Annotated in this window: 96 protein-coding genes and 5 pseudogenes (1 of these 101 running past the window's edge); 46 read left to right on the top strand and 55 right to left on the bottom strand. The window is 55.7% G+C overall.

Annotated features, from left to right (window positions below; genetic code table 11):
* The 3 genes from AC2TEL_RS15655 to AC2TEL_RS15645 form a co-directional block, all read right to left on the bottom strand.
* Nucleotides 1–311: the beginning of an aspartate aminotransferase family protein gene (locus AC2TEL_RS15655; RefSeq protein ID WP_480905157.1), read on the bottom strand. 1,084 nt of this gene lie to the left of the window's left edge; only the first 311 of its 1,395 coding nucleotides appear in the window; the start codon lies at nt 309–311; its stop codon lies off the left edge, out of view.
* A gap of 13 nt (nt 312–324) precedes the next feature.
* Nucleotides 325–1,701 (bottom strand): glutamine synthetase family protein, encoded by a 1,377-nt coding sequence (locus AC2TEL_RS15650; protein WP_480841579.1) that lies wholly within the window; start codon nt 1,699–1,701, stop codon nt 325–327.
* A 110-nt stretch (nt 1,702–1,811) separates the two neighbouring features.
* Nucleotides 1,812–2,465, bottom strand: coding sequence for a GntR family transcriptional regulator (locus tag AC2TEL_RS15645; RefSeq protein WP_480841577.1), 654 nt, complete (start codon nt 2,463–2,465; stop codon nt 1,812–1,814).
* Between the two features lie 145 nt (nt 2,466–2,610).
* Here AC2TEL_RS15645 and AC2TEL_RS15640 point away from each other — a divergent pair, with 145 nt between their 5' ends.
* From AC2TEL_RS15640 to AC2TEL_RS15600, 9 genes are all read left to right on the top strand, one after another.
* Nucleotides 2,611–3,699 carry a polyamine ABC transporter substrate-binding protein gene (locus AC2TEL_RS15640; RefSeq protein WP_480861666.1) on the top strand — a complete coding sequence of 363 codons (1,089 nt, stop codon included), beginning with the start codon at nt 2,611–2,613 and terminating at the stop codon, nt 3,697–3,699.
* A gap of 73 nt (nt 3,700–3,772) precedes the next feature.
* Complete coding sequence (locus AC2TEL_RS15635) at nt 3,773–4,912, top strand: ABC transporter ATP-binding protein (RefSeq protein ID WP_480841573.1); 1,140 nt, start codon at nt 3,773–3,775, stop codon at nt 4,910–4,912.
* 12 nt (nt 4,913–4,924) lie between these two features.
* On the top strand, nt 4,925–5,821 hold the full coding sequence (locus tag AC2TEL_RS15630) for an ABC transporter permease subunit (RefSeq protein WP_480841571.1): 897 nt from the start codon (nt 4,925–4,927) through the stop codon (nt 5,819–5,821).
* The gene (locus tag AC2TEL_RS15625) at nt 5,818–6,636 is read left to right on the top strand and encodes an ABC transporter permease (RefSeq protein WP_480841569.1); all 819 of its coding nucleotides are present in this window, start codon (nt 5,818–5,820) and stop codon (nt 6,634–6,636) included. The genes AC2TEL_RS15630 and AC2TEL_RS15625 overlap by 4 nt, the downstream gene beginning before the upstream one ends.
* Complete coding sequence (locus AC2TEL_RS15620; protein WP_480841567.1) at nt 6,633–7,973, top strand: glutamine synthetase family protein; 1,341 nt, start codon at nt 6,633–6,635, stop codon at nt 7,971–7,973. The genes AC2TEL_RS15625 and AC2TEL_RS15620 overlap by 4 nt, the downstream gene beginning before the upstream one ends.
* A 2-nt stretch (nt 7,974–7,975) precedes the next feature.
* A complete protein-coding gene (locus AC2TEL_RS15615) occupies nt 7,976–9,307 on the top strand; it encodes an NAD(P)/FAD-dependent oxidoreductase (protein ID WP_480905155.1) in 1,332 nt (443 codons plus the stop codon).
* Complete coding sequence (locus tag AC2TEL_RS15610) at nt 9,307–10,038, top strand: type 1 glutamine amidotransferase (protein ID WP_480905152.1); 732 nt, start codon at nt 9,307–9,309, stop codon at nt 10,036–10,038. The genes AC2TEL_RS15615 and AC2TEL_RS15610 overlap by 1 nt, the downstream gene beginning before the upstream one ends.
* Entirely contained in the window at nt 10,038–10,709 is a 672-nt protein-coding gene (locus AC2TEL_RS15605; RefSeq protein ID WP_480905150.1) for a glutathione S-transferase family protein, read from the top strand. Before AC2TEL_RS15610 ends, AC2TEL_RS15605 begins: the two co-directional genes overlap by 1 nt.
* Nucleotides 10,706–11,446, top strand: a complete 741-nt coding sequence (locus AC2TEL_RS15600; RefSeq protein WP_480905147.1) for a DUF1194 domain-containing protein — start codon at nt 10,706–10,708, stop codon at nt 11,444–11,446. The genes AC2TEL_RS15605 and AC2TEL_RS15600 overlap by 4 nt, the downstream gene beginning before the upstream one ends.
* Here the strand turns inward: AC2TEL_RS15600 and AC2TEL_RS15595 are convergent.
* The 6 genes from AC2TEL_RS15595 to AC2TEL_RS15570 form a co-directional block, all read right to left on the bottom strand.
* A complete protein-coding gene (locus AC2TEL_RS15595; protein ID WP_480905144.1) occupies nt 11,440–12,753 on the bottom strand; it encodes an NAD(P)/FAD-dependent oxidoreductase in 1,314 nt (437 codons plus the stop codon). The two genes, AC2TEL_RS15600 and AC2TEL_RS15595, sit on opposite strands and share 7 nt — an antisense overlap.
* A gap of 45 nt (nt 12,754–12,798) precedes the next feature.
* Nucleotides 12,799–13,173, bottom strand: a complete 375-nt coding sequence (locus tag AC2TEL_RS15590; protein WP_480905142.1) for a cupin domain-containing protein — start codon at nt 13,171–13,173, stop codon at nt 12,799–12,801.
* A gap of 57 nt (nt 13,174–13,230) precedes the next feature.
* A complete protein-coding gene (aptA, locus tag AC2TEL_RS15585) occupies nt 13,231–14,544 on the bottom strand; it encodes an omega-aminotransferase AptA (RefSeq protein WP_480905139.1) in 1,314 nt (437 codons plus the stop codon).
* Nucleotides 14,545–14,565: 21 nt separating this feature from the next.
* A complete protein-coding gene (locus tag AC2TEL_RS15580; RefSeq protein ID WP_480905137.1) occupies nt 14,566–15,948 on the bottom strand; it encodes an aldehyde dehydrogenase family protein in 1,383 nt (460 codons plus the stop codon).
* 21 nt (nt 15,949–15,969) lie between these two features.
* Nucleotides 15,970–17,250 carry an FAD-dependent oxidoreductase gene (locus AC2TEL_RS15575; protein ID WP_480905134.1) on the bottom strand — a complete coding sequence of 427 codons (1,281 nt, stop codon included), beginning with the start codon at nt 17,248–17,250 and terminating at the stop codon, nt 15,970–15,972.
* Between the two features lie 222 nt (nt 17,251–17,472).
* The gene (locus AC2TEL_RS15570; protein WP_480861933.1) at nt 17,473–17,724 is read right to left on the bottom strand and encodes a hypothetical protein; all 252 of its coding nucleotides are present in this window, start codon (nt 17,722–17,724) and stop codon (nt 17,473–17,475) included.
* Between AC2TEL_RS15570 and AC2TEL_RS15565 the strand changes: the two are divergent.
* Nucleotides 17,627–18,391, top strand: a pseudogene (locus AC2TEL_RS15565) (aldehyde dehydrogenase family protein); the annotation flags it as partial. The gene AC2TEL_RS15570 and the pseudogene AC2TEL_RS15565 sit on opposite strands and share 98 nt — an antisense overlap.
* 173 nt (nt 18,392–18,564) lie before the next feature.
* On the opposite strand, the gene dld reads toward AC2TEL_RS15565, so the two are convergent.
* From dld to AC2TEL_RS15545, 4 genes are all read right to left on the bottom strand, one after another.
* Nucleotides 18,565–20,259: a D-lactate dehydrogenase gene (gene dld, locus AC2TEL_RS15560; protein ID WP_480905132.1), complete on the bottom strand. Its 1,695-nt coding sequence runs from the start codon at nt 20,257–20,259 to the stop codon at nt 18,565–18,567.
* Nucleotides 20,256–21,440 carry an alpha-hydroxy acid oxidase gene (locus AC2TEL_RS15555; protein WP_480905129.1) on the bottom strand — a complete coding sequence of 395 codons (1,185 nt, stop codon included), beginning with the start codon at nt 21,438–21,440 and terminating at the stop codon, nt 20,256–20,258. Before AC2TEL_RS15555 ends, dld begins: the two co-directional genes overlap by 4 nt.
* A gap of 12 nt (nt 21,441–21,452) precedes the next feature.
* Nucleotides 21,453–23,522, bottom strand: coding sequence for a TRAP transporter large permease subunit (locus tag AC2TEL_RS15550; protein WP_480905127.1), 2,070 nt, complete (start codon nt 23,520–23,522; stop codon nt 21,453–21,455).
* A 111-nt stretch (nt 23,523–23,633) separates the two neighbouring features.
* Complete coding sequence (locus AC2TEL_RS15545; protein WP_480905124.1) at nt 23,634–24,683, bottom strand: TRAP transporter substrate-binding protein; 1,050 nt, start codon at nt 24,681–24,683, stop codon at nt 23,634–23,636.
* 349 nt (nt 24,684–25,032) lie between these two features.
* Between AC2TEL_RS15545 and AC2TEL_RS15540 the strand changes: the two genes are divergently transcribed.
* From AC2TEL_RS15540 to AC2TEL_RS15505, 8 genes are all read left to right on the top strand, one after another.
* Complete coding sequence (locus tag AC2TEL_RS15540) at nt 25,033–25,809, top strand: FadR/GntR family transcriptional regulator (RefSeq protein WP_480861642.1); 777 nt, start codon at nt 25,033–25,035, stop codon at nt 25,807–25,809.
* A 503-nt stretch (nt 25,810–26,312) separates the two neighbouring features.
* On the top strand, nt 26,313–27,344 hold the full coding sequence (locus AC2TEL_RS15535) for a LacI family DNA-binding transcriptional regulator (protein WP_480841537.1): 1,032 nt from the start codon (nt 26,313–26,315) through the stop codon (nt 27,342–27,344).
* 115 nt (nt 27,345–27,459) lie between these two features.
* Entirely contained in the window at nt 27,460–28,764 is a 1,305-nt protein-coding gene (locus AC2TEL_RS15530) for an ABC transporter substrate-binding protein (RefSeq protein ID WP_480905121.1), read from the top strand.
* Nucleotides 28,765–28,873: 109 nt separating this feature from the next.
* On the top strand, nt 28,874–29,740 hold the full coding sequence (locus AC2TEL_RS15525) for a carbohydrate ABC transporter permease (protein WP_480841533.1): 867 nt from the start codon (nt 28,874–28,876) through the stop codon (nt 29,738–29,740).
* Between the two features lie 10 nt (nt 29,741–29,750).
* Complete coding sequence (locus AC2TEL_RS15520; RefSeq protein ID WP_480841531.1) at nt 29,751–30,581, top strand: carbohydrate ABC transporter permease; 831 nt, start codon at nt 29,751–29,753, stop codon at nt 30,579–30,581.
* A 12-nt stretch (nt 30,582–30,593) separates the two neighbouring features.
* The gene (locus AC2TEL_RS15515) at nt 30,594–31,598 is read left to right on the top strand and encodes an ABC transporter ATP-binding protein (RefSeq protein ID WP_480905118.1); all 1,005 of its coding nucleotides are present in this window, start codon (nt 30,594–30,596) and stop codon (nt 31,596–31,598) included.
* Entirely contained in the window at nt 31,595–32,368 is a 774-nt protein-coding gene (locus AC2TEL_RS15510) for an L-iditol 2-dehydrogenase (RefSeq protein WP_480905266.1), read from the top strand. The genes AC2TEL_RS15515 and AC2TEL_RS15510 overlap by 4 nt, the downstream gene beginning before the upstream one ends.
* A complete protein-coding gene (locus AC2TEL_RS15505) occupies nt 32,356–33,876 on the top strand; it encodes a mannitol dehydrogenase family protein (RefSeq protein ID WP_480905116.1) in 1,521 nt (506 codons plus the stop codon). The genes AC2TEL_RS15510 and AC2TEL_RS15505 overlap by 13 nt, the downstream gene beginning before the upstream one ends.
* Before the next feature lie 123 nt (nt 33,877–33,999).
* Here AC2TEL_RS15505 and AC2TEL_RS15500 read toward each other — a convergent pair whose 3' ends face one another.
* Genes AC2TEL_RS15500 through AC2TEL_RS15485 form a run of 4 tightly spaced genes read right to left on the bottom strand, consistent with a single transcriptional unit; the run spans nt 34,000 to nt 39,551 of the window.
* A complete protein-coding gene (locus AC2TEL_RS15500) occupies nt 34,000–34,848 on the bottom strand; it encodes an ABC transporter six-transmembrane domain-containing protein (protein WP_480861634.1) in 849 nt (282 codons plus the stop codon).
* 6 nt (nt 34,849–34,854) lie between these two features.
* Complete coding sequence (locus AC2TEL_RS15495) at nt 34,855–35,274, bottom strand: DUF2141 domain-containing protein (RefSeq protein WP_480841524.1); 420 nt, start codon at nt 35,272–35,274, stop codon at nt 34,855–34,857.
* Nucleotides 35,271–38,399: an efflux RND transporter permease subunit gene (locus AC2TEL_RS15490; protein WP_480905113.1), complete on the bottom strand. Its 3,129-nt coding sequence runs from the start codon at nt 38,397–38,399 to the stop codon at nt 35,271–35,273. The genes AC2TEL_RS15495 and AC2TEL_RS15490 overlap by 4 nt, the downstream gene beginning before the upstream one ends.
* 3 nt (nt 38,400–38,402) lie before the next feature.
* Nucleotides 38,403–39,551, bottom strand: a complete 1,149-nt coding sequence (locus AC2TEL_RS15485) for an efflux RND transporter periplasmic adaptor subunit (protein ID WP_480841520.1) — start codon at nt 39,549–39,551, stop codon at nt 38,403–38,405.
* Between the two features lie 65 nt (nt 39,552–39,616).
* Here AC2TEL_RS15485 and AC2TEL_RS15480 point away from each other — a divergent pair, with 65 nt between their 5' ends.
* The 3 genes from AC2TEL_RS15480 to AC2TEL_RS15470 all read left to right on the top strand — a co-directional run bounded on the left by AC2TEL_RS15480 (nt 39,617) and on the right by AC2TEL_RS15470 (nt 41,625).
* Nucleotides 39,617–40,264, top strand: a complete 648-nt coding sequence (locus AC2TEL_RS15480) for a TetR/AcrR family transcriptional regulator (RefSeq protein ID WP_480841518.1) — start codon at nt 39,617–39,619, stop codon at nt 40,262–40,264.
* Between the two features lie 149 nt (nt 40,265–40,413).
* Nucleotides 40,414–40,710, top strand: coding sequence for an antibiotic biosynthesis monooxygenase family protein (locus tag AC2TEL_RS15475; RefSeq protein WP_480841516.1), 297 nt, complete (start codon nt 40,414–40,416; stop codon nt 40,708–40,710).
* A 33-nt stretch (nt 40,711–40,743) separates the two neighbouring features.
* A complete protein-coding gene (locus AC2TEL_RS15470) occupies nt 40,744–41,625 on the top strand; it encodes a sulfurtransferase (RefSeq protein ID WP_480861628.1) in 882 nt (293 codons plus the stop codon).
* Nucleotides 41,626–42,362: 737 nt separating this feature from the next.
* Here the strand turns inward: AC2TEL_RS15470 and AC2TEL_RS15465 are convergent.
* Nucleotides 42,363–43,515, bottom strand: a pseudogene (locus tag AC2TEL_RS15465) (IS3 family transposase).
* A gap of 441 nt (nt 43,516–43,956) precedes the next feature.
* Here AC2TEL_RS15465 and AC2TEL_RS15460 point away from each other — a divergent pair.
* The 3 genes from AC2TEL_RS15460 to AC2TEL_RS15450 are packed head-to-tail and all read left to right on the top strand — an operon-like array spanning nt 43,957 to nt 49,085.
* Nucleotides 43,957–47,133 (top strand): glycosyltransferase, encoded by a 3,177-nt coding sequence (locus AC2TEL_RS15460; protein WP_480905110.1) that lies wholly within the window; start codon nt 43,957–43,959, stop codon nt 47,131–47,133.
* The gene (locus AC2TEL_RS15455) at nt 47,130–48,182 is read left to right on the top strand and encodes a glycosyltransferase family protein (protein WP_480905107.1); all 1,053 of its coding nucleotides are present in this window, start codon (nt 47,130–47,132) and stop codon (nt 48,180–48,182) included. Before AC2TEL_RS15460 ends, AC2TEL_RS15455 begins: the two co-directional genes overlap by 4 nt.
* A 12-nt stretch (nt 48,183–48,194) precedes the next feature.
* Nucleotides 48,195–49,085 (top strand): class I SAM-dependent methyltransferase, encoded by an 891-nt coding sequence (locus tag AC2TEL_RS15450; protein ID WP_480861622.1) that lies wholly within the window; start codon nt 48,195–48,197, stop codon nt 49,083–49,085.
* An 82-nt stretch (nt 49,086–49,167) separates the two neighbouring features.
* Here AC2TEL_RS15450 and AC2TEL_RS15445 read toward each other — a convergent pair whose 3' ends face one another.
* The 3 genes from AC2TEL_RS15445 to AC2TEL_RS15435 form a co-directional block, all read right to left on the bottom strand.
* Nucleotides 49,168–49,539, bottom strand: a complete 372-nt coding sequence (locus AC2TEL_RS15445; protein WP_480905104.1) for a hypothetical protein — start codon at nt 49,537–49,539, stop codon at nt 49,168–49,170.
* 793 nt (nt 49,540–50,332) lie between these two features.
* Nucleotides 50,333–51,130 carry a DUF4422 domain-containing protein gene (locus AC2TEL_RS15440; RefSeq protein WP_480861618.1) on the bottom strand — a complete coding sequence of 266 codons (798 nt, stop codon included), beginning with the start codon at nt 51,128–51,130 and terminating at the stop codon, nt 50,333–50,335.
* Between the two features lie 6 nt (nt 51,131–51,136).
* Nucleotides 51,137–51,862: a hypothetical protein gene (locus AC2TEL_RS15435; RefSeq protein WP_480861616.1), complete on the bottom strand. Its 726-nt coding sequence runs from the start codon at nt 51,860–51,862 to the stop codon at nt 51,137–51,139.
* A gap of 267 nt (nt 51,863–52,129) precedes the next feature.
* Between AC2TEL_RS15435 and AC2TEL_RS15430 the strand changes: the two are divergent.
* Nucleotides 52,130–52,885: pseudogene (locus AC2TEL_RS15430) on the top strand (IS5 family transposase).
* Between the two features lie 523 nt (nt 52,886–53,408).
* On the opposite strand, the gene AC2TEL_RS15425 reads toward AC2TEL_RS15430, so the two are convergent.
* The 9 genes from AC2TEL_RS15425 to AC2TEL_RS15385 all read right to left on the bottom strand — a co-directional run bounded on the left by AC2TEL_RS15425 (nt 53,409) and on the right by AC2TEL_RS15385 (nt 65,159).
* The gene (locus AC2TEL_RS15425) at nt 53,409–55,223 is read right to left on the bottom strand and encodes a relaxase/mobilization nuclease domain-containing protein (RefSeq protein WP_480905101.1); all 1,815 of its coding nucleotides are present in this window, start codon (nt 55,221–55,223) and stop codon (nt 53,409–53,411) included.
* The gene (locus tag AC2TEL_RS15420; protein WP_480905098.1) at nt 55,220–55,645 is read right to left on the bottom strand and encodes a hypothetical protein; all 426 of its coding nucleotides are present in this window, start codon (nt 55,643–55,645) and stop codon (nt 55,220–55,222) included. Before AC2TEL_RS15420 ends, AC2TEL_RS15425 begins: the two co-directional genes overlap by 4 nt.
* A gap of 956 nt (nt 55,646–56,601) precedes the next feature.
* The gene (locus AC2TEL_RS15415) at nt 56,602–58,062 is read right to left on the bottom strand and encodes a CAP domain-containing protein (protein ID WP_480861610.1); all 1,461 of its coding nucleotides are present in this window, start codon (nt 58,060–58,062) and stop codon (nt 56,602–56,604) included.
* Between the two features lie 253 nt (nt 58,063–58,315).
* Complete coding sequence (gene lpdA, locus AC2TEL_RS15410; protein WP_480861608.1) at nt 58,316–59,674, bottom strand: dihydrolipoyl dehydrogenase; 1,359 nt, start codon at nt 59,672–59,674, stop codon at nt 58,316–58,318.
* Nucleotides 59,675–60,919, bottom strand: a complete 1,245-nt coding sequence (locus tag AC2TEL_RS15405; protein WP_480841510.1) for a dihydrolipoamide acetyltransferase family protein — start codon at nt 60,917–60,919, stop codon at nt 59,675–59,677. It lies immediately after the preceding gene.
* 3 nt (nt 60,920–60,922) lie between these two features.
* The gene (locus tag AC2TEL_RS15400; protein ID WP_480905096.1) at nt 60,923–61,936 is read right to left on the bottom strand and encodes an alpha-ketoacid dehydrogenase subunit beta; all 1,014 of its coding nucleotides are present in this window, start codon (nt 61,934–61,936) and stop codon (nt 60,923–60,925) included.
* A 2-nt stretch (nt 61,937–61,938) separates the two neighbouring features.
* Nucleotides 61,939–63,174, bottom strand: coding sequence for a thiamine pyrophosphate-dependent enzyme (locus tag AC2TEL_RS15395; protein ID WP_480861602.1), 1,236 nt, complete (start codon nt 63,172–63,174; stop codon nt 61,939–61,941).
* Nucleotides 63,175–63,523: 349 nt separating this feature from the next.
* Entirely contained in the window at nt 63,524–64,915 is a 1,392-nt protein-coding gene (locus tag AC2TEL_RS15390) for an aminotransferase (protein WP_480905093.1), read from the bottom strand.
* A 19-nt stretch (nt 64,916–64,934) separates the two neighbouring features.
* Nucleotides 64,935–65,159 (bottom strand): hypothetical protein, encoded by a 225-nt coding sequence (locus AC2TEL_RS15385; protein ID WP_480905090.1) that lies wholly within the window; start codon nt 65,157–65,159, stop codon nt 64,935–64,937.
* Between AC2TEL_RS15385 and AC2TEL_RS15380 the strand changes: the two are divergent.
* Nucleotides 65,143–65,251, top strand: a pseudogene (locus tag AC2TEL_RS15380) (IS6 family transposase); the annotation flags it as partial. The gene AC2TEL_RS15385 and the pseudogene AC2TEL_RS15380 overlap by 17 nt on opposite strands.
* A 120-nt stretch (nt 65,252–65,371) precedes the next feature.
* On the opposite strand, the gene AC2TEL_RS15375 reads toward AC2TEL_RS15380, so the two are convergent.
* The 6 genes from AC2TEL_RS15375 to AC2TEL_RS15350 all read right to left on the bottom strand — a co-directional run bounded on the left by AC2TEL_RS15375 (nt 65,372) and on the right by AC2TEL_RS15350 (nt 74,181).
* On the bottom strand, nt 65,372–66,133 hold the full coding sequence (locus AC2TEL_RS15375; RefSeq protein WP_480861596.1) for an IclR family transcriptional regulator: 762 nt from the start codon (nt 66,131–66,133) through the stop codon (nt 65,372–65,374).
* Between the two features lie 219 nt (nt 66,134–66,352).
* Nucleotides 66,353–68,410 (bottom strand): oxidoreductase, encoded by a 2,058-nt coding sequence (locus AC2TEL_RS15370; RefSeq protein WP_480905087.1) that lies wholly within the window; start codon nt 68,408–68,410, stop codon nt 66,353–66,355.
* A gap of 14 nt (nt 68,411–68,424) precedes the next feature.
* Nucleotides 68,425–69,654 carry a Tm-1-like ATP-binding domain-containing protein gene (locus tag AC2TEL_RS15365; RefSeq protein WP_480905084.1) on the bottom strand — a complete coding sequence of 410 codons (1,230 nt, stop codon included), beginning with the start codon at nt 69,652–69,654 and terminating at the stop codon, nt 68,425–68,427.
* 24 nt (nt 69,655–69,678) lie between these two features.
* Nucleotides 69,679–72,144: an FAD-dependent oxidoreductase gene (locus AC2TEL_RS15360; RefSeq protein WP_480905081.1), complete on the bottom strand. Its 2,466-nt coding sequence runs from the start codon at nt 72,142–72,144 to the stop codon at nt 69,679–69,681.
* Between the two features lie 13 nt (nt 72,145–72,157).
* Nucleotides 72,158–73,510 carry an aminotransferase class III-fold pyridoxal phosphate-dependent enzyme gene (locus tag AC2TEL_RS15355; protein ID WP_480905078.1) on the bottom strand — a complete coding sequence of 451 codons (1,353 nt, stop codon included), beginning with the start codon at nt 73,508–73,510 and terminating at the stop codon, nt 72,158–72,160.
* Nucleotides 73,511–73,524: 14 nt separating this feature from the next.
* The gene (locus AC2TEL_RS15350; RefSeq protein WP_480842954.1) at nt 73,525–74,181 is read right to left on the bottom strand and encodes a hypothetical protein; all 657 of its coding nucleotides are present in this window, start codon (nt 74,179–74,181) and stop codon (nt 73,525–73,527) included.
* Between the two features lie 336 nt (nt 74,182–74,517).
* On the opposite strand from AC2TEL_RS15350, the gene AC2TEL_RS15345 reads away from it, so the two are divergent.
* The 7 genes from AC2TEL_RS15345 to AC2TEL_RS15315 all read left to right on the top strand — a co-directional run bounded on the left by AC2TEL_RS15345 (nt 74,518) and on the right by AC2TEL_RS15315 (nt 82,412).
* Nucleotides 74,518–75,453, top strand: a complete 936-nt coding sequence (locus AC2TEL_RS15345; RefSeq protein WP_480842955.1) for a tripartite tricarboxylate transporter substrate binding protein — start codon at nt 74,518–74,520, stop codon at nt 75,451–75,453.
* A 77-nt stretch (nt 75,454–75,530) separates the two neighbouring features.
* Nucleotides 75,531–76,070: a tripartite tricarboxylate transporter TctB family protein gene (locus tag AC2TEL_RS15340; protein WP_480842956.1), complete on the top strand. Its 540-nt coding sequence runs from the start codon at nt 75,531–75,533 to the stop codon at nt 76,068–76,070.
* A gap of 10 nt (nt 76,071–76,080) precedes the next feature.
* A complete protein-coding gene (locus AC2TEL_RS15335) occupies nt 76,081–77,601 on the top strand; it encodes a tripartite tricarboxylate transporter permease (RefSeq protein ID WP_480905075.1) in 1,521 nt (506 codons plus the stop codon).
* Between the two features lie 5 nt (nt 77,602–77,606).
* A complete protein-coding gene (locus AC2TEL_RS15330; protein ID WP_480905072.1) occupies nt 77,607–79,094 on the top strand; it encodes an aldehyde dehydrogenase family protein in 1,488 nt (495 codons plus the stop codon).
* Between the two features lie 17 nt (nt 79,095–79,111).
* Nucleotides 79,112–80,140, top strand: a complete 1,029-nt coding sequence (locus tag AC2TEL_RS15325) for a GlxA family transcriptional regulator (RefSeq protein WP_480905069.1) — start codon at nt 79,112–79,114, stop codon at nt 80,138–80,140.
* Nucleotides 80,141–80,148: 8 nt separating this feature from the next.
* Nucleotides 80,149–81,459 carry an aspartate aminotransferase family protein gene (locus AC2TEL_RS15320; RefSeq protein ID WP_480905066.1) on the top strand — a complete coding sequence of 437 codons (1,311 nt, stop codon included), beginning with the start codon at nt 80,149–80,151 and terminating at the stop codon, nt 81,457–81,459.
* The gene (locus AC2TEL_RS15315) at nt 81,459–82,412 is read left to right on the top strand and encodes a phosphotransferase enzyme family protein (RefSeq protein WP_480905063.1); all 954 of its coding nucleotides are present in this window, start codon (nt 81,459–81,461) and stop codon (nt 82,410–82,412) included. The genes AC2TEL_RS15320 and AC2TEL_RS15315 overlap by 1 nt, the downstream gene beginning before the upstream one ends.
* A 303-nt stretch (nt 82,413–82,715) precedes the next feature.
* Here AC2TEL_RS15315 and AC2TEL_RS15310 read toward each other — a convergent pair whose 3' ends face one another.
* The 9 genes from AC2TEL_RS15310 to AC2TEL_RS15270 form a co-directional block, all read right to left on the bottom strand.
* Nucleotides 82,716–83,144 (bottom strand): hypothetical protein, encoded by a 429-nt coding sequence (locus AC2TEL_RS15310; protein ID WP_480905060.1) that lies wholly within the window; start codon nt 83,142–83,144, stop codon nt 82,716–82,718.
* Nucleotides 83,145–83,385: 241 nt separating this feature from the next.
* On the bottom strand, nt 83,386–83,829 hold the full coding sequence (locus AC2TEL_RS15305) for a DDE-type integrase/transposase/recombinase (RefSeq protein ID WP_480861922.1): 444 nt from the start codon (nt 83,827–83,829) through the stop codon (nt 83,386–83,388).
* 373 nt (nt 83,830–84,202) lie between these two features.
* The gene (locus tag AC2TEL_RS15300; protein ID WP_480905057.1) at nt 84,203–85,345 is read right to left on the bottom strand and encodes a CaiB/BaiF CoA transferase family protein; all 1,143 of its coding nucleotides are present in this window, start codon (nt 85,343–85,345) and stop codon (nt 84,203–84,205) included.
* A 3-nt stretch (nt 85,346–85,348) separates the two neighbouring features.
* A complete protein-coding gene (locus AC2TEL_RS15295; RefSeq protein ID WP_480905054.1) occupies nt 85,349–86,515 on the bottom strand; it encodes a CaiB/BaiF CoA transferase family protein in 1,167 nt (388 codons plus the stop codon).
* 16 nt (nt 86,516–86,531) lie between these two features.
* The gene (locus AC2TEL_RS15290; protein WP_480842965.1) at nt 86,532–87,341 is read right to left on the bottom strand and encodes an IclR family transcriptional regulator; all 810 of its coding nucleotides are present in this window, start codon (nt 87,339–87,341) and stop codon (nt 86,532–86,534) included.
* Nucleotides 87,338–88,102 carry an enoyl-CoA hydratase/isomerase family protein gene (locus AC2TEL_RS15285; RefSeq protein WP_480905050.1) on the bottom strand — a complete coding sequence of 255 codons (765 nt, stop codon included), beginning with the start codon at nt 88,100–88,102 and terminating at the stop codon, nt 87,338–87,340. The genes AC2TEL_RS15290 and AC2TEL_RS15285 overlap by 4 nt, the downstream gene beginning before the upstream one ends.
* A 7-nt stretch (nt 88,103–88,109) precedes the next feature.
* The gene (locus AC2TEL_RS15280) at nt 88,110–89,390 is read right to left on the bottom strand and encodes a TRAP transporter large permease (RefSeq protein ID WP_480905047.1); all 1,281 of its coding nucleotides are present in this window, start codon (nt 89,388–89,390) and stop codon (nt 88,110–88,112) included.
* Nucleotides 89,387–89,869 (bottom strand): TRAP transporter small permease, encoded by a 483-nt coding sequence (locus tag AC2TEL_RS15275; RefSeq protein WP_480905044.1) that lies wholly within the window; start codon nt 89,867–89,869, stop codon nt 89,387–89,389. Before AC2TEL_RS15275 ends, AC2TEL_RS15280 begins: the two co-directional genes overlap by 4 nt.
* 67 nt (nt 89,870–89,936) lie before the next feature.
* A complete protein-coding gene (locus AC2TEL_RS15270; protein ID WP_480905041.1) occupies nt 89,937–90,929 on the bottom strand; it encodes a C4-dicarboxylate TRAP transporter substrate-binding protein in 993 nt (330 codons plus the stop codon).
* A gap of 170 nt (nt 90,930–91,099) precedes the next feature.
* On the opposite strand from AC2TEL_RS15270, the gene AC2TEL_RS15265 reads away from it, so the two are divergent.
* The 9 genes from AC2TEL_RS15265 to AC2TEL_RS15225 all read left to right on the top strand — a co-directional run bounded on the left by AC2TEL_RS15265 (nt 91,100) and on the right by AC2TEL_RS15225 (nt 101,864).
* The gene (locus tag AC2TEL_RS15265) at nt 91,100–92,212 is read left to right on the top strand and encodes a carbohydrate ABC transporter substrate-binding protein (protein WP_480905038.1); all 1,113 of its coding nucleotides are present in this window, start codon (nt 91,100–91,102) and stop codon (nt 92,210–92,212) included.
* Nucleotides 92,213–92,215: 3 nt separating this feature from the next.
* On the top strand, nt 92,216–92,932 hold the full coding sequence (locus AC2TEL_RS15260) for an SDR family NAD(P)-dependent oxidoreductase (protein ID WP_480905035.1): 717 nt from the start codon (nt 92,216–92,218) through the stop codon (nt 92,930–92,932).
* A gap of 12 nt (nt 92,933–92,944) precedes the next feature.
* Nucleotides 92,945–93,976 (top strand): zinc-binding dehydrogenase, encoded by a 1,032-nt coding sequence (locus AC2TEL_RS15255; RefSeq protein WP_480905033.1) that lies wholly within the window; start codon nt 92,945–92,947, stop codon nt 93,974–93,976.
* Nucleotides 93,977–94,039: 63 nt separating this feature from the next.
* On the top strand, nt 94,040–95,656 hold the full coding sequence (locus tag AC2TEL_RS15250) for a GMC family oxidoreductase (RefSeq protein WP_480842973.1): 1,617 nt from the start codon (nt 94,040–94,042) through the stop codon (nt 95,654–95,656).
* Nucleotides 95,657–95,800: 144 nt separating this feature from the next.
* Nucleotides 95,801–96,757: an ABC transporter permease gene (locus AC2TEL_RS15245; RefSeq protein ID WP_480861564.1), complete on the top strand. Its 957-nt coding sequence runs from the start codon at nt 95,801–95,803 to the stop codon at nt 96,755–96,757.
* A gap of 75 nt (nt 96,758–96,832) precedes the next feature.
* Nucleotides 96,833–97,867, top strand: coding sequence for a sugar ABC transporter substrate-binding protein (locus tag AC2TEL_RS15240; protein ID WP_480842975.1), 1,035 nt, complete (start codon nt 96,833–96,835; stop codon nt 97,865–97,867).
* Nucleotides 97,868–97,928: 61 nt separating this feature from the next.
* Entirely contained in the window at nt 97,929–98,909 is a 981-nt protein-coding gene (locus AC2TEL_RS15235) for an ABC transporter permease (protein WP_480842976.1), read from the top strand.
* A complete protein-coding gene (locus AC2TEL_RS15230; RefSeq protein ID WP_480861562.1) occupies nt 98,906–100,408 on the top strand; it encodes a sugar ABC transporter ATP-binding protein in 1,503 nt (500 codons plus the stop codon). The genes AC2TEL_RS15235 and AC2TEL_RS15230 overlap by 4 nt, the downstream gene beginning before the upstream one ends.
* Before the next feature lie 22 nt (nt 100,409–100,430).
* Nucleotides 100,431–101,864: an aldehyde dehydrogenase family protein gene (locus tag AC2TEL_RS15225; protein WP_480842978.1), complete on the top strand. Its 1,434-nt coding sequence runs from the start codon at nt 100,431–100,433 to the stop codon at nt 101,862–101,864.
* 49 nt (nt 101,865–101,913) lie between these two features.
* On the opposite strand, the gene AC2TEL_RS15220 is transcribed toward AC2TEL_RS15225, so the two are convergent.
* Together AC2TEL_RS15220 and AC2TEL_RS15215 are read right to left on the bottom strand one after the other, a co-directional pair.
* Nucleotides 101,914–102,840 (bottom strand): sugar kinase, encoded by a 927-nt coding sequence (locus AC2TEL_RS15220; protein WP_480905031.1) that lies wholly within the window; start codon nt 102,838–102,840, stop codon nt 101,914–101,916.
* Nucleotides 102,841–103,548, bottom strand: coding sequence for an FCD domain-containing protein (locus tag AC2TEL_RS15215; protein WP_480842980.1), 708 nt, complete (start codon nt 103,546–103,548; stop codon nt 102,841–102,843).
* Between the two features lie 175 nt (nt 103,549–103,723).
* Here AC2TEL_RS15215 and AC2TEL_RS15210 point away from each other — a divergent pair, with 175 nt between their 5' ends.
* From AC2TEL_RS15210 to AC2TEL_RS15200, 3 genes are read left to right on the top strand one after another with little or no spacing between them, the layout of a single operon-like run.
* Nucleotides 103,724–104,848 (top strand): mandelate racemase/muconate lactonizing enzyme family protein, encoded by a 1,125-nt coding sequence (locus AC2TEL_RS15210; RefSeq protein WP_480905028.1) that lies wholly within the window; start codon nt 103,724–103,726, stop codon nt 104,846–104,848.
* Nucleotides 104,838–105,878 (top strand): zinc-dependent alcohol dehydrogenase, encoded by a 1,041-nt coding sequence (locus AC2TEL_RS15205; protein ID WP_480905026.1) that lies wholly within the window; start codon nt 104,838–104,840, stop codon nt 105,876–105,878. Before AC2TEL_RS15210 ends, AC2TEL_RS15205 begins: the two co-directional genes overlap by 11 nt.
* Nucleotides 105,879–105,880: 2 nt before the next feature.
* Nucleotides 105,881–106,642: an SDR family oxidoreductase gene (locus AC2TEL_RS15200; protein ID WP_480843038.1), complete on the top strand. Its 762-nt coding sequence runs from the start codon at nt 105,881–105,883 to the stop codon at nt 106,640–106,642.
* Nucleotides 106,643–106,946: 304 nt separating this feature from the next.
* Here the strand turns inward: AC2TEL_RS15200 and AC2TEL_RS15195 are convergent, their stop codons facing one another.
* The 8 genes and pseudogenes from AC2TEL_RS15195 to AC2TEL_RS15160 all read right to left on the bottom strand — a co-directional run bounded on the left by AC2TEL_RS15195 (nt 106,947) and on the right by AC2TEL_RS15160 (nt 113,748).
* Nucleotides 106,947–107,249: a hypothetical protein gene (locus AC2TEL_RS15195; RefSeq protein WP_480905023.1), complete on the bottom strand. Its 303-nt coding sequence runs from the start codon at nt 107,247–107,249 to the stop codon at nt 106,947–106,949.
* Between the two features lie 220 nt (nt 107,250–107,469).
* A complete protein-coding gene (locus tag AC2TEL_RS15190; RefSeq protein ID WP_480905021.1) occupies nt 107,470–107,703 on the bottom strand; it encodes a hypothetical protein in 234 nt (77 codons plus the stop codon).
* Nucleotides 107,691–108,376 (bottom strand): annotated as a pseudogene (locus tag AC2TEL_RS15185) (D-lyxose/D-mannose family sugar isomerase). Before AC2TEL_RS15185 ends, AC2TEL_RS15190 begins: the two are co-directional and overlap by 13 nt.
* Nucleotides 108,373–109,650 (bottom strand): amylo-alpha-1,6-glucosidase, encoded by a 1,278-nt coding sequence (locus tag AC2TEL_RS15180; protein WP_480905018.1) that lies wholly within the window; start codon nt 109,648–109,650, stop codon nt 108,373–108,375. The pseudogene AC2TEL_RS15185 and the gene AC2TEL_RS15180 overlap by 4 nt, the downstream one beginning before the upstream one ends.
* A gap of 12 nt (nt 109,651–109,662) precedes the next feature.
* Nucleotides 109,663–110,703, bottom strand: coding sequence for an ABC transporter ATP-binding protein (locus tag AC2TEL_RS15175; RefSeq protein WP_480905016.1), 1,041 nt, complete (start codon nt 110,701–110,703; stop codon nt 109,663–109,665).
* A gap of 23 nt (nt 110,704–110,726) precedes the next feature.
* On the bottom strand, nt 110,727–111,563 hold the full coding sequence (locus AC2TEL_RS15170; protein WP_480842986.1) for a carbohydrate ABC transporter permease: 837 nt from the start codon (nt 111,561–111,563) through the stop codon (nt 110,727–110,729).
* Complete coding sequence (locus AC2TEL_RS15165; protein ID WP_480905013.1) at nt 111,560–112,405, bottom strand: carbohydrate ABC transporter permease; 846 nt, start codon at nt 112,403–112,405, stop codon at nt 111,560–111,562. Before AC2TEL_RS15165 ends, AC2TEL_RS15170 begins: the two co-directional genes overlap by 4 nt.
* Before the next feature lie 74 nt (nt 112,406–112,479).
* Nucleotides 112,480–113,748 carry an ABC transporter substrate-binding protein gene (locus AC2TEL_RS15160; RefSeq protein WP_480905011.1) on the bottom strand — a complete coding sequence of 423 codons (1,269 nt, stop codon included), beginning with the start codon at nt 113,746–113,748 and terminating at the stop codon, nt 112,480–112,482.
* 23 nt (nt 113,749–113,771) lie between these two features.
* Between AC2TEL_RS15160 and AC2TEL_RS15155 the strand changes: the two genes are divergently transcribed.
* Complete coding sequence (locus tag AC2TEL_RS15155; RefSeq protein WP_480905008.1) at nt 113,772–114,974, top strand: LacI family DNA-binding transcriptional regulator; 1,203 nt, start codon at nt 113,772–113,774, stop codon at nt 114,972–114,974.
* Nucleotides 114,975–115,343: the final 369 nt, after the last annotated feature.

Genomic DNA, 115,343 nt, shown 5'->3' with positions numbered 1-115,343 from the left:
TTGGCCAGCATCAACGCCGGCACATGCGTAGTCTGGAAGAAGGTGTTGTAATACGGCAGCTCTTTCATCTGCCGGGCAGCGACCTCGGCCAGTTCATCCCGGCCGTACCCGATGTTGACACACCAAAGACCCGCCATTCCGTCAAGAATTTCAGTGCCTTCACTATCCCTCAGCCAAACGCCTTTCGCGCTGGTGATGACCCGAGCACCTTTTTCATTCAGCTCGTCACCCTTGGTGAAGGGATGCAGGTGGTGGGCGGCGTCCATTGCCTGCAATTCGGCTGTGGGCAGGTGGTTTGCAAGTGTTGTCATAATCGCCTCTCTTTCAGACGTTCAAAAGAAGGTGCTGGCGTTCCCAGGGTGAGATTTCGCGCTGGTATTCCTCGTTTTCCGCGCGCTTGATGTCGGCGAAAAGGCGGCAGAACTCCTCGCCCAGAACCGAACGAATCTCGGTTGCCTCGTCGAACTGGTCGAGCGCCTCGCGCAAGCTTGCGGGCAACGGTTCTTCTGCTTCCCAGACCTCTTCCCTGGCTTCCGCACGCGGTTCGACCTTGTTCATCATCCCCAGATATCCGCAGGCCAGCGACGCCGCGATGGCGATGTAGGGGTTGCAGTCCATGCCGATAACCCTGTTTTCCAGCCGGCGCGCGGCCGGGCCGGAATGGGGCACGCGCAACCCGGTGGTGCGATTGTCGCCGGCCCATTCCAGGTTCGCGGGCGCGCTTTGGCCCTCGACCGTGATCCGGCGGTAGGAATTGACGTAGGGCGCCAGCAACGGAACGATCTGCATCATGTATTTCTGCGAACCACCGATGAACCAGCGGAACAGATCCGCTGCCGAGCCATCCTCGTTCGAAAAGATATTCTTGCCGGTCTCAATCTCGACGATGCTTTGATGAACATGCATGGCACTGCCGGGCTCATCACGGATGGGCTTGGCCATGAACGTAGCAAATACCCCGTTCTTCAGCGCCGCCTCACGGATCGTGCGCTTGAAATAGAACACTTGGTCCGCCAGATGCACAGGGTCGCCATGCATCAGGTTGATCTCGATCTGACCGGCGCCGCCTTCCTGAATGACGGTATCGATCTCCAGCCCCTGCACCTCGGCATAGTCGTAGATGGTGTCGATGACCGGTCCATATTCATCGACCGCAGCCATCGAATAGACCTGACGGCTGGCGCCTTTTCGTCCGGTGCGTCCCAGCGGCGGTTCGATCGGCTCGTTAGGGTCCAGGTTCGGTTTGGTCAGGTAAAACTCCAGCTCGGGGGCAACGACCGGCTTCCAGCCCTTGTCACGATAGGCGCGCACCACGCGTTGCAGAACTGTGCGTGGCGCAATCGCCAACGGGCTTCCATCGCGGTTGAACATGTCGCAGATCACCTGGACAGACAGATCATCAGCCCAGGGGACGGCACAGGCGGTGTTCATGTCCGGCCTCAGAACTATGTCCTTCTCAAGCCATTGGCCTTCGATTTCCATATCGACGTACTCGCCGGAAATCGTCTGATAAAACAGCGATATAGGCAGCGCCAACTCTGCATCGGGGTCGAACTTCGTTGAAGGCATTGCCTTGCCGCGCGATGTTCCAGCCAAATCGGGAACGATGCATTCGACCTCGTCCACGCGGCGCCCCTGCGCGTATGCCACGAACTCTTCCGACAAGTTCTCCAGCCAGTTCATGCCGATCGCCTTTTCCATAAATTCCTCCGGGCCGCCACATTGGGCGTGTCATTTGCTCAGCGGATTTTGATCAAATTTTGTCACATAGTCAATCGCCGCTCCGAAGATAATACTTTTGATGCAGTATTTCACTTTGTCACAAGAGTCTGATGGACAAATTCCATACCCTGGCGAATGTCCTCCTCAAATGCCGAACGAACTTTTTCCACGTCGCCCTCACGCAATGCATTGGTCGCTTCACGGTGCTGGTCTTTCAGATTGGCGGTCCCGAATCGGCCACAAACCACACGCAGGGACGGCCCCATCTGCAACCAAAGGGACTCGGCGATCCGTTGCAAGATTTCAGCGTTTGCAAAGGAGTATAACGTGAAGTGGAACTGATAGTTTGCCTCGAGGTAGCTACGTATATCGCCCACTTCGATAGCCGTATTCACTTTGGCATCGATTCGCTCAAGCTCTTCAACATCTTCAAGATTGACCTGCCTGGCCCCCATCGCGGCAAGATCTGGCTCAATCGCTTTTCGAACCATATCAATTTGGCTTAAACGATGCCCGGTCATCGCAGGCACTTCCACGCGGCGGTTTTCGAGCGTCACCAACGCACCCTCAGCAGTCAGGCGTCGAATCGCCTCTCTCACCGGAGTGACGCCGGACCCGATTGATTCTGCCAGTCCGTGTATGGTGAGAGGTTGACCAGGTACGAATTCCCCGAACAGAATCTTTTCTTTTACTCGAACATAGATAGTTTCGTGCTCTGGCCGCTTGCCAACTAACCGGTTCATTTTTCTCCTTTCCTCAGGTCGCATTTGACGCAGCCGGAACCTAACGGATTGTCAAAAGTTTATCAAATTTCCGCGTGGGGATTGCAAAGAATCATTTTTTGATCAAAAGTGCCGGTGAGGCAAATCAGACCTGAGGGAGGAATGAATGCTCAACAAGAAATCAACCACTGTCCTTGCGGCCCTGTTGATGACGGCTCAAGCCGCATGGTCCGAGGAAGTTCGCGTCTATAACTGGTCGGACTACATTGACGAAGAATTGCTGGCAAAATTCGAAGAAGAAACCGGCATTGATCTCATCTACGACGTTTTTGACAGCAACGAGGTTCTGGAGACCAAGCTGCTCGCCGGCCAGTCGGGCTACGATGTCGTCGTACCTTCGGCGACATTCCTGCAGCGTCAAATCGCTGCCGGAGTGTTCCAGCCCTTGGACAAGTCGAAGCTGCCGAATTCCGAGCATTTGTGGGACGTCATTCAGGACCGCACCGCAGGATATGACCCAGAGAACGCTTATTCCGTGAACTATATGTGGGGCACGACAGGTATTGGAGCCAATTTGCCCAAGGTCAAGGAAGTGCTTGGCGAAGACGCACCGGTGGATTCGCTAGAGTTGGTTTTCAACCCCGAATACATGGAAAAGCTGACCGAGTGCGGGGTTTACATTCTGGACGCTCCCGGCGAGGTAATCCCCGCCGCGCTGAAATTCATTGGTGAGAACCCAGATGCCCAGGATGTCGAGACCATTCAGAAAGCCGAACCTGTACTAAGCGCGGTGCGCCCGTTCGTGAAAAAATTCCATAGCTCAGAATACATTTCTGCACTGGCCAACGGCGACATCTGCGTCGCCTTCGGCTGGTCCGGTGACATTCTGCAGGCCCGCGACCGTGCCGCCGAAGCCGACAACGGGGTTGAAATCGTCTATAACCCAGTCAAGGAAGGCTCGTTGATGTGGTTCGATCAGATGGCAATTCCTGCCGATGCTCCGAACCCGGAAGCGGCCCATGCTTTTATTAACTTCATCATCAACCCCGAGAACATCGCCGCTGCATCTAACTATGTCTACTTCGCCAACGGGGTTAAGACGGAAAACCAAGAGCTGAACGAAGATGTGATCGGCGACACCGCAATTTACCCTGACGAAGCCACATTGAACAACCTGTACACAACCAACCCGTGGCCTCCCAAAACGCAGCGTGCTGCAACCCGGCTGTGGACTAAGGTTAAATCTGGTACTTAATCTCAGCTTACGCTCAAATTGGACCGCCCGGCCCGAATACGGGCCGGGCGGCTTCCGTAAGGAGGGACTAAACATGAACCAACCGGCAAGTGTATCTGACTTCGCACCCTGGACGAATCCGGAAGAAACGCCGCTGATTTCGTTTAAATCGGTGACCAAGAAGTTCGGCTCATTCACCGCGATCAACAACATTGACCTGGACATTTACAGCAAGGAGTTTTTTGCGCTGCTGGGCCCCTCGGGCTGCGGCAAGACGACTCTGATGCGGATGCTCGGCGGCTTTGAAACTCCAACCGAAGGCGTAATTACGATCGACGGCCAGGACATGGTCAACGTCCCTCCGAACAAGCGCGCCGTGAACATGATGTTTCAAAGCTACGCGCTGTTTCCACACCTGTCTGTCTGGGACAACATCGCGTTCGGGTTAAAACGCGACAAGATGGCCAAGGACAAGGTCGCCGCCCGCGTCGAGGAGATGCTGAGCCTCGTTCAGCTCGACAAGTTCGCGCAGCGCAAACCGCACCAGATTTCCGGCGGACAAAGGCAACGGGTCGCGCTGGCCCGGTCGCTGGCCAAGGCACCCAAACTGCTGCTGCTGGACGAACCGCTTGGCGCGCTGGACAAAAAGCTGCGTCAGGACACGCAGTTCGAACTGATGGACATTCAGGAAAAGACCGGCACCACCTTTGTGATCGTGACTCACGACCAGGAAGAGGCGATGACCGTCGCCAGCCGTATTGCGGTTATGGATCATGGCGAGCTGATCCAGGTCGAAACCCCGGACCGTATTTACGAGAATCCGAACTCGGTTTACGTGGCAGACTTCATCGGCGATGTGAACCTGATCGAGGGCAACACAAAACCCCGCGGCGACGGCAAGACAGAGCTGTACTGGTCCGAAGGCCAGGCGCCCCTGGTCGCGGAATGCCCACATGCACCAAACGTCGAAGCGCGCTGCACATTTGCAATACGCCCCGAGAAGGTATCAATCAGCAAAGAGCGCCCGTCCGACCGGACCAATGTCGTACAGGGCACGATTCACGACATCGCCTATCTGGGTAATATCTCGACCTACAAGGTCGAATTGCCCAACGGTGTCATGGTCAAGGCACAAACTGCCAACAATCGCCGTGTCGCCCGACGGGATCTGACCTGGGACGACAAGGTGTGGCTGTCCTGGACCGAGACCGCCGGCATCGTGCTGGACCGGTAACGGGAGACAGTCATGAACTATAGGCGTTTCTTTCTCATAGCCGTGCCATACATGTGGCTGCTGATCCTGTTCCTGATCCCGTTCGGGATCGTTCTCAAGATCTCGCTGTCCGACACGGCCCTTGCGATCCCACCCTACACTCCAACATTGGATCTGGCGGGCGGCTGGAGCTCGATAAAAGAGTTCTTCTCGCAGCTCGATCTGGAAAACTACGTCTTTCTGACGACCGACGACCTGTACTGGAAAAGCTACCTGTCCAGTCTTCGGATCGCGATTTTGTCGACGTTCCTGTGCCTGTTGGTCGGATTTCCCATTGCTTACGGAATGGCAAATGCCCCAGACGAATGGCGCCCGACCCTGATGATGCTGGTAATCCTGCCGTTCTGGACCAGCTTTCTGATCCGTGTCTATTCATGGATGGGAATTCTCAGCCAGGAAGGTCTGCTGAATCAGTTTCTCATGTGGCTGGGGATCATCGGTGAACCGCTGACAATCCTCAACACCAACTGGGCCGTCTATATCGGTATCGTCTACACCTATTGCCCATTCATGATCCTGCCGATTTATTCGACGCTGGAGAAGTTGGACGGATCGCTGCTAGAGGCCGGTGAAGACCTTGGGTGCTCGCGCATATCGGCATTTTGGCTGATCACTGTTCCGCTGTCTAAATCCGGTATCATCGCGGGATGCTTCCTCGTATTCATTCCCGCGTTGGGTGAATTCGTCATACCGTCGCTGCTGGGCGGGTCCGGAACGCTCATGATCGGCAAGGTCCTGTTCGAAGAGTTCTTCTCGAACCGCGACTGGCCTGTTGCAAGTGCGGTGGCGATCGTTCTGCTGATGATCCTGATCATCCCCATCGTTCTTTATCAACGCAATGAACAGAAGATGATGGAGGCCGAGAGATGAGGCGTTTAACCTGGTTCAACGCAACCTCGCTCACGCTTGGGTTCGCGTTTCTCTATCTGCCGATGATCATCCTGATCATCTACAGCTTCAACGAATCCCGGCTTGTGACGGTTTGGGGCGGTTTCTCGACCAAATGGTATGGCGAACTGGTCAAGAACGAGGCGTTTCTTGATGCTGCGGTCGTGACTCTGAAGGTTGCGTTCGCCTCGTCCATCGCAGCAACGGTTCTGGGAACGATGGCTGCTTACGTTCTGGTGCGCGGAGGCCGGTTTTTCGGCCGCACACTGTTTTCCGGAATGATCTACGCGCCACTCGTGATGCCCGAAGTAATCACGGGCCTGTCCTTGTTGTTGCTGTTCATCTCGATCGGTTTGGACCGCGGCATCCTGACCATCGTTCTGGCGCACACGACGTTTTCGATGTGTTACGTTTCGGTGGTGGTCAGCTCACGTCTGGTCAGCTTTGACCGCTCGGTCGAAGAGGCCGCTCTGGACCTGGGCTGCACGCCGTTCGATGCGTTCAAGTCGGTAACGCTTCCGATCATCGCGCCAGCCGTGATTTCGGGTTGGCTGTTGGCATTGACCTTGTCGCTTGACGATCTGGTCATCGCATCCTTCGTGGCAGGCCCGTCGTCCACCACCCTGCCGATCAAGATCTTCAGCTCGGTCCGATTGGGCGTCAGCCCCGAGATCAATGCGCTGTCAACAATTCTGATCGGACTGGTCACTATCGGCACAATCAGCGCTTCGCTGTTAAGCAAAAGCGCCGTCAAAAAACGTCAGAGAGAAGAACAGATGGCGGAGCAAATGGCATGAGTTTTGCCAGAGAATACGACGACTATTGCCGGCTCCACGGCATTCCGGACAGGATCGAGTTGCTGCTTTGCGATATCAATGCGGTCCTGCGCGGCAAGTGGCTGCCCGGCGATGGTGTCGAAAAACTGGAAAAGGGGGCAGTTCGTCTGCCCCTGTCCACCTACGCGCCCGCCATCATGGGAAACGAGGTCGAAAACACCGGTCTTGGCATCGAAGTGGGCGACCCCGACGGTATTCTGATGCCGATCGAAGGAACTCTGCACCCTGTCCCATGGCTACCGGGCAACGTGGCGCAGGTTCTGGTCGAAATGACCGACATGCAGGGTGTTATCAGTCCGCAATCCCCACGCGAGATGCTGCGCGCAGTGTGGAACAGGTTCAGCGAAAAGGGCTGGCGGCCGGTCGTTGCGACCGAGCTGGAATTCTACATCGTCCGGGCACGGGGCGAGCGCAGCGAGGCCCCCCAGCCTCCCGCCTTCAGTCCGGACGCCCAGAATTACGACATGGAGCTTCTCGCGCGGCGCGAAGTCATCCTGAACGACATCCTGTCCGCGAGTGCCGCGCAAGGTTTGGCGACCGATACTCTGATCGCCGAATATGGCCCCGGGCAATTCGAGATCAACTTTCACCACACCGACGACGTGCTGGCAGCGGCCGAAACCGCGCTCATGTTCCGTCGTCTGGTCCGCGGGGTTGTCGCCAGCCACGGGTACGAGGCCACGTTCATGGCCAAACCCTATCTGGATCGCCCCGGCAGCGGCATGCATGTGCACGCCTCGGTGATCGACAAGGACGGTAACAACGTTTTCGCCCCCGCGGACGGGGAGGAAATTGCACAGACCCTTCAAAACGCGGTGTCGGGCGTTCTGGACACCATGCGCGATCTGCAGGCGATCTTCGCACCTCATGGCAACTCTTATCGGCGCTTCAGGCCGAACAGTTTTGCCCCCGCGACACCGGATTGGGGGCTGGACAACCGCGCGGCCTCGGTACGTTTGCCCGAGACCAAGGGCCCGGCGGCACGGCTGGAACACCGGATCAGCGGTGCCGACACCAACCCGTATCTGGCTCTGGCCGCCATACTTGGCGGAATGATGCACGGGCTGGAAAACGCACCGGCCTTACAACTGCCACTGGACGACCCCGCCTGTCAGCCGGCCAAACCGTTGGATCACGATTGGCACTCGGCCGTGGATCGTTTCGCTTCTGCGCCGATCGCCGAGGAGATCTTCGGTGACTACCGGAGCCTTTATGCAATCGTGAAACGGGACGAGATCTCCGCGATCCTGGATCCGATTACTCCGGCAGAGTACAAATATTATCTCAGTAGGATCTGACCATGCGATTGTTCGAAGACATGGCCTATGGCCCGACCCCGATCGCAGACAGTTTCTGGTCAACAACACTCGAATGCCCGGACTATCCGGCACTGGCCGGCGCGGCAAGCTGCGACACCGCCGTCATCGGCGCAGGCTTCACCGGGCTAAATGCGGCGCTGGAACTGGTGCGCGGCGGTCAGGACGTCGTAGTATTGGAAGCCCAGCAACCGGGCTGGGGTGCCTCAGGCCGCAATGGCGGATTCTGCTGCATCGGCGGCTCCAAAACGGGGCTAAGTGATTTGTCTCGGCATGTGGGACGAGAAAACGCACTTGAATACCTGCGAGCGGAACGCGACGCCGTGGGGTTCGTGCGTGACAGGCTGGACGCACATGGAATCGACGCGGATACCCATTCCCACGGCGAAACTCAACTGGCGCATTCACAACGCTCCGCCGATGAAATGCGAGAAGAGATCGCCGAGTATCGCGAGATCTATGGTGCCGAGCCCGAGTTTCTGCCGCAGGAGGCATTAGCCGAAAACGGCCTGAACAGTGCGGAATTTTTTGGCGCGTTGACCACGCCCATTGGCTTTGCCCTGAACCCGTTGAAATATGCCGCCGGATTGGCGCGCGTGACTGCAAACGAAGGCGTTCGCATCTTCGGCAACAGCGCCGTGACCGAGATGACGCGTGCAGACGATGGTCGCCATCTGCTGAAGACACCGCAGGGCGAACTTCGCGCAAAGAACATCGTGGTGGCAACAAACGGTTATAGTTCAGAAAACCTGCCGTCATGGCTGCGCGGGCGGTATCTGCCTGTACAATCGGGAATCATCACCACCCGACCGATGACCGAGGATGAGCTCAATGCACAGGGATGGACCAGCCGTCAGATGTGTTTCGACAGCCGCCACCTTGTACATTACTTTCGACTGCTTCCGGACAACAGAATGCTTTTCGGCCTGCGCGCGGCGTCTCGAACCACAGCGCAAAGCGAGGCCGAAACCAAAGCGCGCGCGCGCGCCGATTTCGACCGGATATTCCCGGCATGGCAACACGTCGAAACCGCCCACTACTGGTCTGGCCTTTTGAGTCTGGCCAGAAATCGGACACCCTATGCCGGACCGATCCCCGGCCTTGACCGGGCATGGGCGGCGCTTTGCTATCACGGCAACGGCGTCGCGTTGGGCAGTTATGCCGGCGCGATGATCGCGGCCCAGATTTTGAATAAGGGGGTAAATACCCCGCATGTTATGGCCCTACCCATGCGCAAGTTTGAGCTTGGGCGCTGGCGGCGCGCACTACTGCCGCTTGTCTACGCGTGGTACGGGTTTCAGGACTGGAGAGCATGATGAGCAACCAGAAAATCCGTGTGGGCATCCTTGAGACAGGTCGCCCGCCCGAGGAACTCGCCGCTGCCTACGGAGATTACCCGGGCATGGTGCGCCAATGGCTGAAAGGGCTCGACGCCGAGTTTTCGACCTTTCCAGTCCTGGACGAAGTATTCCCGAGCGGACCCGAAGACGCCGATCTGTGGGTGATTACAGGATCGAAATTCGGCGCCTACGAAGATCATGCCTGGATTCCGCCGCTCGAACAGTTCATTCGCGACGCACGCGATGACGGCAGGTTGATGTTCGGAATCTGCTTTGGGCATCAAATCATCGCGCAAGCCCTGGGCGGCGTCGTGCGAAAATCCGAAAAGGGTTGGGGACTTGGCGTGCACGAGTACCCCACAACCGACGACTGGCCTTCGAACCTGGGTGAAGCGCCCGAAAAAATCGCAATTCAGGCCTATCATCAGGATCAGGTCGAAGAAAAACCCGAAGGCGCAGTGACGATTGCTTCGACCGATTTCTGCGAACAGGGCGCGTTGTGGTATCCCGGCTTTGCCATCACGGTCCAAGGGCACCCTGAGTTCGGCAAGCCTTATGCAAGCGCCCTGTTGGAGAACCGCCGCGGCAGCGTACTGCGGGACGAAGACGTGGATCAGGGCCAACGCAACATGGCGATCGAGGACAATCGCTCGGTTCTGGCCGATCTGGTACGGGATTATCTGTTGAAACAGAAGGCGCCTGCGTAATGGTTCAGGTACCGAACAAGGGGCGACTTGCGCTCTATGGAACCGAAGACTCGGTCTATGTGTGGATCGCCCGGCTGGCACTTCACGAGCGCGCTCTGCCCTATGATTTTATAGAAATGGATCCGTTCGACCCGCCATTGCCCGAAAGCTATCTGGCAATGCACCCGTTCGGCCGGATTCCGACGCTGGTTCACGATGATTTTGTCCTGTACGAAGCGCAGGCGATCACGCGCTACCTTGACCAGACATTTGATGGTAATTCATTGATACCCAAAGACAATCGGGCGGCGGCGCGAATGACGCAAGTCATGTCTTTGATGGACGACTACGCGGTCGGGCCGATCATCGCCAAGGTCGTGACAGAACGACTGTTCTCGCCGCTGGAAGGAGAGCAACCGGACGAAGCCGCGATTGCCGACGGTTTGCGGGGGGCAGAGCGCGCGCTTGGGGCGTTGCAGGCGATTGTGAACGAGGGCCTGATCCTGAACCAAAAATCAGTGACGCTCGCCGATTTGTATCTGGGCCCGTTCCTTGGGTATTTCGTGATGACGCTGGAAGGCGCTGAAATGCTGAAGCGGTTCCCGCCCTTGGCACAGTGGTTCGACTGGTTTTCGGCCCGCCCGACAATGGAGGCAACGAATCCGGGACCACCCTCGGCGGAGGACGAATGATACGCGCTCTGACAAAGGCGGTGGCCGCGCTGCTGCTGTCGTTTTTTGTCAGCGGTGCGCAGGCGCAAGTGCCTGTCGACATCGAGCTGGTCATTGCCATCGACACGTCGGTCAGCGTTTCCGATCAGGAATTTGCCCTGCAACTTCTGGGCGTGGCCGACGCACTGCGCGGCCCGCATGTGCAGGCGGCCATCGCTGCCATGCCAGACGGCCTTGCGATAACCGTCATGGAGTGGAGCTATGGCCATCTCAATCGCCCCGTTCTGCCCTGGTTTCACCTGCGCACTGCCGCCGATGCGCTCTATGTCGCGGACCAGGTCGAACGGATCGAGCGGAAAGGTGGCGGCCGCGCCACGGCTATTGGCGAAGCCATCCAGCGCGCAACCGAATTGCTGAACGAAAACGCATATACTGGGCTACTTCGCAAAATCGACATATCGGGAGACGCCCGAAACAATTCCGGTGTGCACCCCTTGCTGCCGCGGCAATACGCGATTGATCAGGGCATCACCATCAATGGTCTCGCGATCCTGAGCAGCGACAGGGAACTTGGCGCCTATTACGCGACATTCGTCGCGGGCGGCGCAGGTTCGTTCGTCATGGCCATCACTGAAACGGACAGCGTGCGGCATGCAATGCGCCGAAAGCTGGAGCGCGAATTGCAGCTGCAACTGTCATGGCAGGAACCGACACAGAGGATTGTCGAAGTCCGGTTCGATCCGACCGCCACTCAGTGAAGCTTGAGCTGCGGCTGTACCCTTTTCATGGCCTGGCTCAACAGGCTCCGAAGCGCGGCGCGCCAGCTTCCCTGAACAGCCGATTCATGAGCGTAATGCAGATAGCGGTAGGCGCGGCGGGCCATCCACCCTTCTATTGTCATCGTTCCAAGCGCCTTGCCCATCAGTGAGCCCACAGCCGAATAGTTGCTGATCGCAACCAGCGAGCCACGATCGACATACTGGAAATCCTCCAATGGCTTTCCCTGAATCAGGCGGCGCAATTGCTCCTCCATGAACTCAGCCTGCTGTGCGGCCACCTGAGCACGCGGCGGCAAGGAGGTTCCCTTCTCAGGCCACAGGCATTCAGCACAATCACCTATGGCGAAAACGGAATCGTGGTTCACGGTTTGTAATGTCGGTCGGGTGCGAATCCGACCCAACGACCCGATCTCGAACGCACGCAGGTCGTCGAGAATTGCAGGCGCCTTGATCCCAGCCGCCCAGATCATCAGCTCGGCCGGGACAAAACCGCCACCCTTCAGCCTGACCCCATCCGCCACTGCTTCTTCGACCATGGAGGACAGTCGCAGGTCTATGTCGATGCCGCCGAGTTTCCTGGCGACCTTTTCCGACACTGTTTCGGGCAGGGCCGCAACCAGACGATCCGCCGCCTCGATCAGCGTGATGTTGACTGACGATGGATCGCGCAGTTTGTCAATTCCATTTCGGGCAAACTGCTCCGTGGCTTCTCGGAGTTCGGCCGCAAGTTCGACCCCGGTCGCACCGCCGCCGATGATACAGATGTTCAGTTTGGATACGGCATCACCCAACGCCCCGGTCTCCAGTCGCAGGCACAGGTTCAGCAGCTCGGCCTGCATCTTTTTGGCCTGTTTCGGCGTGTCGAGAAACATGCAATTCTCAGCCACACCCTTGCAGCCGAAATCATTGGACCGGCTGCCGATAGCCATTACCAGATAGTCGAAATGCAGCGTTCGTTGCGGTGCCAGCAGTTTCTGCGCACTGTCCCGAACCGGATCCAAAAGAACGGTTTTTGCCTCCAGATTCAGGGCGCTCAGTCGCCCCAGCCGGAAATTGTACCCATTGCGGTTGGAGTGTTCGAGGAAACTGATTTCATCCTCGTTACCTTTGGTGCCCGCGGCAAACTCGTGCAGCGATGGTTTCCACATGTGCGTCAGGTTTTCGTCCACCAGAGTCACTTCAGCCTGGCCACGACGCGCCAATGACCGGCTGAGGCGGGTTGCAAGGTTCAACCCGCCTGCGCCGCCCCCGATGATCACGATATGCGGTTTGGTTTCCGTTCGCATCGTACCTCCAGCCGGCGGCGCGACGGCCACCGAAAATTTCCGACTTTACATGCTGCGTTTGGGATCAGGCGGCTTCAAATGCCGCGTAGACCTTGCAACCGGCGTTACGGATTCCCAGGTCCCGACGAAACCCGCCGGAATAACGAAGGCATCGCCTTGATAGAAGGTCCAGATTTCGCCGTCCTTGTTTTCGATCGTCGCGGTTCCTTCGACCAGAATACACAGCTCGTTTTCGCTGTAATTCACATTCAGTTTGCAAGGCTCACTGGACCACTGCCCCACATTGAATTGTTCGGTGGTGTCGGAAAAGGCGTTCCAAAGGCATGTCGCAGCCTTGCCGGAAATCAGTTTTTCCGCCGCGATGTCGCTTTCGATCAACGGTGCTGAACGGTCCACTCGGGTGATGGTTTTTGTGCTCATTTGATGGGAGACTCCAAAAAAGAACGGCCCGGCCATGCGCCGGGCCAAGTTGGGGATTTATTGGATCTTGCGAAGTGCAGCCCTGACAATTTCGATCAACTCGTCTATCTGGGCGTCCGAGATGATCAGCGGCGGCGAAAGGGCGATAATGTCACCGGTCACACGGATCAACGCCCCCTTTTCGAAACACTCGGTGAACACGTCGTAAGCGCGTGCGCCGGGTGCCCCATCGCGCGAGGGAAGCTCGATTCCCCCGATTAGTCCAAGGTTGCGGATGTCGATCACGTTTGGTTCGTCTTTCAGCGAATGAACGGCGTCCTGCCACTTGGCGTCCAGTTCTGCGGCCCGGGTCAACAACCCGTCCTTTTCGTAGATGTCGAGAACCGCCAGACCGGCCGCACACGCAATCGGGTGCCCGGAATAGGTGTAGCCGTGGAACAGTTCGATCATGTTTTCCGGGCCTTGCATGAACGCATCATGCACATGCTTCTGGGCAAAAACCGCGCCCATGGGCACCACGCCGTTGGTCAGACCCTTGGCGGTGGTGAACAGGTCTGGCGTCACCCCGAAATACTGCGATGCGAACGGAGCGCCCAAGCGGCCAAAACCGGTAATAACTTCGTCGAAAATCAACAGAATCCCGTGTTTGGTGCAAATCTCGCGCAGGCGTTCCAGATACCCCTTGGGTGGCACAAGCACACCGGTCGAACCGGCAACCGGTTCCACGATGCAGGCCGCGATGGTTTCCGCGCCGTGCAGAGCGACAATTCGCTCCAGATCCTCGGCCAGGTCGACACCGTGTTCGGGTTGCCCCTTGGCAAAGGCATTTTCCGGCAGGTGCGTATGCCGCAGGTGGTCGACACCGGTCAGCATACCGCCGAAATGGCGGCGGTTGTTGACGATCCCGCCCACCGAAATGCCGCCAAAGCCAACACCGTGATATCCGCGCTCGCGCCCGATCAGACGCGTGCGCGATCCTTCACCCCGCGCGCGGTGATAGGCAAGCGCGATCTTGAGCGCCGTGTCCACCGATTCCGAGCCCGAGCCTGTGTAGAAAACATGATCGAACCCATCGGGCGCCAACGCTTTGAGGCGGTCAGCGAACTGGAACGCAAGATCGTGGCTGATATTGAAACTCGGCGCATAATCCATCTCGCTCAACTGGCGGTGAACGGCGTCCGCAACTTCGGTATAACCGTGACCCGCGTTACAGCACCACAAACCGGCTGTGCCGTCGATGATCTCGCGCCCATCGTCGGTCGTGTAATGCATGCCCTTAGCGCCGGACAGGATTTTCGGAGCTGCTTTGAATTGACGGTTTGCCGTGAACGGCATCCAATAGGCGTCCAGATTTCGGTTCTGAAGGTTCATTTTGTCCTCGTGTTGCTGTCGTCACAGCGCTTTTTTCAAGTGGTAGGATTTCGGGCGGGTCAGGGAGTTGTAGCCCAACACCGACAAGGTAGTGCCCCGCCCCGTATTCTTACAGCCGGTCCAGCACACGGCCGGATCCAGGTAGTCGCACCGGTTCATGAAAACGGTGCCCGTTTCGATTTGGGCGCCGATCTCGGCGGCGCGCCCGGCATCCTGCGTCCAAAGGCTGGCAGTCAAGCCAAACTCGCTGTCGTTCATCAACGCAATGGCTTCTTCATCCGACGACACTTTCATGATGCCGACAACCGGACCGAAGCTCTCGTCGCGCATCACCCGCATGTCGTGGGTCACATTCACCAAAATCTGCGGTGCCAGATAGGCGCCGCCATCATCCGCCGGGAAGTTTGCCGAATCGATCAGAGCGGTTGCGCCATCGGCGACAGCTTCACTGATTTGGTCACGCACTTCCTGTGCAAAGCGGACATTGGCCATCGGACCAACGGTCGTGCCGTCTTCAAGCGGATTGCCCAGATTCAGTTTGTTCACTTCGGCCACGGCCTTTTCGACGAACTCATCGAACTTGCTTTCGTGGACATAGACCCGTTCGATCCCGCAGCAGCACTGCCCGGCGTTGAAGAACGCGCCATCCATCAGGGTGGCAACAGCGGCGTCCACGTTGGCGTCTTCCATCACATAGGCCGGATCCTTGCCGCCCAGTTCGGTGCCGACACCGGTAAACGTTCCTGCGGCCGCGCGCTCCATCGCCTGGCCGCCACCGACCGAGCCGGTGAAGTTGACGAAACCGAAATGCCCCTCGCCAATCAGTTCCGACGTGGTGCCATGATCGAAAAAGACATTTTGCAACACGTCTGCCGGGAACCCGACTTCATCAAACGCCTTCACGATCCGCTCGCCCGCTATAAGGGTTTGGGCCGCATGTTTCATGATCACCGTATTGCCGGCAATAAGCGCAGGCACCAGCGAGTTGATCGTGGTCAGAAACGGGTAGTTCCACGGCGCGACGATAAAAACAACGCCCACCGGTTCCTTTTCGATCCGGCGTTCAAATTTGTCGCTGTCTTCGGTCACAATGGGTTTGAGCGCCTCTTCGGCAATCTCCGCCATATACGTCGCGCGCTCGATACAACCATTGAATTCGAAGAACTGAGCCTTTGGTCGACCCATCATCATGGCGACCTCTTCGGCGGCTTCCTCGCGGTGCGTGGCAAGCTGATGGATTGCCTTCATGACCAGATCGCGGCGTTCGGCCAAAGGCCGCGCAGCCCAGGTCTTTCCAGCCGCCTTGCTACGTTCGATACGCGCCAGAGCTTCGTCCTTGGACATGGCCAGGCGGGTTACGTGCACCTCGCCGTTAATCGGAGATACGCATTTGATATCAGACACTGTTCAGGTCTCCCCTGCGGGTCAGCGCAGTTTTTCCTTGAGTTTGTAGTACATCATTCCCACCGCGATCGCCTGACTGCCAAGCGACCGGGTAAATGGCAGCCTCATATGGCGGACGTTTTCGTACACCAGATAATCCTCCATATCGCCGGTAATTGCCTCGGCCATGATCTCGCCCAGAATATGTGTCAGCGCGATGCCGTGGCCCGAATATCCCTGCACGTAGAACACGTTTTCGCTGATCTTCCCGACCTGCGGAATACGGTTGATGACGATCCCGTCGATCCCCGCCCAGCTGAATTCGATATCGACGCCCTTAAGGCGCGGAAAGGTCCGCTCCATCGCCGGGCGCAGTTCGGCTCCGATATCCTTGCTGTCACGGCCCGAATAATTGGTGCCGCCGCCAAACATCAGGCGGTGATCGGCTGTACAACGATAGTAGTCCAGCACAAAGCGGCAATCGTAAACGGCAAGATTGTATGGATTGATCTTGCGCGCGACTTCCTCTCCCAATTGAGCGGTGGCCATGTTGGCCAGCGACGCCGGGAACAGCTTGCCCGCAAGTTTCTTCTGCTCGAGAAAGTGATAGGCGTTGCCTGCAATCAGAACCCTGTCAGCCGTGACCCGGCCTTGTTTGGTGAACAGCGTGGGACGATGCCCGTGTTCAATCCTCGTCACCTGCGAGTCCTCGAACACTTTTGCACCCAGTGATTCAGCCGCACGCGCCTCGCCGACGCACAGGTCCATGGAATGGACGTGCATATTGCGCCGGTTTAGCAACCCGCCGCAGTAGATCTCGGTCTCAAGATAATTCGGGATGTCCTTGCCGTCGACCAGTTCGAGTTCGCCACCCATCCCGCGGTTTTGCGCCTCTTCATGGATCGTCTTCAACTCTTCCATGTGGGCGGGCTTCATCGCGGTCTGCAAGTGGCCGAAATTCAGGTCACATTCGATACCGTATTTCTCGATCCGACTCCTGATGATGTCATGGCCCCGCCAGCGTGTTTGCCAGACGACGTCGTCCGCTTCATCGCCGACGGTACGCCGGAACTCGCGCGCCATGGCGATGTCGCCTGACAGGCTACCCGTAATCTGCCCGCCATTCCGCCCGGTCGCGCCCCAACCGATTTTCCTTGCCTCAAGCAACGCAACTTTCTTGCCACGTTCAGCAAGCTCAACGGCAGTCGCAACGCCGCTGAAACCACCACCAACGATGGCGACATCCACATCCAGGTTTTCTGCCAACCTGGCAAAGCCCTTCGTGTCGCGGGCCGTTGCTGCATAGTAGGAGTTTGCGTGCATCCGGATTCCTTTTTGATCAAATTTATTCGGAAGGCAGACGTAACGCAAGCATTCGTTTAAACTTCGCCTACTTGCTTGTTTTTACGTTTTTTCTTTTGAGTTTAGCGTTCCACTGCCAAATCTGATCATCTGAATTCCGATTTTTTGACAAAATAAAACAGGTCAGAGCCAGACACTTCATTGCCCCGCTCTGACCTGATTTTCTGATATCGATTGCTCGGCTCATAGCGTATCGTGGATGTCCTCGGCCACAACAAGACCTGACTTATGCGCACCGGCAACTGTGGCCCAATCGTCATCGCTCAGCGCCTCGCCGGCGAACCAGAGACGATCCGCTTCCTGCTTGCGCAGCTCGTTTCGGGACCAGGCACCGCCCGGCTCGGCACCGGTGGGACATGCCCTGGCGGTGACAGCGGCACAAGGTATGAAGAAGGTCCAGCTCGAAATGGGCGGCAAAAACCCCATGGTGGTCATGGACGACGCGGATCTGGATATCGCAGTTCCCGCGGTGTTGAATGGCGCGTTCTTTTCGACCGGACAGCGCTGCACGGCCTCTAGCCGGATCGTGGTGCAGGATGGCATCCACGATGCCTTCGTCGAGCAACTGACCGCCAAGATGAGCGCGCTGAAAGTTGGCAACCCTTTGGATACCGCCACCCAAATCGGCCCGGTCGCTTCCGAGCGCCAGCTTTCCAGCAACTTGAACTATATAGATATTGCGGCGGCTGAAGGCGCTGACGTTATCGGCGGTGAGCGTGTGACTCTTGAGACCGAAGGCTGGTTTCAGGCACCGGCGTTGTTCCTGAAAGCAACCAACGATATGCAATCGAGCCGCGAGGAGATATTTGGTCCTTGCGCCAGCGTCATCAAAGTTGCCGACTTTGATGAGGCGCTGTCGGTCGCGAACGATACCGAATTCGGTCTGTCCTCAGGCATTTGCACATCCAGCCTGAAATACGCCCGTGCTTTCAAACAACAAAGTCAGGCAGGTATGGTAATGGTCAACCTTCCAACCGCAGGGGTCGATTATCACGTCCCGTTCGGCGGGCGCAAAGGCTCATCACTTGGGTCGCGCGAACAGGGGCGTTATGCCGCCGAGTTCTTTACTACGGTCAAGACCGCCTACAGTTTCGCGGGGTAGCACGGCAGAGACTGCGGCCTGTCGGCTGGGCAGAATTGCTATGTGCAGGTATCGCGTCGAACTCATCACTCGACTGGATTTCCATCTGACCTCGCTACCAACCCGAGTAACGCAAATGGAACCACCAAAACGACCAGCAGCGGCAGGTGCAGCCGATGCGATGACCACGTTGGTCACCGGATGGGATTCGTCTCATAATTCCGGGACTTGGACATTTTTCCGATCCCGGGATTGAATGAATTGGTTGGATCGCAGCATTTGTAGTGCATGGCCAGATCGGGCTTGGCCTTGTACAGATGGCCAACATTGTGTTCGGCAGGGTATTCGGCACCGCGCTCGTCAAACAATTTGAGCATTGCCGCTTTCAGCGCCTTTGGGTCTGCGCCCTTTTTGACCACGTAATCCTGATGCATCACGTGGCACATGAAATGGCCATAATAGAGCTTGTGCACTAGCTGATCGTCGATTTCGGGCGGCAACTTTTCCAGCCAGTCACGATCATTGCGGCGCAGCGCAACATCCAGTGCAATGATGTCCTCGACCTCATCCGCATGAATTGCCATGTAACGCACCGCAGCCCCGGCGGCGGCAAAGCGGTGGAGGCCGGCGATCTTGGCTTCGCGAGGGGTGCATTCAAAGAAACCGGCATCGTGCCCATCAAGAAAGCCGGGCAACCAGTTCCGAACCTCCTCGATCCCGTCTTCTTTCATCTTGAGGATCAGGTGATGTTCAAACTTGTCTCGGAAATCAAGCATTCGCTTGGGCAAAATTTCGGGCAACACGCTGACTGCCATCTGCATGAACCGGTCGGTGAAGTTGCGCAGGAAAGGGATGCGACGCAGACGAGCGTCCACCGCGCCCTTCATCGCAAAGAACATTGGCAGGCGGTCAGTGCCCAGCTTGTCGATCATCCAGACCGTGTCTTTGCCGTAGGTCCGGGTAATGTCGAATACGTCGCGTTGCATGTATTCGGCCGATACCGGCAGAGATTTGAATTCGGATAGAATAACCCGTCTCAGATCAGCCAGGTCGTCTGGATTGTTGGCACCAATATAGAAGACCTGCTCTGATCTGTTTTTGGGGAAGGTGTCCAGCCGAACCGCAAAAACGGCAAGCTTTCCGGCCGACCCGGCCGATTCAAACAATTTCGCCCTGTCAGCATTGAACCGCGCGGGGGTCGCTGCGTCCACATCACGCACGATCTGTGCATAATCGCTGGCCGAGGCGCGTTTGTTGGTCGGATCGGGGGTCCGGTCGAAGGTGCCCGCGTCCAGATTTGCCAGAATTTCATCGGGTGTCTCACCCAGATCGATACCAAGGTGATTGACCAGCTCAAGCGCCCCGACTTCGTTCACTCGGGCGTAAACGGACAGTTCGGTATAGACTGGCCCCCGCTCGACCAGTGAACCACCGGAATTGTTGCAGACGCCGCCAACGATGGACGCACCGATGCAGGAAGAACCAATCACCGAATGCGGCTCGCGACCGATGGGATCCAGCAGTTTTTCCAGGGCAAACAGTGTGGCCCCCGGGAAACTGACGACCTGCTCGCCGCCATTCAGCGGCACCAGTGTGTCCATCCGGCGCGTGTTGATCAGAACAACTTCACGATCATAGCTGCCTGATGGCGTGGATCCTTCGGTCAGGCCCGTATTGGCGGCCTGCATGATGACGATCTTGTCGGCGGCAACACAGGCCTGAAGCACTTTCCACTGCTCCAGCAGAGAGCCTGGCTGGACAACGCACAGGGCTTCACCCTCGCCCGAACGGAAGCCACGGCGAAAGCGTTCGGTGGCGCGCGCGCCTGTCAGCACGTGGCGCGATCCGACGATGCTGCGGAATTCCTTAATGAGTGCGCCGTTGGTCATGCCGCGCTCCTCTGTGACATCGGTGCAAGGGTCCCATCACGAAAACGGACGCAGTCACGCGACAACTGGTCGATCCGGCTTACTCCCATCAGTTTCATGTCCCGCTCAATCTCGGCGCGCATCAGGCCCAAGGCGCGTTCAACACCCGCCTGCCCTGCGGCAGCCAAAGGATATAGGTACTGTCGTCCGACACCAACCGCCTTGGCACCTAACGAGAGCGCCTTCAAAACATGGGTTCCGCGCTGAATACCGCTGTCCATCATTACATCCAGCCGATCTCCGACCGCGTCAACGATCTCGGCCAGTTGGTCGAAGGGCGTGCGCGAACCATCAAGCTGACGCCCGCCATGGTTCGACAATACGATGCCCGTGCAACCTATCTCGGCAGCGCGACGGGCGTCTTCGACGGTCATGATGCCCTTGAGGCAGAACTGACCGTCCCAGTCGCGAACCATCTGGGCCACATCATCCCAGTTCATCGACGGGTCCAGCATGTCCGTGAAATAGCCCCCGATCGAGCTGGCACCGCTGCCCATATCCACGTGGGCCTCAAGCTGAGGCAGGCGGAATTTCTCGTGGGTGACATAGTTGATCCCCCACATCGGCTTGATCGCGAACTGAATCATGCCGCCCAGCGTTAGGCGAAACGGGATGGAAAAGCCGGTGCGCAGATCGCGCTCGCGATTGCCGCCGGTGATGCTATCCACCGTCAGCATCATGACCTCGACGCCGGCCTCTTTCGCGCGTTGCATCATGGCCGCGTTCAGGCCCCGATCCTTGTGGAAATAGAACTGGTAAACCTGCGGGTTCTTATGCTTTAGCCGCAGTTCTTCCAGCGACACGGTTCCCAGCGAAGACACGCCGAACATGGTTCCATATTTCTCAGCCGCCGCGGCTACGGCGCGCTCACCCTGATGGTGGAACAGACGCTGCAAGGCTGTAGGCGAGCAATAGACCGGCATGTCCAGTTTTTGCCCCATGACGGTGACTGACATGTCCACGTCGGACACTCCACGCAGAACAGAGGGCAGCAGGTCGCAACGGTCAAACGCGTTGGTGTTTTCCCGATAAGTGACTTCATCATCGGCGCCACCGTCGATGTAGTTGAAGATGGGCCCCGGCAGCCGGCGCTTGGCCAGCCGCCGGAAATCGTGGAAGTTGTGGCACTGGCTCAAACGCATTTTCAGGGCTCCTTAATAGGCGACCGAGGGCAACCAGGTGGCAAGGGTCGGCCACAGGAAGACCAGCGCCAGACCTGTCAACTGCAGCAGAACGAAAGGGATAATTCCCTTGTAGATGTGCGTCAGCTTGATCTCGGGCGGGCAGACACCTTTCAGGTAGAAAAGCGCGAAGCCAACGGGCGGTGTCAGGAAGCTGGTTTGCAGTGTCACCGCGACCAGGATCACGAACCATACAAGCGCCGGTTCATCCAGAACGCCAAAGCCAGGGATATCGATTCCCAGCCCGTTCACGATGGGGCGCATCAGCGGCAGTACGATCAGCGTGATCTCGATCCAATCCAGAACAAAGCCCAGCAGGAAGACGATGAACAGGATGAAGATTACCGTGCCATTCGCACCGAAACCGGTGGACTGCACCACATGCTCGATCAATTCGTCTCCGCCCAACTCACGCAGCACGTAAGAGAACACCGTCGCGCCGAGGAAAATTGCAAAGATGTAGGCGGTGGTGTTGAAGGTTGACACCAATACGTTCCACAGTTTTCCAAAGCTCAGCTTGCGATACCCAAGCGCCAGCAGCGTGGCGCCCAGAGCACCGATGCCCGAAGCCTCGGTTGGCGTGGTCAGACCCGCAAAGATGGAACCCAGAACGGCAAGGATCAGGATCAGAGTCGGGATGACCGCGATCAGAACGTCCTTGACGGCGGCCCAGTCAGGGGCTTTTGCGCCCTCGGGCACCGGGGCCGCGTCGCGTTTCACCAGCGCAAGGATGAAGATGTAGGTCAGGTACAGGCCGCCGATGATCACGCCTGGGAAGACAGCCGCCATGAACAGGTCTCCGACCGACAGGGCCATCTGGTCAGCCATGATCACCAACATGATCGACGGCGGGATCAGAATGCCCAGCGTGCCCGATGCCGAAACAACGCCCGCTGCCAAAGTGGGCTGGTACTTTTGCTGCATCATCGACGGCAGCGACAGGACACCCAGCAATACAACAGAAGCTCCGATGATCCCGGTCGAGGCCGCCAAAATGATGCCAATCAGCGTTACTGTGATGGCCAAACCGCCGCGCACGGTGCCAAACAACCGCTGCATGGAGGACATCAGACGCTCGGCCACACCGCTTTCGTCCAGCATCAGGCCCATGAAGATGAACATCGGCAGCGCTACCAGAACCGCGTTGGACATGGTTGCATAGACCCGGTTCACCACAGCGCCAAGGGTCAGATAGTCCAGCCCGGTAAAGGTGCTCTCCAACCCGGTCCACAGCATTAGGTCGTTGTCGAACAGGTAGGCCAGGCCGCAATAGGCAACGCCGACTCCAGCCAGCACCCAGGCCACCGGATAGCCGGTGAACAGCAGCGCGATGAAGGTCAGGAACATCGCGATGACCAATTTTTCTTCGGTTGTCTCGACCAGGAAGGTCAGCGCCACACACACCGCTGCAAATACGGCCAGCACCAGCAGTATCCTCCGCAACGACGCACCTTCGCGTTCCGAAGCCGGACCGTAGATCAGCGCGTGACCGTCATGGATCAATCGGGCCAGTGCCGCCAGTGCCAACAAGACAAAGCTGATCGGAATAACAGCTTTGAACGCCCACCGCGCAGGCAGACCGGTGGGGCTGTCCGAGCGTTCATTGACACGGAAGCTTTCGTAGAAATAGTCATATCCCTGATCGATCATCAGATAGATGAACGGGGTCAGCAGGGTCAGGATCCCGATCACTTCGATCACACGCTGCGCCCGGCGTGACAGTTGCATATGCAGAACGTCGACGCGTACATGGCTGTCGGTGATCAGGGCATAGGAAATACCGATCATCGTGACGATGCCGTAGAAATGCCACTGGATTTCGTCCAGTTTGGGATAATTCTGGCTGAGCAGATACCGTAGCGACACCTGAGAGAAGATCGCGGCAATCAGCAGGACGTTTGCCCACATAACCACATGGCCGACAGCTTTTACCCCGGTGTCGATCGCAACGGCGATCTTCTGACGGTCGGTCTCGGGGTGTTCCAGGAGGCCTTCATAGGCTTCGACCGGATCGTTGAAGTTCTTCTGCGTGGCCATGGTCATTCCTCGCTCAGCAGCCCGGCGCGCGGGCAGTGAAAGGTTAGAAATTCCGAAAGTCTGGGAAATGCGCCGGAGCGACGGCGGACGCCGCTCCGGTTTTGTCAGTCAGAAAGGTTACTGACGCGGGAGGAAAGCGTTCGATTTCCAAAGCTCATAACCGTCCCGGAACTCGTTCATGTCGTTCAGAACCTGAGCGAAGAAGGCGTCGTTTGCAGCCTCTTCAGCAGCAACCTCTTCCCAGGTCGAGCGGAACGTATCCAGCATCTCGGGCGACCACTGCTTGATGGTGACACCGTTGTTTTCGACATTGTCGATCAGGGCCGCATGCTGGATTGCTTCGCCCTCGGCAAAGCTGTCCGCCATCGAGGCCTTGCAGGCGCTTTCGATGATCGCCTTGTGCTGGTCGCTGGTCTCGTTCCAGACGTCCTTGTTGATCAGCAGCTCGAACACAGTCGCCTGCTGGTGCCAGCCGGGGAAGTAGTTGAACTTGACAAGTTTGTGGAAGCCCAAACGCGCGTCAATGGCAGGCATCGAGAACTCGGTCGCGTCGATGGCACCTTTTTCAAGCGCGGGGAAGATCTCACCCCCTGGCAGCAGTGAAGTCGCGACGCCCAGTTTCTGCATCACCTTGCCGCCCAGACCGAAGAAACGCATCTTCAGGCCGTTCAGGTCTTCGGGCGAGTTGATCTCGGTTGCGAACCAGCCCGAGGTTTCGGGCGCGATAATGGCGCAGGGCAGAACATGGACGTTGTAGCCGGCCTGATCGTACATTTCCTGATACAGGGTCAGGCCGTTACCGTAGTACAGCCACGCCATGTATTCACCCGCCTCGGGGCCGAACGGTACGGCCGAGAACAGCGGTGCGGCCGGGATTTTTCCTGCCCAGTAGCCAGCGGTAGTGTACCCGGAATTGATCTTGCCGGTGGACACGGCATCCAGAATCTCGAACGGCGGAACCAGCTTGCCCGGCTCGTAAACTTTCATCTTCAGTGTGCCGCCCGACATCAGATCAAGCTGTTCGGCAACGCGCGGGATCGGCGAGCCAAGACCCGGCAGTTCGGTCGAGAACGCAATCGGTGTTTTTAGCAACAGTTTGTCAGCTGCAAGTGCAGGCGCAGCGATCAGGCTGGCGGCCACGGCGAGGCTCGTCAGGGTCTTTTTCATGAATACTCCTCCAGTGTTTGCCGGACGCCAGGTCCGACCAATCGGGGCGCAGGATCACCCTGCGCGCTAAGAGGTTAATAAAGTTTACCATTGTAGTCAGTCAACAACTTTGTTTACCACTGCGAGTTTGCCAACCTATCTTGCGGGGTGTGGTTACCAACAGTTTCAAAACCGGGACGATGCAGGTATTTCTTTCCCGTTTTCTGGCATCCCTGTTTGTTTTTAACGATTTATCACGTGGATTGATGCCTGAGCTAAAACTCGTAGCGGGTTGAAAAAACTTTCCCTGCCGGTTACTTTTATTTACCAGAGTGTAAGGACCGGATCGTAACCAACAGGGCAATATCCCATGACCCCCACTGCGATTTTTGAACCAATAGGACACGAATCACTGGCAGATGCGGTGGTGGCTCAAATCGAAGAATTGATTGCTTCGGGCGTATTGAAACAGGGGCGTAAACTGCCGTCCGAACGCGATCTTGCCGAAATCTTGCGCGTTTCGCGCCCGAAACTGCGCGAAGCGCTTCATATTCTGGAAGAACGTGGCCTGGTCAGGACGCAGCATGGCGAAGGCACATTTGTTGCCGCACTGACCGGGAAAGCCATGCTGCCTGCATTGTTGGCGCTTTATGAGCGACACGAACCTGCGTTCTTTGACTATCTTGAGTACCGGCGCGAACAGGAAGGGTTTGCGGCGCGGCTTGCTGCACGCCGTGCAACTAAAGCCGACAAAGAGCGGATCGGCGAAATTCTTGAAGAATGCGACCGAGCCTGGCGCGAAGAGGATCAGGAAGCCTCACGCGAGGCCGATTTCGCGCTGCATTCCGCAATCGTGGACGCCAGCCAAAACGCTACTCTCATTCACATGATGGCGTCCATATACGAACTGACGCGTCAAGGTGTCTTTTATAACCGCGAGTTTCTGAAATCGATTGACGGTACGGGAAAGCGGCTCTTGGAACAGCACATGGAACTTGGCCAAGCTGTGATCGAAGGTGACGAAACGCGCGCGGAAAAGGCGGCTCACGATCACATAGACTTTGTCGAGGAATCATTCAAATTCGGCATCGAAAGCCGCCGTCGTGAAGCAATGGCTCAGAAACGTCGTATGCTGTCGAATCCATAGCCATGTCAGAGTGGCAAATTGGATGGTTGAAGTAGTAACCTGAAATTTTTTGGCATTCAAAGCTTCTGAAGGCGTTCGTATCCGCAGTCCTCGACGTGCCGCTCCAGTCCGCCGTCCTCTGGTTACTTTGGTGAACCACTTCGGCAAATCAGGGTCACCCCCAGATACCGGGTCTCAGAAGGATCCCTGCCAGACCTTAACCCTCAAATCGAGACGAACAGCTTGGACCAGTGCTTACCAAGAGCTTTCGCGAATTCGTCCTGGTTGAGAAGCAGAATACCTGACAGAAGGTATGGGAAGACCAGTTTTGGCTCACACGCAAAAAGCCATATGGAATCATATTTGTCCGACGAATTTGCGCCCTTTACGGATCAATCCATCCAGCATCCTGTTCGGAATCAGTCAGGCCAACGATTGAACTCCGGACGCTTGACAACGCGAGGTTTGCCTTTCTAAATTTACCAAAAGTTGACGCGCGAAACCTTTTAATTTGGTATGGGAAAATGTCGCCACGAAAAATTCGAAACATGGAGGAATTTGCCGCGGTCAGCGGGATTTCCCGCCCAACTGTGTCAAAATACTTCAACGATCCCGAAAGCGTGCGTGCGTCGACACGGAAGAAAATCGAAACGGCCTTAGAAGAACACGATTACCACCCAAATGTGTTCGCGATGAACCAGAACCGGCGCAGAACGAAGAATATCGGGGTTGTCGTGCCAAATCTGGCAGACCCGTTCTTTTCGGAGATCGCACGTCGCGTTGAACTTGCCTGCATCGAGGCTGGATACAGCCCCATCCTGCTCAGCTCACACGGCAACCCCGAAATGGAGCGCGACAATCTCAACTCGCTCCGGTCCCTAAAAGCTGCCGGTGTCTTGCTTGCGCCTTTTGGACGCCTGTCGGAAAAGGACGTGGTCAAGGCCTTTGAGGCCGACTTTCCGCTTGTGCTTTTTGACGCGAATATCAGCGGAGTCGGTCAGGCATTTGTTGGCACCAACAATGCCCAAAGTGTCGGCTTGATGGTCGAATACCTGTGTCGAAGCGGCGAGCCGCCATGTTTTTTCGAAATGAAATACCCAATCAACCCAAACGCCAACAAACGGCGTGCGGCGTATATCGACAGTATGGAACGGCTCGGGCACAAACCGAACATTTTCCAGGCCCTTGGCAAAGGTTGGGATTTTGAGGAAATTGGCAAAAACGAAGGTGGACGGTATCTGGCTGAAGACGTGTTTCCCACCAACACGGTGCTGTGCAGCAACGATCGCCTGGCCATAGGAATGTTGTCTGCCGCTTATGGGCTTGGAATGCGTGTCGGTCAGGGCGTGGGATGCCACATCAGGATAGCCGGTCACGACGATCATCCGTTTTCCCGGTTCACATGCCCGCCCCTGACAACAATCGCACAGGATTACGAAGCCATCGCGAACCGCGCGGTGCGCACATTGTTTGGAATGCTTGAGAAGGACGAAAGCCTGCCCGAGCGGGAGGAAACGCTTTTTGAAGGCCGGTTGATCATGCGGGATTCCGCTTAGGCCACCATCAACACGCCCGCTCGATCCATTCTTTACGCGCGTAAATTTTTAATTGACTTCGCGTTGCGATACCGGCTACAGTCCCATCCATCATCCAGCGAGGAGGAAATTTGGGATGTCATTCAAACAAGCACTTTGCGCAGCGACGGCTATGACGCTTGTCACCGCAAGCGGCGCGTTGGCGGAAAACCTTGTCATCGCAACCGTGAACAACGGAGACATGATTCGAATGCAGGGTTTGACCCAGGATTTTACCGACAAGACCGGCCATACGGTTGAGTGGGTAACACTGGAAGAAAACGTCCTGCGTCAGCGTGTCACCACGGATATCGCCGCCAAGGGCGGTTCCTTCGACATCATGACCATCGGTATGTACGAAACTCCGATCTGGGGTGCCAACGGCTGGCTGGTCCCACTCGACGACTTGTCGGCCGAGTATGACGTCGACGACATCCTCCCTGCGATGGCTGGAGGCCTGAGCCACGACGGCACGCTGTTTGCCGCACCGTTTTACGGTGAAAGCTCGATGATCATGTACCGCACCGACCTTATGGAGAAGGCCGGGCTGGAAATGCCTAAATCACCGACCTGGGAATTCATCCGCGAAGCAGCCGCCGCAATGACCGATCGTGAAAACGACATCAACGGTATCTGTCTGCGCGGCAAGGCTGGCTGGGGCGAAGGCGGCGCATTCATCACGGCTATGTCCAACTCCTTTGGGGCACGCTGGTTCGATGAAGGCTGGAACGCCCAGTTCGACACCCAGCCCTGGAAAGACACGCTGGAGTTCTATGTCGGGATGATGTCGGAATCCGGCCCCGCCGGCTACGCGACCAATGGCTTCAACGAAAACCTGTCCTTGTTCCAGCAGGGCAAATGCGGAATGTGGATTGACGCGACAGTTGCCGCATCATTCGTAACCAATCCCAATGATTCAGAAGTTGCCGACAAGGTTGGATTTGCTCTGGCCCCGAACACCGGGCTCGGCAAGAATGCGAACTGGCTCTGGGCTTGGGCGCTTGCCATCCCTGGCGGTACACAGAAAGAAGACGCCGCCAAGCAATTCATCGAATGGGCAACGTCGAAAGACTACATCGAACTGGTCGCCGAAAATGAAGGTTGGGCCAACGTACCTCCGGGCGCACGTACCTCGCTGTACGAGAACCCGAACTATCAGGCTGTTCCCTTTGCCCAGATGACCCTGGATTCGATCCTGTCCGCTGATCCGAATAATCCGACCGTGGACCCTGTCCCGTATGTCGGCATTCAGTTCGCGGCAATCCCGGAATTCGCGGGAATCGCAACCGAAGTCAGCCAGGAATTCTCGGCCGTTTATGCCGGCCAGCAGACTGTGGACGAGGCGCTTGCCAAGGCCCAGGCTCTGACAAACGACGCTATGGAAGCCGCCGGCTACCGCTAAGCGCCCCTGTATCCGGGGGGTGAATTTCCCCCCGGGTTTGAAGTTCTCTCTCTAAACCGCAGCTCCGTTTAAGATGGCCCAACGGCGATCAACAGAGGAGGTATGCCCCATGGCAACCCAACATTCCCGATCAGCGGCTCGCTTCATGATGGCGCCGGCGGTCATCTTGCTCCTCGGCTGGATGCTCGTGCCGCTGATCATGACCCTGATGTTTTCATTCAAGAAATACCTCCCACTTCGCGGCGGAGACCTTGGATGGGTTGGCTTCGAAAACTACGTCCGCTTCGTAACTTCCAGTGCATTTTGGCCGTCGATCGGGGCCACCTTGACCATCGTCGGTGGCGTTCTTTTGATTACAGTCGTGATCGGCGTTCTGCTGGCTATCCTGCTGAATCAACCGATGTGGGGCCAAGGCGTGGTGCGCATTCTGGTCATCGCACCCTTCTTTGTCATGCCAACCGTTTCTGCGCTGGTGTGGAAGAACATGTTCATGGATCCGGTGAACGGCTTGTTTGCCCATCTGTGGCGCTTTTTCGGGGCCGAGCCGATTTCGTGGCTCTCCCAAGCTTCATTGCCTTCAATTGTCATAATTGTCTCTTGGCAATGGCTACCCTTCGCCACGCTGATCCTGTTGACGGCAATCCAGTCGTTGGACGGAGAGCAACTGGAGGCCGCCGAAATGGATGGTGCGCCTCCGATTAAGCGATTTGGCTACATCACACTGCCGCATCTCAGCCGGGCAATCACGATCGTGATCCTGATTCAGACGATCTTCCTTCTGGCGATCTTCGCGGAAATCTTCGTCACGACCGGCGGTGCCTTTGGCACCCGCACGCTGACCTACCTGATTTTCCAGCGTGTGCTTGAAAGCCAGAATGTCGGACTCGGTTCCGCCGGTGGGGTCTATGCAATCATTCTCGCCAATATCGTTGCAATCTTCCTGATGCGCATCGTCGGCAAGAACCTGGACGCGTGAGGAGGAAAAAATGGCCCGCGCAGTTACTCAACAACGCAAGATCATCAACACCGCCGCCGCTTGGGGCATCGGACTGTTGATATTTTTCCCAATCCTCTGGACCGTCCTGACCAGCTTCAAGACCGAAGCTACGGCCATCGCCGACCCTCCGGTTTTCCTGGCATTTGATTGGACGCTGGAAAACTACTCTGCGGTGATGGAACGGTCGAACTATGCCCGGTTCCTGTGGAACTCGATCATCATCGCCGGTGGCTCGACCATTCTGGGTATCATCGTCGCAGTACCGGCGGCCTGGTCGATGGCGTTCGTGCCTTCCAGACGCACCAAGGACATTCTGCTCTGGATGCTCTCGACCAAAATGCTTCCGGCCGTGGGCGTGCTTTACCCCATCTACCTAATCTGCATCAAGCTTGGCATCCTCGACAGCCGGGGCGCATTGGTCATTATCCTGATGCTGATGAACCTGCCGATCATCGTCTGGATGCTGTACACCTATTTCAAGGAAATCCCCGGTGAGATCCTGGAAGCCGCACGGATGGACGGGGCAACGCTGAAAGAGGAAATCCTCTACGTCCTCACACCTATGGCAATTCCCGGTATCGCATCGACCTTGTTGCTGAATTTCATTCTGGCTTGGAACGAGGCGTTCTGGACACTGAACCTGACGGCAGCCAACGCGGCTCCGCTAACGGCCTTCATTGCCAGCTATTCCAGCCCCGAAGGCCTGTTCTTCGCAAAGCTCAGCGCTGCATCGACCATGGCCATTGCGCCAATCCTCATCCTTGGCTGGTTCAGCCAGAAACAACTTGTCAGCGGCCTGACCTTCGGCGCCGTCAAATAAGGAACTTGACCAATGGGACAAATCAAACTCAACCAAGTGACCAAAAGCTTCGGAGACGTTCAGGTCATTCCGCCTCTGGACCTTACGATCGAAGATGGCGAGTTCACGGTGTTTGTCGGTCCTTCGGGTTGCGGCAAATCCACCCTGCTGCGCCTGATCGCGGGGCTCGAGGACATCACCACAGGCCACATCGAGATCGACGGATCGGATGCAACTGATGTGCCGCCCGCCAAGCGCGGTCTGGCGATGGTGTTCCAATCCTACGCCCTCTATCCGCATATGTCGGTACGCAAGAATATCGCCTTCCCGATGAAGATGGCCGGGATCGATGAAGCCGAGCAAAAACGCCGCATCGAATCCGCCGCCAAGGCGCTGAACCTCACCGACTATCTGGATCGGCGTCCGGGTCAGCTGTCGGGCGGGCAGCGTCAGCGCGTGGCCATCGGCCGGGCAATCGTGCGGGAACCGGCGGCCTTCCTGTTCGACGAGCCGTTGTCCAACCTTGACGCGGCCCTGCGCGTCGGAATGCGGCTTGAAATCAGCGAATTGCACGAACGGCTCAAGACCACGATGATCTACGTGACCCACGATCAGGTCGAAGCCATGACCATGGCGGACAAGATCGTCGTCCTGCGCGCCGGTGTGATTGAACAGGTGGGCTCACCGTTGGAACTCTACCACAATCCGCGTAACGAGTTTGTTGCAGGCTTCATCGGATCTCCGAAAATGAACCTAATTCAAGGACCCGAAGCCAAGAAGAATGGCGCCGCTACAATCGGCATTCGCCCAGAACATACGGACGTCAACATGACGGACGGGATGTGGAAAGGCGTCGTCGGCGTGGCCGAACACCTTGGATCGGACACCTTCATTCACGTCCACGACACCGGTCTTGCTGACATGGTCACCGTTCGGATCACCGGTGACATCCAGGCCAAGCATGGCGACACGATCTATCTGACGCCGCAATTGGACAAGTTGCACAAATTCGACGCTCAAGGCCTGAGGATCGAATAATGCAACTGGCTGGGAAAACAGCCCTGATTACTGGTGCCGCCCGCGGGATCGGGCGCGCCTTTGCCGAGGCCTATGTCAAGGAAGGCGCCCGGGTCGCCGTTGCCGATATCAATTTCGATGGCGCCCGCGAATGCGCGGCGGAACTGGGCGATCATGCTGTCGCGGTGGCTTTGGACGTGACCGACCAGGCCAGCATCGATGGTGCCGTGGCGCATACCGTGACTGAGTTCGGTCACATTGACATTCTCATCAACAACGCCGCGCTTTTCACCGCTGCTCCGATTGTCGAAATCGACCGCAATGATTACCAGCGCGTCTTTGACATCAATGTTGCGGGCACGCTTTTTACGATGCAGGCCGTGGCCCGCCACATGATCGAGCGCGGGCAAGGCGGCAAGATCATCAATATGGCAAGCCAGGCCGGGCGGCGCGGCGAACCGCTGGTCGCGGTCTATTGTGCGACCAAGGCAGCGGTCATCAGCCTGACTCAATCCGCCGGGCTGAACCTGATCAGGCACGGCATAAACGTGAACGCCATCTCTCCCGGTGTTGTCGATGGCGAGCATTGGGATGGCGTAGACGCTTTCTTTGCCAAGTACGAAGACAAGGCGCCGGGACAGAAGAAACAGGAAGTCAGTGCCGCGGTGCCCTTCGGGCGCATGGGCACACCGGACGATTTGACAGGCATGGCTGTTTTTCTGGCAAGCGATGCGGCGAACTACATCGTCGCCCAAACTTACAATGTGGATGGCGGGCAATGGATGAGCTGATCTCCCTTTCGAATGCGACGCTGAATCGACTGTCCGTTGAACGCCCCCAATATGACCGAACAACTTTGCGGCCGGGCATCATTCATATCGGCGTTGGCAATTTCCACCGTGCACATCAGGCATGGTACCTGCACCGTCTGATGCAGCTGGGCAAAGCCCTCGATTGGGCCATCATCGGCGCAGGTGTGCGCCCATACGACGCCAACATGCGGGAAAAGCTGCTCGCCCAGGATTGCCTCACGACCCTGATCGAACTCGACCCGACAAACGTCTCGGCCGAGGTCATCGGTTCCATGATCGACTACTTGCCGATCGAAAAGGACAACAGGGCACTGATCAGTGCAATGGCGGATCCGGCTACCCGCATCGTCGCAATGACCGTGACAGAAAGCGGATACTACATTGATCCTGTCACCAAAGGGTTCGACGCCAACCACCCGGACATTCAGCACGATGCGGCACATCCCGAAACGCCTCGCACGGCATTTGGCGCCATCGTGGCTGCACTTCGCTTGCGACGCGACGCGGGGCACGCGCCCTTTTCCGGGTTGAGCTGCGACAATCTGCAAAGCAACGGTGATGTACTGCGTCAAACCGTCATATCGCTGGCGCGCCTGTCCGACCCTGAACTCGCTGACTGGATCGACGCCAACGCAACCTTCCCAAACTCGATGGTGGACTGTATCGCCCCTGCCACCGGGCCGAACGAACTGGTATTGGCCAACAGTTTCGGCATCGAGGACGCGGCCGTCGTCACCCACGAAGCGTTTCGCCAATGGGTAATCGAAGACAAGTTCTGCGCGGGACGCCCAGACTGGGACGAAGTCGGCGCAACCTTCTCCGATGACGTCCACGCGTTTGAGACCATGAAGATCCGCATCTTGAACGCGGGGCATCAGGTCCTCGCCAATGTTGGTGAGATCCTTGGGCTCGGCACGATTTCCGAGTGCATGAGGCACCCAGTGGTTTCACGGTTTTTCGACAGGGTTCTGAGAACAGAAATCGCACCAACGGTTGCACCAGTGCCGGGAAAGCGCCCGGAAGACTATGTCAGCCTCATCGAAAGCAGATTCTCCAACCCACGGATCGTCGACACGACCCGCCGTGTCGCATTCGACGGATCGGCGCGCCATACGGGCTTTGTGTTGCCAATCTTGCGGGATCAGTTGAAAGCAGGACGTTCCGTCGAGGGGCTGGCCCTTGTCGAAGCACTGTGGGCGCGCATGTGCGCAGGAACCCGCGAAGACGGCAGCGAGATCGAGCCCAACGACCCATTCTGGCAAGAACTAACGCAAGCCGCCCGCCTTGCAAAATCCGACCCCGCTGCATGGCTCGGGCAAAGCCGGGTATATGGCGATTTGAGCGAAGCCAAACGGTTTTCTGACGCGTTTTCTCAATGGCTTGAACTGATTTGGAAGGATGGTTGTGAAGCCACCCTTGTCGCATACCTGAAAGAGGCGGGCCTTGTCGCAAATATCACTGAACCAAAAGCGCCGCTTGGAAAGTGATCACACAGAAACCTGCTAATAATTTGATTGCTCAAAAAATGTCAGGACTCGTGCGTCTACATACTCAGGCGCAACGTCTGCGACACACATTTACAGAACAGCCGGAGCTGCTCAGTTTTCTGGTCAATTACTCTTCAATCGGGTCGTTATCTCCGACAACCGTGACCAGGATTGCAGTGTGACCGGCAAGGTAAGTGCCGCTTCAGCAAACTCCCACGAGTAGCTGACAATCGAAAAAATCGCGCCGGGTGTCGCATTCAGGTTCTGCGTCGCGAACCAAAGATTGAACAGAACCATACCAATCAGCAGGATGAAAATCGCACCATAGAGGATCGCTTCGGTATCCGAGAGTTTGACTTCAAACTGGCGCAGCCTTCTGAGGTGAACCAGCACCGAGCGGTCCCGGCGTTGTTCCAATATCCTGACCTGATGCTCCATTTGCTCATTGAGGGCACGGTTCCAACGCCAAAACGTCGCGTGAAACAAAGCATAAATTGAAACCATTCCAAGCAGGGCGCAACAGGCCGACAAGGCCAGCGTCGGCGAAAAGTAAAACAGCAGAATTGCCGAAACCACGAACTGCACAACACCGGCGATTGCCGAAGGCAACGTGTCTTCCAGAAAATCGGCCAGCTCACGGCCCATTCCGATCCGGGCATTCAAGGACGATATCGGCAAGTTCGAGAATCGCGACGCGAGCGTCTTGCCCAATTCAACGCGCATCGTGCCGTATACCCGCGTGTCGTAGATCCGTCGGGCTACGCTGATCAGTGTCAGGGCGACCAGCAACGCCCCCAGATGCAAAAAGGGCTTTGACTCACCACCCAGCAACCCATCGATGGCAAAACCGATAAAAAGCGGGATCAAAACGGTCAGCGCCGTTTCGGACAGGATCAGAAACCAGGTCAATCCGACGCGCCAGCGGAACACACGCAGAAGCGTTCCGATCGTAAGGTTTTGGTTGGCCAGCATTGCGGGTCATTGATCGTAGTGGATGCGGACGCGAACGTCGCCGGGCCACACCGAGGCGGCCTTGAAGTCTGGCTCATCCTGCGGATTTGGCGCACCCGTTGAACCAACGCCTTCCAACATTTGCGTGGCCGTCATGTTCAGGTCTTCGTCCTTGTTTTCATCGTGAAACAACAGAATTGCATAGGGTCCGGCATTGAGATTCGAGAACTCGTGGCGGACTTTGCCTTTCCGGGACGGAATCTGGGCGAAGTCTACGGCACTCCAAAAGTCCAGTTTGTCAAAGGCACGGGCGTCATCGAAAACAAGAATCACGATGTTGCCTTTGGCGTTTCGAATACCGTCGACCGTTACGTGCAAACCATCAGCAACGGCAGGTGCCGCCAATGCCAGCGTGGCAAATGCGGGTCCCAAGAGTTTTCGGATCATGCTTTCGTCCTTTCCGTACCTGTTTGCGGGAGGGTTGGTTTGAAAATCGCGATGACGTCTTCGGCGATGGCGATCAGCACGGGTACAAGCACCAGCATCAGCGCGGTGCCGAACAGTTCCCCATAGGCCAGCGAGATGGCTGCCGGGATCAGGTATTGTGCCTGCTCGGACGTTTCGGTCAGCAAAGGCAGCAGACCGATCACCGTCGTCGCCGTGGTCAGAAAGATCGCTTTGAAGCGCCCGACGCCCGCGCTGTTCAGGGCCAGGTTCACAGGCTGGCCCTCATCGCGGGCCTGATTGTAGCGTGTGATCATGACAAGGCTGTCATTCACGATCACACCGGTCAGTGCCAGCATGCCAAAGAACGAGAATAGCGAAATCGAAACACCCATGATCAGGTGGCCGACGGCGGCTGCGACGAACCCAAAGGGGACGATGGCCAGAATGACGAAAGGTTGCCAATAGCTTTTCAGCGGCACGGCCATCAACACATAGATCAGAACCGCCGCCAATAGCAGCGCGCGTCTCAATCCATCGCTGATGTCCGACATCTCCTCCAGTTCACCGGCCGGCAGAACGGTCACGCTGGGGTATTTCTCCCAAAGCTTGGGAACCAGTTGCTCGAACACTGCTTGCCCAACCTCTTCCGGGGCGACGAGATTGCGGTCAATCGAGGCGGCCACAATATTCATGCGCCTGCCGTCGCGCCGGTTGACGACACCGGAGGCATAGGCCCCTTCGATTTCGGCAACCGTTTCCAGTGGCACCCATGCACCGGATGCGCTGCGCAAACGGGTCTGCATCAGATCGGCCAATGTGTCGCGGTTTTCACGTGCGTTCTGGACGACCACGCGAATTTCCGACCCATCGCGCCTGACCTTGGTCACCTCGTCCCCGCCAAAGCCATAGCCGATCTGGTTGGCAAGGGTCTCGGCGTTGAAGCCAAGGTGCCGCGCATCCGGGCGCAGGCGCAGTTTCAGCTCGGGTTGACCACCGGCTAACCCGTCCCGAACATTTGCCACACCCTCAATGTTGGCCAGAAAGGTCTTCATCTCGTCGCTGGCCTGCCGCAGCAGATCCTCGTCCTTTGACGCCAACCGGATGCGGAACCCTCCGGCGAGCGCTTCTGACCCGGTGAACTCAAGCTCGGTCGCGCCCTCTATGTCACCGACCCGTTCGCGCCAGTCACGTACCACTTTCAGGATTGGAACTTCCGGACGGTCCGCCACCGGGATCATCTCGGCATAGATCTGCGCACTGCCCGCGCTGTTGATAATGGTGAACACGGTTTGGACAGGCGGCGTGACCATGCCTGTGCCTTCGGCAAGGTCCGAGTTCAAGGCGTTCAACTCATCCTCGATCCGCTTCACATTTGCGCGGGTCAGCGCGAAGGGCGCGCGGGCGTCCATTTCAAGGTTCATCGTGATGATCTGGCCGGGCACTTCGGGAAAGAACACGGTCTTCACCTTGCCTTTGTACATCAAACCCAGCCCCAGCGTTGCCGCAGCGATAAACAGGATCACCACGGCATAGCGTTGGCGCACCGCGGCAATGAGCATTGGTTGGTAGATGTTGTCCCGAACCCAATACAACGCGCCTTGCGCCGCGTCCTGCACGCGGCCCCAGATGCGGGTCAACAGATAGCGGCGTCCCTGCCCCATCCGGACATAAGCCAGATGCGCCGGCAGGATGAATTTGCTTTCGATGAGCGAGAAGATCAGAGTCAGGATGACGATACCAGAAAACCCGGCCAGCACTTTGCCCAACGGGTTGTCGATCAGCAGCATCGGAAAGAATGCGGCTATCGTGGTCAACACACCAAACACAGTGGCGACGGCCACGCGGTGCACACCGCGCTCGGTGTCTTTGATCGGGTCCTTGCCGTTGCGGCGTTCCTCGAAAACGCTTTCGCCAACCACAACTGCGTCATCGACCAGAATACCCAGCGCAATGATCAAACCAAAGGTGGTGACATCGTTCAGCGAGTAATCCACCCATTTCGAGCCCGAGACCGCAAGTGCCCCCATGACCGAAACCGGAATGCCCATCGCAACCCAGAAGGCAAGCCGAACGTTCAGGAAAATCGACAGCATCAGGGTCACAAGGATCAGCCCCTGCACCCCGTTCGATCGCAGCAGCGCCAGCCTGTCCGAGATGTAGCCAGCGCTATCCCCCCACACTTCAGCCTGAATTTGCGCCGGTAACTGTCGGCTGAATTCCTGCACAGTGCTGCGAACCACTTCGCTGATCTCAAGCAGGTTTTCTTTTTGCCCGACCAGAACCTCCATGCCCACTGTCGGATTGCCGTTCAGTCGAAACAGGTATTCGCCGTCCTGAAAACCGTCTTCGATGGTTGCAATATCGCCCAATGGCACAAAGGATCCATCGCCGCGTTCAATAATGGGCAGGGCCGCATATTCCGGACCATATTTTGCCCTGTTATCAGCCCGCAGGAAAATTGTCCCACCTTCGGTGCGCAACCGACCGGCCTGAAATGTCAGCGAGTTCTGTTCTATCGTTCGGGTAACATCTGAAACGGTCAGGCCATAGTGTCGCAATTGCGCGGGGTCGATTTCGATGCGCAACTCGCGTGGGATCAACCCCCAGATTTGCAAACGGGATAATTCCGGCTGGGCCAGCAGTTCTTCCTTGAGGCGCTGTGCCAGTGTCTGCAGAGTGGCCGGATCGGTTTCGCCGTACAGATTCAGATAGAGCGCAGGGAAATCAAAACCCGACGCTTCGATCACAGGGCGGCGGGCGGTATTGGGCAGGTCAGTCAGCCCGTCGATGCGAATACGTACCCGATCCAGAACGGCTTGCAGCTTTTCGCCGCCTGCGCGGCGGACCGTGACCAGGCTGAAGCCATTTTCGGACTGCGACGTAACGCTGCGCACGCCTTCCAGCCCCTCAAGGGCTTGCTCAACCTTCTGCGTGACCAGTTCATCCACCTGCTCGGCCGTCGCGTCGGGAAATTCAATCTCAATTGTGACGCTTTCCGGCGGGATACGCGGGAAGCCCTCGATGCGGATATTCAGCAGCGTCTGAACCCCAAGAAATAGGATCAGTGCCATCATCAGGTTGGCGGCGACCGGGTTGCGGATGAACCAGGATGTCAACGCATGCATGGCTCAACCCTCGCCCGCTTGCGGCGTCACACGCTGGCCCGGCAGGAACGAAGCGAGAGGGGTATTTGCCACGCGCCAAGGGCCGGACCCTTCCGGCGCCGAAATTGTGATCGTGCCTTCGCTTCGGAACAAAATGTCCGGGCTGATCCGTTGCAGTTGGTCATCCTCCCCGACCAGCCAGATATGCCCGGCACGGGTCACTGTGCTTTCCGGCAGGGTCAGCGTGTCCGAAATCGTACGTCCCAGAAGCCGAACTTTCAGAAAGTCGCCGGCCAGTATCCGTTCATCGGGTGAAGCGACATCAAGAAAGACCCGCACCTGTCGCGTGTCCTGATCCAGAAACCCACCTCCGCGGCGCACCTGAGCCTCTCCCAGCAACGCCCCGGTGCGATGGAGCAGCTCCGCGTTGGCCCCGGATATCGGATGATCCAGAAGCGCCCAGTCCGCCTGGCTGAACTCGGCGACCAGTTCAAACTGCCTGTCGTCCGACAGGTGCAGGAGAGCATCGCCCGGAGCAACCGTTTGACCAAGGCTGGCAAAGCGACGTGTCACAAAGCCCGAAAACGGGGCAACCACGTCAGCTTCCGCCAACTCGGTGCGCGCCGCGCCCAGTCGCGCTTCGGCCGCCGCAACGGTTTTTTCCGCAATACGCAGTTGCGGTAAATTCAGCGCCAGGTCATTGGGTGGCTCCACCCCATCCCGATCAAATTGGCGTCGCGCAACCGTGACATTGTTCTGCGCGCGCAACAGTGCCAGTTTCGCCTGTTCAAGCTCCATCTCTGCAGCGGCAACCGCGCTGTTGTAGGGCGCCTTCTCAATCGAGAACAAAGGATCCCCCCGCTCCACCTTTGCCCCGGCCAAAGCAGCATCGTGAACTGCGATGATACGCCCGGATACAGCCGACCGCAGCTCGGCATCCCAACGTGGCCGAACCTCGGCGAAGGTTGAAATCTGTGCCTGTACCGTCTTGGGGGCCACGGTAACCACCGAAACAATAGGCGGTGGCGGCGCGGTCGTCGTTGCCTGCACGTCGATTGTGTCTTCGGTGTCGAACAGCAGGAACACGATTGCGACCAGCAGCACCAAGGCAAGTCCGATCCATAGCCATCGGCGTCTCGGGTTTTGCGGCGTTTCCGCGTGTATATCGGTCATGAAACGGCCTTTCTCAGCGCAATCGAATCCATCGCCTTGCGGTGGTGGATACGACGTCATATACTATGAACGATCGTTCGTTCAATATAGAGAATAAAAAAATGTCAGATGATGAAAAGGCAGGTTCGGTTCGAAAGAAGGCAACCGCCAGGCGGCGCAATCAGATTTTGGAAGCCGCGGTCATGTGTTTTCTCGAGCAAGGATATCACCAGACCGGCGTGCGCGACATCGCGGCGCGGGCCGGCGTCAGCCTTGGAAATCTCTACAACCACTTCCGCGGGAAGCACGATGTACTTGTCGAAATCGCGATGTTCGAGCGCCGCGAAATGGAACCTTTTCTGAAAATTCTGAATGCGAAGTCGCCGGCACCAAAAATACTCAAAAAGTTCATTGGCGCTTACGCCAAGTATCTGGCGGCACCGGAAAACGTCATTCTCACGCTGGAGATTTCAAGCGAGGCCGTTCGCCAGCCGGATATCGCACGGTTGTTTGTGGAAAACCGCGCGATGCTGACCGATGCGCTGGATGTCGTGATAAGGCGGGGAATAGCGGATGGTAACCTGCGTACTGTTCCGGATCCTCTCCAGGCTGCGCAATTGGCAATAGAAGTACTGGAAGGCAGTGCGTATCGCAGCGTCCTGTCCGAAATACCGATGCCCAAGATAGTGGGCAGCGTCGAGGATTTCGTAATGAGCGCACTTTTAGCGCGGTGAGGCGATTTCGGCCTTTGACATTCGAGTTTCAGTTCAGGTGTTAACAACGCCAAGTACGCTGGAGGAACTGTCGGATTCAATATGTGCTATGGTAGTGGGAAACGAGGCAGTCATGCGTCCGGAAACCGTAGAACCAGGAGAACGGTTGAATGATCATGCGAATTTTCCAGGTCGTGACTCGACCCGGCAAGGAAGAAGAGTTTGCACGTTTCTTTCACGAAACGGCGATCCCCCTGATGAAAGGGACTGAGGGTATCGTGCAGGTTCTTCCCGGGGCACCGCGCGCGGACTCACCTCGAGAATTCAGCTTTGTGATGGTGTGGGAGAGCCTGGACGCATTGAAAGCATTTGTTGGCGAAGACTATCAAAGCCCGCACATCGATCCGGCAGAGGCGGAATTGGTCGAATCCCGTACGATCAAACATTACGATTTGGTAGAAAACTGACACCCGTTACACTGATCTTCTGACGAGATCCAAATGACCCGCAACGATATCAGAAATCCCGATGCTCTTGTCACAACCGGGTGGCTGGCAAATCGATTGGGTGATCCCAAACTCAGGATATTTGACTGCTCAACGGTTCTGCAGTTTGAAGAGGGTGGGAAGCGACCTTATCGCGTACTCAACTGTGCGGACGAACATGAAGCAGGTCACATCCCGGGAGCGAGCTATTTCGACCTCCAGCGCGATTTTTCAAATGATGACAGCCCCTTCGGAATGACGCTGGAAGACCCGGCAACCGTTGCGGCAGCATTTGAAAACGCTGGTATCGATGCCCGGTCTCGTGTCGTTCTCTATAGCCGAAGAAGCCCATCCTGGGCCACGCGGTTTTGGTGGATGCTGCGATGGATCGGCTTCGACAACGCGTCTGTACTGGATGGCGGATACGAAAAGTGGCTAACCGAGGGTCGGCCAATTTCCACCGAACAAGAAACCTTTCCGCCCGGTCAGATTTCAGTCAGGCTTCGGCCGGAGCTATTCGTTTCCAAAGAAGACGTACTGGCTGCGATGGACGACCCGGCGACGTGTCTGGTGAACGCGCTTGGACGTGACATCTTTTCCGGTGAGAACGCGCGTTATGGACGGCCGGGGCGCATTCCCGACAGCATAAACGTCCCACAAGTCGAACTTGTGGATCCTGAAAGCCACGCATTCCTGCCTCCTGACATGATCGCGAAGGTTTTCGAGCGCGCAGGTACTGCAGACGCGGCAGGCCATATCACCTATTGCGGCGGCGGCATCTTTGCCACGGTCGACGCGTTCTGGCTCTATCAGCTGGGCCACGACAACGTTGCGGTCTATGAAAACTCCATGAGCGAATGGGGTCCGGATCCAAGCCTGCCATTGGAAACTGACTAAGCTGCGCTAAAGCCAGCGTGTGTTACAACAGAAAGCGACGTTTCGGTCGTGAGGAACCGCTTTTGTCGTGGGGTACCCCGCGTCAACATGGCCCTCACAATCAATTTACCAGTCGGGCTGTTCAGACATGGGCAAGGCCCCAAGTGGCACCTGCTTGTTCCCGCCGCGGCGAGTGGCTGCAACAGGTCGTGAACTCCCTTGTTCCATCAAACTATAGGATAATTCGTTGTGCTGCATTTGAGATTGCAACAGGCGCAGTGCGGAATTAAGATCTCGGTTGAGAGATGCAATCATACCCGTCATCACAAGGGCCTCACCATGCGTCAGCCCATCCCGGAATCCTTATTGGAGATACGCCGACTCAACAGCCCAGAAACGGGGTGCCTGTAACAATGCGCCACACACGTGATCTCTCTTCGATTCCTATGGCTAATAGGCAAGGTCGCAGGAGGCGCTACTCGATCTGTTGCCGCTGCGCGGACCCAGCTTGTGCAGAAGCTTCACATCGTCGCGGCTTGAGCTTTCGAGGCGACGTCGAGTTAAGGTTTCAGTCTACGGCCCTCTTCGTAGTTCTGAGGATCCAAACGATGATGTGATGGCTGTAATCGTCAAGGATGTTGCTGAGTAAGAACCTGCCCCAGATGATCACCTTGAAGTTAGTGAAACCAATCTACCGGAACCCCCTTGGTTGAGGGGCCTGAGCTACTCCCCAATGTTTAGGCAGTTTTTGGCGTAAGTTAAGCTACTCTCTGCTCCTGCTGATCGGGTTGGGTTTCGTCTTTTCTCAGCCAATAGATCACAGCTGGTGGTTTGCCGCCAAGGGCGGAATGGGGGCGTTTTTGGTTATAGAACTCAATCCATTTTCCGACGCCGACTATTGCCTCTGATCCGGTTTCCCAGGCATGCAAATAGACGCATTCGTATTTCAGTGACCGCCAGAACCGTTCGACGAAGATGTTGTCGAGGAACCGGCCCTTGCCATCCATTGAGATACGCACGCCAGATCGGCGCAATCGATCCGCCCAGGCAAAGGACGTAAATTGCGATCCCTGATCTGTGTTCATGATCTCGGGTGGGCCATATTGACCATCGCCTCATTCAGCGCCTCGACACAAAAGCCGGCCTCCAGCGTGTTTGATATCCGCCAACTCAGCACTTTGCGCGTGTACCAGTCGATAATTGCCACGAGATACAGGAACCCGCGCCGCATTGGGATATAGGTAATATCCGACGCCCAGACTTGATTGGGCCGTGTCACGCGCAGCCCCTTCAGCAGGTAGGGATAGGTCTTGTGGCCCTTTGCAGGCTTGCTGGTGTTGGGCTTTTGATAGATGGGCATGAGGCCCATCAACCGCATCAGACGCCTGATCCGCTTTTCATTGACCAGATGCCCGTCGTTGCGCAGATGCCAGGTCATCTGACGCACACCGAAGAACGGCGTTTCCAAGAACTGCTCGTCGATCTGGCGCATGAGTGCAAGGTTCAACACCGTTTCGCCGTTGGGCTGGTGGTAGAACGAAGACCGTGAAATCGACAGCAGCTTACATTGCTTGCCGCTAGACAGGTCGGGATTGCCCGGCTCGATCATGCCGCGTCTCACTTCACGCCCCAAGGTTTGAGCTTTCTTGCCAAAAAATCGTTGGCCACGGCCAGCTCCCCGATCTTGGCGTGCAGCTCCTTGACCTGCTCTTTGTCAATCTCCGGCGCTTTCTTCCCGCCTCGCTCGAACACGCCGGATGCGCCTTCAAGCAACGCACGTTTCCAACTGTGGATCATGGTGGGATGGATGCCAAACTGGCTGGCAAGCTCAGCCACCGTGCGCTCTCCCTTCAACGCTTCAAGCGCGACCTTCGCTTTGAACTCAGGGCTGTGGTTCTTTCGTTTCGACATCTCTGATCTCCTCGTCGTCGAAGATCAGCAGACAGCAAATCGTAGCTTACGTCAGTGTCCGAATTTCGGGGGGTAGCTCATTTATCCAGCCTATGCGTACCAGGCAAGTGGCCGCCCTTCACCAGACGGATGGATTCGAGTCATTTCGAAGGGAATAGATTAACTCATCATTTTCATCTGGTGTCATGCTTCCTTGAGCAACCCGGGCGCAACTGACTGACGTGGGACATTGAGGGGGTCCAAAGCCAATTTGGCCAGGTTCACCGGCACAGCGTGTTGCAAGTATCCTTTGGAAGCTTAGGCTCTGGAAACGCTTCTCGTAATCCGCTATTGGCGTCATGGATGGCCTTGGCCTTGACGATAGATTAGCACAATCTCCAACCAGATCTGATTTAATAACGGTTAGACTATCTACTGCCGTGAAACGAAGGGAAACTACTTGTGAACACGCAAGAAACTTCTGAGAAGACGCTCCAAGACCTGTACAAGGCGCACAGTGGAAAAGTCAGCGACAAATGGTCTTCTTGTTTGGTATTCTACGACGATATTTTTCGGACATTTCGAAATCAGAAAGTACGTATTCTTGAAATTGGCGTCCAGAATGGCGGCTCCTTGGAGTTGTGGTCGAAGTACTTCCCAAACGCCGAAAAAATCGTAGGTTGCGACATAAACTCAAGGTGCCGTAACCTGCAATTCGAGGATGAAAGAATATCTGTTGTTATTGGCGATGCTGCTACAGAACATACAGCAGAAGAAATATTCGGAATCGCTGAGGACTTCGATATCATTATTGATGACGGGTCCCACGAATCCGGTGATATTATAAGGGCGTTTGCCCGGTACTTTGAAAGACTGACCCCCGGCGGCGTTTTTGTCGCCGAAGACTTGCATTGCAGCTATTGGAAGGATGAGTTCAATGGCGGTTTGAACGCACCTTTTTCTAGTATTTCATTTTTTAAGCGTATTAGCGACATGGTGAACTATGAGCATTGGGGCACTGAGTCTGCTCCCAGCGAAGCCCTCGAGTATTTCTCCAAATTCTATAACATTGCGTTCAACGACAAAGAGTTGTGTTCTATCGAAAGTGTTGTTTTTAGAAATTCTCTGTGCGTCATCCACAAGGCTGAGGTCAACCCCGTACTTCTTGGAACGCGTGTTGTTGTAGGAGGGAGTGCTGGCGTAACAAGTGACCCAGTACTCGCCAATGGCTCGACGCTTGCTGCACCGGATCAATCCTCGAATGTCTGGGGTCCAAGCCTCGGTTCTCCAGAAAAAATTGTAGCTAGTGTTTTCGAAAGGCGCGCGAAAGAAGAACAACAGAAAAAACGTCTGGACGAACTTCAGAAAACAATCGAACAACTCAGCAAGCAAAATCGTTCAGTGCTTCACGGAGCAAACGACCTTGCGAAAATGATCCAATCGAGCAACCGAATCTTCAGGCATCCGATACGATCCCGCCTTACCTCCATGGCTTCACGCTGGGCAGCCGCACTTCCTGGATTACCTCAACGGCGGCGGGAGAAGTTTCTTCGCTCCGCAAAAAAGCGGGACATCTCCGCTTTGCTTGAAGGTTTGACGAAGGCACTACTCGATTATCGCAATATGTCCTTGTCGTCCGCTACTCAGTATACAAACCGCCTCGAAATTGACCGGGATGGCACGGCGTTGCCGATACATACTGATATTAAGGAAGTCGATATTGTAGTGTGCATCCACAATGCTCTTGACAGTGTAAAGTCCTGCCTATCGTCAATCATAGCCAACACATCTCCGCCCTACCGGTTGATATTAGTCGATGACGGGAGTGAGTACGAAACAAAACGGTATCTGGAATCCTTTGCGGACGCTCAGGGCGCCGAATTGGTAAGAAACGACACTGCCGGTGGGTACACAAGGGCAGCCAATTGTGGACTTCGGGCTTCCACTTCATCTTGGGTAATCCTTCTGAATAGTGACACAATCGTGCCATTTGGCTGGATTGATGAATTGCTTAAAGTTGGCGAATCCGATCCGCAAATTGGCATCATCGGACCGGCTTCAAATACAGCTTCCTGGCAATCAGTGCCCTTGCTATTTGATGAAGACGGAGATTGGTCCGAAAACCCGCTTCCTGAGGGCGTGAATGTCCAAAACATGCAGGAGATTACTTCTTCTGTCGCACCCCCTCAAGGAATTGACCTACCGTTCCTCAATGGGTTTGCCTTCATGGTGCGCCGAGAGTTGATTGAGGATATTGGTATTTTCGACGAAGAAACGTTCGGCGCAGGATACGGCGAAGAAAACGACTATTGCGTTCGTGCGCGAAAAGCGGGGTGGAAGCTTGTGTTCGCCCCAAACTCATACGTCTACCACGCACAATCCAAGAGCTACAGCACTCAAAAACGCTTGAAACTCGCAGCAGATGCAAATGACAACCTCATGTCCAAACATGACGGGGATCGGGATATTTTTCCCCAAGTCACTTATTGTAAAAACAATCTTGCTACGTTGTCGCTCAGAGCGCGAGTTGAGACCGCATTGAAGGATTTCAACGCCCCGGCCCATCCTTACGCTGGCAAACGGATAGCGGTACTCTGCCCGATTGGTTGCGCGGGGGGCGGCGGTAACATACTTGTTGAAGAAGCCAAGTGCTTCGAAAGACTTGGCGCCCAAGTCTGGCTAATAAATTTGCGCCCAAACCAATTGGCGTTTGAAGAAACCTATGATTGCAACCTAGCAAGTTTATACTTCAACCACGCAGGCGAAATACGAACATTTTTGCAAAAAAACTCATTGCAATTTGATGCGATTATTGCGTCGGCATATTTTACAGTAGATTGGCTCCCGAATCGGTTTGAGGGCAAAACTGCCCGTTTGGGATACTATATTCAGGATGATGAACCCGCGTTCTTCGAAGAAGGCACGACGAGGTTGAAAAAGGCCTTGCAGTCATATGAGATATTGGGGCGAGCAACAGGTTTCACCAAAACAAATTGGAATGCGGAAGCCATAGAGCAACGTGGATTTCCGAGACCGGCCGTAATTGGCGCATCAGTGGATTTGTCGCGTTTCCGACCAAAGGGCCGAAATGTAAGTAAGACAGAAAGCGTGCGGATTGCCGCGATGTTACGGTTTGAAGAAGGTAAAGACAGACGCGCACCAAGGCGAACAATGCGGATCCTAAACCAACTGGCTCACTCTTATGGACAGCAAATAGAACTGATCGTATTTGGGAGTGAGCCAGATCATGCCGGGAAATCAATGCTTTCAGAAGAAGTGAAAGATATGGGCATTCTTCGCTCGAACGAGGTTGCTATGCTTTTGCGAAGTGTCGATATTTTTCTTGATTTTTCAGATTGGCAAGCAATGGGTCTGAGCGCTATGGAAGCCATGGCAAGCGGATGCGCAGTGGTCGTGCCGCGCAACGGTGGTGTCGGAGACTATTGTGTCGACGAACATAATGCTCTGATCGTTGACAGCCACGATGAAGACGCTTGCTATGGCGCCGTTCGCAAACTTTTGAATGATCCGATGCTATTGGGGCGCTTGCGGCGTGCTGCAACCCGGGAAATATGCGCGTTTACCCAAGAGCGAGCCGCAAGACGTATACTGGATGTACTCTTCGGAACATCGGCATGACACTCCGTGTTCATATTATGCCTGAAACGACGGCGAACCTGCCCTTGTGGGTGTGTGCTGAACTAAGGTTGATTAAGCCGCTAACGCATCCATCAGTGGGTAATCGATTGGAAGTCAGCTACAGTTTGGATGGTACTTTGCCCTGCGGTCGCCTTGATGTGGTGTTGATGCAAAGACGTGGATGGCCCAATCTGACGTTGAATCAAGCGCAGTTACTGGTACAGGAAATTCGTGCTCGCGGCGCGAAACTGATTTATGACATCGACGACGATCTGCTTTGTCCTCATCCCATTCCTGCGATCGACGCTGAGTTAGAGCGTGGGCGCTGTATTGTTCGATTCTTAGCTTATGAATCCGATTTGATCATATGTTCCACTGATCAATTGGCCTTGCGTATGGCTTCATGGCATGCACCAAAAATGGTTTGGCAAAACGCACTTGATGAACGGATGTTCGAGCCACCCAATTGGAATCGAATGGGAAATGTTAAACGTCAAATAGTGGGTTATGCCGGTACCCCCAGCCACAAACGCGACCTTTTATCTGTCGTGGAGACACTGCGTCGCACTTTATCGCAACGGGCAGATCGCGTCGGTTTGGATTTTTTTGGCACAGCCGATACAAGTACTCTCAAGGGCCTATTCGGCACTTTACTATCCAATGAGCCACGCTCGGCAACCGACTATTTATCTTACCTAAAAACCATGCAAACAAAAGTTCGCTGGGATATTGCGATTGCGCCATTGCTACAATGCAAATTCAACACGTCAAAATCAGACATCAAGTTTTTGGAATACAGTATGTTTGGCATCCCAGGCGTCTACAGCAAATCGGACGCATACGAGGTTGTTTCAGATGGAAACCTGGGGATTACCGCAAAACACGCGACATTTGGCCGTGCCGTATGCGATTTGCTCGACACTCCTGAACGCCGGCGTATTATTGCGCAAAATGCTTATCAATATGTCATGCAAGAACGAACTCTCGCAACTTGCGCATGCAAGCTTGTGAGAATAATCGAAACTGCAACATTAGCACCAGCTAGATAAACGAGGCTTGCAATGGGTATACGCGGCTTTCTAAGGAAGCAGAAGACCGACAAGGCGGTCAAACCCGTCGGTTACATAGATACTTCGACGCCTGAACAGGTGAATAGTATTCGAGGAACTCATTCTCTTATTCGGCCACGAGAAGATGCTCGGTTTCACCGAGAGACTCTTGCTGCAACTTTGGGGCAGCGGGGCCTGACCCTTGAAATTGGGCCGTATTTTCATCCAATTGTGCAAGGTGATAATGCACGTTACTTTGATGTATTCGATAGTGCAGAATTACGTCGGCGAGCAGCGGAAGACCCCAACCCAGTCGTGACACCAGAAACTGTCGCTGAAGTTCACTACTCTGATCCAAATGGCGATATTTCGACAATCCCTGAAAAATTCGTAGACGTCGTAAGTTCCCACTGCATCGAGCATCAGCCAGACCTTATCTCTCATCTAGAAAAGGTCTTCGATCTACTGGAAGAAGGTGGCCGTTATGTCGCTTTTGTACCAGACAAGCGATTTTGTTTTGACCATTTTTCGCCCTATTCCGCGGTCGCAGACGTCCTTCAGGCCTCTTCTGAAAGACGAAACCGGCATACACTGGCCTCAGTTGTTCATCTGTTGGCTGGGCGAACCCATAATGATGCGAGCCGGCACTGGAGCGGCGATCACGCTGATCAAGATTACCACTCATTATATGCGCAGCGTGTGAGGCAAGCTTTGGATGTATTTCAAAAGGCGCAAGGCGACTATATCGACTGCCATGCATGGCGTTTCGATCCAGATCGTTTTGCCGAAATCTGCACAATACTATTCGAGTTGGGACGTATTAGACTTAGGTTAACTGATATCGGCGACACTCGCGAAAACACGCAGGAATTCAGTGCAATTTTCATTAAGCAATCTGCGTAAAATGTTACTAATTGAATTTATCTCGTAGGCTGAAGGGGTCACTTATTTCGCACTCAAACTACCTTCAAACAATTGGAATGGATCATGTCAAAGCCCCTTGAATCTTGACGCGGCGCTGATCACAGACACTCTGACACAGACGAAAGCTATGAATTGTTATCTGTTGGTCTTCGACGCCGAAGAGATACGAAATGTCAAAACGGAAAAACCACTCGCCTGAGTACAAAACGAAAGTCACGCTTGAGGCTTTAAACGGTAAGCGAATTGTGGCTGAGCTTGCCAGCCAATTCGGCGTCCATCCCACGATAATCCACAGCGTGAAACGCGCCCAACTGAAAGGCGAGGCCGGCAAGTTTGAGCGCGGTGAGGTAATCACCCAGAGATCGACGAAGGGCAGGTCCAAGAATTGCACGCGAAGATTGGCAATTTGGCCGTCGCCTTTAATTCTTGTCATATAAAAATACGTAAGCCATGGATCTGCAAGTGAGGCGCAGTGTGATTCAGCATGGCAACACGAACTTGTTGAATGGCAATTTGATCATCAGGAGCAGACAGTAGCTTAAGCTGCGCCAATGCCTTTCCAAGCAGTTGAGAGTAGCTCAGTTTGCAGGTATTCCGAGAAATCCGATACACCGGTTGTGTGGGTTGAACCATGTTGCGAACGGTGAGAGCTCACGGTTCACGCGTGTCGAAATTTTGAAAGAAAAAGCACATGGGTGCGAACTATTTTCTGCCTAACTTTTTCTTTCGCATCCGCGGTGATGGACAGGATTGCGGTCGCAGATAGAGTTCGAAAAAGAGCGCTTCAGCGTGAGGATACTGTCTTTTCAACCATTTGTGCATAACTGGCCAATAAAGCTTTGGTTGTTTTAGGCACTAAGCGTGTTTTGGCAAGTTTGCAAAGCAACAGCTCTGGTTCACTTAAGCGACAAAGGTTCGAATATGAAACTGAAGCCCCGACATCGAAGGATGTCGCTGGCTAGTTGTTGAAACCGAACGATCTACCAAAGTAGAAATCAGTCCTTTGCGAGACAGTTTCCTTAGGCTCGCGATGCCTCATAGCCATCTTGATCCCCCGTTATCCGGAACTATGTGGCCACCCACTTCACTACATAAAGTCATGAGTACTAAGACCTTTTTCTGATTGGGGAAACTGACGACTTTCGCCACCACACATGCAAATTGTCAAACTGCGCAGAAAGCACCCATCTGAACTGGGATGCTCGGGATGCAATTTGTTCGTCCAGTTAATCAAACCTCAACATTGAACGGCTTACAACGTGCGACTTGGAATGCATAAGGTAAACACCAAAGATTCTTTCAGCCAGATATCCGAAGAGTCTGAACACATCCCGATACTGCTTCAAGCTTTCAAGAACTTCGAACAGGAAGTCATAGTAACGTGCAAATGACTCCCATGGCGACACAAAACAATTGTTAAAATAACCACGATAACAGTCCAAGCAATTCGCAACGATAGCTTGGGATGTCATACGCACTAGGATTGCTCTCATGTCGTGCCAGGCGTCGATATACTCCGCCTGGCCAGGGTATAGATCCTTGATTGCTTCGAGGTACTGCATCTCGACACTTTGCTTGTAACCTTGGAAGTTCATTTCGTTCGCGATAAATTCTGCGCCGCCAGTTTCTAGCTTCAGACCCCGATCCGATAATCTCGAAAGATGACGTAAGTAAACATCTCGCAATTTTGCATCAACAGACACCTCACCGTCAGGTTGAGATGCGGCCGCAAAGCATAGAGAATTTAATGATTTTTGCCAAAAAAAAGGCCGTCCAAGAAAGAACATTCGCCGGTACTGCATTATGGCTACATGGCTGGCACGGCCCTCGTAAACATTTCGTATGTGATGATAGAGACGCAAATCCGCGAAGACTGGCAGGGACGAAATGCTGCCCACAGACGCAGTATCCGGTTCAGGGCCAAGGGTATCCGTGGTGCCCAAACTCGCTCCGATATGAACTGGCCGCAGATTGCGCGTTTGAAGATCAATATTACCTGTGTGATCCGCAATGAATATTGGCATATGGCCTCAATCCAACAAATTATGCGCGTCAAGGTATCTGTTGATAGATGGCCATGTTCCGAGATCAACATAACTTTCCACGGCGAAAGCCCGTATTTTCAACCCAAGCGTGTCCAGATCTACCTTCTCTCTCGCTACAGACTTCATCATAAAGTCCAGCACTTTTGGGCCGACCTTTCCCCGAAATCCAAACGAAGCCCAATACGCATTAAATTCCAAAGGATCACTTTCTGCAGGCTTGTCGCAAAAACGCATGACTTTCGAATCTTCGACGTACAACGCACCCAAGCTAGACAGCTTTTGTCTACTATTTTCAGATACATACGCAAATACGAGATCGGCCCCTCCCTCGAATGCCTGTGAGTATTGATCTACGAGGAGTTCCTGAGATTTCATTGTCAGAACGGAATCGGGGAGCAATGCGACGTTTCGATCCCCGAAATGCATTTCGGCAGAATGAATACTCCCGGGCCATTCCGAGTATTTGTCGTTGAAGTAGACACGTTCAACTTTGAGCATGTCAGACACTTTGCTTTCCGCATACGTCGCTACGTTTTCTTTTCCAGGTGCGAGGACAACAACCACTTTCTCAGTCGAGGCCGTGTCCGCAGTTGTGTGTGACAGGCTGTAGTCGATCAGACTTACATCGGGTTTTATTCTGTGTATCTCTTTTGGATAAGGAAGTCCGAGGCGGGTGCCCAAGCCGGCGCACGGTAGAATAAAGGTGATCATTTTTTTCCACTCGACATTAACTCGAAAATTTGTTCGTTGACTTAGCAGGACTATAACCGGAATAACAACCTTCCAGAGTGTATAATAGCCCAGTTTGACTGAATTAAACGCAGGTCAATGCAACTTGTGCAGACCGAGTGTGCGGTTGCGACACTCGAGAAGTTGCCTCGATTTTTGCGGGGCGGAAGTTTGCCCTCGAGCTAGGGTCAGGATGCATTGAATTTTGCTTCGCTGCGTGATTCACGGCTCGGAAAACGGAGCTGTGACATGAGCGATCTTTATTGGCTGACCGACGAACAGGTGGCCAAACATGCCCCCAATTTTCCGAAGTCGCACGGAAAGCCTCGGGTCGATGACAAACGGGTGTTGAGTGGGGTTAACCTCATCAATCGTAATGGCTTGCGTTGGCGAGATGCCCCCAAGGAATACGCGCCGCACAAAACACTCTACAGCCGGTGGAGGCGTTGGAGCGAAAAGGCGTTTTCGCGCGGATAATGGCCAGCCTGGCCGAAGAGCTCGGCGAAAAGAAGACGGTCATGATCGACGCGACCTATCTCAAGGCACACCACACCACGACCAGTATGGCCGCGAAAAAGGGGGCGTGGTCGCCTGATCGGTCGAACCAAGTGCGGTATGAATACCAAGTTGCATGTTATCTGTGATAGCCAAGGTCGCCCGCTCAACCTGTTCGTTACCTCCGGGCAAGTTAGCGATTACATCGGCGCTCGGGCTTTGCTCATCAGTATGCCAAATGTGGACTGGCTGCTCGGAGATCGCGGCTATGACGCTGACTGGTTCCGAGACGCGTTGAAAGACAAAGGGATACGCTCCTGCATCCCCGGCCGAAAGCAACGCAAGACGCCGATCAAATACGACAAGCGCAGATACAAACGGCGAAACCGCATCGAGATCATGTTTGGCAGGCTCAAGGATTGGAGGCGCGTCGCAACCCGCTATGACCGAAGCCCAAATGTCTTCCTCTCAGCCATCGCACTCGCAACAACCGTCATTTACTGGTTATGAATCCTGACACTAAGAACCTGCCTATTGTGAATGGGCAGCATTCTCGTTGGATAACGGCGGCAAATAAATAGCTTCTGCAATCTCATAAGATGAAACCGGGATTTGACATTTGCGACGGGCTGGCCATGGGATTCGGCCAACCCGTCTAGGGGAGCGTTGAGTGGTTATTTGAAACCGCACGAAATTCACACGGCGTGCCATCAAGGGAATATGATGTAAAATACATTGTTTCCTTTTTCGAAACAAATTGTTTTTGTATGACTAGTAATCACTTGGCTAGAATTAGGACTTGAGTGGCTGAACCCAAGTGTAGTGGACCTTCGTTGACGATGACCGAGCCTCCAGTCTCTGAAGGCGGTTACCAAGAGCAGTCATATGATTCTCCACTTTCCTTTTATTTGACCAGAAGGTTCGGATCACGTTTCGAAGTTTCGCCTTCCTAGGCTTTCATGCACTCTTCCAGTGCTGGGGTAACGAGTAGCTCGTAGAAGCCGCCATCGGATCGCTTGGTTCATCTGCGTCTCTAAAGGCTATGCCCATCATCCTCGCGGCTGTGCACCGCTTGCTCACGCATATGAACAATCTCCTGCACAACCTCGGCAATCCTGCTCGACGCAACCTGATGCAATTCACCAACAACTGCCTCAGCCCGTTGATAGCTATCCGGCACCCCTCGATCGCGGAGATGCGCCGCGGCGGTTGAGATATCCGCGCTCCGCCATGCCATCGTCGTGCCCAGAGCCACAACCTCATGATCGTTGTACCGGGCCAAAAACGCGTTGCCATCAAGCCCAATGCGATTTGCAGAAGCGGCGATCTCTTCCCTCACGGCCAGCCATTTCTCAGCCTCGGTTGGATCCAGTGCATCAAGCTGGGCCGCGCTCAAGGCGGTGGTGTACCTCTTGTCCTCGATGGTGAAGGCCTGCAGATCCGGATCGTAAGGGCGCATGTCTGCAACCTCCCCTTTCAGCTCGCCGATCTGTACATCCATTGCAGCGCGCAGCCCGGGATCTTCTACCTCGCGCGCCAGGCTTTCCATGTTGTCGATAGATTTGAGAATGTCGGACGTCTGTGCTTCAAGCGTTGCAAGAGCATCTTCGCCCAGATGGTCCTGCATGTAGCGAACGTAGCGACTGGACGCTGGGACATAGTCCTTGGATGTCTGGAAATCGCTGTCTCCCACGATATCCGCGAGCGCGGACAAATGGGGATGGCTTTGCTCATCATCTCGAACGTCGTTGATATGGGCGACGACCTGAGCCTTCAGATCAGGATCGAGCGTTTCTAGGTTGGCCCCCGACCGCTGGTGCTGCTCAAAGGCTTCCATGATTGGCCGGGATACATAACTCGGACCACCCGGCTCTCCATAGTCGTCAAAATGATTGGCCTGGTTCAGCAGATATTCCAGTCTTGAGACCACAGGGGCGTCTCCTTCAATGAGTTGGATGGCAAACTCTTCGATCTTCTCTTTGACGGCATTGGCGCGCGCATCAAAAAGATCGGACATACGGGCGATGGACAGGGCCATCACATCACCCGCTGCATCGCGGGCCATAATCTCGACGTCCGGGGTGGTCTCGACCACCGACATCCCGGCTTGAACCTTCCAGGTGTCGGTCTCCACCTCGTGACGTAAGCCACGTTCAAGCCGGGTGGTGGCGACCAGTTCAATCCCGAACTGTTCTGCCACCTCAACCTGGATCGACCGCAGCCGGTCGATATTCATCTCACTGGTCATGCCGGTCTTGAGCCAGTGCCCATGGTCCACACCTCGGCAGTTCACCACCAGATGGACATGCGGGTTCTCGGTGTCGTTGTGAAACACCGTCAGGTAATCCCAGGTGTCGCCAAACTCTCCGCTGCCGAAGACACGTTCAGCAAACTCAAGACCGGCCTCATGGGCCGCGTCCGCATAGGTCCCTTCCGGGAAGGACACGATCATATGGCGGGTATATCCGTAGTTGGTTTTGCCCGAGAACCCATCCGCCCAGCTCTCGATGAGATCACCAACCTGATCAGCATCGAGCGGGGTCACGCCATTGTCCCGGATGTCCAATACACCCTCCGCCCGGACGGTCAGATAATTGATCTGGCGGCGTAGTTCCTGTGCGTTTTTCACCCCACCCTTTCGGACAATTTTGACAACAGCTTCTGGCTTACCAAACACGGCCCCAAGCCGGGCTTTAATCGACGATGCGCGCGAGATCAGGAACTTCATGCGTCTGGCAGTTTGCAGCTGAACATCGACCCGCTTGGATTGATCGATCCCCTTCTGCGCTTCCCGGAAGGCAATCTCGAATAGATCAGCGGCAGTGAGATCAAGGGCTGCCGTTGTCATGTTCCGACATCCTCCCCTTCCTCACGCAGGATCCTCCGAATGGCGGATCCCGGTTCCCGGTTTCGGCGCGCTGCAGTGATCAGCGCCTTCAGATCCTGGCGCTGCTGAATGATGGCACGATGGAGGTTCTCGACATCCCGCCGATCATCATCCGTCCAGATCACGCTGCCGCGCTTGGCCGATTTTGCGAGCTGATTGAGGTTGGTGTAGCCCCCTTGGATCTGGCGCAGGTGCTGCTGCCAGAGATCCACCAGGGCCGGATCGGGATCAAGATATCCGATCAACCGGTAGATCAGTCGCTGGATGATCTGGTTGCGGCTCTTGGCGCCGAGCGCACCCACAGCCGTCTCCAAACGCTCCAGCGCATCCACTGGCAACCGCACAGAGAAAACGGTGGTTTCTTTGGCCCTGCTCTCGCTCACAACCTGCTCACTCGAAATCTACTCTTGGTTGAGTCATTTTGTAACACAACTACCTTATCCTCTCATACGCTCCAAGAGGAAACCGGGGGTGATTTTTAGAAATCCGTATTTTCTCAAATTGCCCTCGGAACAGTTTTGCTCTTGGAGGCACTCTCCACGCCGGGAAAAGGGTCCCGCCCCTTTTCCCGGCCAGCAGGCGTGGGTGCCGGTGGACTGGCGCAGGGCAATCACGCAAAGCGGGAGCTGCCCGAACAGCGCCCGTCACATTCCGGCACGTTCAAGGTCAGTATGGCATCTTCCGCGCGCCTCAGCGCGCTCAGTTTCCCGCCGCTTGCGCGGCGGGTGTGGCAGGTTTGGCTGCTGCCGCATCGCAGAGGGTCAGCGCCCCTGCCCGGTCTTAGGACCGCGCGCCACCTGTGGCGCATATGTGGTCCGGCCTCTAGCCGAAGCAGAAGAAAGGGCGGCTTGCGTCGCCCTGCCCTCTTGTCATTCGGTGACCGGCTCGTCATCGGTGCGCTTCGGGAAGGCCACCATTTCGACGCCCGGGAAACGGAGCTCTGCGCCTCTCATTACCGTCGGTAAATACGTTGACTGCGGATGAGAAGCGCCGGTTCCCGTTAGACACATCAGGGTGTTTACCGGCTCGTAAAAGGACATGCGCCTCACCCCCTGAGAATAGAAGGTTGTCTGCATGAACGTGTTTATTGGATTGAATGAATCTTTGGAGAGCACTGCTGCCTGCGTGGTGTCCGAGTACGGGAGAAACACCTAGGCGACTGAGTCCGCAATTGAGCCAGAAGCACTCACTTAGGCGCTTAAAGAAATCAACGTCAAAGTTCTATGTTCTGGCTTAGAGGCCGGACCTCTACCTCAGTGGCTTCACAAACAGAGCCTTCTCCTCTGAAGCGAACCGCCATTATGGTCAAGAAAACGAACCTCATGCGATAATTGTGATTTTAGATTAAGGAAAGCGCGTCATCTTCTACCCTCAAAACCGAAAATACGACATCTTCGTAGTCTTGGTCGCCGCCGCCCGTCAGATCCTCAAAGCCAATGCGCATCGAGTGACCACCGGCGGCAATGCCGGAAAGCGCGTGTTGGTGGTCATCGATATTCAGCGAAGCCTTTTCGGCATGAAATGCATTTAGTTCCGTTATGATCCCGTTAATCGCCAACAGTAAATCATAATCGTCGTCGACGTCCGCAACGCCACCATTGCTTGATCGGAACTCCAGCACATCACTGCTCGCGAGCGAGTTGGCCCAATCAGCTGCATTCTGAACCACAAAAAACCCGAGTCGACTACCATCTGCCACATCATTGATAGTGACCGCACCAGTGTCGTGATTTGTATTATTAAAAAGTAGCCGAACGTTCGCGATCTCTCCGTTGTCGAGAATATCGTACACGCCCAGGGCGTTATTGTACCCGGCATGCCCGATATTGTTGAGGGAAATATGGAAATCGGTTGCCCCGTCACCAGCAAGGAATTCTTTGTTGACGATCCCGTTGATACGGCTGTTGTCCACCCTTGCGCCGTCCGACAGAGCTGGCAAGAAATTGGCGAAGCTGATGTTGGTGTTTCCGTCTCGAGCAACGGCAAAGAAGTCTCCACCGGAGTACCCACCGCCAAACGAAATCGTAACGTCCGCGTCACCATCACCATCAGTGTCCACAGTGAGTTCCGAACTTCCATTAAACCGGATATTTGACCGGCCCGGTTCAACACCTTCGAGGATCAGTTTATTGCCAGTCCCCATATTGCTGATTGTATCTCTGTTCAGCTCTGTCGGGGTACCGCTGAGAATTCCATTGTAACCCTCGAAAGAGAAATGTTCGCTCGATGTTGTAGGATTCGCTCTGTGTCCTGTGTCCGGCGATCCAACAATGATCGCCGGACCCGCAGGCGGTTCCACCGGTGGCGTCGGTACATCAGGCGCGGGGGCAGGACCACCGCCGGTATCCAGCTGCACCCCAGCCGAAGTGCGCGCGAAATTCTGGGTCACCATGATCGCCGGAAAACTCCGAAACGTACCTGTTTCGATGCCGATACCAATATACTGCAGGTTGGGGTTGAGAATGTTGGCGCGGTGGCCCGAACTGTTCATCAGCGAATTATGAAGATCAATCACATCATCACTTAACCCAGGAGCGCCTCGCTGGCTTTGCCAGGCAATGTTTTCAGCTGTGCCCCACGCACCCGACAGGACAAAGCCAGAGTCCCGAATGCGTTGAGTGGCAGAGCTCCCGCCACTTCCGGTATGTGAAAACGTTCCCGTACCAAGCATCCAGGAACTATGGTCTTCGGCCGCGTCATTCAACCGCATTTCAAGCTGCACGGTATTTAGGCCGCGCGATGTACGCTCGGCATTAATCAGATCAAGCATCTGACGTTCGAGAGAGTTTGCCTTTGACATCAGTGGACCTCCAGAAATTCTGAAATAGCGTCTGGAGCAACCATGGCGAAAATAGGGCGGATCGTATCACGATCAACTGATCACGATTTAGTGGCGAACATCCGCTGATCTTGCATTAAAGCTATGCGTTTTCCGCTGACCCCTACCTCAGTTTTGCAAACCCTTCACACATCGCGAAACACCAAAAACGAGGCCGTCGTAACGGAACAGAGCCAGTCTCGCGCCAAACCGCAAAACAACCACTTGTAGCGAATCAAATATGCAGCGCGTGGCCCAAAGCCCGCAAACATGCTTCTTGCAGGCTTTCCGATCGGGTCGGATGTGCGTGGATTGTGGCGCTGATGTCTTCCAGACGGGCGCCCATTTCAATTGCCAGCGAAAAGGCTGCCGACAACTCCGAAACGTTCTCCCCAACGGCCTGAATACCAACCACCGCATGATCGCTGTCGCGCCAAACGACGCGGACGAAACCGTCTTCGCGTTCGGTGGTCATGGCACGGCCGCTGGCCTGAAAGGGGAACAGGGTCGAGCTGGTACCTTCGACCTCGTCCGGTAGTGCGCCGCAGGTGACAACTTCGGGATCGGTGAAGCAGACTGCGGGAATAACGCGCTTGTCCCATTCGACCGTATGACCTGCAACAAGTTCGGCCACCATCTCACCCTGCGACATGGCACGGTGGGCCAGCATCGGTTCCCCAGTGACATCACCGATCGCATAAATACCGCGCATAGAAGTCTGGCAAAATCGATCGATTTTGACGAAAGGCCCGTCCTGAGTCAGCGCAAGTTCTTCAATACCGATGCCAACAGTGCGTGGACGACGACCCACCGTCACCAGAACCTTCTCGGCCACAACATCGTCTTGATCAGTCTTCAACCTGCCCTCTTCGTAGCCCAGTGCCCTTGTACCTGTCATGATCCTCACGCCCAAGTCATCCAGCCGTTTGGCCACCGGGCGCGTCAGGGCGATGTCATAAAGCGGCAGGATGTGATCTTCGGCTTCGACCACAGTAACTTTGGTGCCCAGCTTGGCGAAAACTGTGCCCAGCTCCAACCCGATGTAACCCCCGCCGACAACGGCAAGGCTTTGTGGTACTTCAGTCAAAGACAGAGCGTCGGTCGAGGACAAAATCTGTCCACCGAAAGGCAAAATCGGCAGCTCGACAGGGGCCGAGCCGGACGCGATCACAATGTACTCGGCATTGATCGTGTGCTCTTCATCGCCGCGGCGGACCGAGACAGTTTTGCCGTCAAGGAAGCGCGCGCTGCCGCTGACGAACCGGACGCCTACCTTTTTCATCAACCCCGATACGCCCGTGTTCAGCCGTTTTACGATTCCGTCCTTCCAGGCGACCGTTTTGGCCAAATCGATCTTCGGTATCGCCACTGAAATGCCCAAGGGGCCTTCGGATGCGTGGGCGATTTTGTGGAACTCGTCGGCCGCATGGATAAGCGCCTTGGACGGGATGCAGCCCACGTTCAGGCAGGTGCCCCCGGGTTCGCTCTCGTCTACAACCACGGTATCGAAGCCCAGCTGCCCGGCCCGAATGGCGCACACATAGCCCCCGGGACCGGCTCCGATGATCAGAAGTTTGCATTCGATATCTGACATTTAGCCCTCGACAAACAGCATGGCCGGGTTTTCCAGCAAGGATTTCAGCTTTTGCACAAAAACAGCGGCGTCCCAGCCGTCGATCACCCGGTGATCGAACGAGCAGGAGATGTTCATCATCGTCCGCGGTTGAAACTGCTGACCGTCCCAGACCGGCCGGACTTGCATTTTGTTGATGCCGACAATGGCCAATTCAGGATGGTTGATGATCGGTGTGGTGGCGACAGCTCCCAGCGGACCAAGCGAGGTGATCGTGATTGTCCCACCGCTCAGATCTTCGCGTTTTATCGAACCGTCACGCGCGGCGTCCGCCAATCGCGCAATTTCGGCGGCATTGTCCCAAAGGCTGCCTGCCTCGGCATGATGCACAACCGGCACATTCAGGCCATTTGGCGTTTGTGTGGCGATCCCGATATGCACACCGCCATAGCGGTGGATCACTCCGGTCTCGTCATCAAAACGCCCGTTCAACTCAGGTTGTTCGCGGACTGCCTCAACGATGGCCCGCATCAGGAAGGGCAGCAGCGTCAACTTGGGGCGTTCATCCTTGTACTTGGTGTTCAAAGCGGCGCGCAGGTCTTCAAGCGCCGACATCTCGACCTCTTCGACGATGGTTATGTGTGGGATCTGCCGGTTCGACGTCGCCATTTTCTCGGCGATCTTGCGGCGCATGCCAACCACTCGCACCTCTTCCACGCCGGTGTTCCGACCTCGTGTCACGGCCCCTTGCCGGATATCGCCCGAGGCAATCCAGCTGTCGAGATCGGCGTGGCTGATCCGCCCTGCCGGGCCGGAACCCGGAACCTGCCGCAAATCGACACCCTCTTCCCGAGCCCTTGCGCGCACAGAGGGCGAGGCCAGCGGCTTGGTACCATTGCTGCGTTGCACCGGTGTGGGGGCTGGTTTCGTCACCTGCTCATCCACTGTTTCAGGCGTGTCTTCAACGACTTCGACCGGCTCTGCGGCTTTAGGCGTTTCGGGACGTTCTTTTTCGTTGCCTTCCCCCTCGACCTCGATCCGGATAAGCACTGCGCCGATTGGAACCATCTCACCGACCTCACCACCCAATTCCAGCACCTTGCCCGAGACTGAAGACGGAACCTCGACCGTGGCCTTGTCGGTCATGACATCGGCAAGCACGTCGTCTTCGCGGACAATGTCGCCCGGTTTGACATGCCATTCCGTCAATTCCGCCTGGGCGATACCTTCACCCACATCGGGTAGTCGGATTGCAAACACGCCCATGGATCAATCCTCCATGACTTTTTTCAGCGCCTCGGCGACGCGTGTGGGGCCCGGGAAGTACTCCCATTCCTGAGCGTGCGGGTACGGAGTATCCCAGCCGGTCACGCGGATCATGGGCGCTTCGAGGTGGTAAAAACAGCTCTCTTGCACCAGCGACATCAACTCGGCCCCAAATCCCGAGGTGCGCGTCGCCTCGTGCACGATCACGCAGCGGCCGGTTTTCTTGACCGACCCGGTGATGGCATCCAGATCCAGCGGGATCAACGTGCGCAGATCTATGACTTCGGCGTCTATACCGGATTCCGTAGCCGCAGCTTGAGCAACATAGACCATCGTGCCATAGGCCAGCACCGTGACATCCGAGCCTTCCCGGCGGATAGCGGCCTTGCCCAGAGGCACGATGTCATCTCCGTCAGGCACATCCCCCAGCGGGTGGTCCTTCCAACTGACAAGCGGTTTTTCATGGTGCCCGTCGAACGGCCCGTTATAGAGCCGCTTGGGTTCCAGGAAGATCACCGGGTCTGGATCGGCGATGGCAGCCAATAGCAGGCCCTTTGCATCACGGGGGTTGGACGGCATCGCCACCTTCAGTCCGGATACATGGGTAAACAGACCCTCGGGGCTTTGACTATGGGTCTGGCCGCCAAAAATACCGCCACCTGTGGGCATACGGATCACGATGGGGCAGGTGAAATCGCCGTTCGACCGATGGCGCAAACGCGCGGCCTCGGAGACGATTTGGTCAAAGGCGGGATAGACGTAGTCGGCGAACTGAATTTCGATCACCGGTTTCAGCCCGTATGCCGCCATGCCAATGGCAGAGCCAACGATCCCGGCCTCGTTGATCGGTGCGTCAAAACAGCGGGAGGTTCCATATTTTGCCTGCAATCCGGCAGTGCAACGGAACACGCCACCGAAATAGCCGACATCCTCACCAAATACGACCACGCGCTCGTCGGCTGCCATGGCAACGTCATGGGCTTCACGCACCGCTTCGATCATGGTCATCCGCGCCATAATCAGAACCCCGCTTCCTGACGCTGCCGGATCAGATGGGGCGGCATGGTTTCATAGACACCTTCGAACATGTCCCGCGGCGAAGGTTGTTTACCGGAGGCGAGTGTCCCAACGGCCTCGGCCGTTTTCTGCGCGGCGATCACCTCGTCCATCACTTCGGCCTCGGCCTGCGCGTGGCGTTCTTCGCTCCATTCGCCGATTGTGATCAGGTGCTGCTTCAGCCGCTCAATCGGATCCCCCAGGGGCCAGGCTGCGGCCTCGCGCCGGGAACGATAGGCCGACGGATCATCAGAGGTCGAGTGCCCGCCCGCGCGATAGGTCACATGTTCGATCAGGGTCGGACCATGACCAAAGCGCGCGCGTTCGCAGGCCCATTTGGCCACGGCGTGCACGGCCAGATAGTCGTTCCCGTCGACCCGAACCGACGCGATGCCGAACCCGTGGCCGCGCGCGGCAAACGTTCCAACCCCACCGCGCGCGATGCCCTGAAAGGTTGAGATCGCCCACTGATTGTTGACGATGTTCAGGACGACCGGCGCCTTGTAGGTCGACGCAAAAACCATGGCTGCGTGGAAATCACTCTCAGCGGTCGAACCGTCCCCGATCCAACCCGCCGCAATCCTGGTGTCCCCGGAAATCGCCGATGCCATGGCCCAGCCGACGGATTGCACGAATTGCGTGCCTAAATTGCCCGAAATCGAAAAGAACCCGTGCTCTTTCGAGGAATACATGATCGGCAGTTGCCGCCCGTGCAGCGGGTCCTCGGCATTGGAGAATATCTGGTTCATCATCGTGACCATGGGATAGTCGCGCGCGATCAGAAGTCCCGCCTGCCGATAGGTCGGAAAGTTCATGTCGCCGGGCTGCATCGCGCGGCTGAACGCGCAGGATACGGCCTCTTCGCCCAGATGCTGCATGTAAAAGCTGGTCTTGCCCTGTCGTTGCGCCGTCAGCATACGTGCATCGAACGCTCGCAGGGTGAGCATGTGGCGCAGACCTTCGCGAAGCTCATCAACGCTCAGCGCTCCGGCCCATTCGCCGACTGCTTCGCCCTCTTTGTTGAGGACCCGCACAATGGAGAAGGCCATATCACGTATCTCGTCCGGATCGACATCCACAGGCGGGCGCCCGACCGCTCCGGCACGGGGAATTTCGAAATCCGAGAAATCCGGCGTATCGCCCGGACGGCAACCCGGCTCGGGTACATTCAGGGAAAGCGGGCGAACATCGTTGCTCATATTGCACCTTTCTGGCTGGCCGCGGCATTGGCGGGGCTCTGGGTCGCAATTACGTCGGCCGTGTCGGACGACGCCCTGCCGCTCGTCGATTTGATGTCCAGTTACTTATGGTTACGCCCAGCCATGGGGATCGCGCAATAGGTTATGGAATTAATTGAACAACACGGACTGAGCGAAGTTCAGCGCCAATGGGATTTTCTGTGCCTTACGGAACCCGCGCTTTTGGAGAACAACTATGCATACACCCACATCCTCGCACCGCCGCGGTGCACATTCGACTTCATCGCTAGCGACAAGAGGAGGAGTGGACTGGGCTTCACTATGGTTTGGGCTCATTTTTGATTGAACTCTATGTGACGCTCCCCTTGGCCAATCCGCCTTCCACCTGCTGGATGGCACGTTCCAGGATGTCGAACATTTCGTCGATCTGCTCCAAAGTGATGATCAGCGGCGGCGAGAAGACAGCCATGTTGATCAGCGGGCGCACGATCAGGCCCATTTCCTCGCAGGCGGCATCAATCATCGCGCCAAGCCTGCGCTCGGCTTCCAGATCCTCCGCCCGGCATTCGATACAACCCAGCAGACCCTTGCCCCGGGCATCGCCGACGATATCAAACTTCATTAACTCGCGCAGGCGTGTCTGGAAATGCGGAGTGACGGCGCGGACATGCTCCAGGATACCCTCGCGCTCGATAATCTCGATGTTTTTAAGCGCTGCAACGCACGAGACAGGATGACCCGAATAAGTGTACCCGTTTGTGTAGGAAGACGGGTTACCTAGGTGACTCATCTGTTCCATAACCCGGTCGGAAATGATGCATGCGCCCAGTGGCAGATAGCCCGAGGTCAGACCCTTGGCGCAGGTGATCATGTCGGGCTGGATACCGAAGACCTCCTCGGAAGCAAACCAATGACCCAGCCGGCCAAATCCGGTCACAACCTCGTCGGAGATATAGTGGATGTCATTGGCACGGCAGAGGTCCCAGGTCCGTTTGTGGTAGCCCGGCGCAGGTACGATGACGCCTCCGGAGGAGAGGATCGGCTCTGCAATGAAGGCGCCAATATTGTCCGCGCCGATCTCTGCAATGGCGACCTCCAGATCCGCGACCTTGGCATCGCACCAGTCCTCGACGCTCATGCCCGCAGGGCGGCGGTAAGGATTCACGTCGGGCAGAAAATGCACCAGCCAAGTTTCAAAATCGAAATGGCTTTGGTCGCGTTCCTTACCGGTCACCGAATGGGCCAGATAAGTCGACCCGTGATAGTCCTTCTCACGCGCGATGATCTTTTTCTTTTTCGGCTTACCGCGTCGGTTGTTCATATACTGCATGATCCGCAGCGCCGTATCCACCGCCGTCGAGCCGCCGGTGGTGAAAAAGACATTGTTCAGATCGCCCGGCGCCATATCGGAAATCTTCTTGGCCAGAACCGCCGATGGTTCAGTGGTGTTGGTGAACGGAGATGTATAGGGCAGCTTCATCACCTGTGCGGCAATGACATCGGCCATCTCCTGACGGCCATAGTCGATCTGGGTGCACCACATGCCGCCGGGGCCGTCGATATAGCGCTTTCCCGTCGCATCCCACAGATGAATACCGTTGGCGGTCTCCATCAGCATGTTGTCGTAGCCGCGCCAGTCGTCCATTGCCATCCAAGGGTGCAGCTGATGCGTGCGATCCCACTCGTTCAAGGTGTCCGGGCTCGGTTCGTTTGCAAATGTATTCGGTTTCATCTTGGTCATTGGGAATACCTGATCCGATTTAGAACGGGCGTGGCGGAGTTGCCCGCGCACGGCTGTTGATGAAAAAGGGTTTGTCCTCGATGGCGACCGGCACAAGGCGCCTGTCCCATTGACCTTCTTCGTTGACGTAAACTTCAGCCCAAAGGTCTTCGGTGATGCCCTCGCCGAAGGGGGCTTTGAAACTTGCGAACGTCAGCTTGCAATCTTCACTAACTGCCTGAAGGGGCAAGAGTGGCGCCAACATCACAGGCATCAAGGCCATCAACAAGATGCCAAAGGGATTTGGCTGCCAGGTCCTAAACGAGATGGTGAGGGAATTACTTGAACAACATGATCCTCAAAAGTCAACTCACGCACCGAGCCTGTCTGTTACGTCAAATTGCGGAACGGACTGCTCAACTTGTGGGTGCGGTGTGACACCTTCGCCCCGCAAGAAACTTCGCAACGCAAGCCGGACTATGACTTTGCAACAGAACCCAACCCCGTCAGTGCAGTTTCCATCCTTGAAACGCCCTCAAGTAGCAAAGGCAAAAGTTCGTCGCGACGTGAATCGGTAAGATCGTTTTTTGGAAGAGCTATGGCAATTGATCCCGCAGGATCAGTTGCATCCTGAAAGAAGGGCATCGCTATACTCGCGACGTCGATTTCAAAGGAGTTTTTGGTTTGGGAATAACCCTGATCTTTGAACTTCGCGGCCATTTTTTGAAGCTCCGTCTTTGACGTAACAGTGGCACCTGTCATTTTCTCGCGCTTCAGCTTCAGGATTTTGTTGGCAGTTTCATCACTCGCAAAGGCGAGAAATGCCAGTCCGGACGCCGTTGCATGATAAAACAGGACTTGAGACGGGATAATATTGATGACGTTGCCGCGTCTCGGAAGGCGATGCGCGATCGTTGTCATACCCTGCGCACCCGGGATGCTGACGTGAACTGTCTCATTTGCCTCCTCAACCATCCAGTCTGCGACCTCCTGTGCGGCGCGCACAATTGGAACCGTTGCTTCGCGAATCCTGGCAAGACGCAGGAAACCGTGTCCCAATCGGTACTTTCGCGTATCTGCAGCCTGTTCGATGAACCCATGTTTGGAGAGCGCAACAAGCAGTCGGCGTGTTGCAGCTTTGTCGAGATCTGCCATTCTGGACAGCTGACTTAATCCGATTTCTGTGTTCTCCATTGAGAACTGGTCCAGAACGGAGAGAGCTTTGTCGACTGTTTTCATACGTTCGGCCGATATTTGAGAACAGAGCACAACGTAACAAACGCACCAACGATGTCAATATTGCACCAGTGACATTAGTCTACTCTTTGCTCAGTTCACTGGAATGATATCGACCGAATGACGAGGTGGTGTCGAGCGCATCATTGCAAACACTGTTTTCTCGCTCTTTGCTAATTTGGCGGCGAGAATGGGAGAAGGTCTCGCCGCCAATTTCGCGAATTACCTGTCAAACAGGACAGGAGTCTCGCGCTTGTAAATGCCTGTGCTGGGCACATCACCAATCAAACGACGCGCCTCTGCGTGGCCTGAGAACACTGCGGCCTGAATAATTCCCGGGGCCAGGCAATCGCCGATGCCGGAAATCTTGCCGCGCAACTCGTCCACCTCTTTCAACTTGGTCAGCAAGCTGTCTTGCGGTTGCCGAGCGCCGACGGTGACCAGGTGCTTCGCTGCGACGGCGGGCAGGGCCTGGCCAGTGTCCGAGCGCATGACTTCCAACGATGATCCGGACCAGCTTTTGGCGGTCGTGTTTGGATACATTTCAACGCCGAGTGCGACCATCTCGTCCAGCACGCGCGGGCTTTCCAGCGTATACCCCATCCATTCCGCGATGGAGGGCAGCGGGCAGACGAGATGTACCTCGTGACCCTTCGCCGCGAGATGCCCCGCCAGCACGTTGCCCATGTAATAGTGATCGTCGTCATAAATGACTATGGGGCCATCGAAATCGGCGCCGGCCATCACGTCATCTGGCGTTTTCGCGTTTCCGTCGAACCCGTCGACCCCGCCGAACGCATTGGCCCCTGCCCCGTCGCCGCGCCACGTGGCGCCAGTGGCCACGACGATGTTGTCGGCTTGGAAATCGGCTACGTCTCCGACGGCGATATCACTCTCGGCGTAAAGGGACACGTTGCCCATCTGCTGCAATTGATACAACCGATAGTCCTTAACCCGGCCCCAAGCTGCGAGCCCCTTGAGTGCGCTTTCTTTCAGGACGCGCCCACCGAATTCGGAGGCGCGTTCGGCAACAGTCACTTCGTGCCCGGCCCGGGCGAGGGTCAGGGCGCATTCCAGACCCGATGGCCCGGATCCTATTATCAGCGTGTTCTCGCGGTGCGGAGCTTGCGGGATGTTTTCCGGATGCCAACCACGACGCCATTCCTGGCTGATGGTGGGGTTCTGCGTGCACATCAACGGAACCGAATACGCGTCCGCTGAGACACAGATATTGCACCCGATGCACTCGCGGATGTCGTCGATCCGACCTTCCTTGATCTTGTTGGGCAGAAACGGATCAGCAATCGAGGGCCGCGAGGCACCGATCAGATCAAAGACGCCTTTCTTGATCAGGCTGACCATGGCATCCGCCGATGTATAGCGCCCGACACCCACCACGGGTTTCGTTGTCACCTGCTTGACGTAGGAAGTGTATTTTTCCTGATGACCCTCATCGTCAAAGCGCGATGTGCCACTGTCGCGTGGCCAACTGGCGACGTTGACATCCCAAAGGTCGGGAACCTCTGCAAGACTCTCGATCACGGCGCGTGCTTCGTTATCGTATGTAAGCGGGCTTCCGGATTTGAAATCATGTGCCGGAATGCGGACGGCGACGGCCACCTCACCGGCGGCTTCCTCCATTGTGTCCAACAGAACTTCGCGCAAAAGACGAAGGCGGTTTTGAAACGATCCGCCATATTCATCAGTGCGTTTGTTATAAATCGGGTTCAGGAAATGCCAGACCAACGCTGCATCATGGGCTGCGTAGACATAGACCATGTCATAGCCCGCCTGTTTTGCACGCTGCACCGCGCGGCGATGACTGTCCCGGAACGCCTTGATGTCAGCTTTGTCCATCGCCTTGGACTGAATTGGGTTTTGTGGCTTCAGGATACGTTGTGAAGACGGCCCCAACACGGGTGTGCCGGTGTCCATGTTGCGTGCGCGGATGCCGGTATGGGCAAGCTCTACGGCGGTAATGGCACCATGCTTCTTGACCCGTTCCACCATCATTGCGTGGGATTTCACATCCGTGTCGTCCCAGAGCTTCTCCATCGGAAGATTGGAAATGTCCGAGGATGGGTCAATTTCCGCCACCTGCATGGAAATCACGCCCCATCCGCCTTCGGCCTTCATCTCGCGAATCCCGATGGAGCCGTTTGGCATCAGCGGGCTATGCCCGGTGGCGTGCGGAACTGAAAAGAATCGGTTCGGTGCGGTAACTGGTCCAATCTTTACCGGCTCAAACAGGATGTCGTAGCGTGGATCTCGGTCTGCCATTCCGTGTGCCTCTCTTATTTGATGGTGCCGTCGGCGACCCAGCCATCAAAGATCTCCAGCACTTTGTCGGCAAAGGCCTGGTCGTTGATATGGCAATCGAGTTCAGTAAACAGGATTGGGTCCACCATTTTCTTGCGCATCTCATCGCAAAACTCGGCAAAGGCTTCGGGATCATGTGCCTCCTGACCTTCACGGTCCCATTCCTCGATGCCTCCATTCGTAAGAACAACATGCGCAGGCGTATCTGAGGCTTTCAGACGCTTTGCCATCTCTCGTGCAGTCTCGCGTCGTTCTTCGGCGTTCAGACCGGACGACTTGATCAACCGGTTATGTGCATGGAACGGGCGATCCTGGTACTGTTCGGGAATATCCTGCCAACCGGCGAAGTCGATCAGATCAAGACAGCCCGGCGCGATGATCTGCGGAATACCGGCGCGCCCCGCATTCAGCATTCGATCGTCACCGCCGTTGATCACCGAACCAGCCAGTAGGTTGCCAAGTTCAGGCAGCGCAAAATCCATTACGCAAGCAAACCCACCATTGCGCGCGATGCTTTCGTAGGCCATGCCTCCCATACCTGTGGCATGGAATATGGCCACTTCAAAACCGCGTTCCTCAAGCGCAGGCTTGAGGGCTTTCATATATTTCAGACAGGATGAACCAAGCGACGTCATGCCGACTGTGGGCCTGTCCCCCTTGGGCGGCTCAACGGCGCGCGCCGCGCCGAGTACGGCACCGGCCGCTTGGCTCAATGAGGATTTACAGACCGAGTTTAGACCGTAAAGCCCCCCGGCCCAGAGGATCATCTGAATATCCGCCGACAAGCGCTGTGGCTCGATCAGAGGCGAAAAAGACACTGTGGACACTACATATTTGGGCACGCCAAGCGGCAACGCCTGGCATATATCGAGCGCGGCATCTGTACCCATCGTTCCGCCCAGGATCACCACGCCATCAAACTTTCCCTCTTCGAAAAGCTTGCGCGCAAGCGTGCTGGCTCCTTCGGCCATGATCTGCATCGCGGTATTTTCGTCACCGCTGTCGATTGCCGCCTGAATCGTGCTGCCACCCGCCTCAGCAACATCATGCTTTGAATAGTCGACAAGTTTCTCAGGATCGCCCAGCACCGAAATATCCATGCTCAACGTCCCGCCGCCCATGCTGCGGATGCGCTCCACCATGTATTCCAGCTCGTCATTCTTGGTATCGTAGGTTCCTACGACGAGTACAGTTTTGTCAGTCATTTATTCCTCCCTAATGGGCGCTCCTCAGCTGCGCATTATGTCTCCCTTCGGGTCGTAGAACGGCCCAAGTTGCGCAATGATCGGGTACGTCTTTCCGGCAATCTGCACCTCGAACCCACCTTCATCGATCCAAGATTTGGGTACGCCGTCCTCATTTTCGATCGTGGCCAATCCAACCATTGCTTCCAGCCGGAAGCCCCAATCGCCGGACGTCACATGACCCACGATCTCGCCGCCTTTCCAAATAGGCTCGTTATGGGTCAGGTATGGCCCCTCCTCGGCGGTCAGCCCCGGCACCATGATCGACACCATCCGGTGCTTGTAGGCGGGCCCCTCTTCGGTCTTTTGTCGCGTCAGGCGCGGCTTACCAAGAAAATCACCCGTTTTGTCGAGCTTCACAGCAAAGCCTAGACCTGTTTCGTAGGGCGTATCCTCTTCGGCAATGTCATGGCCGAAGTGGCGAAAGCCTTTTTCAAGTCGGCAAGAATTCATTCCAAACATGCCCATGTGGCGCAAGCCGTGTGGCTTACCTGCCTCCATCAGGGCCTCATAGACGCCCGCCGTGAATTCTGTGGGGAACATCATTTCATAGCCAAGCTCTCCGAGGAACGACCGCCTGATCACCCAACCGCGGGCATGGGCCACATCCATTTCGCGTGCAGCACCAAAGGGGAAGGCATCGTTGGAGACATCATCTGTCGTCAGCGATCGCAGAATTTCGCGCGATTTCGGCCCGTGAATCGTCAACAGGCAGTATCCGGAGGTTGCGTCAAAGACCTGGACTCTCCATGACGGATCGGCATGCGTCTTGATCCAATATTGATCACGCATCTGGCTTGGGTGGCCGGTAACCACCATGAAACCTTCCGGCGCAATACGGGTCACGGTCACATCTGCCTCAATCCCTCCCCCAGTATTGAGGAACTGGGTGTAGACCGAAGTCCCGACCTCGACATCCATCTGTGCGCCGCTCACATGGTTCAACATGCGTACGGCATCAGGACCTTGGACAAGAATCTTCGCATACATCGACTGGTCCAGGATCACGGCCGCGTCACGTGCGGCCAGGCATTCCTCCTTGATCTGCGCAGACCATGGTTTCCACCGAATTGACGGCTCATCGGACCAGTTGGGGTTCTTGGCGTCAAAGTACATTGGCACTTCCCAGCCAATGCGCTCGGCCATGACAGCACCTGCGTCTTTTAAGTCGCGATGTAACGGGACACGGCGTACGCCGCGTGCCGATTTGACCTGCCGCCCAGCCCACGCCAGCCCGTAGTGGAAGCCGACGCTTTCAGCGGCCCGTTCCTGATTGTAGCGCGTGTTGGATTGGAACGGATGCGCCCGCGCCGCCAGAAGCGGTCCCATAGAGCGAGACGGCGCTCCGTCGATCATCCATTCCGCCATGGTCAGCCCGGCCCCACCCGAATTCAGAATACCGTTCGAGTTCATGCCGGTTGCAAGAAAGACCCCCTCTAATTCGGGGGCAGGGCCCATATAGGGTCGCCCATCCGGCGTGAAGCTTTCCGGACCGCAGAAGAACGTCTGGATTCCCATATTCTCCAAAGAAGGCATACGGGCGAACATGCGCATCAGATCTTCTTCGACGTGCTCCATGTCAAACGGCAGTTCGTCAAACTCGAAATCGTCAGGGATACCGTCCTGTGCCCAAGCCTTGCCATACGCCTCAAACCCGCCAATTAGGATCTTGCCCGCGTCTTCTTTCCAATAGTTACGCTCTTCTACAATGTTCAGGATCGGCTGATCCGGGGGCAGGCCTTCTACAGGCTCGGTCACGATGTAGAAGTGCTCGGCCGCATGAAGCGGAACGGTAATTCCATGTGCTTTGCCAAAGAGGTGCGACCACATCCCCCCTGCCAGCAGTACCTGAGTCGTCGCAATTGTGCCCTTGTCCGTGACAACGCCAACGACCTTGCCGTCACGAATTTCGAGGTTTTCTACTTTGGTTTCCTCGAATACCTGCCCCCCTTTTTGCCGGGCGCCCTTGGACAACGCGATCGTCACGTCAAGCGGGTTGACCTGACCGTTCGAAGGCACAAACAGACCTGACTGCACATCATCGATGACCAGCGCCGGCCAATGCTCCTTCACGGCCTCCGGGGCGAGCATTCGGCTCGGTATGCCCATCCGAGCGGCATGATCATGCTGGCGCAACAACTGTTCATGCCGCACATCGCTGAGCGAGATGTTGATCGTACCGTTCTGCTTGTAGCCTGTGCCCTGCCCCGTTTCCTCTTCAAGGTCCCGGAAAAGCCGTGCGGTGTACTTGCCAAGCTCGGTCTGCGAATTGCTGTCGCGAAGCTGCCCCACGATCCCGGCTGCATGCCAGGTTGTACCGCTGGCGACCTTGCGGCGTTCGATCAACACAGCAGGCACGCCGCGATGCGCAAGGTGATACAGCGTCGACATCCCGATGATGCCGCCGCCAATAATAACTGCGGGCGCCTTCTCAGGAAAAGACTTGCTCATGTTCGATTTCCCTTTAAGCGGCGGCCAGGCCGGCATCGAGAGCCGACAGAACCTGTTGCACGTCCTCCGCGGTCAATACCAACGGCGGGGACAAAATGATGTTCGGGCCTGAAACGCGAACCATCACGCCATTGGCATAGGTCGTATCAAAGACCGTCCTGATCCGGGCAGCATCCAAGGGCACTTTTGTGTCTCGATCGCACACAAGCTCGAGAGCGTTCATCATGCCCTCGCCTCCACGCACATCGCCGACGATTTCGTGCTTGGACTTCAACGCCTCTAAACCTGCCATTATCTCGAGCCCTCGCGCGGCGGCGTTGTCCTTCACCTTCAGGCGTTGTGTTTCTGTCAGGCAGGCGATGGCCGCAGCGGCGCCGACCGGGTGGCCAGAATAAGTGTATCCGCTTGCGATATTGGCTTTTCCGGTGTCATCCGCTTCGAAGGTTTCGGTCAAATGATCGGCAATCATCACGGCGCCGAATGGGAAATACCCGTTGGTGATGGCCTTTGCCGTCACGGCGAAATCCGGTTTGACGCCCCAATGTCGCGAACCCGACCAAGACCCCGTGCGCCCAAAGGCGGTAATGACTTCGTCCGCAATCAGCAGAATGCCGTTCCGGTCACAAATTTCCCGGACACCGGGCATGAAGCAGGCATGCGGAGGAATAACACCGCCCGCACCCAGTACGGGCTCCATAATGAACGCGGCGATCGTCTCGGTGCCCTGAAAGGCAATTTCGTCTTCCAGAGCTGCAAGGCAAAGCTGTGCCAAACGTTCGGGGTCGGTCTCATTGAAAGGGTTGCGATATGTATAGGGGGCAGGAATATGGAAGCACCCGGGCATCAGCGGTTCATACTGTTTGCGAAAATTGGAGTTTCCGTTGACCGAGGCACCGCCGGTATGAGTACCGTGATAGCCCTTTTTCAGGCTCAGATACTTGGTTCGACCCGCCTCACCGCGCACTTTGTGGTACTGACGCGCAAGACGCAGCGCAATCTCGATTCCGTCGGATCCGCCCGAGGTAAAAAACGCGCGGCTCAGCCCGTCGGGTTCAAAAAACTCCTGCAACATGTAGCTGAGTTCAATTACCGCGTCGTTTGAGGTCCCGCGAAATGTTGAATAATACGGTAGCTGTTCAAGTTGCGCCGTTATCGCCTCTTTTACCGGCGCACAGGAATAGCCGAGGTTCACGTTCCAAAGCCCACCCACGGCATCAATTGTCTCATTTCCGTCCACGTCCACGATGCGGACATCCTTACCGCCGGTGATGATCTTCGGCGGATTGGCAAGGCTGTCGGCGGGATGCGCCATCGGATGCCACATGTAACGCGCGTTGTTTTCTTTCAGGAAATTGCTGTCCTTCATCCTGGTATCCTCTCCTAATGCCCAAGCGGGCGTTCAGCCTCAGCCGAGCTCGCACTTGGGTGCATTACGTCACAATGAACGGTGGTCATGCAGACGGCCTGCGCACCGTCGGTATTGCTTTTCTGGTCATCCAATAGAACGCAGTCTTGCGCCGACAGGCTCAATTCGGCGATGAAGTATTCATAAGCCGCCACTGGCTGTTTCAACGTTTCGTTTAAGGGCGTCTCGTGAATCGCATCTATTTTCGGCAAACAACCGCGCCGCGATTGGAACGCTGGACCGAAGAACAAATCAAGCTCGGCAAACAGCGTCGCAACGAAGTCTCCTGCCGAATTCACCCGCACCAGAGGCTGCAGATACTCGGGCCGGATCACCTCGTCTGGTTCGTCCCCTCGCGCGCCAACCGGCAGCCCAGTCATTTTCGCCCACGCCTTCGCGATAAATGTGCCGATCTCGCGGGATCTCGTCAGCCAACACTCGCGCTCCGAAACCTTTTTGGCCCGTATCGACACACTGAGCTGGCCAGGCACAGGCGTAATTGATCCGCGCCATGTCAGCTGGCCTGGTTTCAAACCCAATGCCCGTTCAATCAGACCACGTGGTTCGAACAGGGTATTTGGGATGACCTCCCTATAGTGCGACACCAGTGCATTTGTGCGGATTGTACTCATTTCTGTGCCTCACATCCGGTTCGAGGCCAGTGAACTGGGCCCTTGCAACAACTGACGATTCGCAAGAGCAGGTCTTTTGCGGCTCCATCTCGTGCAACTGTCCAAGGGGCGCACCTAGCAAGACGGGAGGCGTCCGGAGTTCTCGCGGCGACAAATACGCGTTCATTGCCAATGGCTTCCATGTACACGTCGTCTCCCTTCCTTTCATAAGCACTGTTTGCCGGCCGCGATTTGGCGGCAGTTGAGTTTCCTCCATCGTTGACAGAAGTTGATTCCTAGATCAATATATTTTACACCAACGGTGTGAATAATGCACCATTCAACAGGGAGACTAGAATGAAAAAGACATTGATCGCCGGCGCGGCAGCGCTCGCGGCGCTGATGCCGGGAATTGCCGTGGCCGAGTATCCAGAGAAGCCGGTTGAGTTTGTTGTGCCGTGGCCTCCGGGCGATGCCGAGGACGTGCTGACGCGGATGATCGCAGAGGACTTTCAGGCCAAATACGGCGTGCCAGCCGCGGTTGTAAACAAGCCAGGCGGCGGCGGCGGCCCATTCCCCGGCGCTGTTGAAGTCTCCAAGGCACCCGCTGATGGCTACACCGTCGGATCGTTTATACTCGCGGTTCCGGTGATTGGCCCCAACATCGGCATTCCGGAACTGAACCCGAACCCGTTCGAGCCTCTGGGTGCGTTTCTGACTTATCCTTTCGTGATCGTGTCAAGCAAGAACGCCCCCTATTCCAGCATCGACGAACTCGCCGCCTATGCGAAAGACAACGATGTCGTTTTGGGCCATTTCGGTGCGCCGTTGATCCCGACAAAGGTCACTTTCGCCTTGGCGCAACAAAAAGGGTTCACTTTCGCAGCAGATGCAGCTTTCGACATTCTGGACTGCAATTCGCTTGCTTCAGGCGATGTGGACGTCATGAACACGACGCTTCAGTTGGTTCTACCTTGCCTCGACGACATCAACGTTTTGGCATCCATTGGCGGCGAGCGGATAGGTCTGACACCGGACACTCCGACTGTTGGCGAGCTGGACCCCGAACTGACCTTGGCCTTGTGGAACGGTCTTTTTGTTCACAAGGATACGCCTGCTGACGTGCGTGAGAAAATCATCGCTGTCGCTCAGGAAACCATGGCGTCCGAACGGGCACAGGACTTCATGGCGAAAACCGGTGCGCTTGTGTATTGGAAAAACGCTGAAGACACGGCGGCTCAGATCGAAGCGGATAGCGAAACACTCGCCAATATCAACGCAATGCTGGAATAATCTCCAAGTCGCTTGGCACGGCGGTTGGCTGCGAGGCCAGCCGCACCACAAGACCGATCATCGTTGGGGAGGGGCAAATGATCAAAGCACGCACATTACAGGATCTGTTCAAACGTTATCGCCGACCAGGCGATTTGTTTTATGCCGGTATCTGTGTCGCATTCAGTTTGTTTCTAACTGTCAACTTGCCGTCCCAAACCACCTGGGCCTCGGGCACCAAACTTTTGGCGCAACCGGCATTCTGGCCCTACGCAGCCGTCATCACAATGTTGGTGTGCTCCGTCTTGCACCTAATCTCCAGCCTTGTGTCACCGCAACTCGATGGAAGATGGAAGGAGATTGGCTTCTGGTTGAGATCGGTCGAATTTGCCGGTTGGTTCATGATTTATGTAATCATCGTTCCGCAACTTGGGTACCTGCCGACAACCATCATCTTTGCGGTCGCTCTGGCATATCGCCTGAATTATCGCGGCCTCAAGTTCTTGGGTTCTGCCGCGCTGTTCGGTGCGGTCGTTGTCATCGTCTTTAAGTCATTCCTGCAAGTGAAAGTGCCGGGCGGAGCGCTCTATGAATACCTCCCGACCGCGTTTCGCTCTTTTTTCCTGACGTATTTCTAGGAGCCGAAACATGGAAACTTTCTTCTCTGGTGTCGAGCTTCTGATGCGTTGGGACGTCGTCCTTGCGCTTTTCATCGGCTCAATCGGCGGCGTGATTATCGGGGCCGTTCCTGGCGTCGGCGCGGCGGTCGCCATCGCCATCTTGCTGCCCGCGACTTTTTCGCTGGATCCGATTGTGGGTCTCACGATGCTCTTGGGAATTTACGGCTCATCGATGTATGGCGGCGCCCTGCCTGCAATCCTGATCAACACGCCCGGCACAGCCGTGAACGCGCTAACCACTTACGACGGTTACCCGATGACAAAACGTGGTCAGGCCCGTCGCGCGCTCGCGCTTGCCTATTCCGCTTCGTTCTGGGGCGGGATGTTCGGAATTCTCTGTCTGATCTTTCTTTCACCCGTCCTGGCGCTCGTGGCGCCGCATTTCGGAAGCCGTGAGATCTTCCTTGCTGCCCTGCTCGGCATTATCCTTGTGGTTCTGGCTCACCGGGGTCAGGTTTTTGCTGCCGGTGGATTGGCCGGGTTTGGCGTCCTGCTTCACACTGTCGGACTGGACGTCAAATACAATCAACGCATGACGTTTGAGCAGACATGGCTGACCGGCGGATTTGACCTGATCGTCGTTGTTCTCGGGCTCTTTGCTTTGTCGCAGGCCTTCCTGCTTTTGACCGAAAAAGACAGCGCCCCCGATCCGCAGCCGGTCGAAGGGTCGCTGGCCGCCGCCATGAAAGAAACATGGCTGTACAAACGTGTCGCGACCGTTGCAGGTGGTTTCGGAGTTTTGATGGGCATGATCCCCGGCGTAGGTGAATTCACTGCGCAGTTCATGTCCTACACATACGCTCGACGGACGTCGAAAACGCCCGATGATTTTGGCGACGGCGCCCCCGAGGGTCTGATTGCCTCGGAAGCCGCCAATAATGCAGTACCCGCCGCCGCCATGATTCCGCTTCTGGCGCTAGGCATTCCGGGCGAGGCGCTTACTGCAATGATGCTGTCCGTTTTCTATGTTCACAACGTGATTCCGGGACCGCAGTTGTTCCAAAACCAGCTGGATTTCGTCTACGCGCTTTATGTGGCGATGATCCTGCTAAACGTAATCGTCATCATCTTCCTGATGTTCTCCACCAACCTGCTGACTAAGATCATCCAGGTGCCCACGCGGTTCCTTGGCATGATCATCCTGACGCTGAGCTTTGTCGGCGTCTACAGTTTGCGAAATTCCGTGGTCGATTGCGCCATTGCGGCAGGCTTTGGAGTGATGGGGCTGGTCCTGAAGCGTCTGAATCTGCCCATAGTACCCATCGTCCTCGGTATGGTCCTGGGGGGCATCATGGAGGTCAAACTCCGCTCGGCCATGATCCGGGTGAAATCGCCCATGGATTTCGTGGACCGGCCAATTGCGGCAATTCTTGCTGCGCTTATCGTACTCGTAATCGTGATGCATATCCGCACCTTGCGTAAAGAGCATGTGGCTCGGTTGGCCGAATCCGAAATTGATCACGAAATACATGACACTCAGCAAAGGTAGCATCTGTGACCGACCAGTCCAAAATCGACGCGCTGCGTGACAAACCCATCCCGCCGCAGAAACTTCTGATTGATGGAAATCAGTGCGACAGCGTTTCGGAACAAACGGATGATGTCATCTCTCCATTGAACGGGGCGGTGATGGCTTCAACGGCAGCAGGCACCATGGAGGACACCAACAGGGCAGTTGCTGCGGCGCGCCGGTCTTTCGATGACAAGCGTTGGCGCGGTATGCCGCCGAATGCTCGCAAGAAGATCATGCTCAAATGGGCAGATCTGATGGAAGCCGAGCTGCTCGGTCTTGCCGTACTTGGCGTGCGCAATAACGGCACCGAGATCGGCATGGCACTGAAAGCGGAACCCGGCTCGGCGATTGCAACGATCCGCTTTTATGCTGAAGCCGTCGACAAGATCTATGGCGAAGTAGCCCCCACAGGCGACGATGTCATGGGGTTGGTCCACAAAGAACCTGTTGGCGTCGTCGCAGCCATCATCCCCTGGAATTTCCCATTGATGATTGGCGCTTGGAAACTGGGTCCAGCTCTCGCGGCCGGAAACTCGGTCGTATTGAAGCCATCGGAAACTGCGTCTCTCACCCTGATCCGCATGGCAGAGCTGGCGCTTGAGGCAGGTCTGCCGCCGGGCGTCCTGAACGTCGTTACCGGCGACGGCAAGATCGTGGGCGAGGCACTTTCCCGCTCAATGGACGTGGATGTCATCGTTTTCACAGGATCTGGTGCAACGGGTCGCAGGATTTTGCAGGCGTCGGCTGCTTCAAACATGAAGCGATGCTATCTGGAACTGGGGGGAAAATCCGCGAATGTTGTCTTTGCTGATACCAGGAACTTGGCCGAAGCTGCTGCTGTCAGCGCCGCTGGCATTTTCCGCAACTCAGGCCAGGTTTGCGTGGCCGGATCACGGTTGTTGATCGAGCGTTCGATCCATGACGAGTTCGTCGCGGAATTGGCCAAGGCCGCCCGGAAAATGCGCGTAGGAGATCCGCTTGACCTCTCCACGCAGGCAGGAGCGGTCAACAACGCCGACCAGTTGAAACAGAACCTCTCCTTTGTCGAAACAGCCCAGGCCGAGGGTGGCACCTTGTATCAGGGTGGCAACCGTATCCTTGAGGAAACCGGGGGCTTTTTCATGGAGCCGACGATCGTGACCAACGTGGCAGAGCATCACACGCTGGCTCAAAGTGAGGTTTTCGGCCCCGTTCTGGCGGTCACGCCCTTCGACACCGAGGCCGAGGCCATTCACCTCGCCAACAGTACGGACTTTGGCCTCGCCGGTGGTGTCTGGACAGCTGATCTCTCACGTGCGCATCGCATGGTGCGCGAAATGCGAACGGGCGTCGTTCATGTGAACACTTATGGCGGCCCGGACGTTACCGTCCCCATGGGTGGCGTAAAACAGTCTGGAAACGGACACGACAAGTCCTTGCATGCATTCGACAAGTTTCTCGACCTCAAGACCGCCTGGATCAAACTGTAATGTGAAGGAACAAGTCTTTGAACCAGATTACCGGATCATTCCACCCCGACAATCGCGCGCCCGAAGCAGACGAAACGATCAGTTTCGCATTCATCTTGGTCCCCGGCTACAATCCTCTGGACCTTGCGGCGGCAGTTGCCCCACTGGCCGCGGCCAATCGGATCTGCGAACGGTCGGTATATGACTTCCGGATCTATTCCGCCAACGGCCAACCTTTGGAATGCGCCAATGGCCACGCTCGTTCCGTTGATGGTCAAGTTTCGGATATCCGGCCGGATGCAAGATGTTTCCTTCTCGCATTCAATGAACCGTGGACTAGCCCTGACAAGACACTACTAAAATGGCTTCGCCATAGAGAACGGCACGGAAATCGGTTTCTGGGTTGTCTCGGTACATCTGCCGTTACGGTCATCGAAGCTGGAATATTGAGGGGGCGCCCATTCACGGTCCACTGGAGTATTCGCACCACCTTTGAAGAGCGTTATCCGGACCTGCCGCCAGCACCTTCGATTTTCACAGAATATCCCGGTTTCGTGACATGTGCGGGTGGTCAGTCGACGACTGATCTGATGATGACATTGGTCGCCAAAGACCTGGATGAGAGAATTTCTGCAAAGGTCGCTGACTTCATGCTCGGGGAAATCTCGCGCCCGCCGGAAACACCTCAACGCCTGAGCGCATCGGTGCGGTACAACACGCGCAACCGGATGTTCCTTTCCGTTGTCCAGGCGATAGATGAAAACAGGGTCGAAAACCTTAGCGTGAACGATCTGGTCGAAGAATACGGGATGTCCCGCCGCCAGATCGAACGTACTTTCCAGAGCATCACGGGAATGCCGCCAAGCCGCTTCATCAAGCGCAAGCGACTTGAGAAAGCGCGAGATCTGTTAACGCAGACTGATCTTTCGATCATCGAAATTTCAACGGCCACCGGCTTTGGGTCGGGGGCCAATTTCACAAAGTCCTTTACCCAGCAATTCGGAATACGACCGTCTGAATACGTCAAAAACCGGTTTTCGGTTAACCGGCACGCAAGCAGGACTTAGTAAAACAAATGGCTCAATCGAACGCGAGACGCACAAACGCAGAACTGATCGCAGACCGGGAAAGACTGCTCGGTCCTAAAGTAAGTACATTCTACGAAGAACCGGTACACCTGGTCAAAGGGGATGGCGTTTGGGTCTGGGATGTCGATGGTCGCAAATATCTAGATTGCTACAACAACGTTCCGCATGTGGGTCATTGCCACCCAAGGGTGGTGGAGGCCATCTGCAAGCAGTCCGCGACGCTGAACACGCATACACGCTACCTCCATGAGGGCATCATTCGCTACGTCGAAAAGCTAACGTCCACATTCGATCAACCCCTGAAGACCGCGATCATGACGTGCACCGGTTCCGAGGCCAATGATATCGCCCTGCGCATGGCCGAGGCTGTGACCCGCAAGCGCGGCGTTATCGCAACCGACCACACCTATCACGGCAACACCACTGTCGTCGCGCAACTGTCCATGACAAACCGCCCAGGCACGGGTGACGGTAGCCACGTGCGCCACGTGCCCGCGCCCGATAGTTACCGGCCATTGGGTGGCGAGCCTGGCGTCGCCCATGCCCGCGCCTTTGCCGAAGCGATTCAGGCACAGATCGACGATCTGGAAGCCAGCGGTCACGGCTTCTCGGCGCTGATTATCTGCCCGTACTTTGCCAATGAAGGCTTTCCCGATCTGCACCGCGGTTTCCTGGATCCAGCGGTCGAGGTTGTGCGTCGCGCAGGTGGTATCGTGATTGCAGATGAGGTCCAGCCAGGTTTTGGCCGGATCGGCTGCCACATGTGGGGCCACCAGCGTATCGGACTGAATCCGGATGTCGTCACGTTGGGCAAACCCATGGGTAACGGCCATCCCGTCGCAGGGGTAGTGACTTCAATGGATGTCATGTCAGCCTTCCGAAACTCCTTCCGCTATTTCAATACATTCGGCGGCAACCCTGTATCTTGCGCAGCGGCCGAAGCGGTTCTGGACGTTCTCGAGGAAGAAGGTCTGGTCTCACAGGCACACGATGTTGGTGCCTACGCCCGTGACCGACTGCAAGATTTGGCCGAGCATCATCAATGTATCGGAGATGTCCGCGGATCCGGCCTGTTCTTTGGGGCCGAGATGGTATTGGACCGCGAAACGAAGGAACCGGCCACCGCTTTCACAAAGCGCCTGGCAAATGAAATGCGCAACGAAGGCGTTCTCATAAATTTCCTGGGCATCCACTACAACGTGCTCAAGATCCGACCAAATATGCAGTTTACACGCGAAAACGCGGACCAGTTGGTTGACACGCTGGATCGGGTCCTGCGTCGGGTAGAGCTGAATTGATGGTTGAAGCCACCGCACGAAACGCCTTAGCGGCCTGGGCGCTTGAAGACGCGCAGATATCGCTTGTCGCACAACGTGAGAACGTAGTTTTTCGGGTAAAGGACAGCTCGGGGTCCCAGTTTGCTTTACGCCTGCATCGACCCGGATACCAATCCGTACAGATGATGGAGTCCGAGTTGGCTTGGATGCATCACCTGGGCGCTGAAGGGCTGAGAGTACCCTCACCGGTTCCGGCAACCTCTGGCGAATTCTTGATTGAGGTAGATGGTTACCACGCCGATCTGCTCACCTGGCTCGGCGGCAAGCCAATGGGGGCAACGGGGACCCCGCTTGAATTGGATGATCGAATAGGCACATTTCGCCGTGTTGGACAATTGATGGCTAGGGTCCATCAGATCTCGGACACCTGGGACATGCCCAGCGTCTTTCAAAGAAAGCGCTGGGACATCGAGGGTCTATTGGGTGAGTCACCCTTGTGGGACCGCTTCTGGGAAAACCCTGGATTGGATGCAACTCAACAAAAGCGCATTTTGACAGCGCGCGACTGTTTGCGCGGCGATCTATCCGACAGTGATCTGGATTTTGGTCTTATTCACGCCGATATGCTGCGGGAAAATGTCATGATCGACGGACAAATGAATATTGGCCTGATCGATTTTGACGACAGTGGCTACGGGTTCCGGCTTTTCGATGTGGCCACTGCCCTGTTCAAAAACCGCCCCGAACCTGACTATCAGGATCTGCAATCAGCATTTCTTGAGGGCTACCGCAATATACGCCCGCTGGACACGTCCCTGTTGCCGCAGTTCATGCTGATCCGTACATTGACCTACTTGGGCTGGATCATCACCAGAATGAGTGAACCGGGCGCGGAGACACGCCAAAAGAGGTTTTTGGCCGCAGCTCTTCCGATGGTAGATGAATACCTCCATCTGCGGGCTCCTGCGAAATAGATTCGCTCCAATTCACAACAACCTTGCGCAGCGTACACGGAGGTATCGCCAAGCGGTATTTCGAACGAGGCGAGATGGGAAAACCTCATTCAAAGAAGCACTTTTTCCGAAGGTCGTGATCTCGCACACAGTGTCTTTTTCCTGCGCTATTCAGTGTCATGCCGGGATATGGAAGAAATCCCGGTTGAAATTGGTGTTTCCGCCGAACGTGCGGCCTTGAACCACTGGATCGCAAAATGTGCACCACTGGTTTCTGAAAGACCGATCTATTTTCTTCATACGCCCCGCGGAAGTCGAACCGCATCAGGACGTTGCGTGTTCGCTTGCCGTTCGGGGGCGGCTGGACACCAGAATCAGTACCAAGAACGTCAGGTTCAGCACGACGTTGAAGGGCGCGCCCACCAGAACGGAGCCCAAGCTGTCGACGCAGAACCAGGCCCATGCCACAATCTGCGCGGTCTTGGCTGCGGCCACCGCCGATACTGCGGCAACATAGGTTCCCAGCGCCCACTGCATTCCACCCAGACCAACCGTCAGGCCACCGGTGATGACCAGCAACAGGGGCGACGGAACCGTCAGCTCCGCAGGAATGTCATGAATTGGCCAATACGCAATTTGCAGAAAGATATGCGCGACGGGGTGCAGAAACGGCAGCGCGGCCAGCGCAAAAAGCACCCCGGTCGCAACAAGAACACCACCTGAAATCCGCATCGCTGACTGTTGTTGGGTCATGATCTTCTCCTTTCGATATGCGTCTTTCATGCGACTTGCGGCAGGCGCAAATCAATTACCACCGAGGTAAGTGATTTCTGTCCGGACCATTGCTAGACTCGGCCCATGACATCCTATCCGGGCATGCTGAAAGAGTGGCGAAAACGACGCAGGATGAGCCAGCCGGACCTTGCGATCGAAGCTGAAGTGGAACTGTCGCAAACTTTTGGAACGTCCAGAGGCGGCCAATTACTGGTCACATTTACCCTGCGATCTCAGCAAACATCCGAAATTCCGAGGTCTTAGCGCTAGAGAATTGCTTTTTCCGGATCATGTTGGCCACTTCAATGCCATCCAATGTGGCTGAGCCGGATGCGAACGACTTAAACCCACACATGTGCCGAACACGGCGCTTTATGAATCGATGATCTTGTTCGATCATGTTTTTCAGATACTTGGACTTTATCGTCTGTACTTTGGCTGGGCATCCAAATCGCCTCAGAATTCTGTTTACTTCTCGAAATGCCGGCCGCGTTAGCGCCACTTTTGTCGATGACGATCTTGCGCGGGATTCCGTTTGACGACATCGCTTTAGCAAAGAACCTTGCTGCTGCTGGGCGGTTCCTTCGCTCAGCCAGCATGAAATCAAGGGTATTTCCTGCTTTGTCGACTGCTCGATAGAGATACATCCATTTGCCTCGAACACGTATGTAGGTCTCGTCCATTCTCCAGGACTTTTACGTTGGGCGTTTCTTCGATTGCGCTCGCGCGGCTACCATGGGTGAGAATTTTACAACCCATCTGTTGAGAGTAGCGTGGTCAACCTGAACACCGCGCTCAGCTATGATCTCTTCCAAATCGCGGTATGACACCGTGTACCGCAGATAGAATTACACAGCGTACAAAACCGCATCTTTGGGGAAATGGCAGCCTTTCAAGGAGATCATGTTGAATCCTGTTCGAAATCCATTCGACGGGGACAAACGTCAGATCTGGCAGGCTCGTCAATTGGACCTCGTAGTTTGCGACACATCCGAAAACATCTTGCCCAGAGGCGCACATTCAACAACTGGCGAAAATCATAGGCCGATTTCCCGTAAGACTCTGGATCCGTGTTCGTCGAGCCGCGGAGCAGACGTCCGGCAATCGGCGCGCTGCCTCTCGAACCTAAGAGGGGAGCGGATCATTCGTATCACCGGTTCTGTTGTTTGGGTGGGTGTCGAAATCATGTCTGCGAAGGAAGCAAGTGAAAACACGTCTTCCCAGTCAAGTACCCGGGCACACCAAACACCATGTGCGCTCAGATAGTCTTCCCACTCGGACGCGCTCTGGCTTAGAAAGGCTCTTTGCAAAATGTCGTAGATTTCGCTTTTTTTTTCGAACGCGATATTTGGCGCGCGAACACTCGAGGGCAGATTCGGCAAATCAATAAGCTTGGCAAGGGTTTCAAGCGGCGTCATTGCCAGCGCCAAGTATCCTTCAGCGGTCTCATATACGCCGTAAGGCGCCGCCAGATATCCGTGTGCGGACCCCTTTTGCAACCGCCGGGGGGGTGTTTCGCCATTGTTCAAATAGGTGGTCAGGAATTCGAACTGCAAGTCCAGCAACGACTCAAGCAGACTGGTTTGCACGAATGAACCACGGCCCGAACGAGCGTGGTGAAAAAGCGCAGCCAACAGGCCCTGAGCCAGGTTAGCACCTGCACTGATATCTGCGATGGGCAAGCCAACGGGTACCGGGCCCTGATCGGCGTTGCCGGTCAACCACATGATGCCGGATCTCGCCTGAGCCAAAAGGTCCTGGCCCGGAAGATCAGCCCATTCCCCGGTGTCACCATACCCTGATACCGAACCGTAGATGATGTCTGGTTTCAGTTCACGAACCGCATCATACCCCAGCCCAAGACGGTCCATGACACCCGGTCTAAAGTTTTGAATGGCAATATCCGCCTTCAATAACAACCGGCGAGCAATCTCTAATCCCCGATCGGACTTGAGATCGAGCGCGATGCTTTCTTTGCCTCGATTGATGGCGTGGAACAGTGTCGACTCGCCGTCCACTTTGGTGTCCGACAGGTATAGATGGCGGCACAGATCGCCTTTTTCTGGGTTCTCGACCTTGATGACGCGCGCGCCCATGTCCAACAATTTGAGCGACGCGTAGGGACCGGCCAAAAACTGGCTGAAATCGACGATGGTAATCCCCTCAAGCGGCGTGCTCATCCATCACCCGTCTTCGTATTCCAGCGTATTCAGAACCGCTGCGGTGTCGGCGCCGAGTGACGGGGCGGCAACTGAGTTGATCAAAACATCGCCATCGATTCTGATCGGGCAACGTGTTGTCTTTGCTTCTTCCGCCGTTTGCGTTCGAATGGTCTGAATGGAGTCTAGCGCCCTGAAACCGTCGCTCTTGGCGAATCCTGCCCAGTCAAGGACCTCCGCGCACCAGACGCCCGCCGGTTCAAGAATGTCCAGCCAATGTCGTGCCGGACGCTGAACAAGGGTTTTGGCGACCAACCCTTTGATTTCGTTCAGATCGGAAAATGCCTGATCCTGCTCGTATGACGCTAACTCAGGTGCGCCCAGAAGTTCAGCCAGTTTTGCCAACGGTGCCATCGCAAGCGCCATATGACCGTCCAGCGTCTTGTAGACGCCGTAGGGTGCGGGTTGGTATGGGTTGGCGTTGCCAATTTGGTGGCGCTGCGGTTGACGGTTATCGTCGTTCAGGAAACAGGTGAACTGTTCGAACGTGATATCGATAGCCGTTGACAACAAGTCAACCTCTACAAGCCCGCCTTTGCCCGATACCCCCCGCCTGACCAAGCATGCCAGGATACCCTGAACCAGATTGCCTGCCGTCGCGACGTCCAGCATGGCGAAACCCGTCGGCACCGGTCCATCATTCGCGTTGCCGTTGAGCCAGGCAATGCCGGACAGGGATTGGACAAGCAGGTCCTGACCTGGTTTGAACGCCCACGGTCCGCTTGTGCCGTAACCTGACACCGCGCCATATACGATCTTTGGGTTCAATGCTTGGACATTGGCATAGTCCAAGCCAATCCGTTCCATCACGCCGGGTCGAAAATTGTGGATCATCACGTCGCTGGAGGAAATCAGCGCGCGAACCTTTTCAAGATCCGCGGGGACTTTCAGGTCGGCCGTGACGCTTTTTTTGCCCCGGTTGAAAGTGTGGAACACAAGGCTGTCACCAGCCAGCGTCTGGTCGTTCACCACCATGGATCGGCACAGATCGCCACCTTGGGGCCGCTCGATCTTGATCACTTCGGCACCCAAGTCGGCCAAGCGCAGCGCGGCAACCGGTCCAGCCAGAAATTGTGCAAAGTCCAAAACACGCAACCCGCTAAGGGGGAGGTTGTCAGCAATTTCGGTCATGAATTGATCCTTCCCGTCAGAGAGTCAACGCTGCTTCGAAGGGGCTTGAATTCAGTTTAAAGCCCAGAGATTGCGACAGTTCGGCGGCTGCCATACGGATAGTGGCTAGAGTTTCTTCTGCCGATGCCGTTTCTTTGGTTTGCCCGATGAACCCCGAGGTGATCGCAGCGGTAACGCCACGGCTATCAAAAACGGGCACGCAGAGGTTTCGCACGCCGGTGATCATCGTGCTGGGTGTATCTTCGAAACCATCTTGGCGGATCTGCTCAAGGCGCTCCTGAAGCGTTTTCTGGCTTTCGAAAGGTTGTCGCGCGATGTAGCGCCTCTGAACATCTTCGCTCGAAAACGCGAGGATAACGTGCCCCGAACTGGTTTGACTTACGGGAAAAAAGGCACCGGTCCGGACAGAGTATCCGGCAGGTAGCGGGCTTTGAACTGATGCAAGAACAAGGATGTTTTCGCGGTTCAAGACACCCAAGTGGCAAGATTGCATGCTGCGCGCCGCAATTCTCTCAAGCATGGGCAGGGCGGCATGGATCAGGCGTTCCGTCGGGTCGTGCCGATGCGACAGTTCGAACATTCGCAGAGTTAATGCGTACCTATTGGTTTCTTCGTTCTGTTGCAGGTATCCACGCTCTGCCAGATAGACCACGACCCGATAGATCTCTCCCATGGTCCGGCCAAGCGCGTCCACAATATCGTTCATAGTGAGTCCGTTTGGAGACTCTGCTACCAGTTCCAGCACATCCAGAGCTTTCTCGACTGCAGGAACCGTCGACTTCTCTTTCTTTGGTGTGGCGGTAGCAACTGCGTCAGGTTTTGTCATCGGTATTGTCCTCCAAGCGAAGCCCGGAGTTTAGCCTGCTCGATCTTTGCAAAACAGAGGGACATGAGTTCATTTTCGTTGCGAAGACCCTGTTCGGAACTCAAATCCATCGCACCGCGAACCGCTGCCTTGACCGCTTGCGTCGCAACAGGCGAATAGCATGCAATCTTATTGGCAATTGCACGGGCGTGCGGCAGTTCCTCTCCCGGATCCACAAGGTATTCGACCATGCCCAACTGGTCAGCTTCCTCTGCCGAAAACCTGTCGCCGGTGAGGAGGATTTTCATCGCCTGGCCAAATCCGCACATTCGCGTCAGGTGCTGCGCTGCGCCTCCGGCACCATTCCAGCCCAGTTGAACTTCCGGTGCGGAAAATACGGCTGACCGCGACACAACCCTCAGGTCGCAGGCCAAAGCAATTTCAAGGCCGCCCCCCAATGTCCAGCCTTTCACCGCAGCGACGGTTGGCTTGCGAATACCAAGGATCGGGGGGATATAGTCAAACCGGTTTCGCCACGCCCAGAAATCCTCATATCCCTCCAATGCCTTGACATCGGACCCGGCGCAAAACGCCTTGTCTCCAGCGCCTCGAAAAACCACAACATGCACGTTTTCTGCTTCGTTTGCCTCGGCGCAGCGCGCAGCAATCTGCCGATACATTTCAGGGGTCAAAGCGTTGTGTTTGGCGGGGCGGTCCAACACGATTTCCGCGACGTTTTCGTCGATCTCGATGCGCACAGAACCTTCTTGGGTTTCACTCATGTTGGCCTCATTCGAATTGAAGGTCAGGCAGCCACAACGACAGTTGCGGCACGTAGGTCAGCACCAGCAGCATGCCGAACAAGACGATGTAAAAAGGAACCGATGCCTTGATGAACTGCGCGATGGACACCCCTGTAATTGAACACGTCGTGAACATCAGGGTTCCGAGCGGTGGGGTGACTCCGGCAACCGTCAGGTTGAACACCATGACGATACCGAAATGAACCGGATCGATTCCGACATTCGTCACAACTGGAACTAGGATCGGCGTCAGAAGAATAAGCGCTGCAGACCCTTCAATGAACATGCCTGCAAGGATCAACAAAAGATTGATCAGGATCAGCAAAGTGAGCGGGTTTTCGGTCAAGGCCAGCATGGCCTCAGCCACAAGTGAGGGAATCCGCTCCCATGTCATATAGAACCCAAATGCGCTGGCGGCGCAGATTACCAGCAGAATCACCGCCGTGGCCTGCATGGTCTGCTCGAGAATTGGCTGGATGTGTTTCAGCTTCAACTCACCGTAGACAATCCCGACGACCGCCGCGAACAAAACCGCCATGGCGCCCGCTTCCGTCGGTGTGAAATACCCCAGCCGAATTCCCGCAACGATGCCCACCGGCACCAACAGAGCCAAAAACGCTCCGGTGAAGGCGCGGCCTCGATCCGCCCACCGCATGGGTCCCGAAAAGGCGGGCTGCAGGTTCAGCCGGCGAGATTGCACGGCAACCGCAACCATCATCGCGGTGCAAATGACAACCCCGGGCACGATGCCAGCCATGAACAGTTTTCCAATCGAAACGTCACCCATGAAACCGTAGAGTATCAGGCCAATGCCTGGTGGAATAATGACCGAAATGATCGACGAGGACGCTGTTACGGCGGTTGAAAAAGCCGGGTCGTACCCACGGCGCGACATTTCCGGCACAAGGATCTTGGACTGCATGGCCGCGTCGGCATTCGCTGAACCGGATACGCCGCCCAGCAATGTCGAGAGCAACACGTTCACTTGTGCCAAGCCACCTTTCCAGTGTCCGGTCATCGCCTCAGCAAAGCTCATCATGCGCGACGTGATTCCGGCGTAGTTCATCACGACACCCGTCATGACAAAAAGTGGCACGGCAAGGAGCGGGAAAGAATGCGTGACCGCGACCATGCGCTGAACAAACAACTCCGGTGGCATGGCGCCCGAAATCAAAAAGAAAGACAAAGCTGCAATTCCTATCGCCAGCGCGACCGGAATGCCGATACCGATACCCAACAATAATACGAGGACCGGAGCGAGTGTCACAGCACTTCCTCCGCCTGATTGGGGTCCGGCTCCTCTGCCAGTCCGAGCAACCTGAGAACCGAGGTTACCGACATTCCGGCAAAGCAAATGAGAGTGGCGAGGTAGACATATGAAAACGGGATATTAAGAACCGGAGAAGGCCGGGTTGCGCCTTTTCCCATCATCAGGAAGCTTAGATAAGTCACGTAGATCAGGAAGAGGCAGACGATGATTTCCCCGAGTTTTGTGATGGCCTTCTGCAATGATTCAGGCAAGGTATCGACAAGTATCGTGACCCGGATGTGTCGACCATCACGATAAGCTGTCATGGCGCCGATGAATACAACCCAGGTGAACAGGATACCGGACAATTCCGTTGTCCACACCGCTGGGCGCTCGGTGACGTAGCGGGTCAAGACGCCCCACAAAACTGTTCCGGTCAATACGGCGAGAGCCGAGAAGGATATCAGGTTTTCTATCCTTCGAATCCAATGTCCCATCCCGATCACCGCGTTGCCTCCCCATAAGGGTCAGGCACCTTACAGCGCCTGAGCATCCTTGCCTTTCTCAGTTGTCCAGGATGGAGCGGACGTTTTCGTAGAGTCCGTCCGACCAGTCCGGAAATTTGCTGTAGACATCTGCCGTTGCGGCCTGAAAGGCCTCGACATCAACATCGCGATTGAAGGTGACGCCTTCGGCTTCAAGCTTTGAAATCCACTCCTCCTGACTGTTCATCATGAGGTCTGTCATGAAAACGCCTGTATTGATGGCTTCCTCGTTCATAATGGCCTGAATGTCCTCGGGCACGGCCGCAAAGACATCGGCATTAATGATCAGACCCGTGAATCCTTTGAAGTGGCCGGTCAGCGAGATGACATTTTTGGTTTCGTGCAGTTTGGCGCCGTAGATCGAAGGCAACGGTGCTTCGGCTCCATCGACAACTCCAGCTGAAAGCGCGGAATAGACCTCGCCCCAGGCGACTTGCGTCGGACGGGCGCCCATGGCGTTAAAGGTTTCGACCCACATGATGTTTGGCGGTGTCCTAAACGTCATGCCTGCAGTATCGTCCGGGCTGCTGATTGCCTTGTCGGAGAGCATGTGGCGCGACCCGAACAACCAGTTCAACGCCAACAGTTCGATACCAGATTCCTCTCTCAACTGGTCCTTCAACTGAGCATAAAGGTCGGAGTCGACGATCTTTTGGAAGTCACGCGGGTCATTCATCAGGTAAGGCCCCCCGAGCACACCAAAATCGGCAACGAAATCGCTCAGATAACCCGGGTCGGAAATCGTTATGATCGGTGCGCCGGCCCGGACCTGTTCGAATACTTCCGGGTTCGAACCAAGCTGCGCATTCGGGAAGATCTGGATTTCGACGCGACCGTCCGTGCGCGCTTCGACGTTTTTGACAAATTCTTCCATCGCTGCCTGCAGTGGTTCTTTGTCGGATGTCACGTGTGCCAGGCGAAAAGTATAGTCCGCAGCGTTCGCAGCAAGTGGAGCTACTGCAAAAGCAGCAGCGGCAATCACATGGCCTATGCGGCCGAAATTGTACGACATTGTCTCCTCCTCAGTCGTAAGGCCTGTAAGGGCGCCGCAGCCGAATCTCAGCGTGCGGGTTGATCGTTCATAACTTAGCATAACAGTTTTCAAATACAAAAGTTATTTTTATACTTGCAAACTGTGTGCCAGTTGCGGCACTGTACCGGTGTCCAAAAAAGGCACATGAGATGAAACTGAAAGGAATGACCTGGGATCACCCGCGGGGGTACGACCCGGTTGTCGTAGCATCGGAGGCATATGCAGCGCGCAAGGGCGTTGCGGTCTCTTGGGACAAGCGCTCTCTTCAGGCATTTGCGGATGAGCCTATTGCTGGACTGGCAGAAAGCTATGACTTCATCGTGCTGGATCATCCCCATGTGGGTCAGGTCGCCGAAGCAGGTGCGTTACTGCCATTGCCGATGCCGGAAGATCCCGATGCATCGTTGGGCGGGTCGGCTGAAAGCTACTATTGGAACGGCAAGTGTTGGGCCTACGCGGTGGATGCAGCTTGCCAAATGGCGGCATACAGACCCGATATGAACAGGCCACTGCCCGTACTTTGGGAAGATTTCCTCAAGCCGGAGGCTCATCAGTTTCAGGCGATTACGCCGCTTTTGCCCGTTGACGCTTTCGACATGTTTATGACTTTGGTCGCAGGGCGTGGTGGAGAGATCATGCCTCACAATCCTGACACATTCGTTACAGAAAACAACGGTTTATACGCGTTGAACGTGATGCGAGCCCTCTACGCGCTTGGCCCATCCGAACAAATCGAGATGAACCCGATCAGCGTTCTCGAAACCCTGACCACAACGGATGAATTTGCCTGTTCTCCCTGTCTGTTCGGCTATGTAAACTATGTCCGCCCCGGGTTCCGGGATAACCGAATAGCCTATTTCGATTTGCCATTATGCGAGGGTTACTCCCTGCCTCGCGCAATCCTCGGGGGTGCTGGTCTTGGGGTTTCCGCCAAGACACAGCACCCCGGGGAAGCCATAGAGTTTGCGCAGTGGATCACTTCGCAATCTGTTCAATCCGGGGTGTATCTGCACAATAACGGTCAGCCGGCCAACCGAAACACGTGGTTGGAGCAGGCCGGCAATCCGGATCTGGCGGGATTCTTTAAGGGCGCGTTTCACACAATTGACAACGCATGGACGCGCCCGCGCGATGTCTGGTTCCTCGGATTCGTGGATGAAGTCTGCGAGATCCTGCCGGGCTATTTCCGCAAAGCTATCCCGGCAGACGACTTTCTGAGTCAGATCAACACTCTTTTTCGACACCATCTTCAAAAGGCTTGACCAATGTCTGTTGCAGTCATCACCGGGGGAAACAAGGGTCTGGGGCTAAGCCAGTCGCGCCGCTTTCTCGATGCTGGATTCGAAGTGTATGTCGTCGCGCGCAGCCGGTCCGAATTCGATACCCTGGGACAAGGCGCACATTTTGTCGATTGCGATATCGCCATTGACCGGGATGCCGCCTGGCTTGCAGAAATCCATCGCGAAACCGGTCCCATCTCCGCGCTGATCAACAATGCTGGCGTACATTTGAAGAAGCCGGTGTGGGATGTCTCTCCGGATGAACTGGATAAGGTGCTGGGTATTAACGTAGGCGCCATGTTCGCGATTTGCGGACGCTACGTGGCATTGCACCGCGACACCGGTGGGGCCATTGTCAACGTGGCCTCGATGGGTGGAATCATGGCTTTGCCATCGGCCGCAGCTTATGTCACGGCCAAGACAGCTGTAGTTGGGTTGACCCGCTCTGTCGCCGTTGATGCCGCGCCGTTCGGAATTCGCTGTAACGCGGTCAGCCCAGGCTTCATCGACACCGATATGACTCGCGCCGTTTTGGCGAAGGACCCGGCGCGTCGAGAGAAGATCGAAGGCCGAATTCCGTCACACGCCTTTGGTACGCCTACCGATGTCGCCAATGCCATTTTTTATCTCGCTTCCGATCAGGCCGCCTATGTCAACGGCGCAAACCTGCCGGTCGACGGCGGGTACGCCATCGGATTTTGAGGGGGGGGTGCAATGTCGCATATCGAAACGAAACTGACCGCGGCACGTGCTGTTTCGACCAACGATCAGGAGATCGCCGAACGCATCCCTGAAGGATACGCTCGGCTGCGAATGGCGGTGGCCAGTCTGTGCGGAACCGACCTGCACTATTTTTCGAATTTCGCAAACGCCGGTTTCGTACTTCAGAACGCTGTGACCTTGGGCCACGAAGCCTGTGCGTGGGTCATGGACTCGAACGGCTCTGGGTTACGACCCGGTCAGCTTGTAGCTTTGAATCCGATCATGAATTGCCAGGATTGCGATGCCTGTAAGCGAGGGGAAGAAAACCTTTGCACCGCGAAAAAATTCCCGGGCTCGGCCACAACCGTTCCGCATCTGGACGGGTTTTTTCGCGAGGTCATAGATCATCCCGTTCGATGCTGCAGACCGGTCGCCGAACACGTTGACCCGCGCCACCTGACCTTTGCTGAACCGTTGGCCTGCGCATTGCACGCGCTGAACAAGGCTAATGTCAGCGAAGGTCAAAAAGTGTTGGTCACTGGCTGCGGCCCAATGGGTTTGCTTGCCATTGCCGGGGCCGCGGCGCGAGGTGCAGATGTCACCGCATTGGACTTGCGTTCCAAAGCAGTCGAGGTGGCCCTGGAAGCGGGTGCGCAGTTCGGCCTGGTTGCAGGGGAGTTCATAGAATCCGATCTTGAACGGCAATTTGACGTCGTCATTGAAGGCAGCGGCGCCTTGCCCGCATTTAATACAGCGCTCAAGGCCGTGCGTCCGAAGGGGCATGTTTCAATTCTCAGCAATATCCAGCTGCGCGAAGCACAAGTGATGCTTCATCTGATTATGCTGAAGGAAATCAAAATTGTCGGTTCGTTTCAGTTCAATTCAGAGTTTGAGGAAGCGGTGCGATTGATCGAAGCGGGTTCGATCGATTTCGACGTACTGACAGCCGACACTTTTCCATTGGAGCGCACAGCAGACGCTCTGGAATTGATGGCAAGCGGTGGCGCGTATGGAAAGATCATAATCCTTGGCGAGGTTGGCTGAGGCGAGATTTAACGCGACCTGCCTGGAGGACGGCAGGGTGGCGGGAAAGCAGGGTGGAGGACAATGACTGAGACTTTTGATTACATCGTCGTTGGGGGTGGATCGGCCGGATGTGTGGCCACTTCGCGGCTGGTCGAAAGCGGTGCGAACGTGTTGCTGTTGGAAGGCGGGTTTCACCATCGCCATCCGCTTTTGGACATGCCGCCGGGCGTCTTCAAGCTGCTCAAGAATGACTCGAAGTTCTTTAAGAACCATATGTCCATTCCACAGCCTCATTTGAACGGGCGCCAGGCAAAGATACCTCAGGGCAACGTGCTTGGCGGCGGATCAACTGTTAACGGTCAGGCCTACGTGCGCGGGCGTCCAAGTGACTACAACGAATGGAACGAAATCCTGCGCGGCAACAACGACGCGGTCAGTTGGGACTGGGAAGACGTTCTACCGCATTTCAAGCGCTTGGAAGGAAACAAGAAATTCAATGACGAATTGCACGGTTGCGACGGGAAACTGATTGTCTCCGACCCGGGTTACATTGACGACATGGCCCGATGGTTTGTTCAAGCCATCCAAGCGCAGGGAGAGCCATTTAATCCTGATTTCAATGGCAAAAACCAGCGCGGCGTTGGCTATTTTCAGTTCACATACAATCATGGGCAGCGGATTTCGGCTGCTTACGCCTTTATCGACCCGTTGAAGAACAGTCCAAACCTGACGGTTCGGCTGAATGCGCAGGTTCAGCGAATCCTGATCGAAGGGAAGCAGGCGGTAGGTGTCGTCTACAAAGACAAATCCGGAGCCGAACACACGGCGAGAGCTGATGGCGAAGTGCTTCTGACGGCAGGGGCGCTGATCACTCCAAAACTCCTGATGCTGTCGGGGTTGGGTCCGGCGGACCACCTGCAATCGCACGGAATAAAGGTAGAGGAAGACCTGCCGGGTGTTGGGCAGAACCTAAAGGATCATCCGGACGTGTCCGTCGTGGCTCGGGCCAATGGTCCATATGGGTATTGGGGGCAGGATCGCGGCTGGAACATGATCCGCAACGGTCTTGAGTTCAAACTCTTCGGGCGCGGCAAAATAACGACAACTGGGTTGGAGGCGGCCTGTTTTTTGAATCCAACCGACCCCGAAGCCCCGCCGACCCACGAAGCCTATTGCATACCCGTGATGTACTTGAATGACGAACAGCTCAGGGACATCAAAGAGGATTACGGCGTGTCAATTCAGATGGTTCTGTTGAAGCCGCATTCCACCGGCGATGTCAGGTTGGCCTCGGCCGATCCGGCCGACATGCCGCTGGTGAACCCCAACTTCCTGGCTGATCAACGTGACATGGACGAAATGATCAAGGGGTTGCGGTATTTCCGGCGGACTATGGATACCGAGCCTCTGGCCAGCAAGATCGACGAGGTCGTCGCACCTCTGGACATGTCAGACCAGGGACTTACCGAACATTGCAAGAAAGTCGTCAAGACGAATTTCCACCCGGCTGGCACCGCCAAGATGGGCGCGGATGGCGACAAGATGGCTGTCTTGGACGCGCGGATGCGTGTCCGAGGCATCCAGGGGCTGCGTATTTGCGACATGTCCGCTGTCCCTGAGATTCCGGCCGGAAACACCAACGCCCCTGCAATGATGCTGGGTGACCGGTGCGCAGACATGGTTTTGGGGGCTTTGTGATGATAATTTTCGGCCCCAAGTTCAGCGTTTTGTACGACGATAAGTCGATTTTGCAAACTTTTCTTGACAACTCGGCAAAGATTAGGTCCTCTTGCATTGTGTTTGGTCGTACCAAATGGTGCGAATGGAGGAGCGGGGGATCAAATGCCTAACTTCGGAAAACTCCTGCGAGAGAAAAACATCATCTTTGTAACCTTGGCTCTGTGCCTGGTGTTCTTCCTGATCAGCCCCCGCTTCATGAGTATCGAGAACATGTCGGCAATCTCGCGTCAGATCGTTCCCATCGGTCTCATCGCATTGGGTCAGTTTTTTGTCGTCGTATCCGGCAATATCGACCTGTCGATGGGGATGGGGTCAGTTTTGTTCGCTATTTTGTTGGGTGTTTGTTTTGGTCTGACCGGGGGCGTGGCAATCGGTATTTTGGCCGTTATTGCGGCGTCATTGGCCGTCGGTTTTTTCAATGGTGTCTTGGTCGCCAAATTCAAGCTTCCAGCCTTCATCGTAACGCTTTCGATGCTTTTCATGGCGCAAGGCCTGTCGGGGCTCATTATTCCGCGCGGGCAGCAAATTTTTCTGATGGGCGGGTTCTTTCGCTTCGTAGGGTCAGAAAAATTCATGGGCTTTTACTGGTCGTTCCTGTTTCTCGTCGCCCTCTTCGTGCTGGCCTACGTCGCTTACAACCACACGCGTTGGGGTTCATACATCGTTGCAATCGGCAATAGCGAAGAGAACGCAAAACTGGCCGGGATCAACGTCGATCGGGTCAAGATCGGCATCTTTATGTTCTCTGGTCTTTGCAGCGGTTTTGCCGGGATCATGCTGTCGACGCGGATGGGCTTTGTTCAGCCCGGCCTGGATGGCAATGGGCTGCTGCTGGATGGCATTGCGGCGATAATCATCGGCGGAACTTTGATTTTGGGTGGGCGCGGCACCATCGGTGGGGCTTTTTGGGGGCTTCTGTTCATTGGTGTCATCAACAACTCATTGAACCTGCTGAACGTCGAAGACGTCTGGCACCAGGTTTTCAAAGGCGTGGTCATCCTGGCGGCGCTCGGCGCGAACTGGTTGCTTTGGCAATCCCGCCAAGCAGAAGCGCACTGAAAAGAGAAGCGACTACACCGAAAAAAGCCGGATCAGCCGGATCATGAAACGGATTAATATGGAGGAGATAATCCAATGAAGTTATCCAAAACGTTGGCGGCCACCACCGCCCTTGTTTCCGCCTTAGGTGCAAGCGCCGCATTGGCAAACGATGCCCTTGATATCGTGTTCATCAACGATGGACATGTTGCACCTTATCATGTGGCTTGGCTGTCCGGGTTCGAAGATGCGATCAAAGCCTATGACGAGGCATTCGACGACGTGAAGGTCACGGGGCGCTGGCTGTCCGCAGAAGGCTCGCTGGAGAAAATGATTCAGCAGGCGGAAGTGACGATAAATGAAAAGCCCAACGTCATGTTCGTCAACGCGATCAACGTAGACGCGTTCGAACCGCTGGTCGCCAAGGCGCAGGCCGAAGGAATTACATGGATCGCCGTTCATTCACCAATGGAAAGCGCCGATTACAGCTTCACTTTGGGTGATGTAACGAACGGAACGAACCAGGGTATGGCCATGTGTGCTCTGTCGGGTGGCGAACCCTATAAGGTCGGTATCATGCTGGGGCAGGCTGGTAACCCATCGGGTGAAGCCCGCCGCGAAGGTATCCTGAAAGGTATCGCCACCTGCGACAACGTAGAAGTCGTGGCCGAGCAACCTGCGGACTGGGATACGGTCAAAGCACAGTCGATTGCGGAAAACTGGTTGACGCAATTCCCGGATCTCAATGCAATCTCCGGGGTGACAGATGGTTACATGTACCCTTCAATCGCCATCGCGGAAAACAGCGGCCGCACGGATCTGCATTTTTACGGATATGACGGCGATATCCCGATCATGCAGCAAATGCAGGATGGAAACGTAAAGGCGGATATCCTGCTTTCCGGTACGCGCGAGGGTTGGAATTTCGTCCAGATGGCCTATCGCATCCACAAAGGCGAAACACCTGAGAAAGTCTATGATTTCTTCACGCCGCTGGTTTTGACGGAAGAAAACCACAAGATCGCCTTGGAAAACGGTTTTCCCGAGGATGTTGAGGTCTACTACGTCGATCAGGCTTTGGAGGTCGCCCAAAACGGCTACCTGGAATTTGGCCCCGATAGCGTAAAGTAATCCCAGACACTGTCGGCACCCTCACAGGTGCCGGCGTGCCTCCGATTGGGAAACACAAAAGATGACAAGTACAACTATGGCTCCTGTATCAAGCACCAAAAAGAGCCTCGACGGTCTGACCCTACGGTATTTGGTTCTGATCGGGCTGATCGTGATTGCCTCGGTCGGGTTCAGTCTTGCCAACGAAAACTTCTATTCGCTGGCGAACATCGGCATTCTGTTACGGTCGATCGCGGTCCTGTTCCTGCTCTCGATGGGCATGACGTTTGTCATGTTGACAGGGGGTATCGACCTCAGCGTCGGTTCAAACGTTGCCTTCGCTGGCGGGGTTGGCGTTATTGCCTTGACCACGACCGGTAGCGCGTTGATTGGATTTGGCGCCGCTATTCTTGCTGGCATGGCTATCGGCGCAGTAAACGGTGTCTTCATTGGGCGGTTAAAATTATCGGCCTTTATGGTGACTCTGGCGACATTTGCATTGGCGCGCGGTTTGGCGCTGGTGATCTATGATGCCAACTCGATCAATGTCTCGAATCCGACGTTTTTGTGGTTGGGCGGTGTCAGCTGGGGCAACATGCCGGTCGTCATTCCGTTTGTCGCGCTTGTGTTTGTGGCGCTGTCCATAGTTCTGTACAAGACAACCTTTGGTCGAGACGTTTATGCGGCGGGTTCGAACTTTGCGACCGCCTTTGTTCTGGGTCGCCGCCCCGAGCGGACACTAGTCTGGGTATATGTACTGTCAGGAGCACTGGCCGGGCTGTCCGCCATTATTACCGTGGGGCGGGTTTCGTCGGGTCAACCCTGGGCCGGTCTGTACTTGGAATTTGATGCGATTACGGCTGTTATCCTGGGTGGCACGTCGCTGTTCGGTGGCCGAGGAATGCTGTTGGGTACAATTCTCGGCGTGCTGCTTTACGGTATTATCATCAACGGTCTCGTCCTCACCGGAACCAACCCGTACCTGCAAAGCCTGATCAAAGGCATGATCCTTTTGGGCGTCGTGCTGCTGGACACCTATACGCAGCGGGGTAAATCAGCATGAAAAACCGGATCGATATGAAGGGCATCGGCAAGAGCTTCTTTGAAAATCGTGCGCTCGACAACGTCGATTTTTCGTGCGTTTCGGGCGAAGTTCACGCCCTGGTCGGGCTGAACGGAGCCGGGAAATCCACGTTGATGAAGGTGCTCGGCGGTGTCTATCACAAAGATGAGGGCGTGATCGAACACAACGGGCGTCCGATTGAAATAAATGCTCCTGCCGACGCCGGCAATGCAGGGATTTCGATGATCCATCAGGAACTGTCACTGATCAACGAACTGACCGTGGCAGGTAATATCTTTCTTGGTCGCGAATTGAAGCGGGGTGGTACTCCGTTTCTCGACAAGCGCGAGATGGCGCGACAGGTCAAGAAACAACTGGACCGTTTCGGACTGTCGCTGAACCCGAACAGACCCGTACGCGATCTGAATTCAGGTGAAAAGCAGATCGTCGAGATCATCCGCGCGCTGATGTCCGATAGCTGGCTGATCGTGATGGACGAACCTACATCTGCCCTGTCCGAAGAAGACAAGGACCGCTTGTTCGAGTTCATCGGCCGGATGAAGGCCGAAGGTATCGCGATCATCTACATCTCGCACCATATGCCAGAGATTTTCTCGATCGCTGAACAGGTTACGGTCATGCGAGATGGAGTCATCGTCCTGTCGGAGCGTACTTCGGATACAACCGAAGACGCCGTTATACATTCAATGACCGGCGAAGAATTGGAGCATTTCGTCAAACCGCACAAGGAAATCAATGGCCAACCGCTACTGTCCGTGCAGGCGCTTTGCAAAGCGGGATCCTATGATCAAGTTTCGCTAGAGGTCCGACCGGGCGAAATCGTGGTTATGACCGGGTTGCGCGGTTGTGGGGCGCCAGAATTGGCCAAGGCCATCTTCGGACTGGACGGCGACTATCAGGGTTCGATCCATTACAAGGGACAACCGCTCAGACCCGGGCGCGGACCGTCCGCTGCAGTGCGTGAAGGTATGGGGTTAGTGACCGAGAACCGAGACAAGAACGGCATTCTGCCGCCTTTGTCCGTGCGGGACAATATCGCTTTGCCGTTTCTCGAAAAGTCTGTCCGAGGGGGGATCATCGACGGCGCCTACATTGATAGGGTGGTGGAAAAAGCAATCCAGGATACCTCGACTAAAACATCGTCTCCCGAGCAGGAAATTCGTTTCTTGTCAGGCGGAAACAAGCAGAAGATCTGTTTTTCGCGTTGGTTGGATGAAGACCTTGAATTGTTGATCCTGTTGGAGCCCACTCGTGGCATCGATGTGCATGCCAAGGCTGACATTTACCGGATAATCGAAGATCTGGCCGAACGCGGCGTCGGAATCCTGATTCTGTCATACGAGATCGATGAGGTCATCATGTTGGCGGACCGGGTCCTGACGCTCTATCAGGGGCGCAGTGTGTCGGAATACGTGTACCCGGACTTCGAGAAAGACCAGATGCTTGCAGATATGGCAGGTGCCGGTCAGCCGCACTAATCGAAAAAAGGGGAGAACCGCCGTGTTCTACAAATGCTTCATCGACAATGAATGGGTCGAAGCGGCCAACGGTGCCCGCATGGACGTGCGTAATCCGGCAACCGGCGAGGTTTGGGCCGAAGTGCCAGCCTGTACAAAAGAAGAGGTCAACCGCACGTTGGAAAGCTCCGCGCGAGCTCAGAAGGATTGGGCGCAGCTGCCGCCAATTGAACGTGCCGCCTACATATACAAGATCGCCGAGGGTATCGAGCGTGAACGGACCCTATTGGAAGAGCTGTTGGTCAAGGAACAGGGCAAGACACGCGCCGAGGCTGCCGGAGAGGTCACCGACACCATTCGCTATATGACATATTCCGCCGAAGCCGCGCGGCGCTTACGGGGTGATATTTTCCCGTCTGATAACCCGCGGGAACAACTCTTCATCTACAAAGTGCCCTATGGTGTAACTCTGGGTCTTTGTGCCTATAACTATCCGCTCGCATTGATCGGACGCAAAGCCGGGCCTGCATTGGTGACGGGCAACTCAATGATCCTGAAACCGCATGAAGCAACGCCGGTAACGGCTTCGGTGTTCTGCCGGATCGTCGAAGAAGCAGGTCTTCCACCGGGGGTCATTAACATGGTCACGGGTACTGGCGCTGAGGTCGGTGCGCCGCTGGTTGAAAGCCCGATTGTGCGGCTGATCACCTTGACAGGCTCGATCCGGGCGGGGCAGGCGGTGGCGCAGGCATCAGCCAAGAATATCACTGCACTCTCGCTTGAGCTGGGGGGCAGCGCACCCTTCATCGTGCTCAAGGATGCGGATATTGATGCTGCAGCAGAAGCCTGTGCGATTGCCCGTTTTGCCAATGCAGGGCAAGTGTGCATTTGTTCGGAGTCCGTTCTGGTCGAAGAGCCAATCGCTGCAGAGTTCACCGAGAAGCTGCTTGCCCATGTTGCCAAGATCAAGGTGGGTGACCCAATGACAAATGGCGGAATGGGGCCAATTACAACTCCGGATGCACTGGAGCGGGTGGAAAAGATCGTTGCCGACTCGGTTGCGGGTGGGGCCGAGATTGCCGCCGGTGGAAAGCGGCCCGAGGGTGAGGCATACGCGAAAGGCAATTGGTACGAACCCACCGTTTTGATCAAAGCATCACCCGACACCGCTGCAGTGCGCGAAGAAATCTTCGGGCCGGTTCTGCCAATCGTGCAAGTGGCCGATTACGAAGAAGCGCTTTCAATTGCTAATGACCGACCCGACGGACTGTCCGCCTATTTGTGGACCCAGAATCCGTCTGTCTACATGGACGCCATACAGCGCCTTGAAACCGGAACAATATTTCTGAATTCCGGAATCATCGGCTACATCCAGGGCTACCATAACGGCCACAAGCTGAGCGGTGTGGGCGGCGAGGACGGCGTATATGGGATCGAAGGTTATTTGCAGAAACGCACGGTCTACCAAAAATACTAAACGAAACCAAAACGGAGAAACGGCAGGAACGTTGAGGGCGACCGATTAATCAAGCCGCGTCCGGAATAATCGCGCCGGGGTGCTGAATAACCTGACTGGCAAGATTATGGCCCGCGCGCGCGGCGTCCAGATCGCCATAGCCTTGCACAATCGCTGCGATATAGCCTGCGTTGAAACTGTCACCAGCAGCCGTGCTGTCAACGACTTTTACCACGCTACTTAATCCATCTGGCGTATTGCCTGAACTCAGGTCCACCGGGCCTTCTGCCCCGCGCTTCAGGGCACCTCGTGACACTCCAGTGGTTTTCAAACGCTTTAGGACGTCCAGTGAGATAGCGTCCCCAAAAAGGGACATTTCATCATCGACCGAAGGCAGCGCGATATCAGCGCGCGCCCACATCGCGTCATTGACCTGTCGCGCCACATTGGTGGATTCCCACAGGCGCGCTCGGTAATTGCTGTCATAAACCAGAGTTCCACCATTCTTGCGGAAGTCATCTGACCAATCGATGATCTCGTTTCGAATGCGCTGCGGTAGGATTGCCATCGAAATACCAGTCAGGAAGATGAGATCGAACTGATCAAGGCTGTCCAGCGTTACGTGACATGGATTTTGAAACAAGCTGCGAGCCGCTGCGGCAGAGCGCCAATAGTAGAAACTGCGTTCGCCCATCTCGTCGGTTTCTATTGCATAGAGCCCCGGCATCTGACTTTCCCGCCGCTCGACAAAGTCGGTGTCGAGCCCGTGTGAACGCATTGCCGCGAGAATACGGTCAGAATATGGATCAATGCCCAAAGCGGTGACGTATGACACTGAGGCGGCATCGCCGCGCAGTTGTCTTGCCAAATAGACAGCCGTGTTAAACGTATCCCCGGCAACGCCCAGCGTTGCAGCGTTGTCCTTGCCGGCTATCAGTTCGATCATCACTTCTCCGATGCACGCAATGCGGCGCAGCGGGCGTTTAGACTGGCGCAATTATAGATCCTCGAAAGTCGAAGAGACCTGGTTCCAGGCATTTTTGAGATGTGCGGACATTGCAGTTTCGGCGGCGTCTGGATCACGCATCATGATGCCCTCCAGGATGGCAGTGTGGGCGCGAAAGTTTTCTCGATTGCGATCGGGCAGGCGAGGCATTTGTGACCACTGCGGCTCCAGCCAGGCCACAAACGCCTTGTGGATTGCAGGCAGTACCGGGTTTCTGGGGATCTCGTACAGAACCCTGTGAAACGCCATATCTGTCGCGTAAAAGAGCTGGCTGTCATCGATGGCCGAACCATTCGCGTCGAGCGCGGTTTTCAGATTGGCCAGGTCATCCTTGCTGGCCAAAACAGCAGCTTGCCGGGCAAGAGACACTTCGATCATGACGCGGGAATCGAACAGGTTTTTGACGCCGCCGGGTTCAGTCAGAAGATGGGTCACAATCCCGCTGATTGCGTCAACCGCCGTATCAAAACTGGGCTTGCGTACAACTGGACGATGGCGCGGCCTGGCCTCGATCAATCCGCGCGAAGACAGTACACGAACGGCTTCGCGAACTACCGTGCGAGATATACCGAATTCTTCCATCAGGTTGCGTTCCGGCGGAAGTGGTTCGCCATCGGCCAGGTGGCCCGAATGCACACGATTTTCGATTTCACGGACGACCTGATCGGCTGCCCTGCCTGCTGCTTCTTGTTCGGCCATCCTGGTACTCCTGAATATTCCCGGGCTTAGGGCCGCCTGCACGGCCCTGGTCCATCGACGCTTAATAGGCGTCATGCTTTTGTACGATAAAAACCCAGAGAAGCGCAATAAACTTGACAAAAATTCCGACAATTGGTTACGTAGCTTCAGTTTGGTCGTACCAAAAGAGAATTCTATGAACGCTTCCCACACCGACTATCAGATTGTCAATTCCCGGGTTCGGTTGTTCGAAGTGCCCTTGGCCGAAGTATTGACCGACGCCAAACACGGCGATCACACGCATTTCGAACTGATCTGTGTAACTGTGCGCCTGAAGGATGGGTCCGAGGGAACCGGGTACACCTATACGGGCGGAAGAGGCGGGCGTGCGATTGCCGCGATGATCCAGTTCGATCTGGCACCGTTCCTGATCGGGTGGGATGCCACCCGTGTCGAGGAACTCTACGAGGCAATGCAGTGGCATGTTCACTATGTCGCGCGCGGCGGCATCGCATCATTCGCGATCTCTGCAATTGACATCGCGCTCTGGGATCTTCGTGGCAAACGAACGGGCCAGGCTCTGTGGCAAATGGCCGGAGGGACCTCGGACCGGTGCCGGGCCTATGCGGGAGGCATCGATCTGAACTTCCCGCTTCCAAAGCTGCTGGACAGCATTCGCACTTACTTGGAGAGGGGGTTCAATGGCGTTAAGATCAAGGTCGGCCAACCAACTCTGGCCGAGGATGTATCCCGCGTTGAAGCTGTGCGCCAACTTATCGGGCCAGACATCACTTTCATGGTCGATGCGAACTATTCGATGACCGTGGACGAAGCCATAGTCGCTGCCGAAGCATTCAAACCTTATGATATTACATGGTTCGAGGAGCCAATTATCCCTGATAACTACAAGGGGTTCGGCCGCATCGCCGAGGTCACGGGCGTTCCACTGGCGATGGGTGAGAATCTCCATACGATCCACGAGTTTGAATACGCGTTTGAGGACGCCAGGTTGAGCTTCATCCAGCCCGATGCTTCAAACTGCGGCGGAATCACAGGCTGGATGAAAGTTGCGAAGCTCAGCCAGGCCTACGGTATCCCAGTATGCTCGCATGGCATGCAGGAACTGCATGTCAGCCTGGTATCCGCGCAACCAAATGCTGGCTGGATAGAAGTCCATTCCTTCCCGATCGACGAATATACGAACCGCCCGCTATTGGTTGAGGAACACTTGGCCGTGGCACCCTCGACGCCTGGCATTGGCGTGACGTTCGACTGGGCAAAACTGCAAGCTGCACATGAGGGCATCAAAAATGAGTGCTGAACCCATCAGAGCCGCATATTACCGTGGTGACCGGACATTCGCTGTCGAACAATCAAAACCTGCGGAGCCTGGCCCCGACGAGGTTCGTATCCGCATCGCGTATTGCGGAATCTGCGGGACCGACATGCACGTCTATCACGGCAACATGGATGCCCGCGTTGGCAAGAACCGCGTTATTGGGCACGAAATGTCCGGCGTTGTAGAAGCGGTGGGAGCGGGCGTTTCGTCAGGTCTGCTAGGCCAGAACGTTGTGGTTCGGCCCCTGGATCACTGTGGCGACTGTCCTGCATGCAAGGCCGGACACAAGCATATCTGCCACAACCTGAAGTTTCTGGGCTTGGATACTGACGGTGCAATGCAGGAGCTTTGGGTCGTACCGTCACACACAATTCACGTGCTTCCGGCCAATCTGCGCCTTGATCATGCAGCACTCATTGAACCCGTGGCCGTCGCTTGCCACGATGTGCGCATGTCAGGTCTTTTGCCCGGTGAAGATGTCGTGGTCATTGGCGGCGGGCCTATCGGTGTTCTGGTCGCCATGACAGCTCGGGATGCAGGCGGGCGGGTGGTGATTTCCGAGGTCAACCCGAACCGTCTGATGATTGCCGAAAAACTGGGTTTCGAGACACTGAACCCGACAGTGGTCGATCTGGTTACAAAGAGCAATTCATGGACAGGCGGAAAAGGCGCCGACGTGGTGTTCGAAGTTTCCGGCACCCAAGCGGGCGTTGATGCCATGACAGCGGTTGCTGCCACGCGTGCACGTATCGTTATGGTGGCAATCCATGCGCAGAAGCCGCAGATTGACATGTTTCAGTTCTTCTGGCGCGAACTAAAGCTGATCGGCGCACGAGTCTACGAACCCGAAGACTATGAGAAGGCCATATCGATCATTGCGTCAGGCGGGGTAGACGCCGAAACGCTCATAACTGATGTCGCACCATTGAGCGACATCCAGTCTGCGTTCGAAGCTCTTGATCGCAGCCCCACTGCGATGAAAAGTCTGATCAAGGTCGGAGAGAGGCAATGAGCATACTGAAAGACTTTGATCTCGCCGGTAAGACGGCGCTGGTAACCGGATGCAAACGCGGCATTGGTCGCGGGATAGCCGAAGCTCTGGCTGAGGCCGGCGCCGATATCATTGGTGTTTCTGCAACCCTGCCAGCGGATAGTGAGGTAGAGCAAGCCGTACGTAGTCGGGGCCGCGAGTTTTCAAGATATCGGTGTGACTTCTCGGATCGTAACGCTGTGATGGCCTTTGCATCTGAATTGAATGCGGACGGCCATCAACCGGACATACTGGTCAACAACGCAGGCACCATAAGACGCAAACCTGCAGCCGAACATCCGGACGAATGGTGGGACGAAGTGATCGAGGTCAATCTGTCCGCTCAGTTCATCCTGTCCCGCGAGATCGGAAAGGGCATGATTGATCGTGGGTCAGGAAAGATCATCTTCACAGCTTCGCTCTTGACGTTTCAGGGTGGAATTACGGTTCCCGGCTATGCTGCCTCCAAGGGGGGAATTGGGCAATTGACCAAGGCGTTGGCGAACGAATGGGCTCCGAAAGGTTTGAACGTCAACGCCATTGCCCCTGGATATATCGCAACCGACAACACGAAGGCCCTGCAAGAAGATGCGGTCAGAGCAAAATCCATCCTGGAACGTATACCGCAGGGCCGGTGGGGCACACCTCGCGATTTCGCCGGACCTGCCGTCTTCCTTGCCTCTGCTGCCTCGGACTATGTTAACGGTGAAATCCTGGTCGTTGATGGCGGTTGGATGGGTCGTTAGAGACGGCTTTTTGGAAAGTTGTGAACGCAGCAAGTTGGCTTGGCGATCGCAGTGAACTTAGGCGGCAGAGATGTGTCGCAAGCTTTAAGCTACAATTGACAAGCACGCGGGTTATGACGTTTGTTTTTTAGCACATAGTCCTCTGGTAGTTTTTGGCTTGATTACATTAATAGGCTGCCCATTCCCTGAGGACGTGGTTTTACACGCAGTGTACTTCTGTATGCAGTACACAGTGTCATAGGTTTTGTTGCAAACTTTTGACCATTGGAGCTGTGCAGGTTAGGCGGTGGCCGGCCAACCGTATTCACCAGTTGAAAGCCAGCTCATGATCTCCTTCAAAGGCGCGCAATAATCGGATCGCCAACTCCATCCATGTAATCTTCGAAGAAATTTGCAACAGAACCATCCGCATTGCCTCAATCATGGCGTGGCTCAGCCTGCTTATTCCAGCCTCAGATAGATGTACTGTAATCCGAGAGGCACGCGAAAGGTCTGCAGACTCCTTCTTAAACGTGCCAATTGCATGGCTGGCCATTCCAAGCTGCTCTGGCTTCACGTTATCTTCCAACTCAATTGGGAATCGCAAATTGCATAAGAAGCGGTGCATGTGTCAATCATATGCTTCAGCCTGAGGGTCAATCGATTGAGTGTTGCAAAAAACAACGACAATGCCCAGGAGGCGCATGGTTCAGTCCGTTTTCCAGATGACCAAATTGTGCAAATCCCCATCGGAGGTAGATTTGTCGGGCCTTAGGATCGGAAGTGCCAAGCCAGACGCTGTGACAGCCTCTCGCCTTGGCCAAAGTACAGGCACGGCCGGATAGCGCTCAGGCCAAGCCCTGACACCGAAACGGTGGGGCGACCCACAGCACGTTAAGCAACATCCATCCATAAGATGTTGCACCCAATAGCCCGCCTTTCAGTCCAGCGTTCTCTCGGCAAACCAAATGAACGGTGCTGTTGACCCCTTGCGGCTTTTGGCAACCCAATTCTTCCAGCAAGAGCTGTTCCAATTCCAGCGCCATATCTCCGCCGCCGATTTCATCAATCAGCCAAGCCATTTGGGATAATCGCTGACCAGCAGGTGTGTCGGAAAAGCATCCTCCTCAACCTCAGAGAAACGTCCAATGGGCTCACGAAAATATTGTCGGTCTCATCGTCATTGACGGTCGAGACCTCGCCGATCAGAACATCCCCACCTTCGCCCCAGAACGCGTGCCAGTCACCGGGCCGTAAAGTGACGCTTTCACCGGGCGCCAGGCGCAGTTTCTCACCCGGACCAAAGCTGTGGCGGATGCCGTACAACCAAACTACTCCGCCGCGGTCTTCTGCAAACCGACCCGCGTCATCAGAGCCGAAGAGTTCAACGACCAGGGTTGCGCCGCCGCGGTTGATGATATCTTCAGCCGTTAGAACATGCGTATGCATGGGCGACAACTGATCCTGCCGTGAAATCAACAGCTTCTCGGCATAGCACATGCCTCCACCCTTGGCCAAATCACTCTGTAAACCGTTGCGCAGCGTGAAAAGAAACAGGCCCATCCTATCAAAATCACCGTCACCGTAATCGGTGATATCCCAGCCGCAACGCGCGTCGATCACGTGCCGGGCATCACTTTCATTTGCCTTGAACTCCTCGGGTGTCCAATAGGCGAAAGGTGGCAAAATGAAACCGCGAGAGCAAATTATGTCGTTCGCGTGCGCCATAATCTCGTTGATGCGTGAACGTTTCATGCGGGCACTTTTTGAACCTTAAGGATTTCGATTACCATTGCGGCCGTCCAAGTAAAGTTTTCGCCGCCACATGGCTCGCCGCTGACAGGATCATAGTATTCCGCAAAGCCGCTTTTCTTGATGAGGCGCAAGCTGTCAGCCAGAATGCGTTGCGCAATAGCGTTCTGCCCCGACAAGTTCAGACCCTCTGCAATCATATAGTTCACGACCAACCATGTCGGTCCACGCCAATAGCGTTTGCTGTCAAAGGCGTCGTCAGCCGGGTCGTGACTGGGCACCAGATAACCACATCGCTCGGCCAACAAGTTGATCCTTTGCGCGAGCGCTTCAGCGCGCCCGTTAGGCACGCGTGCAATTGCCGCAAGTAAGCCACCGACTGTTGGCGTGTCCTGCAAGCTCCTCGCGGCGCGGTTGTAACACGAGTATTGCCCAAGCATTGGATTCCATAGGTTTTCCAGCGATGCGCGACCCTTGGCAGCCATTTTACGGGCTTCAGAAGCCATCGACGGAATTCCCAAGATGTCTGCCAAATCCGCGACATCGTCGCAGGACCGTATCAGGATGGCGTTAAAGCCCGGATCAACCAGTCGGAAAGGTGAAGCGTCGTGGAGTTTCGCGTTGTCCCATCCCAATTCGCGGAAGTGCTCAACCAACCAGATATACCTTTGGTACTGATCATCCGTTGGGCGATGATCGGGATTGGCATGTGTCGTATCGCGTCGCATGAAAGGGGTTACACCCTCTGTTGGCACAGCCTCTAACCCTTCGTCCCAATCTATAGAATTGTCCCGACCAGACTCCCATGGGTGGATGATCGCCACCAGACCAGTGCCTTCGGGATCCCGGTTTCGATAAAACCACTGATGCCATGCATGGACTTTGGGTAAGAGCTTGGCCAGACGGGCACGTGCGACTGCATTGTCATCAGAACGACCGTAAAGCTTGCGTAATGCCAAGCCCGCGACCGCCGGCTGGGTTATGCCGGTCGTGGGCACAACTTGGCCGGTTTGCCAGACGTCAGGTCCAGGGAAATACCCGTCGTCAGGTTCGTGGAAAATGATATGGGGCACCATACCGTCATCCCACTGATGCGCCATAAGTGTCTCGACTTCGATCCAGGCTCGGTCCATGTCAAAATGCGAAAAGCCAAGTGCGGACAGAGCGCTGTCCCAGTTCCATTGGAAGGGATAGAGGCCGAGGGTGGGCACTGTATAGCCGCCCCGGTCATTCCCTTCCATGATGCCGCGGGCCTGATCAATCAGCGCTTGGCTCATCCTGCTTCTCCTTTAGGCGACGGCCAGAGTGGTTTCCGAGTCAAACCAGCGTCCCCTGCCCTCTTGGGGCGCCAGCGTCAGTACGTCGCCAGGTTTTACGCTGAGCTCACTGTCCAGAACAGCGCGGAACTGGTGTCCGTCGACATCACAAGTCACCAGCAAATGTGCGCCCAAAGGCTCAACGACCTTAGCGCGCGCACCAAAGCCCGCATCAGCAACGCGCAGATCTTCCGGGCGAATGGCCCATTTCAGAACTTTGCCACTTGCCGGACCGTCAAAGTTCTGTCCTGCCACTGTCCAGCGACCGGAGCCCGCAGCTTCAGCGGGGAGGAAATTCATCGGTGGATTGCCAATGAAACTGGCCACAAACTCGGCCGCTGGATCCCTGTAAACCTCGATGGGCGAGGCTGCCTGAACGATTTTGCCTTGATGCATGACGCTGATCCGGTCGGCCATGGACATGGCTTCGACCTGGTCGTGGGTCACATAGATGGCGGTGGTTTTGCTTTCGGCCAAAACGCCCTTTAGCTCAGCCCGCATTTCCATCCGCAACAGTGCGTCCAGGTTTGATAGCGGTTCGTCCATCAGGATCACATCAGGCTCCATCGCCAACGCCCGGGCAACTGCTACACGCTGGCGCTGTCCGCCTGACAGCTCGCCCGAATAGCGCTTCAAGAGCTGCTCGATATGCATCAGCCCCGCGGTGCGCTCGACCCGACGCTTAACTTCGTCATCGGGCAATTTTTGCATCCGCAGACCAAAGCCAATGTTCTCGAACACCGTCAGATGCGGAAAGACCGCATAGTTCTGGAACACCATCGAAATGCCGCGATCTTTGGGCGACAGGTGATCCACGCGGCGCCCGCCGATCCAGACTTCGCCGGTTGTGGCCGTCTCAAGACCAGCGATGATACGCAAAAGCGTAGACTTACCACAGCCCGAGGCCCCAAGAAGGACCATGAACTCTTGGTCTGCGATGGTCAGGTTGATGTCGTGAAGAGCTTGGTAAGATCCAAAGTTCTTGGCGACGTTCTTGATCTGTATTTCAGCCATAACAGTTTCCTTTCAGCCACCGCTCAGCGGTTGGCAATGCCCCACATGGCAAAGAGATATTTACGCACAGCGAAGATGAAGATCAGCGCAGGCACCACGAGGATGAAGCCGCCTGCGAATTTCAGGTGCAGCGGTGCTTCGCCAAGGGTCTGCAACAGGAACGCGGGAAGCGTCCGGTTCTCGATGGTCAGCACGGCAGCCGCGAATACCTCGTTCCACGAAATCACGAAGGCAAAGATCGCCGAGGCCGTGATACCCGGCAACACCAGTGGCAGGATCACCTTGGTAAATGCGGTCAGACGCGTGCAGCCCAAAGTCCAGGCAGCTTCCTCCAACTCCAACGGAATGCCCGAGAAGAGCGAGAAGGTAATCAGAACCGCGAAAGGAATCGCCAGGGTCGTGTGCACAAGAGACAGGCCAAAGGCCGTGTCATCCAACCCTGTGCGTATAAAGAGAACTGCAAGGGGAAGCGCCAGAAGCGGAAGCGGGAAAGCCCGCGTCAGCAAGATCAGCAACCTGAACAGCTCTTTCCCGCGGAATTCAAACCGAGAGAGGGCGTAGCCTGCCGGCGCTCCGATGGTGATTGACATCACCATCGTCAGCACAGCAACCACAACCGAGTTCCACAGAGCCATCAGCATTCCCTGGAACCCCATGAAGAAGTTTATGGATCCCATATTGAACTCCGGAAAGAAGCTCTTCGGGAAGCTGTTCACCGTTTCCGGTGAAGACATTGTGTTCACGAACAAAAGGTAGAGTGGAACAATTACCCAAGCACACAGCAAGATCACTCCGGCCCGGTAGACCCCCCTGCCCGCCTTGCGGGCATCAGGGGCTACAACATCAGCTACAGCGGTCATATCGTTGCTCCTTTCGGGACACGCAGTGCGCGCATGATGAGCAGAGTAAAGACGATCGAGATAATCAGAACGATGATTGCTAGTGCGGCAGCTGCTCCGCCATTTTGCAGGTCAAACTGATAAGCGTAGATCTCGCCCATAAGCACCGGGAAGAGCGTGCCACCGAGCGCCGCGACCACAGCAAAGACTTCGAAAGCCAGAATGACGCGCAGGATCAATGCTGTTTGCAACGATGGACGCAACATTGGCAGGGTGATCCGGGTGAATTGCTTCCAGCGAGAGGCACCAAACACATCGGCGGCCTCATAGTATTCTTTAGGGATCAGACCTATGCCCGCCACCAGTATCACGAGCATGATCGCGGTCGCGCGCCAAATCTCGGCCAGCATAATCGCCAGGAACACGATCCACGGGGTTTGATAGCTAAGTAAACTCACAGGTTGGTCCGTGACACCAAGTCCCACCATCATCGAGTTCAGGAAACCCGATTGCTCGAAGATCGCCAGCCAGATGATGCCGGCAGCAAGGTCAGAGATGCCAAGCGGAATGGTCCAAATGTACAGAACCAAATCGCGGCCCTTTTGCATCTTCGTGACCATCGTGGCCATCAGAAGGGACAGTGCCAACTGGATCGGCACTACAGCTGCGGCCAGAAGGAATGTATTCTTCATCGAGATCGGGAACTTCCAATAGCTCACAACCTCGCGAAAGTTATCCAGTGAGAAACCGTTCTCCGTTCCAAACGCCTCCTGCGCGACCAGCACAAACGGGTAGAGGAAAAACAGACAGAGAAACAGGGTCACCGGGAGGACCAGAAAGTATGGCAATAGCCGCGCTTCCATCGGACCGCTCCTTTGAAATTTTAAAATGCTGGGAAATGGGCCGCCGTCAAAACGGCCCAATTGCTTGTTTGGGTTTATTCGACGGGACATGGGCCGTCTGAAGGCGCATCAGGAGCCCAGCAAGGAGCGCCAGTTTCGTTCATGATCTTTTCAAGCTGTTTCTTTTGATCTTCCAGAACCTGCTCGATGGGTTGCCCCGCCAAAACAATGCGCTCGAACGTGTCCACATAGACACGGTTGAAATCACCACCCATGCTGCCCAAACCTGCAGGCAATAGTCCAGGATTGGCGTCTGCCGATCCGCTCATTGTGGCAACCGCTTCGCCTGCTGCCTTGACCGAAGGTGGCAGGTCGTCGGGCAGTTCGACATCAACCACGGGGAAGAAGTTGGTTGCCTTTAGGGTTGCAATCTGCGTCTCAGGCTGCATCAGATAAGTCACCAGAGCTTTCGCGCTTTCGGCGTCCGGTGCGGTACGCGGGATGGCAACACCTGCCAGAACAGGCATGAAACCGCGACCAGTCGGACCTGCAGGTGCCGGGAAGGCAACGAAGTCGTCAGGGCGCTCGTTGAAGGCTTGCGCCAGACGCGAGGTGTGATCGAAAACGATCCAGGCATCGCCGTTCAACAGCTGTTCCTGCATGAAAGAGAAGTTGGTCGATGCAGGGTTTGTGTGGCTCCACAGCTCTTTGAATTTCTCCCACGCCGTCACGGCCTCCGGCGACGCAAAAGTCCGCACAACACCATCTGTGTAAGACGGATAGAGGTAGCCCTGGAAGAACCGGTGTTTCAGCCCCTTGGGACCCGCAGGAAAGCCGAATTTCTTCTGGCCGGTCGCTTCTTCAACATTGGCCGCCCAGGCAATCAATTGGTCATAGGTCAACGCATTGATATCTGCACCTTCAGGCAGGTACTGCAGTGCTTCAGTGTTCGCGGCCATGATATAGCTTGCTTGCATCCAGGGCATGTAATGAAGGCTGTCAGTTCCTAGCTTGGCAAGATCGTTAAAAGTGTCTGAGGACGACATGACGCCCAAATCACCGAGATCCACTAGGTCTTCGGGATTCATCGCCGAGAAGTTACCATGCAATGAGCCCAGCAAATCAATGCTGCCAGAACCAGCTTGCAGTTCGGCTTGCAGACGTGTCAGCCACGGCCCATCTTCGTTCGGCTGGTAATCAACCTCGCGATCAAAGCCGCCGAGGACTTCGGTCCGCATCGCCTGCGCTTCTTCGGCAGGTCGGGCCTGCGTAGACCAGAACAGAGTTTCCGCTTGTACGGCAGCGGCTCCGACAAGCATGGCAACACCGGATACGGCACCCGCCAGTTTCGAATGAATAGACATGTTTTCCTCCGTTATGCCTGAGGTTGACCGAAACCTGGCAACCTCCCTCCCTCGCCGAAGAACTTGGGTTAGCCAATGGCGAATATCGACAATATGATACATCGTTATATCATGAGTCAAGCCCGAGGCCTTTTCGCTTTTTTCATAATTTACTTGAAGTAATCAGAGTCACCTGCAAATTAAGAAGAACGTTATACCTGGAAATTGCAGTCATCATGATAAAAAAGCCCACCCTATCTAGCGTTGCCAAAGAAGCGGGCGTGTCGGTTCCCACCGTTAGTCAGGTCATGCGCAACACGGGTCGAATTTCAGAACAGACGCGTCAGAAAGTTCTGAGCGCAGCGAAACGACTTCGTTACGTTCCAAATCACGCGGCGGCTACCATGCGATCAGGTGAAAATCGCGAAGTCGGCTTTATGCTGAATAAACTGGCGAACCCATTTAATTCAGAAGTTGTGAGCAGCGCCGTAGACCTTCTTGAAAGTGAAGGTTTCATGGTCTCAATCCTCGATGCGCAAGGGGATCTTCAACGCCAAGACCGCCTCATGGAAGCATGTATTCGATTTGGCCGCGGCGGATTGATCTGGGTTCCGGCGCTCGACACACAGGAAGAATCACTGGAGCTCATAAAGGCTCATAACGTACCCACTGTCACCTTCATGAGAAAGGTGTCGAAGTCTCTTGACTATGTAGGCGTTCTAAACACTGAAGCTCTCACTCGGGCAACACAGCATTTGATCGATTTAGGGCACAGGCACATTGCCTATTTTGGCGGTACCGAGCAAACATCAGTGCGTGAAGAGCGTATAGCAGGATATCTAGACGCACTTAAGCAGTTAGATGGCGCGCAGCCAGTTATTTGGCCCTGTGACGAGAACAAGCGTGCTGGCTTTGACTCTATAGCAGCACTCCGCAAGCAGCATTCTGAGGTGACTGGCATCGTGTGCAATGGTGATGTTGTCGCGCTAGGAGCCTGCCTTGGATTGATCCGATCCGGGTTAACGCCGGGACATGATTTTTCCGTCGTGGGTTTCGATGACATTGAGGAGGCCGGTATCTCAACCCCTGGCCTGACCACGATGGCGATCAATCCCAAAATGCTGGGCACGCGATTGGCCGAGATCCTGCTGGACCGAATGCGAACACCAAATCTCCCGGTCCGGCATCTTGAGTACTCCGCGACGTTGAAAGTTCGCGAAACATCAGGAGGCGCGCGCCATCACTAAAACGTTCCGGCGCAGAAATTGCCCCAGTTTCTTGTCGCAACAAATCTCAAATCGTTGCCTGTGTGGAACCAGGGACAAATTTGCTTTGTTTAGCAACTTTTTGCCCTCTCTCCGAATTGAATGTGCCTCGGATGTTTGGATACCCCAGTAGCACAATAATCAGAACCGGGTCAGAGTTGATGCAACAACCAGCTGTTTCCCAGGGTTCCGGCTGGGTGACCCACACCAGTAGGCTTGTCAGTTCAGAGCGCAGATCTAAGACTCGAACCAACCATGCCGAAAGTCAGTTGGCTTCCCCCCTACACTGCTGCGGCCCAGAAGCGGTATCTGCCCTGTCCGGTGATTTCGCGGGCCAGGCCGCGTTGGGTG

It is taken from the genome of Ruegeria sp. HKCCD9138 (assembly GCF_057220975.1).
This window is presented reverse-complemented; position numbering and strand designations above follow the sequence as displayed.

Bases quoted from the DNA above. Each gene is read 5' to 3' on its own strand.
- AC2TEL_RS15650 (WP_480841579.1), bottom strand. From the start codon at position 1,701: ATGGAAAAGGCGATCGGCATGAACTGGCTGGAGAACTTGTCGGAAGAG.
- AC2TEL_RS15645 (WP_480841577.1), bottom strand. From the start codon at position 2,465: ATGAACCGGTTAGTTGGCAAGCGGCCAGAGCACGAAACTATCTATGTT.
- AC2TEL_RS15640 (WP_480861666.1), top strand. From the start codon at position 2,611: ATGCTCAACAAGAAATCAACCACTGTCCTTGCGGCCCTGTTGATGACG.
- AC2TEL_RS15635 (WP_480841573.1), top strand. From the start codon at position 3,773: ATGAACCAACCGGCAAGTGTATCTGACTTCGCACCCTGGACGAATCCG.
- AC2TEL_RS15630 (WP_480841571.1), top strand. From the start codon at position 4,925: ATGAACTATAGGCGTTTCTTTCTCATAGCCGTGCCATACATGTGGCTG.
- AC2TEL_RS15625 (WP_480841569.1), top strand. From the start codon at position 5,818: ATGAGGCGTTTAACCTGGTTCAACGCAACCTCGCTCACGCTTGGGTTC.
- AC2TEL_RS15620 (WP_480841567.1), top strand. From the start codon at position 6,633: ATGAGTTTTGCCAGAGAATACGACGACTATTGCCGGCTCCACGGCATT.
- AC2TEL_RS15615 (WP_480905155.1), top strand. From the start codon at position 7,976: ATGCGATTGTTCGAAGACATGGCCTATGGCCCGACCCCGATCGCAGAC.
- AC2TEL_RS15610 (WP_480905152.1), top strand. From the start codon at position 9,307: ATGAGCAACCAGAAAATCCGTGTGGGCATCCTTGAGACAGGTCGCCCG.
- AC2TEL_RS15605 (WP_480905150.1), top strand. From the start codon at position 10,038: ATGGTTCAGGTACCGAACAAGGGGCGACTTGCGCTCTATGGAACCGAA.
- AC2TEL_RS15600 (WP_480905147.1), top strand. From the start codon at position 10,706: ATGATACGCGCTCTGACAAAGGCGGTGGCCGCGCTGCTGCTGTCGTTT.
- AC2TEL_RS15595 (WP_480905144.1), bottom strand. From the start codon at position 12,753: ATGCGAACGGAAACCAAACCGCATATCGTGATCATCGGGGGCGGCGCA.
- AC2TEL_RS15590 (WP_480905142.1), bottom strand. From the start codon at position 13,173: ATGAGCACAAAAACCATCACCCGAGTGGACCGTTCAGCACCGTTGATC.
- aptA (WP_480905139.1), bottom strand. From the start codon at position 14,544: ATGAACCTTCAGAACCGAAATCTGGACGCCTATTGGATGCCGTTCACG.
- AC2TEL_RS15575 (WP_480905134.1), bottom strand. From the start codon at position 17,250: ATGCACGCAAACTCCTACTATGCAGCAACGGCCCGCGACACGAAGGGC.
- AC2TEL_RS15570 (WP_480861933.1), bottom strand. From the start codon at position 17,724: ATGACCACCATGGGGTTTTTGCCGCCCATTTCGAGCTGGACCTTCTTC.
- dld (WP_480905132.1), bottom strand. From the start codon at position 20,259: ATGACCAACGGCGCACTCATTAAGGAATTCCGCAGCATCGTCGGATCG.
- AC2TEL_RS15555 (WP_480905129.1), bottom strand. From the start codon at position 21,440: ATGCGTTTGAGCCAGTGCCACAACTTCCACGATTTCCGGCGGCTGGCC.
- AC2TEL_RS15550 (WP_480905127.1), bottom strand. From the start codon at position 23,522: ATGACCATGGCCACGCAGAAGAACTTCAACGATCCGGTCGAAGCCTAT.
- AC2TEL_RS15545 (WP_480905124.1), bottom strand. From the start codon at position 24,683: ATGAAAAAGACCCTGACGAGCCTCGCCGTGGCCGCCAGCCTGATCGCT.
- AC2TEL_RS15540 (WP_480861642.1), top strand. From the start codon at position 25,033: ATGACCCCCACTGCGATTTTTGAACCAATAGGACACGAATCACTGGCA.
- AC2TEL_RS15535 (WP_480841537.1), top strand. From the start codon at position 26,313: ATGTCGCCACGAAAAATTCGAAACATGGAGGAATTTGCCGCGGTCAGC.
- AC2TEL_RS15530 (WP_480905121.1), top strand. From the start codon at position 27,460: ATGTCATTCAAACAAGCACTTTGCGCAGCGACGGCTATGACGCTTGTC.
- AC2TEL_RS15525 (WP_480841533.1), top strand. From the start codon at position 28,874: ATGGCAACCCAACATTCCCGATCAGCGGCTCGCTTCATGATGGCGCCG.
- AC2TEL_RS15520 (WP_480841531.1), top strand. From the start codon at position 29,751: ATGGCCCGCGCAGTTACTCAACAACGCAAGATCATCAACACCGCCGCC.
- AC2TEL_RS15515 (WP_480905118.1), top strand. From the start codon at position 30,594: ATGGGACAAATCAAACTCAACCAAGTGACCAAAAGCTTCGGAGACGTT.
- AC2TEL_RS15505 (WP_480905116.1), top strand. From the start codon at position 32,356: ATGGATGAGCTGATCTCCCTTTCGAATGCGACGCTGAATCGACTGTCC.
- AC2TEL_RS15500 (WP_480861634.1), bottom strand. From the start codon at position 34,848: ATGCTGGCCAACCAAAACCTTACGATCGGAACGCTTCTGCGTGTGTTC.
- AC2TEL_RS15495 (WP_480841524.1), bottom strand. From the start codon at position 35,274: ATGATCCGAAAACTCTTGGGACCCGCATTTGCCACGCTGGCATTGGCG.
- AC2TEL_RS15490 (WP_480905113.1), bottom strand. From the start codon at position 38,399: ATGCATGCGTTGACATCCTGGTTCATCCGCAACCCGGTCGCCGCCAAC.
- AC2TEL_RS15485 (WP_480841520.1), bottom strand. From the start codon at position 39,551: ATGACCGATATACACGCGGAAACGCCGCAAAACCCGAGACGCCGATGG.
- AC2TEL_RS15480 (WP_480841518.1), top strand. From the start codon at position 39,617: ATGAACGATCGTTCGTTCAATATAGAGAATAAAAAAATGTCAGATGAT.
- AC2TEL_RS15475 (WP_480841516.1), top strand. From the start codon at position 40,414: ATGATCATGCGAATTTTCCAGGTCGTGACTCGACCCGGCAAGGAAGAA.
- AC2TEL_RS15470 (WP_480861628.1), top strand. From the start codon at position 40,744: ATGACCCGCAACGATATCAGAAATCCCGATGCTCTTGTCACAACCGGG.
- AC2TEL_RS15455 (WP_480905107.1), top strand. From the start codon at position 47,130: ATGACACTCCGTGTTCATATTATGCCTGAAACGACGGCGAACCTGCCC.
- AC2TEL_RS15450 (WP_480861622.1), top strand. From the start codon at position 48,195: ATGGGTATACGCGGCTTTCTAAGGAAGCAGAAGACCGACAAGGCGGTC.
- AC2TEL_RS15445 (WP_480905104.1), bottom strand. From the start codon at position 49,539: ATGACAAGAATTAAAGGCGACGGCCAAATTGCCAATCTTCGCGTGCAA.
- AC2TEL_RS15440 (WP_480861618.1), bottom strand. From the start codon at position 51,130: ATGCCAATATTCATTGCGGATCACACAGGTAATATTGATCTTCAAACG.
- AC2TEL_RS15435 (WP_480861616.1), bottom strand. From the start codon at position 51,862: ATGATCACCTTTATTCTACCGTGCGCCGGCTTGGGCACCCGCCTCGGA.
- AC2TEL_RS15425 (WP_480905101.1), bottom strand. From the start codon at position 55,223: ATGACAACGGCAGCCCTTGATCTCACTGCCGCTGATCTATTCGAGATT.
- AC2TEL_RS15415 (WP_480861610.1), bottom strand. From the start codon at position 58,062: ATGTCAAAGGCAAACTCTCTCGAACGTCAGATGCTTGATCTGATTAAT.
- lpdA (WP_480861608.1), bottom strand. From the start codon at position 59,674: ATGTCAGATATCGAATGCAAACTTCTGATCATCGGAGCCGGTCCCGGG.
- AC2TEL_RS15405 (WP_480841510.1), bottom strand. From the start codon at position 60,919: ATGGGCGTGTTTGCAATCCGACTACCCGATGTGGGTGAAGGTATCGCC.
- AC2TEL_RS15400 (WP_480905096.1), bottom strand. From the start codon at position 61,936: ATGGCGCGGATGACCATGATCGAAGCGGTGCGTGAAGCCCATGACGTT.
- AC2TEL_RS15395 (WP_480861602.1), bottom strand. From the start codon at position 63,174: ATGAGCAACGATGTTCGCCCGCTTTCCCTGAATGTACCCGAGCCGGGT.
- AC2TEL_RS15390 (WP_480905093.1), bottom strand. From the start codon at position 64,915: ATGACCAAGATGAAACCGAATACATTTGCAAACGAACCGAGCCCGGAC.
- AC2TEL_RS15385 (WP_480905090.1), bottom strand. From the start codon at position 65,159: ATGTTGGCGCCACTCTTGCCCCTTCAGGCAGTTAGTGAAGATTGCAAG.
- AC2TEL_RS15375 (WP_480861596.1), bottom strand. From the start codon at position 66,133: ATGAAAACAGTCGACAAAGCTCTCTCCGTTCTGGACCAGTTCTCAATG.
- AC2TEL_RS15370 (WP_480905087.1), bottom strand. From the start codon at position 68,410: ATGGCAGACCGAGATCCACGCTACGACATCCTGTTTGAGCCGGTAAAG.
- AC2TEL_RS15365 (WP_480905084.1), bottom strand. From the start codon at position 69,654: ATGACTGACAAAACTGTACTCGTCGTAGGAACCTACGATACCAAGAAT.
- AC2TEL_RS15360 (WP_480905081.1), bottom strand. From the start codon at position 72,144: ATGAGCAAGTCTTTTCCTGAGAAGGCGCCCGCAGTTATTATTGGCGGC.
- AC2TEL_RS15355 (WP_480905078.1), bottom strand. From the start codon at position 73,510: ATGAAGGACAGCAATTTCCTGAAAGAAAACAACGCGCGTTACATGTGG.
- AC2TEL_RS15350 (WP_480842954.1), bottom strand. From the start codon at position 74,181: ATGAGTACAATCCGCACAAATGCACTGGTGTCGCACTATAGGGAGGTC.
- AC2TEL_RS15345 (WP_480842955.1), top strand. From the start codon at position 74,518: ATGAAAAAGACATTGATCGCCGGCGCGGCAGCGCTCGCGGCGCTGATG.
- AC2TEL_RS15340 (WP_480842956.1), top strand. From the start codon at position 75,531: ATGATCAAAGCACGCACATTACAGGATCTGTTCAAACGTTATCGCCGA.
- AC2TEL_RS15335 (WP_480905075.1), top strand. From the start codon at position 76,081: ATGGAAACTTTCTTCTCTGGTGTCGAGCTTCTGATGCGTTGGGACGTC.
- AC2TEL_RS15320 (WP_480905066.1), top strand. From the start codon at position 80,149: ATGGCTCAATCGAACGCGAGACGCACAAACGCAGAACTGATCGCAGAC.
- AC2TEL_RS15315 (WP_480905063.1), top strand. From the start codon at position 81,459: ATGGTTGAAGCCACCGCACGAAACGCCTTAGCGGCCTGGGCGCTTGAA.
- AC2TEL_RS15310 (WP_480905060.1), bottom strand. From the start codon at position 83,144: ATGACCCAACAACAGTCAGCGATGCGGATTTCAGGTGGTGTTCTTGTT.
- AC2TEL_RS15300 (WP_480905057.1), bottom strand. From the start codon at position 85,345: ATGAGCACGCCGCTTGAGGGGATTACCATCGTCGATTTCAGCCAGTTT.
- AC2TEL_RS15295 (WP_480905054.1), bottom strand. From the start codon at position 86,515: ATGACCGAAATTGCTGACAACCTCCCCCTTAGCGGGTTGCGTGTTTTG.
- AC2TEL_RS15290 (WP_480842965.1), bottom strand. From the start codon at position 87,341: ATGACAAAACCTGACGCAGTTGCTACCGCCACACCAAAGAAAGAGAAG.
- AC2TEL_RS15285 (WP_480905050.1), bottom strand. From the start codon at position 88,102: ATGAGTGAAACCCAAGAAGGTTCTGTGCGCATCGAGATCGACGAAAAC.
- AC2TEL_RS15275 (WP_480905044.1), bottom strand. From the start codon at position 89,869: ATGGGACATTGGATTCGAAGGATAGAAAACCTGATATCCTTCTCGGCT.
- AC2TEL_RS15270 (WP_480905041.1), bottom strand. From the start codon at position 90,929: ATGTCGTACAATTTCGGCCGCATAGGCCATGTGATTGCCGCTGCTGCT.
- AC2TEL_RS15265 (WP_480905038.1), top strand. From the start codon at position 91,100: ATGAAACTGAAAGGAATGACCTGGGATCACCCGCGGGGGTACGACCCG.
- AC2TEL_RS15260 (WP_480905035.1), top strand. From the start codon at position 92,216: ATGTCTGTTGCAGTCATCACCGGGGGAAACAAGGGTCTGGGGCTAAGC.
- AC2TEL_RS15255 (WP_480905033.1), top strand. From the start codon at position 92,945: ATGTCGCATATCGAAACGAAACTGACCGCGGCACGTGCTGTTTCGACC.
- AC2TEL_RS15250 (WP_480842973.1), top strand. From the start codon at position 94,040: ATGACTGAGACTTTTGATTACATCGTCGTTGGGGGTGGATCGGCCGGA.
- AC2TEL_RS15245 (WP_480861564.1), top strand. From the start codon at position 95,801: ATGCCTAACTTCGGAAAACTCCTGCGAGAGAAAAACATCATCTTTGTA.
- AC2TEL_RS15240 (WP_480842975.1), top strand. From the start codon at position 96,833: ATGAAGTTATCCAAAACGTTGGCGGCCACCACCGCCCTTGTTTCCGCC.
- AC2TEL_RS15235 (WP_480842976.1), top strand. From the start codon at position 97,929: ATGACAAGTACAACTATGGCTCCTGTATCAAGCACCAAAAAGAGCCTC.
- AC2TEL_RS15230 (WP_480861562.1), top strand. From the start codon at position 98,906: ATGAAAAACCGGATCGATATGAAGGGCATCGGCAAGAGCTTCTTTGAA.
- AC2TEL_RS15215 (WP_480842980.1), bottom strand. From the start codon at position 103,548: ATGGCCGAACAAGAAGCAGCAGGCAGGGCAGCCGATCAGGTCGTCCGT.
- AC2TEL_RS15210 (WP_480905028.1), top strand. From the start codon at position 103,724: ATGAACGCTTCCCACACCGACTATCAGATTGTCAATTCCCGGGTTCGG.
- AC2TEL_RS15205 (WP_480905026.1), top strand. From the start codon at position 104,838: ATGAGTGCTGAACCCATCAGAGCCGCATATTACCGTGGTGACCGGACA.
- AC2TEL_RS15195 (WP_480905023.1), bottom strand. From the start codon at position 107,249: ATGCACCGCTTCTTATGCAATTTGCGATTCCCAATTGAGTTGGAAGAT.
- AC2TEL_RS15190 (WP_480905021.1), bottom strand. From the start codon at position 107,703: ATGGCTTGGCTGATTGATGAAATCGGCGGCGGAGATATGGCGCTGGAA.
- AC2TEL_RS15180 (WP_480905018.1), bottom strand. From the start codon at position 109,650: ATGAGCCAAGCGCTGATTGATCAGGCCCGCGGCATCATGGAAGGGAAT.
- AC2TEL_RS15175 (WP_480905016.1), bottom strand. From the start codon at position 110,703: ATGGCTGAAATACAGATCAAGAACGTCGCCAAGAACTTTGGATCTTAC.
- AC2TEL_RS15170 (WP_480842986.1), bottom strand. From the start codon at position 111,563: ATGACCGCTGTAGCTGATGTTGTAGCCCCTGATGCCCGCAAGGCGGGC.
- AC2TEL_RS15165 (WP_480905013.1), bottom strand. From the start codon at position 112,405: ATGGAAGCGCGGCTATTGCCATACTTTCTGGTCCTCCCGGTGACCCTG.
- AC2TEL_RS15160 (WP_480905011.1), bottom strand. From the start codon at position 113,748: ATGTCTATTCATTCGAAACTGGCGGGTGCCGTATCCGGTGTTGCCATG.